This window comes from Aeromonas sp. Marseille-Q5825, assembly GCF_946892685.1.
GTDB lineage: Bacteria > Pseudomonadota > Gammaproteobacteria > Enterobacterales > Aeromonadaceae > Aeromonas > Aeromonas rivipollensis.
Window position 1 is genome coordinate 796,413 of the sequence record NZ_CAMPOU010000001.1, and the last position, 113,843, is coordinate 910,255.

The 113,843-nt window shown below is 62.4% G+C and carries 101 protein-coding genes, 2 tRNA genes, 1 pseudogene and 1 riboswitch (2 of these 105 cut by a window edge); of the genes and pseudogenes, 38 read left to right on the top strand and 66 right to left on the bottom strand.

Annotation, left to right across the window (positions count from 1 at the left end; all coding sequences use genetic code 11):
• The 11 genes from OC537_RS03765 to OC537_RS03815 all read right to left on the bottom strand — a co-directional run.
• Nucleotides 1-579, bottom strand: the 5' portion of a protein-coding gene (locus OC537_RS03765; RefSeq protein ID WP_262109521.1) for an N-acetylneuraminate synthase family protein. 480 nt of this gene lie to the left of the window's left edge; 579 of the gene's 1,059 nt are visible here — the first part of the coding sequence; the start codon lies at nt 577-579; the stop codon falls past the left edge of the window.
• Nucleotides 576-1,613 carry a UDP-2,4-diacetamido-2,4,6-trideoxy-beta-L-altropyranose hydrolase gene (gene pseG, locus OC537_RS03770; RefSeq protein WP_262109523.1) on the bottom strand — a complete coding sequence of 346 codons (1,038 nt, stop codon included), beginning with the start codon at nt 1,611-1,613 and terminating at the stop codon, nt 576-578. The genes OC537_RS03765 and pseG overlap by 4 nt, the downstream gene beginning before the upstream one ends.
• Entirely contained in the window at nt 1,613-2,317 is a 705-nt protein-coding gene (locus OC537_RS03775) for a PIG-L deacetylase family protein (RefSeq protein WP_262109525.1), read from the bottom strand. Before OC537_RS03775 ends, pseG begins: the two co-directional genes overlap by 1 nt.
• Entirely contained in the window at nt 2,314-3,024 is a 711-nt protein-coding gene (gene pseF, locus OC537_RS03780; RefSeq protein WP_262109527.1) for a pseudaminic acid cytidylyltransferase, read from the bottom strand. Before pseF ends, OC537_RS03775 begins: the two co-directional genes overlap by 4 nt.
• Before the next feature lie 57 nt (nt 3,025-3,081).
• Nucleotides 3,082-4,227, bottom strand: a complete 1,146-nt coding sequence (pseC, locus tag OC537_RS03785) for a UDP-4-amino-4,6-dideoxy-N-acetyl-beta-L-altrosamine transaminase (protein ID WP_262109529.1) — start codon at nt 4,225-4,227, stop codon at nt 3,082-3,084.
• Nucleotides 4,224-5,228 carry a UDP-N-acetylglucosamine 4,6-dehydratase (inverting) gene (gene pseB / locus OC537_RS03790; RefSeq protein ID WP_262109531.1) on the bottom strand — a complete coding sequence of 335 codons (1,005 nt, stop codon included), beginning with the start codon at nt 5,226-5,228 and terminating at the stop codon, nt 4,224-4,226. The genes pseC and pseB overlap by 4 nt, the downstream gene beginning before the upstream one ends.
• Before the next feature lie 106 nt (nt 5,229-5,334).
• Nucleotides 5,335-6,174 (bottom strand): cobalamin-binding protein, encoded by an 840-nt coding sequence (locus OC537_RS03795; RefSeq protein WP_262109533.1) that lies wholly within the window; start codon nt 6,172-6,174, stop codon nt 5,335-5,337.
• Entirely contained in the window at nt 6,167-7,099 is a 933-nt protein-coding gene (locus OC537_RS03800; protein WP_262110550.1) for a cobalamin biosynthesis protein, read from the bottom strand. Before OC537_RS03800 ends, OC537_RS03795 begins: the two co-directional genes overlap by 8 nt.
• A gap of 26 nt (nt 7,100-7,125) precedes the next feature.
• Nucleotides 7,126-7,818, bottom strand: a complete 693-nt coding sequence (gene mtnN / locus OC537_RS03805) for a 5'-methylthioadenosine/S-adenosylhomocysteine nucleosidase (RefSeq protein ID WP_111912465.1) — start codon at nt 7,816-7,818, stop codon at nt 7,126-7,128.
• Between the two features lie 109 nt (nt 7,819-7,927).
• Nucleotides 7,928-8,686, bottom strand: coding sequence for a substrate-binding periplasmic protein (locus tag OC537_RS03810; RefSeq protein WP_262110551.1), 759 nt, complete (start codon nt 8,684-8,686; stop codon nt 7,928-7,930).
• Between the two features lie 243 nt (nt 8,687-8,929).
• A complete protein-coding gene (locus OC537_RS03815; RefSeq protein ID WP_111912419.1) occupies nt 8,930-9,859 on the bottom strand; it encodes a ZIP family metal transporter in 930 nt (309 codons plus the stop codon).
• Between the two features lie 336 nt (nt 9,860-10,195).
• Between OC537_RS03815 and OC537_RS03820 the strand changes: the two genes are divergently transcribed.
• The gene (locus OC537_RS03820) at nt 10,196-11,827 is read left to right on the top strand and encodes a methyl-accepting chemotaxis protein (protein WP_139744530.1); all 1,632 of its coding nucleotides are present in this window, start codon (nt 10,196-10,198) and stop codon (nt 11,825-11,827) included.
• A gap of 82 nt (nt 11,828-11,909) precedes the next feature.
• Here OC537_RS03820 and gloA read toward each other — a convergent pair whose 3' ends face one another.
• The 8 genes from gloA to rsxA all read right to left on the bottom strand — a co-directional run bounded on the left by gloA (nt 11,910) and on the right by rsxA (nt 19,297).
• Nucleotides 11,910-12,317: a lactoylglutathione lyase gene (gloA, locus tag OC537_RS03825; RefSeq protein ID WP_025326535.1), complete on the bottom strand. Its 408-nt coding sequence runs from the start codon at nt 12,315-12,317 to the stop codon at nt 11,910-11,912.
• A gap of 80 nt (nt 12,318-12,397) precedes the next feature.
• A complete protein-coding gene (gene nth, locus OC537_RS03830; protein WP_043129311.1) occupies nt 12,398-13,039 on the bottom strand; it encodes an endonuclease III in 642 nt (213 codons plus the stop codon).
• Between the two features lie 30 nt (nt 13,040-13,069).
• On the bottom strand, nt 13,070-13,828 hold the full coding sequence (locus tag OC537_RS03835; RefSeq protein ID WP_025326537.1) for an electron transport complex subunit E: 759 nt from the start codon (nt 13,826-13,828) through the stop codon (nt 13,070-13,072).
• Nucleotides 13,829-13,866: 38 nt separating this feature from the next.
• Entirely contained in the window at nt 13,867-14,499 is a 633-nt protein-coding gene (gene rsxG / locus OC537_RS03840; protein ID WP_262109541.1) for an electron transport complex subunit RsxG, read from the bottom strand.
• 43 nt (nt 14,500-14,542) lie between these two features.
• Nucleotides 14,543-15,595, bottom strand: a complete 1,053-nt coding sequence (gene rsxD, locus OC537_RS03845; protein ID WP_139744532.1) for an electron transport complex subunit RsxD — start codon at nt 15,593-15,595, stop codon at nt 14,543-14,545.
• Between the two features lie 3 nt (nt 15,596-15,598).
• Nucleotides 15,599-18,130 (bottom strand): electron transport complex subunit RsxC, encoded by a 2,532-nt coding sequence (rsxC, locus tag OC537_RS03850; RefSeq protein WP_262109544.1) that lies wholly within the window; start codon nt 18,128-18,130, stop codon nt 15,599-15,601.
• A 14-nt stretch (nt 18,131-18,144) separates the two neighbouring features.
• Entirely contained in the window at nt 18,145-18,711 is a 567-nt protein-coding gene (gene rsxB / locus OC537_RS03855) for an electron transport complex subunit RsxB (protein WP_171275849.1), read from the bottom strand.
• A 4-nt stretch (nt 18,712-18,715) separates the two neighbouring features.
• A complete protein-coding gene (gene rsxA / locus OC537_RS03860; protein WP_106887207.1) occupies nt 18,716-19,297 on the bottom strand; it encodes an electron transport complex subunit RsxA in 582 nt (193 codons plus the stop codon).
• A 111-nt stretch (nt 19,298-19,408) separates the two neighbouring features.
• Here rsxA and OC537_RS03865 point away from each other — a divergent pair, with 111 nt between their 5' ends.
• Both OC537_RS03865 and OC537_RS03870 read left to right on the top strand, forming a co-directional pair.
• Nucleotides 19,409-20,305, top strand: a complete 897-nt coding sequence (locus tag OC537_RS03865) for a DMT family transporter (protein WP_262109555.1) — start codon at nt 19,409-19,411, stop codon at nt 20,303-20,305.
• 61 nt (nt 20,306-20,366) lie between these two features.
• On the top strand, nt 20,367-20,564 hold the full coding sequence (locus OC537_RS03870; RefSeq protein ID WP_111912429.1) for a hypothetical protein: 198 nt from the start codon (nt 20,367-20,369) through the stop codon (nt 20,562-20,564).
• Nucleotides 20,565-20,643: 79 nt separating this feature from the next.
• Here the strand turns inward: OC537_RS03870 and OC537_RS03875 are convergent, their stop codons facing one another.
• From OC537_RS03875 to OC537_RS03885, 3 genes and pseudogenes are all read right to left on the bottom strand, one after another.
• On the bottom strand, nt 20,644-21,177 hold the full coding sequence (locus tag OC537_RS03875; RefSeq protein ID WP_262110552.1) for a methyl-accepting chemotaxis protein: 534 nt from the start codon (nt 21,175-21,177) through the stop codon (nt 20,644-20,646).
• A 6-nt stretch (nt 21,178-21,183) separates the two neighbouring features.
• A pseudogene (locus OC537_RS03880) lies at nt 21,184-21,957 on the bottom strand (PAS domain-containing protein); the annotation flags it as partial.
• A gap of 307 nt (nt 21,958-22,264) precedes the next feature.
• On the bottom strand, nt 22,265-22,720 hold the full coding sequence (locus OC537_RS03885) for a DUF4124 domain-containing protein (protein ID WP_171275853.1): 456 nt from the start codon (nt 22,718-22,720) through the stop codon (nt 22,265-22,267).
• 298 nt (nt 22,721-23,018) lie between these two features.
• Here OC537_RS03885 and fabV point away from each other — a divergent pair, with 298 nt between their 5' ends.
• Nucleotides 23,019-24,212: an enoyl-ACP reductase FabV gene (fabV, locus tag OC537_RS03890; RefSeq protein ID WP_106887202.1), complete on the top strand. Its 1,194-nt coding sequence runs from the start codon at nt 23,019-23,021 to the stop codon at nt 24,210-24,212.
• A 161-nt stretch (nt 24,213-24,373) separates the two neighbouring features.
• Nucleotides 24,374-25,849, top strand: coding sequence for a YfcC family protein (locus OC537_RS03895; RefSeq protein WP_262109562.1), 1,476 nt, complete (start codon nt 24,374-24,376; stop codon nt 25,847-25,849).
• 53 nt (nt 25,850-25,902) lie between these two features.
• On the opposite strand, the gene OC537_RS03900 is transcribed toward OC537_RS03895, so the two are convergent.
• A complete protein-coding gene (locus OC537_RS03900; protein WP_106887201.1) occupies nt 25,903-27,117 on the bottom strand; it encodes a pyridoxal phosphate-dependent aminotransferase in 1,215 nt (404 codons plus the stop codon).
• A gap of 359 nt (nt 27,118-27,476) precedes the next feature.
• Between OC537_RS03900 and OC537_RS03905 the strand changes: the two genes are divergently transcribed.
• A complete protein-coding gene (locus OC537_RS03905; RefSeq protein ID WP_226169575.1) occupies nt 27,477-27,686 on the top strand; it encodes a DUF1653 domain-containing protein in 210 nt (69 codons plus the stop codon).
• Nucleotides 27,687-27,748: 62 nt separating this feature from the next.
• Here the strand turns inward: OC537_RS03905 and OC537_RS03910 are convergent, their stop codons facing one another.
• The 5 genes from OC537_RS03910 to OC537_RS03930 all read right to left on the bottom strand — a co-directional run bounded on the left by OC537_RS03910 (nt 27,749) and on the right by OC537_RS03930 (nt 33,241).
• Nucleotides 27,749-28,006 carry a GrxA family glutaredoxin gene (locus OC537_RS03910; protein ID WP_010674029.1) on the bottom strand — a complete coding sequence of 86 codons (258 nt, stop codon included), beginning with the start codon at nt 28,004-28,006 and terminating at the stop codon, nt 27,749-27,751.
• Nucleotides 28,007-28,460: 454 nt separating this feature from the next.
• Nucleotides 28,461-29,894: a D-alanyl-D-alanine carboxypeptidase/D-alanyl-D-alanine-endopeptidase gene (gene dacB, locus OC537_RS03915; RefSeq protein ID WP_262109566.1), complete on the bottom strand. Its 1,434-nt coding sequence runs from the start codon at nt 29,892-29,894 to the stop codon at nt 28,461-28,463.
• Nucleotides 29,895-29,986: 92 nt separating this feature from the next.
• Nucleotides 29,987-31,747, bottom strand: a complete 1,761-nt coding sequence (locus OC537_RS03920; RefSeq protein ID WP_262109568.1) for a DEAD/DEAH box helicase — start codon at nt 31,745-31,747, stop codon at nt 29,987-29,989.
• A 113-nt stretch (nt 31,748-31,860) separates the two neighbouring features.
• Nucleotides 31,861-32,898, bottom strand: coding sequence for an HlyD family secretion protein (locus OC537_RS03925; RefSeq protein ID WP_262109570.1), 1,038 nt, complete (start codon nt 32,896-32,898; stop codon nt 31,861-31,863).
• Between the two features lie 10 nt (nt 32,899-32,908).
• A complete protein-coding gene (locus OC537_RS03930) occupies nt 32,909-33,241 on the bottom strand; it encodes a DUF3302 domain-containing protein (RefSeq protein WP_106887198.1) in 333 nt (110 codons plus the stop codon).
• A gap of 243 nt (nt 33,242-33,484) precedes the next feature.
• Here OC537_RS03930 and OC537_RS03935 point away from each other — a divergent pair, with 243 nt between their 5' ends.
• Nucleotides 33,485-35,095, top strand: coding sequence for a mechanosensitive ion channel family protein (locus OC537_RS03935; RefSeq protein WP_262109574.1), 1,611 nt, complete (start codon nt 33,485-33,487; stop codon nt 35,093-35,095).
• Between the two features lie 71 nt (nt 35,096-35,166).
• On the opposite strand, the gene OC537_RS03940 is transcribed toward OC537_RS03935, so the two are convergent.
• The 5 genes from OC537_RS03940 to adhE all read right to left on the bottom strand — a co-directional run bounded on the left by OC537_RS03940 (nt 35,167) and on the right by adhE (nt 43,497).
• Nucleotides 35,167-36,588: a carbon starvation protein A gene (locus tag OC537_RS03940; RefSeq protein WP_106887196.1), complete on the bottom strand. Its 1,422-nt coding sequence runs from the start codon at nt 36,586-36,588 to the stop codon at nt 35,167-35,169.
• A 142-nt stretch (nt 36,589-36,730) separates the two neighbouring features.
• Complete coding sequence (btsR, locus tag OC537_RS03945; protein WP_111912446.1) at nt 36,731-37,435, bottom strand: two-component system response regulator BtsR; 705 nt, start codon at nt 37,433-37,435, stop codon at nt 36,731-36,733.
• Nucleotides 37,432-39,123, bottom strand: a complete 1,692-nt coding sequence (locus OC537_RS03950) for a sensor histidine kinase (RefSeq protein ID WP_262109579.1) — start codon at nt 39,121-39,123, stop codon at nt 37,432-37,434. The genes btsR and OC537_RS03950 overlap by 4 nt, the downstream gene beginning before the upstream one ends.
• Before the next feature lie 352 nt (nt 39,124-39,475).
• Nucleotides 39,476-40,711 carry an HD-GYP domain-containing protein gene (locus OC537_RS03955; protein WP_262109581.1) on the bottom strand — a complete coding sequence of 412 codons (1,236 nt, stop codon included), beginning with the start codon at nt 40,709-40,711 and terminating at the stop codon, nt 39,476-39,478.
• Nucleotides 40,712-40,821: 110 nt separating this feature from the next.
• Complete coding sequence (adhE, locus tag OC537_RS03960) at nt 40,822-43,497, bottom strand: bifunctional acetaldehyde-CoA/alcohol dehydrogenase (RefSeq protein WP_106887192.1); 2,676 nt, start codon at nt 43,495-43,497, stop codon at nt 40,822-40,824.
• A gap of 896 nt (nt 43,498-44,393) precedes the next feature.
• Between adhE and OC537_RS03965 the strand changes: the two genes are divergently transcribed.
• The 8 genes from OC537_RS03965 (at nt 44,394) to OC537_RS04000 (ending at nt 52,347) form a co-directional block, all read left to right on the top strand.
• Nucleotides 44,394-45,029, top strand: coding sequence for a YchE family NAAT transporter (locus tag OC537_RS03965; protein ID WP_162520114.1), 636 nt, complete (start codon nt 44,394-44,396; stop codon nt 45,027-45,029).
• A gap of 280 nt (nt 45,030-45,309) precedes the next feature.
• Nucleotides 45,310-46,929, top strand: coding sequence for an ABC transporter substrate-binding protein (locus tag OC537_RS03970; protein WP_262109589.1), 1,620 nt, complete (start codon nt 45,310-45,312; stop codon nt 46,927-46,929).
• Nucleotides 46,930-47,027: 98 nt separating this feature from the next.
• Nucleotides 47,028-47,948: an oligopeptide ABC transporter permease OppB gene (gene oppB / locus OC537_RS03975; protein ID WP_111912456.1), complete on the top strand. Its 921-nt coding sequence runs from the start codon at nt 47,028-47,030 to the stop codon at nt 47,946-47,948.
• Nucleotides 47,949-47,962: 14 nt separating this feature from the next.
• Nucleotides 47,963-48,874 (top strand): oligopeptide ABC transporter permease OppC, encoded by a 912-nt coding sequence (oppC, locus tag OC537_RS03980; protein ID WP_111912458.1) that lies wholly within the window; start codon nt 47,963-47,965, stop codon nt 48,872-48,874.
• Nucleotides 48,875-48,987: 113 nt separating this feature from the next.
• Entirely contained in the window at nt 48,988-49,971 is a 984-nt protein-coding gene (locus OC537_RS03985; RefSeq protein ID WP_106887188.1) for an ABC transporter ATP-binding protein, read from the top strand.
• Complete coding sequence (locus OC537_RS03990; protein WP_111912460.1) at nt 49,971-50,090, top strand: oligopeptide transporter ATP-binding component; 120 nt, start codon at nt 49,971-49,973, stop codon at nt 50,088-50,090. Before OC537_RS03985 ends, OC537_RS03990 begins: the two co-directional genes overlap by 1 nt.
• Complete coding sequence (gene oppF / locus OC537_RS03995; RefSeq protein WP_163149255.1) at nt 50,090-51,085, top strand: murein tripeptide/oligopeptide ABC transporter ATP binding protein OppF; 996 nt, start codon at nt 50,090-50,092, stop codon at nt 51,083-51,085. Before OC537_RS03990 ends, oppF begins: the two co-directional genes overlap by 1 nt.
• Before the next feature lie 302 nt (nt 51,086-51,387).
• Nucleotides 51,388-52,347 (top strand): TerC family protein, encoded by a 960-nt coding sequence (locus OC537_RS04000; RefSeq protein WP_234568645.1) that lies wholly within the window; start codon nt 51,388-51,390, stop codon nt 52,345-52,347.
• Nucleotides 52,348-52,400: 53 nt separating this feature from the next.
• Here the strand turns inward: OC537_RS04000 and alr are convergent, their stop codons facing one another.
• The gene (gene alr / locus OC537_RS04005) at nt 52,401-53,627 is read right to left on the bottom strand and encodes an alanine racemase (RefSeq protein WP_262109612.1); all 1,227 of its coding nucleotides are present in this window, start codon (nt 53,625-53,627) and stop codon (nt 52,401-52,403) included.
• 176 nt (nt 53,628-53,803) lie between these two features.
• Between alr and OC537_RS04010 the strand changes: the two genes are divergently transcribed.
• Nucleotides 53,804-54,250, top strand: a complete 447-nt coding sequence (locus OC537_RS04010) for a methyltransferase family protein (RefSeq protein WP_262109615.1) — start codon at nt 53,804-53,806, stop codon at nt 54,248-54,250.
• Nucleotides 54,251-54,304: 54 nt separating this feature from the next.
• Here OC537_RS04010 and OC537_RS04015 read toward each other — a convergent pair whose 3' ends face one another.
• The 4 genes from OC537_RS04015 to OC537_RS04030 form a co-directional block, all read right to left on the bottom strand.
• A complete protein-coding gene (locus OC537_RS04015) occupies nt 54,305-55,558 on the bottom strand; it encodes a dicarboxylate/amino acid:cation symporter (RefSeq protein WP_162520068.1) in 1,254 nt (417 codons plus the stop codon).
• A gap of 202 nt (nt 55,559-55,760) precedes the next feature.
• Nucleotides 55,761-56,231: a CC0125/CC1285 family lipoprotein gene (locus tag OC537_RS04020; protein WP_205641507.1), complete on the bottom strand. Its 471-nt coding sequence runs from the start codon at nt 56,229-56,231 to the stop codon at nt 55,761-55,763.
• 146 nt (nt 56,232-56,377) lie between these two features.
• A tRNA-Pro gene (locus tag OC537_RS04025) sits at nt 56,378-56,454 on the bottom strand.
• A gap of 215 nt (nt 56,455-56,669) precedes the next feature.
• The gene (locus tag OC537_RS04030; protein WP_262109622.1) at nt 56,670-58,013 is read right to left on the bottom strand and encodes a dihydroorotase; all 1,344 of its coding nucleotides are present in this window, start codon (nt 58,011-58,013) and stop codon (nt 56,670-56,672) included.
• A 79-nt stretch (nt 58,014-58,092) separates the two neighbouring features.
• Between OC537_RS04030 and OC537_RS04035 the strand changes: the two genes are divergently transcribed.
• Nucleotides 58,093-58,968 carry a 6-carboxytetrahydropterin synthase gene (locus OC537_RS04035; RefSeq protein ID WP_262109624.1) on the top strand — a complete coding sequence of 292 codons (876 nt, stop codon included), beginning with the start codon at nt 58,093-58,095 and terminating at the stop codon, nt 58,966-58,968.
• Between the two features lie 84 nt (nt 58,969-59,052).
• On the opposite strand, the gene OC537_RS04040 is transcribed toward OC537_RS04035, so the two are convergent.
• Nucleotides 59,053-61,065 (bottom strand): methyl-accepting chemotaxis protein, encoded by a 2,013-nt coding sequence (locus OC537_RS04040; RefSeq protein WP_262109626.1) that lies wholly within the window; start codon nt 61,063-61,065, stop codon nt 59,053-59,055.
• Nucleotides 61,066-61,323: 258 nt separating this feature from the next.
• On the opposite strand from OC537_RS04040, the gene hinT reads away from it, so the two are divergent.
• From hinT to secF, 9 genes are all read left to right on the top strand, one after another.
• A complete protein-coding gene (hinT, locus tag OC537_RS04045) occupies nt 61,324-61,674 on the top strand; it encodes a purine nucleoside phosphoramidase (protein WP_025326574.1) in 351 nt (116 codons plus the stop codon).
• Entirely contained in the window at nt 61,674-63,095 is a 1,422-nt protein-coding gene (locus tag OC537_RS04050) for a COG3014 family protein (RefSeq protein WP_262109631.1), read from the top strand. The genes hinT and OC537_RS04050 overlap by 1 nt, the downstream gene beginning before the upstream one ends.
• A 67-nt stretch (nt 63,096-63,162) precedes the next feature.
• Nucleotides 63,163-63,561 (top strand): YcfL family protein, encoded by a 399-nt coding sequence (locus OC537_RS04055; RefSeq protein WP_139744339.1) that lies wholly within the window; start codon nt 63,163-63,165, stop codon nt 63,559-63,561.
• Nucleotides 63,561-64,157 (top strand): penicillin-binding protein activator LpoB, encoded by a 597-nt coding sequence (gene lpoB / locus OC537_RS04060; protein WP_111912313.1) that lies wholly within the window; start codon nt 63,561-63,563, stop codon nt 64,155-64,157. Before OC537_RS04055 ends, lpoB begins: the two co-directional genes overlap by 1 nt.
• Nucleotides 64,147-65,010, top strand: a complete 864-nt coding sequence (locus OC537_RS04065) for a choline kinase family protein (protein WP_262109635.1) — start codon at nt 64,147-64,149, stop codon at nt 65,008-65,010. Before lpoB ends, OC537_RS04065 begins: the two co-directional genes overlap by 11 nt.
• 51 nt (nt 65,011-65,061) lie before the next feature.
• Nucleotides 65,062-65,922 carry a DUF6279 family lipoprotein gene (locus OC537_RS04070; RefSeq protein WP_262109637.1) on the top strand — a complete coding sequence of 287 codons (861 nt, stop codon included), beginning with the start codon at nt 65,062-65,064 and terminating at the stop codon, nt 65,920-65,922.
• 68 nt (nt 65,923-65,990) lie between these two features.
• The gene (locus tag OC537_RS04075; protein ID WP_168234814.1) at nt 65,991-66,488 is read left to right on the top strand and encodes a hypothetical protein; all 498 of its coding nucleotides are present in this window, start codon (nt 65,991-65,993) and stop codon (nt 66,486-66,488) included.
• A gap of 146 nt (nt 66,489-66,634) precedes the next feature.
• Nucleotides 66,635-68,437: a protein translocase subunit SecD gene (gene secD, locus OC537_RS04080; protein ID WP_171275868.1), complete on the top strand. Its 1,803-nt coding sequence runs from the start codon at nt 66,635-66,637 to the stop codon at nt 68,435-68,437.
• A 109-nt stretch (nt 68,438-68,546) separates the two neighbouring features.
• The gene (gene secF / locus OC537_RS04085) at nt 68,547-69,461 is read left to right on the top strand and encodes a protein translocase subunit SecF (RefSeq protein WP_262109642.1); all 915 of its coding nucleotides are present in this window, start codon (nt 68,547-68,549) and stop codon (nt 69,459-69,461) included.
• Nucleotides 69,462-69,528: 67 nt separating this feature from the next.
• On the opposite strand, the gene OC537_RS04090 is transcribed toward secF, so the two are convergent.
• Entirely contained in the window at nt 69,529-70,131 is a 603-nt protein-coding gene (locus OC537_RS04090) for a DUF924 family protein (RefSeq protein ID WP_262109645.1), read from the bottom strand.
• A gap of 126 nt (nt 70,132-70,257) precedes the next feature.
• Here OC537_RS04090 and OC537_RS04095 point away from each other — a divergent pair, with 126 nt between their 5' ends.
• From OC537_RS04095 to OC537_RS04115, 5 genes are all read left to right on the top strand, one after another.
• On the top strand, nt 70,258-71,172 hold the full coding sequence (locus OC537_RS04095) for a DUF808 domain-containing protein (protein ID WP_262109648.1): 915 nt from the start codon (nt 70,258-70,260) through the stop codon (nt 71,170-71,172).
• A 170-nt stretch (nt 71,173-71,342) separates the two neighbouring features.
• Complete coding sequence (locus OC537_RS04100; protein ID WP_262109650.1) at nt 71,343-73,121, top strand: M3 family oligoendopeptidase; 1,779 nt, start codon at nt 71,343-71,345, stop codon at nt 73,119-73,121.
• A gap of 114 nt (nt 73,122-73,235) precedes the next feature.
• Entirely contained in the window at nt 73,236-75,056 is a 1,821-nt protein-coding gene (locus OC537_RS04105) for a M3 family oligoendopeptidase (protein ID WP_262109652.1), read from the top strand.
• Between the two features lie 209 nt (nt 75,057-75,265).
• Complete coding sequence (ycfP, locus tag OC537_RS04110) at nt 75,266-75,805, top strand: alpha/beta hydrolase YcfP (RefSeq protein WP_163137317.1); 540 nt, start codon at nt 75,266-75,268, stop codon at nt 75,803-75,805.
• A 74-nt stretch (nt 75,806-75,879) separates the two neighbouring features.
• On the top strand, nt 75,880-77,172 hold the full coding sequence (locus tag OC537_RS04115) for an NAD(P)/FAD-dependent oxidoreductase (protein WP_168234819.1): 1,293 nt from the start codon (nt 75,880-75,882) through the stop codon (nt 77,170-77,172).
• A gap of 84 nt (nt 77,173-77,256) precedes the next feature.
• Here OC537_RS04115 and OC537_RS04120 read toward each other — a convergent pair whose 3' ends face one another.
• Nucleotides 77,257-78,447, bottom strand: a complete 1,191-nt coding sequence (locus OC537_RS04120) for an OmpP1/FadL family transporter (protein ID WP_262110553.1) — start codon at nt 78,445-78,447, stop codon at nt 77,257-77,259.
• A 253-nt stretch (nt 78,448-78,700) separates the two neighbouring features.
• Here OC537_RS04120 and OC537_RS04125 point away from each other — a divergent pair, with 253 nt between their 5' ends.
• Nucleotides 78,701-79,018 carry a heavy metal-binding domain-containing protein gene (locus tag OC537_RS04125; protein ID WP_025326589.1) on the top strand — a complete coding sequence of 106 codons (318 nt, stop codon included), beginning with the start codon at nt 78,701-78,703 and terminating at the stop codon, nt 79,016-79,018.
• Nucleotides 79,019-79,435: 417 nt separating this feature from the next.
• Here OC537_RS04125 and OC537_RS04130 read toward each other — a convergent pair whose 3' ends face one another.
• Complete coding sequence (locus OC537_RS04130; protein ID WP_262109659.1) at nt 79,436-81,697, bottom strand: LTA synthase family protein; 2,262 nt, start codon at nt 81,695-81,697, stop codon at nt 79,436-79,438.
• 249 nt (nt 81,698-81,946) lie between these two features.
• Here OC537_RS04130 and OC537_RS04135 point away from each other — a divergent pair, with 249 nt between their 5' ends.
• Nucleotides 81,947-83,041, top strand: a complete 1,095-nt coding sequence (locus OC537_RS04135; RefSeq protein WP_262109661.1) for a hypothetical protein — start codon at nt 81,947-81,949, stop codon at nt 83,039-83,041.
• Nucleotides 83,042-83,177: 136 nt separating this feature from the next.
• Here OC537_RS04135 and lysC read toward each other — a convergent pair whose 3' ends face one another.
• Complete coding sequence (lysC, locus tag OC537_RS04140) at nt 83,178-84,530, bottom strand: lysine-sensitive aspartokinase 3 (RefSeq protein ID WP_025326592.1); 1,353 nt, start codon at nt 84,528-84,530, stop codon at nt 83,178-83,180.
• An 86-nt stretch (nt 84,531-84,616) separates the two neighbouring features.
• A riboswitch (Lysine riboswitch) is annotated at nt 84,617-84,838 on the bottom strand.
• 108 nt (nt 84,839-84,946) lie between these two features.
• Nucleotides 84,947-86,275, bottom strand: coding sequence for an amino-acid N-acetyltransferase (gene argA / locus OC537_RS04145; RefSeq protein WP_025326593.1), 1,329 nt, complete (start codon nt 86,273-86,275; stop codon nt 84,947-84,949).
• Between the two features lie 252 nt (nt 86,276-86,527).
• On the opposite strand from argA, the gene msrA reads away from it, so the two are divergent.
• On the top strand, nt 86,528-87,160 hold the full coding sequence (msrA, locus tag OC537_RS04150) for a peptide-methionine (S)-S-oxide reductase MsrA (RefSeq protein WP_106887105.1): 633 nt from the start codon (nt 86,528-86,530) through the stop codon (nt 87,158-87,160).
• Between the two features lie 279 nt (nt 87,161-87,439).
• On the opposite strand, the gene OC537_RS04155 is transcribed toward msrA, so the two are convergent.
• The 3 genes from OC537_RS04155 to OC537_RS04165 are packed head-to-tail and all read right to left on the bottom strand — an operon-like array spanning nt 87,440 to nt 88,700.
• Nucleotides 87,440-87,775: a DUF3802 family protein gene (locus tag OC537_RS04155; protein WP_163137332.1), complete on the bottom strand. Its 336-nt coding sequence runs from the start codon at nt 87,773-87,775 to the stop codon at nt 87,440-87,442.
• Between the two features lie 11 nt (nt 87,776-87,786).
• The gene (locus OC537_RS04160) at nt 87,787-88,323 is read right to left on the bottom strand and encodes a GNAT family N-acetyltransferase (protein WP_262109665.1); all 537 of its coding nucleotides are present in this window, start codon (nt 88,321-88,323) and stop codon (nt 87,787-87,789) included.
• A gap of 5 nt (nt 88,324-88,328) precedes the next feature.
• A complete protein-coding gene (locus OC537_RS04165; RefSeq protein WP_106887103.1) occupies nt 88,329-88,700 on the bottom strand; it encodes an MmcQ/YjbR family DNA-binding protein in 372 nt (123 codons plus the stop codon).
• A 108-nt stretch (nt 88,701-88,808) separates the two neighbouring features.
• On the opposite strand from OC537_RS04165, the gene OC537_RS04170 reads away from it, so the two are divergent.
• Complete coding sequence (locus tag OC537_RS04170) at nt 88,809-89,597, top strand: alpha/beta fold hydrolase (protein ID WP_262109668.1); 789 nt, start codon at nt 88,809-88,811, stop codon at nt 89,595-89,597.
• A 142-nt stretch (nt 89,598-89,739) separates the two neighbouring features.
• Here OC537_RS04170 and OC537_RS04175 read toward each other — a convergent pair whose 3' ends face one another.
• From OC537_RS04175 to OC537_RS04195, 5 genes are all read right to left on the bottom strand, one after another.
• Complete coding sequence (locus OC537_RS04175; protein WP_262109670.1) at nt 89,740-89,997, bottom strand: hypothetical protein; 258 nt, start codon at nt 89,995-89,997, stop codon at nt 89,740-89,742.
• Between the two features lie 8 nt (nt 89,998-90,005).
• On the bottom strand, nt 90,006-90,476 hold the full coding sequence (locus tag OC537_RS04180; protein WP_262109672.1) for a hypothetical protein: 471 nt from the start codon (nt 90,474-90,476) through the stop codon (nt 90,006-90,008).
• A gap of 298 nt (nt 90,477-90,774) precedes the next feature.
• The gene (locus OC537_RS04185) at nt 90,775-91,842 is read right to left on the bottom strand and encodes a lipocalin-like domain-containing protein (RefSeq protein ID WP_410050455.1); all 1,068 of its coding nucleotides are present in this window, start codon (nt 91,840-91,842) and stop codon (nt 90,775-90,777) included.
• On the bottom strand, nt 91,839-94,271 hold the full coding sequence (locus tag OC537_RS04190) for an ABC transporter permease (protein WP_262109674.1): 2,433 nt from the start codon (nt 94,269-94,271) through the stop codon (nt 91,839-91,841). The genes OC537_RS04185 and OC537_RS04190 overlap by 4 nt, the downstream gene beginning before the upstream one ends.
• Nucleotides 94,272-94,292: 21 nt before the next feature.
• On the bottom strand, nt 94,293-94,967 hold the full coding sequence (locus tag OC537_RS04195; RefSeq protein ID WP_262109676.1) for an ABC transporter ATP-binding protein: 675 nt from the start codon (nt 94,965-94,967) through the stop codon (nt 94,293-94,295).
• 152 nt (nt 94,968-95,119) lie between these two features.
• On the opposite strand from OC537_RS04195, the gene OC537_RS04200 reads away from it, so the two are divergent.
• From OC537_RS04200 to OC537_RS04215, 3 genes are all read left to right on the top strand, one after another.
• Complete coding sequence (locus OC537_RS04200) at nt 95,120-95,593, top strand: DUF4357 domain-containing protein (RefSeq protein WP_025326602.1); 474 nt, start codon at nt 95,120-95,122, stop codon at nt 95,591-95,593.
• Between the two features lie 265 nt (nt 95,594-95,858).
• A complete protein-coding gene (nhaD, locus tag OC537_RS04210) occupies nt 95,859-97,286 on the top strand; it encodes a sodium:proton antiporter NhaD (RefSeq protein ID WP_262109681.1) in 1,428 nt (475 codons plus the stop codon).
• A gap of 29 nt (nt 97,287-97,315) precedes the next feature.
• Entirely contained in the window at nt 97,316-97,879 is a 564-nt protein-coding gene (locus OC537_RS04215; RefSeq protein WP_262109683.1) for a pyridoxamine 5'-phosphate oxidase family protein, read from the top strand.
• 81 nt (nt 97,880-97,960) lie between these two features.
• Here the strand turns inward: OC537_RS04215 and OC537_RS04220 are convergent, their stop codons facing one another.
• From OC537_RS04220 to OC537_RS04285, 14 genes are all read right to left on the bottom strand, one after another.
• Nucleotides 97,961-99,163, bottom strand: a complete 1,203-nt coding sequence (locus OC537_RS04220) for a Bcr/CflA family multidrug efflux MFS transporter (protein ID WP_163137305.1) — start codon at nt 99,161-99,163, stop codon at nt 97,961-97,963.
• Between the two features lie 116 nt (nt 99,164-99,279).
• Nucleotides 99,280-100,926: a hypothetical protein gene (locus OC537_RS04225; RefSeq protein ID WP_262109687.1), complete on the bottom strand. Its 1,647-nt coding sequence runs from the start codon at nt 100,924-100,926 to the stop codon at nt 99,280-99,282.
• An 87-nt stretch (nt 100,927-101,013) separates the two neighbouring features.
• On the bottom strand, nt 101,014-102,276 hold the full coding sequence (locus tag OC537_RS04230) for a hypothetical protein (protein WP_262109690.1): 1,263 nt from the start codon (nt 102,274-102,276) through the stop codon (nt 101,014-101,016).
• Nucleotides 102,277-102,382: 106 nt separating this feature from the next.
• Nucleotides 102,383-102,955, bottom strand: a complete 573-nt coding sequence (locus OC537_RS04235) for a hypothetical protein (RefSeq protein WP_262110555.1) — start codon at nt 102,953-102,955, stop codon at nt 102,383-102,385.
• Nucleotides 102,956-103,124: 169 nt separating this feature from the next.
• Nucleotides 103,125-104,546, bottom strand: a complete 1,422-nt coding sequence (locus OC537_RS04240) for an NAD(P)/FAD-dependent oxidoreductase (protein WP_262109692.1) — start codon at nt 104,544-104,546, stop codon at nt 103,125-103,127.
• Between the two features lie 79 nt (nt 104,547-104,625).
• A complete protein-coding gene (locus OC537_RS04245) occupies nt 104,626-105,450 on the bottom strand; it encodes an FTR1 family protein (protein WP_234677441.1) in 825 nt (274 codons plus the stop codon).
• The gene (locus OC537_RS04250) at nt 105,450-108,443 is read right to left on the bottom strand and encodes a YncE family protein (protein ID WP_262109695.1); all 2,994 of its coding nucleotides are present in this window, start codon (nt 108,441-108,443) and stop codon (nt 105,450-105,452) included. The genes OC537_RS04245 and OC537_RS04250 overlap by 1 nt, the downstream gene beginning before the upstream one ends.
• Nucleotides 108,444-108,447: 4 nt before the next feature.
• The gene (locus OC537_RS04255; protein ID WP_262109697.1) at nt 108,448-108,897 is read right to left on the bottom strand and encodes a hypothetical protein; all 450 of its coding nucleotides are present in this window, start codon (nt 108,895-108,897) and stop codon (nt 108,448-108,450) included.
• A gap of 122 nt (nt 108,898-109,019) precedes the next feature.
• A complete protein-coding gene (locus tag OC537_RS04260; RefSeq protein ID WP_106887087.1) occupies nt 109,020-109,505 on the bottom strand; it encodes a YqhA family protein in 486 nt (161 codons plus the stop codon).
• Nucleotides 109,506-109,592: 87 nt separating this feature from the next.
• Nucleotides 109,593-110,294 carry a peptidase gene (locus tag OC537_RS04265; protein WP_262109700.1) on the bottom strand — a complete coding sequence of 234 codons (702 nt, stop codon included), beginning with the start codon at nt 110,292-110,294 and terminating at the stop codon, nt 109,593-109,595.
• Nucleotides 110,295-110,325: 31 nt separating this feature from the next.
• Nucleotides 110,326-111,126 carry a transglutaminase family protein gene (locus OC537_RS04270; RefSeq protein ID WP_262109702.1) on the bottom strand — a complete coding sequence of 267 codons (801 nt, stop codon included), beginning with the start codon at nt 111,124-111,126 and terminating at the stop codon, nt 110,326-110,328.
• Nucleotides 111,123-112,049, bottom strand: a complete 927-nt coding sequence (locus tag OC537_RS04275) for an alpha-E domain-containing protein (RefSeq protein ID WP_106887085.1) — start codon at nt 112,047-112,049, stop codon at nt 111,123-111,125. Before OC537_RS04275 ends, OC537_RS04270 begins: the two co-directional genes overlap by 4 nt.
• The gene (locus OC537_RS04280) at nt 112,043-113,479 is read right to left on the bottom strand and encodes a circularly permuted type 2 ATP-grasp protein (protein ID WP_262109704.1); all 1,437 of its coding nucleotides are present in this window, start codon (nt 113,477-113,479) and stop codon (nt 112,043-112,045) included. Before OC537_RS04280 ends, OC537_RS04275 begins: the two co-directional genes overlap by 7 nt.
• A 310-nt stretch (nt 113,480-113,789) precedes the next feature.
• Nucleotides 113,790-113,843: transfer RNA gene (locus OC537_RS04285), tRNA-Asn, on the bottom strand (it continues 22 nt past the right edge of the window).

Consider the following 113,843-nt stretch of genomic DNA (forward strand, 5'->3'; position numbering starts at 1 on the left):
TGGTGTCGGGTATTGAGATGTACATAGCATCAATACGACAGGTTTACCTTCCATTGCACCTGTAACATCAAGAGCCTGATAAACTTCCCCAAGATTAGCCATTCCACAAGAGATGAGAAGTGGCAATCCAGTGGCACTATACTGCTTAAGCAAGGGAATATTGGTAAAGTCATCAGAGCCTACTTTTAGCGCAGAAACACCTAGTTGAAGTAGCAACTCCATATCAGTAACATTTTGCGGTGTAGATAAAAAAGTTATCTTTTTCTCGTCGCAGAAATTTTTTATGCTATGCCACTCTGCTACTGAAAACTCATAGCGACGGAACATATCCCGCATCGACTCAGTCACTTTTTTACCTTGTGAGCTGTAGGTAAAGAGTAACTCCGGATCGCCGACAAATTCATCAGCTTTGAAGGTTTGAAATTTAATAGCATTGGCACCCGCCGATTTAGCGACAGATATCATTTTTTTTGCGATATTTATATCACCATTATGATTAATCCCTGCCTCAAGTATGATATACGGCTCCCTATTCTCTAGCGGTTTGTTAGAAAATAGAGTGTTGATATCAACTGTCATTTCATCTTCTCCAGAGTAGATATAATAGATGACGCAACATAGCTTGCTCCGTTACCATCGGTAATCGACATAGCCGCTATGGACATATTATTTATTCGGTTGGGATCAAGGCGCTCAACTGCAGTACGATAATCTGTGGCAGTAAGGTTATCTACCATACCTAAATTAATTACTGCACCCAATTCATGTAGTGTTGCTGCAATAGGGACTTGGTTATCCGCCTGAGTGCTGATTAATGCAGGTAGCCCCATACAGCAGCGCTCCCAGGACGCACTCCCTCCAGCACCTATAGCAAGGTCTGCATCGAGCATCAGCCTAGCCATATGTGGAGTCTGTATATGCAGAGTAGAGTGTGTTGAGCTACATAACTTTAATAACCGGCTTCGATGTGGATTTTTGTCACCAATAACGACATCTATTTTAAAGTTTTTATTTGCAGCCAATACCCCTAGCAAAGCTTTTTCCGTTTCATTATCTGGATCTGTGCCACCAAAGAAAATAATTATTTTTTCCAGCTTGCTTCTTGTTTTTACACGATCTCTGAGGTGTTGGAAGGATTCAGATAATAGGGCATAGCGAGGTCCTAAGAAGCAGACACACTCTTTAGAGATATTATCCACATAGAAATTTTCACTTTTAATGACATTTTGGTCTAGGAGAAACTGACTGCAATGGGAACGGAAAATATCATCTATTGCCAGTAACGAAATGTCGGATGCAGTAATTACCTCTTCCCAATCCATGCCCAGCTGGTAATGATCGACAACCACAAGTTTCGTGGAGGTCGATAGGTTAGATAACGTAGCATAAGCATCAGCTTGCTCGCTTTCACCAAGAGAATGTAGAGGTGAGGAGGTCAATATTCTATATTCATGCCCCTTTCTAACCACCTCCTCATAGAGTGCATCTCCATTAGGGGAAAAAATAAAGACAGATTTTTCACCTAATTTCTTAAATGCGTCAGCAAGTGCAAGGCAGCGCATAACATGCCCATATCCTAAACTTATTGATGCATCGGTACGGAATACAATCATTAGGCACCTAATATGTGACGGCCAAGCATGAAGGCCTCAGCATAATGATATCCTACAGAGGCCCCTCGCCATTTTGCTAAGTATTCTACAGCTTCAAGTGATCGAGGGTGCGGGTAGGAGCGCATTTCTGAAGCATATGCTTCGAGAGCCAGTTTTTTTTTCTGCCAGTGTGACGTAATGTCGACGAACCAATTTGGTGAGAAGGGATAAGCAGATGCCGCAGGGCGCCATTCTGTACTTGATGCAATCTCAAAAAAGAGAACTGTTTGGAGTTTTCTTCCGGGCAAGGGGCGGGTTGCTGCTATAACGGCATCATGTATTACTCTATGATCTATATTCACATCACCAACATGATGGGTATAAACAATATCTGGTTGCCATTCATTTATCTCGGTTTCGACAACTTTAATGACATCAAGCAGGTCGACACTATCCATCCTGTTATCTGGGAAGTCTAGTAAGTTGAGTCTCTTTACACCTAGAATGCTATTTGCCATCTGTGCAGCGCTATTCAGCTCAGTTAACTCCGTCATTACCACCGAGCGTTCCCGTTTGGAGAGTCTAGAAGTTGCACCTTCAGCCATAATAAGAACCGATACTTGGTCGCCTCGCTCGCTATGGTTAGCAATTGTTGCTCCGCATCCCAATACTTCATCATCAGGGTGTGCGGCAACGACTAGCACTTTTCGAGAGGATGTTGTCATACGATAAGACCTTGCTGTTTTTGAAGTTGCCACATAAGTTCAGCTTGATGCCAATCCTCTAGTGTATCGATATCTATAACCAGATGACGTGGTAATATTAGTGGTGTAGCCATACGGCTGAACAAAATATTACTCTCGAGCCAAGCATATTGGGTACCCCAATAAAATTGTCCAGCGTCATGTAAAACCAAAGGGAGGTCCTGAGAGCGGGTGGGAAAGTGTTCGGGGAAAAGCATTTCGACACCATCACCAGATCGTACAAATCCTCTGTAAGGAGAGTAATCAAACGTACTGGCACTAAAAACAAAATGCTGATGGCTCTCCTCAAGCATCTTTAGGCCAGTGCGTAGATCATCTGCACGCACGAAAGGTGCTGTTGCATAAAGACAGCACACAGAACCGAGTTGCCATCCTTGTGAGATGGCCCAGTTGATGGCGTGTGCGACCACTTCTTGGGTTCCGGCATGGTCATCTGCCAATTCCGGAGGACGGATAAATGGCACACTGGCCCCATGTTTGTGGGCCACGTCTGCGATCTGCTCATCATCGGTTGAGACGATGATTTGATCAAAACAGCCCGCGTCCTGTGCAGCCCTAATTGAATGCACCATCATAGGGACACCAGCAAAAGGACGGATATTCTTACCCGGAATGCGTTTGCTACCTCCCCGCGCAGGGATGATGGCCAGGATCTGTGATGTGGTCATAGGAGTTTCCATGTCAGCGAGGTCGGGCTGTCGTGACTGATACATATTATTTTCTGACTAGCGGGCCAAGCGTTGTATAGCTTGGATCACGTGGCGCTGCTCTTCGTCACTCAGAGTGAAATAGAGAGGCAAAGAGAGACAATGCTGATAATAACGCTCTGCTACCGGACATGATCCTGTTTTGTCTCCATATTGCTCACGATACCAAGGATGATGATAAACAGGAATATAGTGAACCTGAGTGCAAATGCCGTCAGCCATCAATGAATCCATGACCTGGCTACGACTCTTACCAATAGCTGCATAATCTATCTCTACCACATAGAGATGGAAACAAGAGGAAAACCCCTCCATTTCCTGGGGGGGCTTCAGCCAGGGAAGTTCTGCCAGTGCCTGGTTATATTGCGCTACCAAGGTACGACGGCGCGCCTTGAACAGGTTTAGGCGTTGCAACTGGCTTAAGCCCAAAGCCGCCTGCATGTCAGTCATGCGGTAATGCCAGCCAAGCGTCTGCATCTCGTGATACCAGGGCCCGGGCTGTTGGCTGAGGAGAGCAGGATCCTTGGTAATGCCATGGCTGCGTAGCAGCAACATGCGCTGATACAACACAGGATCATTGGTCATCACGGCCCCTCCCTCACCACTGGTGATCGTTTTGACGGGATGGAATGAGAACACTGTTGCATCCGAAAACAGGCAATTGCCCACCGGACTGCCGTCGGAATAGCGGGAACCAATTGCATGGGCCGCATCTTCGATGATCTTTAGACCATGCTTTTTTGCGATGAGGGAAAGAGCCGGCATGTCCGCAGGTTGGCCTGCAAAATGGACGGGGCTGAGTAATCGAGTAGCTGGAGTAATACGGGCCGATACTGAGCTTGGGGATAGGTTATAGCTGATGGGGTCTATATCGGCAAATACAGGCTTGATACCACAGTAAGCCATACTGTTGGCCGTGGCAGCAAAGGTATTGGGTGTAGTGATCCCTTCGCTACCTTCGGGTAATTCCATCGCTGCTACTGCCAGATGCAAGGCGGCTGTGCCGCTTGCGACCACCAGACAGTACCTGGCCCCTGTGTAGGCACAAAGTGCCTGCTCGAATTCGGCAACTTTCGGGCCTTGAGTCAAGAAGGCGGAGCTTAGCACTGCATTGACTGCGGCTATATCTGCCGCTGAAATGTCCTGTTTACCATAGGGGATCATTCCGCCAATACCTCCTTGTTGAGCTGTTGCAACTCAACCTGAGACATGAAGACGGGATTATTGAGAGAGTTGTATTCAAATCCTATAGGCACGCTGCAACCTTGCTCTCCTATGGCATTGACAGAGAAGTCATCGCTACGGTGATTGAAGGTGATGCTGGGGGCGATGACGTAATAGTCATTGAACTCATAGGTATGGTAGGAGTCATCGGCCGGGCACATCACCTCGTGCAGCTTCTCGCCCGGGCGGATGCCGATGATCTCCTGGGGCAGCTCGGGGGCCATGGCGCTGGCCAGATCCGTGATGCGCACGGACGGGATCTTGGGAACGAACACTTCCCCCCCCTTCATGCGGGCGAAGTTGGTCAGCACGAACTCCACCCCCTGTTGCAGGGTGAGCCAGAAGCGAGTCATCTCCCCATGGGTGATGGGCAGGCGGCTGGCCCCCTCCTTGATCAGGCGGTCGAAGAAAGGCACCACAGAGCCGCGGGATCCCACCACGTTGCCGTAACGCACCACTGAGAAGATGGTCGGATGCTTGCCCGCCATATTATTGGCGGCCACGAACAGCTTGTCTGAGCAGAGCTTGGTGGCGCCATAGAGGTTGACCGGGTTGGCGGCCTTGTCGGTGGAGAGGGCTATCACCTTCTCGACCCCGTTGTTGAGCGCCGCCTTGATGACGTTTTCGGCGCCCCCGACGTTGGTCTTGATGCACTCCATGGGGTTGTACTCGGCGGCCGGCACCTGCTTGAGGGCGGCGGCATGGACCACGAAGTCCACGCCGTGCATGGCCATGTTGAGCCGCTCGGCATCGCGTACATCGCCGATGAAGTAGCGCATGCAGGGATGGTTGAAGCGCTGCTGCATCTCGAATTGCTTGAGTTCATCACGGGAATAGACGATCAAACGGCTCGGCGTGTACAGGGAGAGGACAGCCTCGATGAACTTCTTGCCAAAGGAGCCGGTACCCCCGGTGATCAGGATCGTTTTTCCGTTGAACATGTCATAGTCCCGTTATGGAGTGAGTATCTGTCAGGATAGAAAGCATATTTTATGCCATATCTTGTGGCGAGCCATCGGAGGGCTCGCCCGATGTGAAGCCTGGGCCTCAGTCCGATGGCGGCTTGCTGCGGGCGATGGCCTCACACAGCTGCTCCACCGCATTGAGGGCCCGCGGGGTGAAGCGGTGCAGCTCATCGGGGTTGATGAGGACGAGCCGCTGCTGCTTGACGGCATCCAGCATGGACCACTGACGCCAGTGGGCCAGCACGGCAGGATCCCGGCTGCCGGCCAGAATGAGCCCGGGATTGGCCTTGATCACCTGCTCCAGCCCGACCTGGGGGTAGGGGGAGCTGGCATCCGCCATGATATTGCGGCCGCCACAGAGCCTGATGGCGTGGCCCGGCCAGGTCGAATCATTGACGCTGGTCAGCGGTGGATACCAGAGCTGATAGAAGACCGAGACCGGCTTTGGCTTGCCGTAACGCTGTTTCAGCGCATAGAGCCTGGCCAGATAGGCGTCGGCCTGCTGGTCGGCTTTCTGCCGGGTGCCGAGCAGGCGCCCCAGGCTGCGCATCTCTGTGGCCAGGGAGGCAAAGTCGGTGGGCTCCGAGTAGAAGACGGGAATGCCGAGCTTCTCGACGGGGGCCAGCATGCGGGACTGGGCCGAGCGCCAGGCCACCACCAGATCCGGCTTCTGGGCCAGCAGGGCCTCCAGGTTGATGCTGCGGTAGTTGGCGACCCGGGGCAGGGGCGCCACCTCGGGGGGGAAATCGGAGGCATCGTCGGTCGCGACTATGCGATCCCCGGCCCCTATGTCGTACAGCAGCTCGGTCAGATGGGGGGTGAGGCTGATGATGCGCTGCGGGGTGGCCGCCGCACCGGACAGGGGGCAGCCGAGCAGGCACAGCAAGAGGCACAGGGCGCGAAGGGGGATAAGGTTAACCATGGCGAAGCGTCATCAGGGTCAGGAGCAGCGAGAGCCCGAGCCAGCCCCAGCCGATCAGCAGCAGGCGATGGATCAGGCGCCGGGGCAGGGTGGCGTCGGGTTCGACGCCTTCGTCAAACACCGGGAGGCGCACCAGCTGGCCCTGATAGTAGCGGGGGCCCCCTAGGCGGCAGCCCGTGCTCTGCGCCAGCAGGCTGAGCAGGCCGCCCATGGCCGGATAGGGCCAGCGCAGGGCAAGGCGCAGCTTGCTCCCAAGCTGGCGCAACCGGGTCAGTGCGAGGGGGAGCGCCAGCAGCAGTATGGCGGGGGCGCAGAGCCCCTGATAGAGCGCACTGGCGGCGCGGCCGAAGTGGACGAACTCCGCCTGTTTCGGGCTCCAGGCCTGATTCATCAGCTGGGCGAGACGCCAGAGCAGGGCCCCTTGCACCCCGGCGAGGGCAAAGCCCAGCAGGGGGCCGGCCCACTGACCCACGAGGCGCAGCACGCAGGTCTCGCTCACCGCCTTGTTCAATCCCATCACCGACAGGGCGCCCGTCTCTCGTCTGAGCCAGCTTGCTGCCTGCAACCTCGCCACCACCAGCGTCTCCTGGGTGGCCAGGGCGCGGCTCCCCTGGGCGAGCTCCCGCAGGGGGCGTGATTCCAGCATCAGCAGCAGGAACAGCAGGTCGAACAGGGGCTCGGAGAGGGAGAGATTGCGCACCGCCCAGAGGCCGGCGGCGCAGGGCACCCAGACCACCAGCAGGGCCAGCAGCCCCGCCTGGCGTTGCTGACTGGGGGAACCGTCCGGGCGATACACCTTGTGGCCTAGGCGGGTCAGCAGCGGCACTGTGGCGCCGGGCCTGAAACGGGCGGGCCAGGGCAGCAGGGCCTCCAGCAGGGCGGCACCTACCATGATGGCCGCCGTCGTCGAGGCGAGGGCGGCCATCAGGGCGTCCCAGGGGATGGTGTCGATCACAGCTTGCCGAGCAGCGCCATGATCACCTCGGCGGAGTGTTGACCCGCCACCTCGATGAAGGCATCGAAGGATTCCACCTGCTCCTTGCCGGCAATGTCGGACATGGCACGCACCACCAGATAGGGCACCTTGAACATGTGGCATACCTGGCCGATGGCGGCCCCTTCCATCTCGACTGCCAGCATCTGCGGGAAGTCGGCGCGGGCCTTCGCAATCGCCTCGGGCTTGCACATAAACTGATCACCGGTGCAGATGAGGCCGACCTTGGTCTGATGCTTGCCTTGCTCGGCGATGCAGGACTGGGCCAGGGCGATGAGCTTGTCATCGCAGGGGAAGGCGGCGGGCTGCTGGGCCATCTGACCCATCTCGTAACCGAAGGCGGTCACGTCCACGTCGTGGAAACGCATCTCGCTGGCGATGACCACGTCCCCGATGTGCAGATCCTGGGCGAAGCCGCCGGCGGAGCCGGTGTTGATGACGCAATCGGGGGCAAATTTCTCCAGCAGCAGGCTGGTGGCGACGCTGGCGGCAACCTTGCCGATGCCGGAGCGGGTCAGGATCACCTCTTTACCGGCCAGACGGCCCTGATAGAACTCGCAGCCGCCCAGTTGCAGGGTGGTGGGTTCACTCAGCTGGCTGCGCAGCAGGGCAACTTCCTGCTCCATGGCGCCGATAATACCTACTTTCATCATCTACCTCGTCTCTGTGGCCGCTGGGCCGGAAAAGTTGGCGGGGATGATAACAAAACTTGGCGATGGCGCCGAGCATTCCTGTGGGGCTGCCGGGGCATATCCTGCGTCAGTGGTAGTGCTCGACCAGGGCGGCAAGCTCGCCGCTCAAGGCCAGCTGCTGCAAGGTGTTGGCAAAGAGCGCCAGCCGCTCTGGGGTAGTGCGGCGGTGGAACAGTATGTAGAAGGGGGTCTCTTCCATCACTGTGGGGAGAATGCGGATCCGCTCCCCCAGCCCGTGCTCGCGCAGATCGGATTCAAATCCCGGGGAGCGGTAGTAGACAAAGCGCCCCCGCTTCATCAGCAGCTTGTCGTAGTTGGCCTTGCTGCCGATCCCGCCGCTGTCGATGATGAGGCCGCCGATGGCCTGGAGCCGTGCGATGGCGCCGCTGCCGTGATTGATGAGGATGATCCCCTGCTGACCGAGTGCCTTGACGTCCTCCCAGCGGTGGATCTCGACAGGATCGTCGCTGCGTACCGCCAGGTGATAGCGCACCGTGAAGATGGCGGGTTGCAGATAGACGAACTGGCTGCGCCGCTCCGGGCTGTCCCCCACGCCGCAGATGAAATCCAGCTGGCCGTGCCGCACCTTCTTCTCCAGGCGCTTGAGGGGCAGGGTGCTCTGATCCCCCGCGATGCGCAGGGCCGGCTCCCGCGCCTCCATCCGCCGGAACAGATCGACGCAGATCCCCCCTGTCTTCCCTCCCGCCAGGGTCAGGTACTTGGGGGCCGAATCGGCTTGCGCCGCCGTGTGGTAAACCTCGGTGGCAGCGACGGCCCCACTGGCTGGGGCAAGCAGGCAAAGCAGCAGAGCCATCCGGACGATCATCTCATGCAGGGTCTCGATAGGGGCGACGCGCACCCATCATCAGCCGGATCAGGAACGCAAGGAACTAGACATTAGGCTATTTATCAGCGTGTTATCAACCCAGGGCCGTATCTTGCGTCATCATCGGAGCGAACCGACCATCAGGCCCGGGAGGAGATGGGTCTGATGGCCGTAGCGATTGGTCCGGGGATCTCTGGGTGGGAAAAGACGGCTTGCATCCTGCCCCGGCCTCTCAAGCCCATATCAACCCAAGGCCGTATCCAGCGTCATCATCAGGGCAAAACCGGCCATCAGGCCCAGGGTGGCATGGGTCTGGTGACCGTTGCGGTGGGTCTCGGGGATCACCTCGTGGGAGACCACGAACAACATGGCACCGGCCGCGAGCCCCAGACCTATGGGGTAGGCAATGGCCATGCCGCTGGCGAGCCCGACCCCGAGCAGGGCGCCGAGCGGTTCCAGCAGGCCGCTGCCGATGGCCACCAGCACGGCGACCGAGGGACGAAAGCCGGCGGCGGACATGGCGAGCGCCACCGCCAGTCCCTCGGGGATGTCCTGCAGGGCGATGGCGGTGGTGAGCGGCAGCCCCACTGCCATGTCCCCCTGGGAGAAGCTGACCCCGATGGCCATGCCCTCCGGCAGGTTGTGCAGGGCGATGGCAAACACGAACAGCCAGACCCGGGAGCAGCTCTCGTGGCCGGGGCCGCAGGGGCCCGTCTTGTCGTGCTCGTGGGGGGTGAACTGATCCAGCCCCAGCATCAACAAGACCCCCAGGGTCATGCCGGCCACCACCACGGCGGCGGCGAGAAAGCCGTCCCCGGTGATCCCCTCGGCCGCCTCCAGCCCCGGCAGCAGCAGGGAGAAGGCGCTGGCCGCCAGCATCATGCCGGCGGCAAAGCCCAGCATGGCGTCTTCCACCCGCTGGGGGACAGATCGCAGGAACAGGGCGGGCAGGGCGCCGAGCGCCGTGGCGGCAAACCCCGCGACGCCGCCGATGAGGCCATAACGCACCCCGGGACTGATGTCACCGGCCGCCAGCATGATGAGGCTCTGCAACAGGAGCAGCAGGACGGCGGCCAGGGCGAGCAGCAGTCCCAGGGCGATGAGGGGGCGTTCCTGTATCTGCTCGCGCAGTTGGACTGACCAGGAGGGGCTGAGGGTCGATGCGTTATCCATGGGGCCTCGGGGGACTGTGGTTGGGAGAGACGAGAGGGCCATTACATAACCTGCCCTCCCGTTTGTCCATGATGGCGGGGCGATTGGGGCAATCGGCTCAAGTTTGTGGTCATCCGGTCGCTCTTGTATCCCGGGCCCATGCCAAACGACATGGCCCTGTGCAACACGAGAGGGATGAGCGAGGGCGGCAGCTGTGATAGGGTGCGCGCCTGCGAACGCGCTTCCCCGCTCGTTCGCATTGTTTCATTTTCCCGTCAGGAGTCTCGGGTCACCGCTTACACGGATGTGATCGCCACTGTGCACCTGCTTATCAGCAGTCGAGGATCACCAGCCAACATGTCTTACAAGAACCTCTCCATCGGCAAGAAGATTGCCGTGGTCTTTGCGGTTATCGCCGCCATCAACGTGATATTCGGTCTTTTTCTCGCCAGCGAGCTGCGCGGAGTTCGGGATCGGGTGCTCAATTTCACCGACTCCACCCTGCCGAGCGTGATCTCGGTGGAAACCCTGCTCTACGACGTCTCCTATGTGCGCCGCGCCCAGTTTGCCCTGCTGATGGTCGAGGACGCCGCCGATGTGCAGGCCCGTCGCGGCCGCATCCAGGAGAGCGTGGCCAAGGTGGAGCGCGCCCTGAGCGCCTATGAGGCCACCGTCGGGGCCGATCACGAGCGCCAGGTGTTCAACCGGGCCAAGCAGCAGTGGCTGCACTACCTGAGCGCGGTCAACCGGGTCGACAGCCTGCTGGTGCAGGGGCTCAAGGAGCAGGCCAGGGACGCGCTGTTCCAATCCAACGGGAGCTACACCGAGCTGGAGCAGGGGGTCAACGCCCTGGTGGAGGTGAACCTCGGCTTCGTGCAGGAGAACCGCGGCAGCCTGCTTGGCAGCGTCAACATGGTGACTACCTTCGCCACTGTGAGCATCGGCGCCCTGCTGCTGTTCATGGGGGTGATGACCTGGTTCCTCACGCGCCAGATCTGCCTGCCGCTGCAGGCCGTGGTAGCCCAGGCCAACGCCATAGCGCAGGGGAACTTGACCCACAGGCTGGATCGCCAGCACATAGGGCAGGATGAACTGGGCATGCTGGCCAGTGCCTCCCTCAAGATGCAGGACAACCTGCGCGCGCTCATCGAGGAGGTGGTCGCCGCCGTGACCCAGTTGGGGGCCGCCATCGAGGAGGTGAGCGCCGTCTCCGAGCAGTCGGCCCAGGGGATCCAGAGCCAGCAGCAGGAGATCTCCCTGGTGGCAACCGCCATGGCCCAGATGAAGGCGACGGTGGCCGATGTGGCGGGTAACACCGAGGTCGCCTCGGAATCCGCCAGCTCGGCCAATGCCCTGGCCCGTCGCGGCAATCAGGATGTGCAGGGCGCCCTGGTGGCCATCACCCGGGTTGCCGAGGAGATGGAGCAGGCGGGCACCCTGGTGGCGGAGCTGGAGCGGGAATCGGCCCAGATCAACCTGGTGGTGGACGTCATTCGCGGCATCGCCGATCAGACCAACCTGCTGGCGCTCAATGCCGCCATAGAGGCGGCCCGCGCCGGCGAACAGGGTCGCGGCTTTGCTGTGGTGGCCGATGAGGTGCGCACCCTTGCGGGCCGCACCCAGGCCTCGACCGGCGAGATTGTCGCCATCATCGAAACCCTGCAGGCCCGCGCCAACCAGGCGAAGGCGGTGACAAGCCAGAGCTGCGAGATGATCCGCCAGTGCGTGAGCCAGAGCGAGCAGACCAGCTCGGGGATCCAGCAGATCGAGGAGGCGGTCGGCCAGATTGCCGACATGGCGATCCAGATCGCCAGCGCCTGCGGTGAGCAGGATGCGGTCTCCGACGAGCTCGGCCGCAACGTGGAGCGGATCAACGAGTCCTCCAACGAGGTGGCGACCGGCGCCGATCACACCGCCCGCGCCTGTCTGGAGCTGAGTCAGCTGGCGGCGAGCCTGCGCCAGACCATAGGCCGCTTCCGCCTCGCCTGATGCAGGACGGCTGGCTGAGTACCAACAAAAACGGGGCCCCAGGGCCCCGTTTGCTATGTCACCACCAGGGTGTCGGTCTGGCTCAGACGCCGAGGCCGGTTCCTGTGTCTTTCTTGGCGATCAGCTCAATCTTGTAACCGTCCGGGTCTTCCACGAAGGCGATGACAGTGGTGCCCCCCTTGACCGGTCCCGGCTCGCGGGTGATCTTGGCGCCGGCGGCGCGCAGGGCGTCGCAGGTGCCATAGATGTCGTCCGCTTCCAGAGCGATGTGACCGTAGGCAGAGCCCAGCTCGTACTCGCTCACGCCCCAGTTGTAGGTGAGCTCGATGACGGCCTCGTCCTTCTCGTCACCGTAGCCGACGAAGGCCAGGGTGTACTTGTATTCGCTGTTCTCGCTCTTGCGCAGCAGTGTCATGCCCAGCACGCGGGTGTAGAAGTCGATGGAGCGTTGCAGGTCGCCGACGCGCAGCATGGTATGCAGAATTCTCATTGCTCAATTCTCCGGGTTGGTGATTGGTACTGCTTTCAATCTAGGTCTTGAGGTCAGGCAGTGAACGGACAGGAAGTCGATCAGCTCTCCGGGTAGACCTTTTCTTTGTACTCGCACAGGTCTTCGATGATACAGGAGCCACAGCGTGGCTTGCGCGCCAGGCAGGTGTAGCGCCCGTGCAGGATGAGCCAGTGGTGCACATCCAGCTTGAACTCGGCGGGCACCACTTTCAGCAGTTTCTCCTCCACCTGATCCACATTCTTGCCCACCGCGAAACCGGTGCGATTCGACACCCGGAAGATATGGGTATCGACCGCTATGGTGGGCCAGCCAAACGCCGTGTTGAGCACCACGTTGGCGGTCTTGCGACCGACCCCGGGCAGGGCTTCCAGTGCCTCGCGGTTCTCCGGCACCTCGCCGCCGTGGCGCTCCAGCAAGATGGCGCAGGTCTTGATGACGTTCTCGGCCTTGGTGTTGAACAGGCCTATGGTCTTGATGTACTCCTTCACGCCGTCCACCCCGAGAGCCAGCATGGCGGCTGGGGTATTGGCCACCGGATAGAGCTTGTCGGTGGCCTTGTTGACGCTGACATCGGTCGCCTGGGCCGACAGCAGCACGGCGATCAGCAGCTCGAACGGCGTGGTGAAGTTGAGTTCAGTGGTGGGATGCGGGTTGTTCTCCCGCAACCGCTCCAGTATCTCTCTGCGTTTTTGGTTATTCATCGAGTCTCATGTCTGTCTTGGTGCCAGCCCTCAGAGCTGGGTGGCGCGGGCACCGGCTGCGGGCAGGCTGCAGTGTGCCTTGTCGGCACGCTGTTTGCGGCCCATCCAGTCGTTGATGGCATTCTTGCCGGCGATGAGCAGGCCCAGGCCGATGAAGCCCCCCGGCGGCAAAATGGCCAGCAGCAGGCTGGCATCGGCATGGAACAGCTCGATGCGCAGGGACTTGGCCCAGTCCCCCAGCAGCAGATCGGCGCCGTCGAACAGGGTGCCCATACCGATGATCTCCCTAAGCCCCCCCAGCACCAGCAGCACCAGGGTGAAGCCCAGCCCCATCATAAAGCCGTCGATGGCCGCCAGCAGGGGCGGGTTCTTGGAGGCATAGGCCTCGGCCCGGCCTATGATGACGCAGTTGGTGACGATCAGCGCGATGAAGATGCCGAGCGCCTGATAGAGGCCATAGGTGTAGGCGTTCATCAATAGCTGCACGCTGGTCACCAGGGCCGCGATGATCATCACGTAGACCGGGATGCGAATGTCCTTGGGCACCCAGTTGCGCACCAGGGAGATGGCCAGGTTAGAGCTTATCAGCACCACCATGGTCGCAAGACCCAGCCCCAGGGCATTGGTGAAGGTGGAGGAGACCGCCAGGGTCGGGCAGAGCCCCAGCACCTGCACCAGGGAGGGGTTGTTCTTCCACAGCCCCTGCAGCATCAGCTCCTTGAGCTCTTCGCGGCGGCTGTTGCCTTCCTCGGCCGGGCTCTGGCCGTCAATCACGTCAACTTGTTCCATTGCGTGTTCCGTTGTATGTGCCATAGGGGGCTCCGGTGTTAGGGGGTGGCGTCACAGGAGGGGGCCTCTTGCAGCAGATCGGGGTGCTCCTGTTGCAGCAGCAGCAGGTTTTTCACCGCCTTGACCACGGCGCGGGGGGTGATGGTGGCGCCGGTGAAGGCGTCGAATTCGCCGCCATCCTTCTTCACCGCCCAGCTGGCCGCGTTCTCCCTGGTGAGGAACTTGCCGACGAAGCTCTCTATCCAGCTCGATTTTTTCAGCTCTATCTTGTCCCCAAGACCCGGGGTTTCCTTGTGGGCCAGCACCCGCACCGCGCTGACGGCCCCCTTGGCATCTGTGCCGACCACCATGCGAATGGCACCACTGTAGCCGTCGGGGGCCACGGTTTCCAGCGCATAGCCGGTGTGCACCCCCTTGAGGGTCGCGGTATAGAGCGGCATGGGCTGATCGCTGCCCAGGTACTCGCGGCTGGTGACAAGCCGGCAGCTGGCCACCAGATCGTTGTCATAGCTCCCCGCCGGCAGCAAGGCTTCCAGGGTGCGCAGCTTCTCCAGCTGTTGCTGGTGGGCGATGCGATCCCGGGTCAGCTCGTTGGTCAGCACCACCATGGCGGTGCAGGCCAGGGCGAACAGGGCCAGGGTGACGCCGTTTTTGCGCATGCTCTTTAACATGTAGTGGCTCCGGTTCCGCGGGTATGAGAAGTCAAAGATGAAGTCATTTGCGGCGATCCCCATAGACCTTGGGGCGAGTCAGGCTGTCTATCAGCGGCACGCAGAGGTTGGCCAGCAACACGGCAAAGGCGAAGGCGTCCGGGTAGCCGCCAAAGCGGCGGATGAGGTAGACCAGCACGCCGATCAGCACGCCGTAGATGAGGCGCCCCCTGGCCGTGGTGCTCGCGCTCACCGGATCGGTGGCGATGAAGAAGGCCCCCAGCATGGTGGCGCCGCTGAACAGGTGCAGCATGGGGGTGGCGGTGGCGTCCGGCGTGGCCAGATAGCCCAGGGTAGCCGAGAGCAGCAGAGCCCCCAGCACGGCGGTGGGAATGCGCCAGTTGATCACCTTCTGCTGCAACAGGAAGAGGCCACCCAGCAGGTAGCACAGGTTGACCCAGCTCCAGCCAATCCCGCCCCAGCCCTCGAACACGGCGTGAGTCATCACCTCGCTGGCGGTGAGCCCCTGGGTCAGGCCCGTCTTCAGGGTGTCGAGGGGGGTGGCCATGGTCAAGCCATCCACCCCCTGCTTGAGCTGCGCCAGGCTGTAACCGTCCAGGCTGAAGCCGGTGAAGATCACCGAGACGGCGTCCCCAAAGTCGACCCCGTAGGCGGCGATGCTGGAGGGGGGCAGCCAGCTGGTCATCTGGACCGGGAAAGAGACCAGCAGCAGCACATAGGCCACCATGGCCGGGTTGAACAGATTCTGACCGAGCCCGCCATAGAGGTGCTTGGCGATGATGATGGCAAAGGCGGTGCCGAGTACCAGCATCCACCAGGGCAGCAAGGGGGGCAGGGAGAGGCCGATCAGCACGGCGGTGAGGGCCGCGCTGCCGTCCAGCAGGGCCGGTTTGACGGGGCGGCCACGCAGGCGCAGGACCAGGGCCTCGCAGCCCAGCGCCGTCACCAGGGCCAGCAGGGTCTGGATCAGGGTTCCCCAGCCGAAGAACCAGGTCTGGGCCAGGAAGCCGGGCAGACAGGCCAGGATCACCAGCAGCATCAGGGTCTGGGTCTGTTTGCGGTTATGGGCGAAGGGCGCACTCGCGAGATTGAACATGGATCAGTGGCTCTTGTCGGTCGAAGGGGAAGAGGTGTTCGCCGCGGCGTCGGCCGCCAGCTTCTTGGCCTTGGCGCGTGCTATGGCGGCGGCGATGGCCGCCTTCTTGGGATCGACCTCGGGGGCGGGCTCAGCCACTGGCTCGCTCGGGGCGTCACTTGAGGAGACTGAGGCGTCGGATACGACCTCGTCACCGGCAGTCTGGGCAGCTTTCTTGGCCTTGGCGCGTGCTATGGCGGCGGCGATGGCGGCCTTCTTGGGATCGCTCTCGGCAGCGGGCTCAGCCACCGGCTCGCTCGCGGCCTCGCTTGAGGAGACTGGTGCGTCGGGCGCGACCTCGTCACCGGCAGTCTGGGCCGCTTTCTTGGCCTTGGCACGTGCGATGGCGGCGGCGATGGCTGCCTTCTTGGGATCGGCCTCGGCAGCGGGCTCAGCCACCGGCTCGCTCGGGGCGGCCAGCTTGTCGCTCACAGCGTCACTTGAGGAGACTGGTGCGTCGGGCGCGACCTCGTCACCGGCGGTCTGGGCAGCTTTCTTGGCCTTGGCGCGGGCTATGGCGGCGGCGATGGCTGCCTTCTTGGGGTCGACCTCGGCAGCGGGTTCAGCCAGCGGCTCGCTTGGGGCAGCGGGTGAGTCGCTTGTGATCTCGTCACCGGCAGCCTGGGCGGCTTTCTTGGCCTTGGCGCGAGCCAGGGCGGCGGCGATGGCTGCCTTCTTGGGATCGATCTCGGCAGCGGGCTCAGCCACCGGCTCGCCCGGAGCGGCTGCTGTGTTGCTGGCCTCGTCACCGGCAGCCTGGGCGGCTTTCTTGGCCTTGGCACGAGCCAGGGCGGCGGCAATGGCCGCCTTCTTGGGATCGGCTTCGGCAACCACAGCTGTGCCGGCATCATCCGGCTGTGCGGTCTCGACCGCCTTGGCGGCGCGGCGCGCCAGCGCCTCCTGCTTGCGCGCCTCGCGGGCGGCCATCATGGCGGCGCTGTCCGGCTGTGTTTCTGCGCTGGCGGCCTCCTGCTTGGCCTTGAGGCGGGCCAGGGCGGCGGCGACGGGATCATCCCCCCCTGCCGCGGCCATGGCCTGGCGACGCTGGGCCGCCGCCTCGGCGTGGCGAGCCTCCCGCGCGGCTTTGTCCCGCTCGAAGCGGGCCTGCTTGGCCTCGAAGCGCTGCTTGGCGCGCTCCGCCTTCTCGGCCTCGGTACGGACCTCGCGGATGTCATCCTTGGCAATCTTGTAGTACTGCACCAGGGGGATCTCGCTCGGGCAGACCCAGGCGCAGGCCCCGCACTCGATGCAGTCAAAGAGGTTGAGCTTCTCGGCCTTGTCATACTCCTTGACCCGGCTGTACCAGTAGAGCTCCTGGGGCAGCAGGTTGGCGGGGCAGGCGTCGGCACAGGCACTGCAACGGATGCAGGCCTGTTCGGGGCCGGGGGGCGGCAGCTCGGCCCGGGTGGGGGAGAGCAGGCAGTTGGTGGCCTTGACCACGGGCACCATGGCATGGGGCAGGGTGAAGCCCATCATGGGGCCCCCCATGATGACCCGCTGATCCGCCTCCGGCTGAAGCTCGAAGCGTTGCAGCAGCCAGCGTACCGGCGTGCCGAGCCGCACCCAGGCATTGCCCGGCTGCTTGAAGGCATCCCCTGTGAGGGTGACGATGCGCGAGATGAGCGGCTCGCCGTCTATGATGGCGCGCTTGATGGCAAAGACGGTGGCGACGTTGAGCACCATGATGCCCATGTCGACCGCCCGGCCCCCCTTGGGTACCTGGCGTCCGGTGAGCAACTCTATGGTCTGCTTGGCACCGCCGGAGGGGTACTTGGTCGGCACCGACTTGACCAGCACATCCGGGTCTGTGGCATGGCGGGTCAGGGCATCGATGGCCGCCGGCTTGTTGTCTTCCACCCCGATCAGGGTCAGCTTGGGCTTGAGCAGGTGCTTGAGCACCCGTATGCCGTCCATGATCTCGTCGGCATACTCCTGCATCAGGCGATCATCTGTGGTGATGTAGGGTTCGCACTCCAGGCCGTTGACGATCAGGATCTCGGTGAGCTGGCCGCGGCCATCGAGCTTGCTGTGGGTCGGGAAGACGGCGCCGCCGAGCCCCGCGACCCCCGCCTGCTGGATGCGCTCGAGCAGTTCGCCCCGCTCCAGATTCCAGTAGTCGGGTTGGGGGTTGCGCTCGCACCAGGCATCTTCCCCGTCCGGGGTCAGGATGACGCAGAGATCGTCAAGGCCCGAGGGGTGCGCCACCGTGTGTTGTTCGATGGCGGTGACAGTGCCCGAGGTGGAGGCGTGCACCGGCACTATGCGCCCCTTGTCGTGACGGGTCAGGGGTTGACCCTTCTTGACCCTGTCGCCCACCCGCACCAGCAGTTCGCCGGCCGGACCCGCGTGCTGGCGCACCGGTATGATGAGCTGGGGGGGCAGACCCGCGTCCACGACGGGGGTCAGGCTGGACTGGTGCTTGTTCTCGGGAGGATGAATGCCACCGTGAAAATCCCAGAGGGTGCCGGCTTTGATGCGTTCTAGCAGATGCTGCATGGTTACTCCGCTGTTTATTCCACTATCTTGACCGGAATGGCGACCTTGGCCAGATCCCATTTCCAGTTGTCGACCGTGGTCGGCACCGGGATCATCTCGATACAGTCGGTCGGGCAGGGGTCGACGCAGAGATCGCACCCCGTGCACTCGGACGCGATGACGGTGTGCATCGCCTTGGTGGCGCCCAGGATGGCATCGACCGGGCAGGCCTGGATGCACTTGGTGCAACCTATGCACATGTCCTCGTGAATGAAGGCGACCTTCTTGACGGGGGCGGCCGCTTCGTCGCCACCGTCCAGCGGCTGGGGCTCGACCCCCATCAGATCCGCTATCTTGCGCATGGTGGCATCGCCACCGGGCACGCACTTGTTGATCTGATCGCCGTTGGCCAGCGCCTCGGCGTAGGGCTTGCAGCCCGGGTAGCCGCACTGGCCGCACTGGGTCTGGGGCAGCAGGGCATCGAGCTGGTCGACTATGGGGTCGGCCTGCACATGAAACTTGACGGCGGCATAGCCCAGAATGATGCCGAAGGAGAGGGCCAGCAGGGCCAGCACCAGAATGGCAAAGAGTATGTGAGTCATAGCGCTATATCTTGATGAGGCCGGTAAAGCCCATGAAGGCCAGCGACATCAGGCCGGCGGTGACCATGGCGATGGAGACGCCGCGAAAGGGGGTGGGCACGTCGGCGGCCACCAGACGCTCACGCATGGCGGCAAACAGGATCAGCACCAGCGAGAAACCGCAGGCAGCCCCGAAGCCGTAGATGATGCTCTGGATGAAGTTGTGGCGCTCGTTGATGCTCAGCAGCGCGACGCCCAGCACGGCACAGTTGGTGGTGATGAGGGGCAGGAAGATGCCGAGCAGGCGATAGAGGGTCGGGCTGCTCTTGCGGATCACCATCTCGGTGAACTGCACCACCACGGCGATCACCAGGATGAAGCCCAGGGTGCGCAGGTAGGCGATGTCCAGCGGAATCAGGATATAGTGCTCCATCAGATAGGAGCAGGCGCTGGCGAGCGTCATCACGAAGGTGGTGGCCAGTCCCATGCCGATGGCGGTTTCCAGCTTGCCAGAGACGCCCATGAAGGGGCAGAGGCCGAGAAACTTCACCAGCACGAAGTTGTTGATCAGCACGGTACTGACCAGTAAAAGCAGGTACTCAGTCATTGACGATGGGTTTTCCGGTGTGAAGGCGGCGGTATTATCTGATGTTAGGTGCCTTTAGACAACCGCAAGGCCGTATGGTTATTATTCGGGGGCCCAATTCATGGAGGCATTGTGCGCCCGCTACCCATACTGACCCTCACCCTGGCCATGCTGCTCTGGTCCAGCTCCTTCATCGCCCTCAAACATGTGCTGGAGGTCTGGTCCTTCGGCCAGGTGCTCTTCATGCGGATGTTGGTGGCCTCCTGCTGCTGGCTGCTTTGCTACCGCCAGCTTGGCCGGTTCAGCTACCAGAAGGGGGATTGGCGCTGGCTGGCCCTGATGGGCGCCCTGGAGCCCTGCCTCTATTTCCTGCTGGAGGTCAACGCCCTGCGCTACACCAGTGCCGGACAGGCGGGCATGGTCTGTGCGCTGCTGCCCCTGATGGTGGCCCTGGTGGCTTTCGTGTTGCTGAGGGAGCGGGTGAGCCGCCGCCAGCTGCTGGGTTTTGCCATCGCCATCTGCGGCATCGCCCTGCTGGGGCTGGCCGAGGGGGCGGATGAGTTCGCCCTCAACGCTCTGCTCGGCAACAGCCTGGAGATGGGGGCCATGCTCTGCGCCGCCACCTATTCGGTGGTATTCAAGAAGCTCTCCAGCCGCTACGGCGTCATGACCCTGACCGCCCTGCAGGCTTTCGTCGGCACTCTGTTCTTCGCCCCCTTTGCCTTCAGTGCCCCCTGGCCCGCGGACTGGGACTGGCAGGACATAGGGGTCATCCTCTTCCTCGGCGCCTTCGTGACGCTCGGCGCTTACCTGCTCTACAACTGGTCGGTGACTCAGGTAAAGGTGACCCTGGCGGCCGCCTACGTGAACCTCATCCCTGTCTTTACCCTGCTGCTCGCCTATCTGCTGCTGGGGGAGACGCTGGGTGCCTTGCAATGGGTTGCCTGCGCCGCCGTGCTGGCCGGCATCGGGGTCGGTCAGTTGCCCGTGGGCAAACACTGGGTGCGCAGCGCCGCCGCCCAGAGTTGACTTCCCCCCGATCGGCTACAGTCTGGACAGGGACCTATGCTGGCCATGAAGGAGCCACACCATGAGCGACATGAACTTGTTGGCCGAGGCCAAGACCTTGCTGAGCCACCACCCTTTTACCCTGGCCGATGCCAGGGCCCTGGAGGCCCTGGAGGAAGCGGCGGTGGGGGAGGAGGGGCTGTGCATCGCCGAGTTGTGGGAGCTGGCCCTGGGTCAGGCCGACGAGGAGGCGAGGCGCTATCTGCAGGGGGAGGATTGACGCCTCTTCAAGCCTCCTGGATGACAAAAAACAACGCGGGGCCTGGCCCCGCGTTGTTATTGGATGGCTCACCTTGGCCTCAGATGGAGAGACTCTTGACGGTGTCCGAGACGGAGTTGGCGTCTTCGATGATCTCCTTGATGACGTCGGCGATGATGTTGGCCTGATCCTGCCCCGCCACCGCCTTGCCTGAGACGACGGAGACGGTCTGGGTGATCTTGGAGGTGATGTCGGAGTTGTGCTTGATGACGGAGACGATCTCGTTGGTGGAGGTCGAGGTTCTGGCGGCAAGCTGCCTCACCTCGTCGGCGACCACCGCAAACCCCCGGCCCTGCTCGCCGGCCCTGGCCGCCTCTATGGCGGCATTGAGTGCCAGCAGGTTGGTCTGATCCGCGATGCCGCTGATGGTGGAGATGATGGACTCTATGCTCTTGGATTGCTGATTGAGCAGATCTATCTGTTTGCTCACCTCGTTGACCGAGGTGTTGATGTGGGAGGAGGTCTCCAGCACCTTGTCGATCACCTCGCGCCCCTTGGCGGCACTGGCGACGGTTTCGCTGGCGATGGCGCAGGCCTTCTGGGCCGCCTCCCGGGTGGAGATGGATTTTTCCACCCGCTCAGTGATGTCGCTCGCCAGCTTGATGATTTTGACCACCTTGCCCTCGTGGTTGAAGATGGGGTTGTAGGTCGCCTCCAGCCAGATCTTCTCCCCGCGGTTGCCAAGGCGCATGAAGAGCCCGGACTTGATGTCCCCCGAGCCGAGATCGCGCCAGAAGTTGGGGTTTTTCTGGTAGAACTCCGGATCGCAGAACTGGCGGTGGTGTTTGCCGACCACCTCCTCCAGCCGGTAGCCGAAGCAGTGGAGGAAGTTCTGGTTGGCGGTGATGACGGTGCCGTCCGGCTGGAAATCGATCACCGCCAGCGACTTGTCGAGCGCCGCCAGCAGGGCCTGGGTGCGCTCCAGGGAGGACTGCTGCTGGGTCACGTCCGAGGCAACCTTGGCGACGCGCGCCACCTTGCCATCGATCATGATGGGGAAATAGGTAGCCTCCAGCCAGATAGCCTTGCCCGACTTTGACTGGCGGATGAAGCGGCCGTTGCGGGAGATACCGCCGCGCAGATCCTGCCACAGGCTCTCGTAATCACGGGTCTTGACGTCCTCGGGGAAGCAGAGCGCACTGTGGTGCTTGCCAATTACCTCCTCACGTTGAAAGCCCACGATCTTCAGGAAGAGGTCGTTGACGAAGGTGACCATGCCCGCCGGGGTAAACAGGATGAAAGGCACCTGGGACTGGATGGCCTGCTCGAAAGCACCCAGCTCCGCCATCTTCGCCACCTGTTCACTCGCTTCCTTGCTTGCTTTGTGATTCCAGAACATACGGAGCTCCTCCATGAGACCCTTGAATGACAGACCGACAGTAATCTGAGTGAATTAACAATAGCATTGCTGCCTGATGAAGCTTCATCGACTCCGAATCAACTTTTTGAATATTTAATTTCAATCCTGATGAATTTTTCTCCCTCAATCAGGTTTCTAACGAAGATTGCTCCTGGCCGGATACTGGCGAACAGCCAGACCTGATAGTGGCATGGGGGTGACCCTGTTGGCACTGACGATTGTGTTACTTTTTGGTGTCACAGTGCGGGCAGTGAGCCCATCCGGTGAAAGACGGGCCTGTGCACAGGGCAGGGGGAGGGGATTATTTTGACTGCTGGAGGGTGTTTATCTTCTTGTTCAGCGCCTCCATCTCGTTCTGGTATTGGCGCGCCACGGCCTGCCTCCTGGGAGAGCGTACGCTGCCCTCGAGATCGCTCGTCTCTGTCGTCGTCGCCCTCTGTTCGTTGTTGTCACCGGCTATTTCACGGCTCATCTGCTGTTTCTTTGTCTCCATCTCGGCGCGAAGCGCGTCTATCTGGCGCTGCTTCTGGCCGCTGGCCAGGTTCTCTTCGATCTCCCGGGTCTGTCTGGTGGCCCTCTCGACCTCCTCGGGGGAGGGGGTGTAGATATTGAGTGGCAGCGGCTTGGCGTCACTGCTGCAGGGAATGTCGCTGAAGGTGACCTGGCCGTTGCGGGTACATTGATAGACATCGGCACGGACGACCGGGGCTGTGACGGCAACCAGACAGCCAAGCGAGATGATCAGCACGGGTGACATAGACTCCTCCTTGAATCCTCTCTTTGCACAGTAGTACAGAGGCCCTGACCAGACAATCAGCCACTATCGACGCCGCCAGTATGGATCCGGCCCTTTCCCCTGTCGTGTCGCCACTCGTCCGGGCTCCCTCGTGCCCCCGCCGGGATCGGGCGATCGGCATATGGGGTGTGGACTGTGGCGACAAACGGCGGGATTTTGGCCGGTTTTCCCCGCAGTTCAACACATCAGAGCACCATAGCGGGCCACAATGAGGTATCTTATGCCCCGATTTCATCCATTTAACGGATCCGAGACCCCTATGATTATCAAACCCAAGGTTCGCGGCTTTATCTGCACCACCACTCACCCGGTCGGTTGTGAAGCCAATGTTCGTCGCCAGATTGCTTACACCCAGGCCAAGGGCACCATCGAGAATGGTCCCAAGAAGGTACTGGTGATCGGCGCCTCCACCGGTTATGGTCTGGCCTCCCGGATTGCCACTGCCTTCGGTAGCGGCGCCGCCACCATTGGCGTCTTCTTCGAAAAGCCGAGCTCCGAGACCAAGACGGGCTCCGCCGGCTGGTACAACTCCGCCGCCTTCGACAAGGCCGCCAAAGAGGCCGGTCTCTACGCCAAGAGCGTCAACGGCGATGCCTTCTCCCACGAGTGCCGCGCCAAGGTGATCGAGCTCATCAAGCAGGATCTGGGTCAAATCGATCTGGTGGTCTACTCCCTGGCCTCTCCGGTGCGCAAGATGCCGGATACCGGCGAAGTGGTGCGCTCTGCCCTCAAACCCATCGGCGAGGTCTACACCTCCACCGCCATCGACACCAACAAGGATCAGATCATTACCGCCACAGTCGAGCCGGCGAACGAGGAAGAGATCCAGAGCACCATCACCGTGATGGGCGGTCAGGACTGGGAGCTGTGGATGGGAGCCTTGCGTGATGCGGGCGTGCTGGCCGACGGCGCGAAGTCCGTGGCTTACTCCTACATAGGCACCGACCTGACCTGGCCTATCTACTGGCATGGCACCCTGGGTCGCGCCAAGGAAGATCTGGACCGCGCCGCCACCGCCATCCGTGGCGATCTGGCTGCCAAGGGCGGCACCGCCCACGTGGCCGTGCTGAAATCCGTGGTGACCCAGGCTTCCTCTGCCATTCCGGTGATGCCGCTCTATATCTCCATGGCCTTCAAGATCATGAAGGAGAAGGGCATCCACGAAGGCTGCATGGAGCAGGTGGATCGCATGCTGCGCACCCGTCTCTACGCTTCCGACATGGCGCTGGACGAGCAGGCCCGCATCCGCATGGATGACTGGGAGCTGCGTGAAGACGTGCAGCAGACCTGCCGCGATCTCTGGCCCTCCATCACCACCGAGAACCTCTCTGAGCTCACCGACTACGCCGGCTACAAGCAGGAGTTCCTGCGCCTGTTCGGTTTCGGTCTGGACGAGGTGGATTACGATGCGGATGTGAATCCGGACGTGACCTTCGACGTGGTCGAGCTCTGAGCCTGACAGCGTGACAACAGGGCCCTGCGGGGCCCTGTTTTTTTGCAGCTCATTCAAGCTGTTGCCGCAGGTTTATTATCCGCGATCACCTTTTATCACTATCAAACCCGCTAGGCTTGCGCTGATCGGAACATTGACGGCATTGCCGAGGAAGGGAAGCCATGACCACTCCAAACGAGGCGCCCAAGAAGCGCCAACTCCCCACTGTCTATACCCTGCTTTTCATCATCATCGCCCTGATGGCGGCCCTCACCTGGGTGCTGCCGGCGGGCAAGTACAACTATGTCACCGCCAAGACCCAGCAGCCGGTTGCGGCGGCGGCCGTGGCCGACTACAGCGGCGACGAGCGGCTGCTGCCGGTGCCCGGCAGCTACACAGAGCTGCCCTCCCAGCCCCAGGGGGTATTCGAGGTACTCAAGGCACCGATCCAGGGCTTTCACAAGGCGGCCGACGTGGCGCTCTTCGTGCTCATCATCGGCGGCTTTCTGGCGGTGACCATGCAGAGCGGGGCGCTCGATGCCGGGGTGGGAGCCATAGTGCGCGCCTTCGCCGGGCGCGAGCGACTGCTGATCCCGGTGCTGATCGCCCTGTTTGCCCTCGGCGGATCCACCTTCGGCATGGCGGAGGAGACGGTGGCCTTCTGGGCGCTCATAGTGCCTGTCATGATGGCGGCGGGCTTCGATCGCATGGTGGCGGCGGGGATCATCCTGCTCGGCTCCGGGGTCGGGGTACTCGCCTCCACCGTCAACCCCTTTGCCACCGGCATCGCCTCCGGTTTTGCCGGCATTCCCATCGGGGAGGGGATTGGCCTGCGGGTCATCCAGTGGCTGCTGCTGGTGATCTTCGCCTCCTGGTTCGTGATGCGCTATGCCAAGCAGGTGCAGCAGGACAAATCCCGCTCCGTGCTGGCCGACATCGTCTATGACGACGAATTCTCCCAGATGAAGAGCAGCAATCTTGCCTTCAGCGGCAAGCAGAAGCTCACCATGCTGGTCTTCTTCGGCACCTTCCTGCTGATGATCTATGCGGTGGTGCCCTGGTCGGATCTGGGCATAGATCTGCTGCCCACCTTTGGCTGGTGGTTCGACGAGCTCTCCACCCTCTTCTTCAGCGCCTCCATCCTGATTGCGATCATCAACCGGATGCCCGAATCCAACTACGTGGCGACCTTCCTCAACGGGGCGCGGGATCTCATCGGGGTGGCCCTGGTGGTGGCGGTGGCGCGCGGCATCTATGTGGTGATGGAGCAGGGCGTCATCATAGACACCATATTGCACTGGGCCGAGGGACTGGTGACCGGACTCTCCTCGTCGGTCTTCATCCTGATGGCCTATCTGGTGCACATCATTCTTAGCTTTTTTATTCCCTCCACCTCGGGGCTGGCGACCGTCTCCATGCCGCTGATGGGGCCGCTGGCGGACTTCTCCGGCATCTCCCGGGATCTGGTGATCACCGCCTATCAGTCCGCCTCCGGCTGGATCAACCTGTTCGCTCCCACCGCCGCTCATCTGGTGGCGGGGCTGGCGCTCGCCAGGATCCCCTACGATCGCTTCGTGCGCTGGGTGCTGCCCTTTATCATCGGCGTGGCCCTCATCACCATGGGGGTGCTGGTGGCCGGTACCCTGCTCCCCGGCTGAAAAACGACAGACAGCAAAAAGGCTCCCGAGGGAGCCTTTTTCATGAGCCTTGCTTACTGCTTGTAGCCCTTGAGGAAGCGGGCGAGGCGGCCTATGGCCTCTTCCAGCTCCTCTTCCCGGGGCAGGAACACCAGCCGGAAGTGATCCGGTGCCGGCCAGTTGAAGCCGGTGCCCTGCACCAGCAAGAGCTTCTCTTGCTGCAGCAGATCGAACACCATCTTCTGGTCGTCGCGAATGTCGTACACCTTGGGGTCGAGGCGCGGGAACATGTAAAGCGCCCCCTTTGGCTTGACGCAGGAGACGCCGGGGATCTCGTTCAATAGCTCCCACGCCTTGTCCCGCTGGCGGCGCAGGCGGCCACCCGGCAGGATCAGCTCGTTGATGCTCTGATAGCCACCCAGCGCAGTCTGGATGGCGTGCTGCATGGGCACGTTGGCACAGAGCCGCATGGAGGCCAGCATCTCCAGCCCTTCGATGTAGCCCCTGGCACGGCCCTTGGGCCCGGTGATGACCATCCAGCCCTGACGGAAGCCGCAGGCGCGGTAGGCCTTGGAGAGGCCGTTGAAGGTCACCACCATCACATCGTCACACTGGGTGCAGACGCTGGTGTGGGAGATGTCGTCGTAGAGGATCTTGTCGTAGATCTCGTCGGCGAAGATGATGAGGTTGTGCTGGCGGGCGATCTCGATCAGCTCCAGCTGGAATTCGCTGCCGTAGACGGCGCCGGTCGGGTTGTTCGGGTTGATCAGCACCAGGCCGCGGGTGCGCGGGGTGATGCGGGCGCGGATGTCGTCCAGATCCGGATGCCAGTCGGCCCCTTCATCGCAGCGGTAGTGCACCGCATGACCACCGGAGAGGGTGACGGCGGCGGTCCAGAGCGGGTAGTCGGGGGAGGGCACCAGCATCTCGTCGCCGTTGTTGAGCAGCGCCTGCATGGCCATCACGATGAGCTCGCTGGCGCCATTGCCGATGTAGATGTCGTCGATGTCGACCTTGCGCATCCCCTTTTGCTGGTAGTACTGCATCACCGCCTTGCGGGCCGAGAAGAGCCCCTTGGAGTCGCAGTAGCCCTGGCTCTGGGGCATGTTGAGGATCACATCCTTGATGATCTCTTCAGGCGCATCGAAACCGAACGGGGCCGGGTTGCCGATGTTGAGCTTGATGATGCGGTGGCCTTCGTCCTCGAGACGGCGGGCCTCTTTATGCACCGGGCCGCGAATGTCATAGCAGACATCGTCGAGCTTGTGCGACTTGTCGATAGTGAACATGGTGAGCGTGATTCCTTCCCCTGGGGGCGCGTTGGCAGAAAAGCTTTTTTTAGTATCAAATTTCTCTACCCCTATTCTTCACAGAATTGAATGCTAGAACAATCTAATTTATGGAATAAATCCCTGATATTTACCCCTGAAACAGGGTTGCCAGTCTGTTAAATTCAGCAGGATCGTTTGCCTGTCTCGCGAGAGACTAGTGAAAGATGAGGGGGAGGTTCATAAAGCAGCAAGAGTGTATTGAATTATCCATCCCATCTGGCACGATTGGCTGGGGTAAAAATCTGCTCCCACCCCTGCTGCCGGCCAAGGGCACGCGCAGCTCAGGGCGTCCTTTCATCCTGTCATCGAGGATCTTCATGCACGCACCCGCCACCGGTCGCTACCGCCACTTCAAGGGGGGTTACTATCAAGTGCTCGCCCTGGCCCTGCACACCGAAACCCAGGAACAGCTGGTTGTCTACCAATCCGAGCAGGATGGCCAGGTCTATGCCCGCCCGGTCACCATGTTCATGGAGTGGATTGAGCATCAGGGGCAGGTGGTGAGCCGCTTCACGCCTGTGGCATGAGGGGGTGATCAAGGTCCATAAGAAAAGGCGCACCAGGCGCCTTTTTCATGTGGGTACCGGGCTTACAGGCCCAGATTGGCTCTGGCATAGGCCTCGAAATCGGTGCAGCCACCGATGTGCTGCTCGTCCAGGAAGATCTGCGGCACTGTGGTGACGGGCTTGCCCGCCTTGGCGGCCAGATCGTCCTTGGTGAGCCCGGCGACGTTGATATCCACATAGCGGAATTCGAAGTCATCGCGCTCCTCGGTCAGCTGCTCGGCAATCTGCTTGGCGCGAACGCAATAGGGGCAACCCGGGCGACCAAAAATTTCTACAAACATCTTTTCTCTCCGTTAGATAAGGCCGTTGAGACGAGGCTGGCGACAGCATAGCCTCGGCTTTGGGCCAGTCAAAGCTGAAAATACCGATACGCGCATTCGCCGTGCTCGATTGCACCCCGGCCAGGTGCCGACACAGAGGTCGGCACCTGGCGCGGGATTCTGGATTGGCGGCGGCGAACTATTCCTGCCCTATTGCTCGGCAATCTCGGCACTCTGGATTCGTGGCTGCCGAGCGATGCGCTCCGCGCCACTCAAGCCTGCCTTACTGCTCGGCACTCAGGATTCGTGGCTGCTGAGCGATGCGCTCCGCGCCACTCAAGCCTGCCTTACTGCTCGGCACTCAGGATTCGTGGCTGCTGAGCGATGCGCTCCGCGCCACTCAAGCCTGCCTTACTGCTCGGCACTCTGGATTCGTGGCTGCCGAGCGATGCGCGCCACGCCACTCAAGCCTGCCTTACTGCTCGGCAATCTGGATGGGTTGCTGCTGATAGATGCTCTCCAGCACCCCCTTCTCGAACACTGTCCAGGGCCAGGCGGCCTTGCTGGCGCGGTAGCGCTCGTGGGTCGCCGGATCCTGGGAGAGGCCGCGCTGGAACATCACGAAGGCCTTGCGCTGGCCACCGGCGGTGTCGATAAAGCCTGCCAGGTTGGAGGTGCCGGTGATGGTGCCCGTCTTGGCGTGCACCTTGTTCTTCATCATGGGGGCGGTGACGCTGCGTCGCCAGGCCAGGGTGCCGTCCACCTGGGAGCTCGGCAGCAGCTTGATGAAATCGAGCTCGGCATCGTTCTTCTGGATGAAGTTCAGTACTGACAGCATCTGGCGTGCGCTGATGAGGTTGTGGGCGGAGAGGCCGGAGCCGTCGGCCAGGGTGGCGTTGCCCAGATCGATACCATGCTTGGTCAGGATGGCACGCACCGCCATGGTGCCGCTGCGATAGCTGCCCGGCTTGTTGTAGTAGTGACGGCCCACGGTTTTGAGGAAGGTGTCGGCGTAGAGGTTGTCGGATTTCTTCAGCATCTTGGAGAGCATCACCGGCAGGGAGACCGAGTAGTGGGTGGCCAGGGTATCGGCGCTCACCGGAGCCTGATGGGTGACCCGCAGCAGACCGTCGTGGCTGATCCCGGCGCGGTTCATGGCCCAGCGGATGTTGTCCCAGCCCCAGGCTTCCACGTCGTGGATGGCAAAGCGCAGGCCCTGCGGCTCCTTGTTCGGGGTGATGCAGCCCTTGAGTTCGTAGAAGTTGCCCTTGGCCATGTCCACTTCCAGGGCGCAGAACTGACGCGCCATGTCGCCATAGCTCATCACCTCCACGTTGTCGGCACCTATGCCGATGGGGACGCCGGTGGCGACGTTGCCCACCGCAGGCCTGCCAATCTGGGTGGCGGTGACGGTGCCGTAGGCGCAGTTCTTGTCGATGATGACGGCTGAGACGGGGGCTGCGAAGCAGAGGGTCTGATCCCCCCAGGACCAGCCGTTACCGCGCTCATAGCCGTTGTAGGCGCCGGTGTTGACGTAGACATTGCCCTGGATGCGGGTGACCCCGAGCTGCTTGAACAGGGCCACCAGATCCATCCGCGACAGTGTGGGGTCGCCGACGAAGTTGATCCAGATGTCGCCATTGATGGTGTTGCCTTGTCTGGCGCCAGCCTGGGCCTGGATCTCGGTGGCGAAACGGAAGTCGGCGCCGAGCTCGAGGCGGGCGGCCAGGGCGGTCAGCACCTTCATGGTGGAGGCGGGGGCTATCATGTCGTCGGCGTGACGGGCAAATTCCACCCCGCTGTTGCCCTGGACTATGACGGCGTACTGGCCCCCCTTGGGCGGGGTCAGCGGGGTGGCCTGGGCCACCAGGGAAAAGAGAGCACAAAAACCAATCAACAACCGCTGCATAAGATCCTCTAACTGAACGAAGGGCGCCGGCAGTGCGATGCGCCCCTTATAATCAAACCTAGTGACTGTCATTTGCCCGCCAGACGGCGTGGCTAGGCAAAGGCGTTGGCAGTGCGGTACCGCCCTTCATAATCAAAAATTTTCTCCTTCACCTGCCAGAAACGCCCCGACTTGCGTGCGATGACGAAATCCGGGTGACGGAACTGGCTTTGCGCAGCCAGCACGCTCGCCAGAGTGGTGAATTCGGGCTCCAGGCCCGGGGCGGGCCAATGATGACGCACAAAGCGTTGTTGAAACAAGCGCCGCGCACCGCTGGTGTGAAAGGCGAAGTACTCCGTCAGGGTAAGACCGTCCTCATCGTGGTAGGTCACCTCCAGCCGCTCCCCCTGTTTGCCGCGCCCTGCGGTGAGGGTGAGACCGGCGCAGCGAATGACCATGCAGTCCTTGAGATTGAGGGCTTCCTTGAGCTTGTCATCCGGATCCACCAGCAACTGGTCGCAGCTCTGGCAGCGGCGGGCGGCGATGTCGTTTTCGGCGCCGCAGGCGGGACAGATCTTGGCGCGAAAGCGATAGTCGCACTCCTCGCGGTGGCCCTCGTCATCTTCAAACAGCCCCTGGCAGCGGCGGCCGTAGTGCTCGACCACCTTGCCCTCCTCGTCTGTCTTGCCCCAGAAGGTGTTGGCAAAGCCGCAGGCGGGGCAGGGAACCTGTACCGGCTCTGTGCCGGCGTGGGGTCTGGGCTCTCCCACTTCGGGGGCAAACAGGTTGAAGTTGTTGCCCGCGTAGTCGAGCACCAGACAATCTGTCTTGCCCGGCGACAGGCGCAGGCCGCGCCCCACAATCTGCTGATAGAGCGACACCGACTCGGTGGGGCGCAGCATCACGATGAGATCGACATGGGGGGCATCGAAGCCGGTGGTGAGCACAGCCACGTTGACCAGAAACTTGATCTCCCGCTCCTTGAAGGCCTGGATCAGGGCATCGCGCTCCTGACCCGGGGTCTCGCCGGTAACGAGGGCCGCCGTCTGGGATTTGGCGAGCAGCAGCCCCTGAATTTCCCGGGCGTGCTCGACGGTGGCGGCGAAGATCATCACCCCTTGCCGCTCGGCGGCATACTCCAGCACCTGATTGAGGATATGGGGGGTGACCCGCTGCTGGCGCTTGAGCTCGCCGTTGAGATCCGCCTCGCTGAAGAGGCCGTTCTCCCTCGGTACCAGCTTGCTGAAGTCGTAGTGGACTATGGGGGCATCTATCATGCGCGGTGGCGTCAGGTAGCCGTTTTTGACCATGAAGCGCAGGGGCAGCTCGAATACGCAGTCGCCAAAGAGCCGCTCGCCGTGACTCTTCACCATGCCGTGGTAGTGGCGCCGGTAGATCCAGCCCAGCCCCATCCGGTACGGGGTGGCGGTGAGCCCCAGGATCCTGAGGGCCGGATTGGCCCCCTTGAGATGCTCGAGCACCTGATGGTACTGGCTGTCGTCATCGAGCGAGACCCGATGGCACTCATCGATGATGAGCAGGGAAAACGCCCCATCAAATGCGGTCAGGTTGCGGGCCACCGACTGCACCGAGCCGAACACCACCTGGGCGCTCGCCTCCTTGCGGGCCAATCCGGCGGCGAAGATGTCGGCCTTGAGCCCCCAGGCCTCGTACTTGGCGTGGTTCTGCTCCACCAGCTCCTTGACGTGGGCCAGCACCAGCACCCGGCCACGGGCCTTGCGGGCCAGCTCGGCGATCACCAGACTCTTGCCTGCCCCCGTGGGCAGCACTACCACGGCGGGATCCGGGTGTTTGCGAAAGTGACTGATCACGGCGTTGACGGCGTCGGTTTGATAGGGTCTGAGAACAAACATGGGGGCGTGGCGTGTGAGCATGGTGGGGCGCAGGATGGCGCCATTATAGGGATCTTGGGGCCACAAAAACAGCGGGCCGGCATGATGCCGGCCCGCAGGTACCACCAAGGTGCTTAGTGGAAGGGGAACAGGTAGTTGAGCCAGCTGCCCATGCGCAGCAGGATCTTGCGCATGATGGCCACATGGTGCATGTGATCGGTGTAGATGGCGGCCTGACCGCTGGAGCCGGCGATCACCTGATACTTGGCCCAGTCTGGATCCGTGATGCGGATGAGCACCGGCAGGCGACCCGGTTGCTGCGCCGAGCTCTGATCCACCAAGGGGGCGTTGGCTTGCACGTTGCCGGACGCTATGGCCGGGATGATGGCCTCGACCTTGCCCTTGAAGATGCGGCCTGGGGCGCCATCGATGACCACTTCCGCTTCGTCACCCGCCTTGAGGCGTTGCATGCTGTTCTGCCAGAACCAGCCCACATAGAAGTTCTCGTCCTTGTGAACGAAGGTCATCACGGGGCGATACAGGTAGGGAGTGGCCACCATGCCGGGGCGCAGGGCCATTTGCAGCACATAGCCATCCGAGGGGGCATAGACCACAGTCTGCTCCAGGTTGTACTGTGCTTCACCCAGTTGGGCCTGCAGATCTTCGATGGTCGCTTTCTGCTGATCTATCTGCGCCGTGATGTCATCGACGTTGGCCTGCGTCACATCCAGATCGCGCTGTTTGCCGATACCACGGCGCATCAGCTCTTTCGCCCGATCCCGGTCAAGCACCGCAGAGCGGAGTCTGGCGCTGATGGATTTTAGGCTCTCCTTGCTGGCGGTGAGACGGGCGGCCACGCTGTTGACTTTCTGCTCGAAGCGCACCGGATCTATCTTGAACAGCACATCGCCTTGCTTCACTTCCTGGTTGGGCTTGACGGGGACCTCGGTCACTCGTCCCTTCACCAGGGGAACGACGGGGGTGGAGACGTAGTAATCCCGGGCCGTCTGGGCATAGGGGTGGTTGTAGTTCATCAGGGTGATGAGGGCCCCTATGATGAAGACGCCACCAAGCACGGCGGTCGGTACAGTCCACTTGTTGAGCGGGATCTTGAAGATCTTGAAAATCCCTACACAGATGGCCGTATAGGTGAGAATAAGTAGCAAATCCATGGAGGGTTACCTATTTTTCAGTCTGTTCGAGCGTGGTCATACGGGCCTGCAGGGCGGCAAGCTCTTGCTTGAGTGCGGTGATTTCGCCTTCGTCTTTTTCAAGACGCTGACTGAACCCCCAGCCGCGATCAGGGCGATAGAGCGTGGCCCAGATCCAGAGGAAAGGCCAGAGCACGTGCAGGGTGAACAGGCTGACCCAGCCGGCCACATGAATGGCATCCTGGTGCGGGTGATTGCGATGCTTGGCTATTTCATAGGGAATATCGTGTATGACGATGACTCCATAGAACATGATCAAGACAACGAACACCAATATTCCCAGGGCAATGTAGTCAAGTACCATCGGTTTCTCCCATCAAAGTCGCGAGGCCATACCCGGAGCCTGGCATTCACAATAATCGGCTCATGATGACAGCATATTAGCAGAGCGCAAGGGGGCGAGCAGGGAGTTGGGTCATCAGTACAGGCTCGGTTAACCGGTTGGCTATTTATCAGGCATCATTGATTTCTTTCTATAAAATCAAGCATGAAAGAGATTCGTATGTCTCGTAACAAAAAAAGGTGCGCGATGGAAAGGCGATACACAATGAACCTCTGGTTGGGGCTGTTGCTCATGCTAGCCCAGGTCACGGCAGCATGGGCCGCCGAACCCCGGCTGGAGCCGACCGTGCAGGAGAAGGCGCAGACCCTGGTGCTGCTCCATGAACCCATCGTCATGCTCCAGGCCAAGTTTGGCAGTCTGGACGGGGCGGGCAGGGTCCGGCTGGTGCAGGAGCGGCTCAAGCAGATGCAGGCCTCCGATCTTGAACAGCCGGTGACCCTGGTGAGCGCCAGGCGCTTCGGGCAGGACAGCCGGGAGTTCCTGGTCAACGGCAAGCGGATCCTGGTGCTGGTGGAGGGGGATCTAGAAGCCCTCGACGAGCTGAGCCTGGATCAGGCGAGCGAGCGTGTCCGGCAGCGGCTCGACAAGGTACGGCTCAAATACCTCGAGTTGCACTCCACCCCCTATCTGGTCAAGGCTGGCGGCTTGGCGCTCCTGGCCAGCCTGATCTTCTTCGGCCTCATCTGGTCTTTGCAATGGGGTCATAGACGAGTCAGGAAGTGGCTCGCCAATCGCCTCCTGCTGCAGAAGGGATTGATCCCCCATCAGTGGCGCCAGGTAGCGGGCAACGTGGAGATCCGCCTGCTCGGCCTGCTGACCCTGTTGCTGATCTTCATGCTCACCTATGGCTGGCTCACCTATGTGCTTGGTCTCTTCCCCCAGACCCGGGCCTGGAGCGAGCGGCTGGGAGACTCCCTGTTTGCCCTGTGCGGCGACATGCTGGAGGGCATGATTGCGGCCATGCCGGGCCTGGTGACAGTGATGCTGATCGTCATCATCACCCGCTTCTTCATCCGTATGCTGGCCATTCTCTTCGATCGCATCGAGCGGGGGCAGTTTCGCGTGCAGGGGCTGCATGCCGAGACCATAGGCGCGACCCGGCGGCTGCTCTCTGTGGTGATCTGGCTGTTTGCCCTGACCGTGGCCTACCCCTATCTGCCCGGTGCCGACTCCGACGCCTTCAAGGGGATCAGCGTCTTCTTCGGCCTCATGGTGACCCTGGGGTCGGCGGGCATCATGAACCATGCCATGAGCGGCCTGGTGCTCATCTACTCCCGCGCCCTGCGGCCCGGCGATCTGGTGCAGATTGGCGAGGTAGAGGGAATGGTGAGCGAGCTCAATGCCCTCTCCACCAAGCTGGTGACACGCCAGGATCACGAGGTGACCCTGCCCAATGCCGTGGTGGTGGGGGGCAAGGTGGTGAACCTGACACGGCTGGCGGGGGAGAAGGGGGTCGCACTGCTGACCAAGGTGACTATCGGCTACGATGCGCCCTGGCGTCAGGTGCACGCCATGCTGGAGCTGGCGGCCCGGCGCTGCACCATGCTCAATCAGACCGAGCCGCCCCTGGTGCGTCAGCTCAATCTGCAGGACTGGTATGTGGAATACGAGTTGCAGGTACGGATGAAGGCGGACTTGCTCCCCGCCGTGGTCAAGACCGAGCTCCACGGCCACATCCAGGATGTGTTCAACGAGTTCGGGGTGCAGATCATGTCCCCCAACTTCATCGCCCAGCCGGAGCAGGCGGTGCTGGTGGCCAGGGAGCACTGGTACCAGGCACCCGCCGAGGCGCCCGGGGCGCCCAGCAAAGGGTAAGCTATTGGAAAATGAAGAGGCCCGGCAGCAATGCCGGGCCTCTTGTCATGGGGAAAACACAGTCTCTGGACTCAGCTCTCCTTGGCTTCCCTTAGCTGGGAGGGTCTGAACTTCACCAGGAAGGCCAGGGTGATGAGGGCGGTACTCACCAGACCTATGATGGTGGAGACGTTCATTGCCAGCCCGAAGCCGATGGGGGCGTTGGCCAGGTAGGTGATGACCACTGCTGTCATGAAGATGGCGGGTATGGTGCAGATCCAGTGCAGCTTGCCCTCCTTGATGAGGTAGGCGGCGGCGGCCCACAGCATGATGACGGCTGTGGTCTGGTTGGCCCAGCCGAAGTAGCGCCAGATCACCCCAAACTCGGCCTTGGAGATGATGAAACCGAGGATGAACATGGGGATGGCGATGAGCAGACGCTTGACCAGCGGCTTCTGGGTCATCTTCAGGAAGTCCGCCACTATGAGGCGGGCGCTGCGAAACGCGGTGTCACCGGAGGTGATGGGCAGGATCACCACGCCCAGGATGGCCAGGATGCCGCCCACCGTGCCGAGCAGGCTGGTGGAGACCTCGTGTACCACGGCCGCCGGGCCGCCGTTGGCCATGGTGGCGTTGAGCGCTTCTGTGCTGTCGTAGAAGGAGAGACCCAGGGTGCACCAGATGAGGGCGATGATCCCTTCCCCTATCATGGCGCCGTAGAAGATGAAACGGCCGGACTTCTCGTTCTGCATGCAGCGCGCCATCAACGGTGACTGGGTGGCGTGGAAGCCCGATACCGCGCCACAGGCGATGGTGATGAACAAGAGCGGCCAGAGCGGCAGCTCGGTCGGGTGCAGGTTGGAGAAATCCATCCCCGTGTTGTAGAAGCCTTTGCCGGAGACGATGAGGCCTATGATGAGGCCGACCGACATGAACACCAGCAGGGCGCCGAAGATGGGATAGAAGCGGCCGATGATCTTGTCGATGGGGACTATGGTGGCGAGTATGTAGTAGGCAAAGATCGCCACTATCCAGTAGACCAGATCGGTGGAGGTGAGGTTGGCCAGGAGGCCCGCCGGGCTCAGCACGAAGACCACGCCCACCAGCATCAAGAGCACCACGGCGAACAGGTTCATGAAGTGCTTGGCGGCGGTGCCGAGGTGCTCACCAACCACGGTCGGTACCGAAGCGCCCTTGGCGCGCACCGACAGCATGCCGGAGAAGTAGTCGTGAACCGCGCCGGCGAAGATGCAGCCGAACACTATCCAGAGCATGGCGACCGGGCCGTAGAGGGCACCGAGTATGGGGCCGAAGATGGGGCCGACGCCGGCGATGTTGAGCAGTTGAACCAGGTAGACCTTCTTGTCCGACATGGGGACATAGTCCACCCCGTCGGCCATGGTGATGGCGGGGGTGGCCAGCTCGGGTTTGGGGCCGAATATGCGCTCGACGAATTTGCCGTAGATGAAGTAGCCCGCGACCAGCAGGCCGACACAGAGGAAGAACCAGATCATTGTTACGCTCCAGCATTGTTATTTTATGGTGTGCGCGGTCAGTCTAGGTGGGGCCTTCTGTTAACGGCAGGTAAATGATGGTGAGCGGCGACATGGCGACCCGAGCGGTCGCCCGTTGTGATCCGGCGCACAGCGGGCGCCCTCATTCCAGCCCCAGCTCGTCTTTGAGCTCCTTGAGATAGCGTCGGCTGACCGGCACCCGGGCACCGCTCGGGGTGACTATCTGGGCCAGCTGGTTTTCCAGCAACTGGATCTCGAAGATGGCGCCCGGGGCCACCAGGTACTGGCGGTGGCAGCGCAGCAGCGGTGTCTTCTCCTCCAGGGATTTCAGGGTGAGCTGGGTGTGAAACAGCTCACCCTGGCAGGCGACATGCACCCCGCCGAGATCCGAGAAGGCATACTCCACCTGCTCGACGGGTAGCAGACGCACCCGGTTGTGCAGGTAGCCGGGGATGTGGCGAATGGCCGGTGAAAGCGCCGCCACCGGCTGGGGGCTGAGATCCTGCTTGAGGCGCGCCAGCGTCTTGGCCAGCCGGGCGGGCTCCACCGGTTTGAGCAGGTAGTCGAAGGCATTCTCCTCGAAGGCCTGGATGGCGTAGTCATCAAACGCCGTGACAAAGACGATGCGGGGCAGGGGATCCAGCATGGCCACCAGCTCCATGCCGCTGAGCTTGGGCATCTGGATGTCGAGAAACACCACCTCCGGCTTGAGCCGCGCAATGAGTGAGAGCGCCTCTATGGCATTGGCGGCCGAGCCGATGATCTCGATGTCGGGGTCGCTGCCGAGCAACTCAGCCAGCTCCTCGCGGGCATAGGGTTCGTCGTCGACTATCAGGGTGCGGATCATGTCATCTCCTTGGAAGGGGAATCCGGCTGTCTGGGCAGGGTGAAAGAGACCCGGGTCCACTGCTCCGGCTCACACTGCACCTGGATGCCAAAGCGCTCGCCGAAGGCACTCTTGAGCCGCCTGTCCACAATACTCATGCCAAGGCCGTCCCCCTGGGGACCCGGCTGCCAGGCTCCGGCATTGTCCTCCACGCAGAGGGTGACACCCTCTGGCCCCTCCTCGGCGAAGAGCCGGATCCGCCCCTGCTCCAGCAGAGAGCAGATCCCGTGCTTGATGGCATTCTCGATGAGGGGCTGCAGGGTGAAGCTCGGCAGTTGCATGTCGGCCAGGTGCGGCGGTATCTCGTTGATGACGGTCAGACGCTCGCGAAAGCGGGCCTGCTCTATCTCCAGATAGGACTGGCAGTGCTCCTGCTCCTCCCGCAGCGTGGTCAAGCCGCTCTGGCGCTTGAGGTTCTTGCGAAAGAACAGGGAGAGGTGCAGCAGCAGCTGGCGTGCCCGCTCGGGGTCGCGCCGGGTGATGGCACTGATGGTATTGAGGGTGTTGAACAGAAAGTGGGGATTGATCTGCGCCTGCACCAGCTTGAGCTCGGACTGCACCAGCAATCGCTGCTGCTGCTCCAGCCGCCCGCTCAGCAACTGCTGTGACAGCAGGTTGGCTATCCCTTCCCCCAGAGTGTGGTTGATCTTGAGGAAGAGCCGCTTCTTGGGTTCATAGAGCTTGATGGTGCCTATCACCCCCTGATCCCCTTGCAGCGGGATCACCAGCACTGAGCCGAGCTGACACTGGGGGGAGATGCTGCAGCGATAGGGACGGCTGTTGCCATCGGCAAACAGCACCTTGTTCTGGGCTATGGCCTGCAGGGTGATGGCGGAGGTGATGGGGGTGCCCGGTTTGTGGTGATCCTCCCCGGTGCCGATGAAGGCGAGGATCTTGTCGGTGTCAGTGATGGCGACGGCGCCGACCCCGGTCTCCTCCTGCACTATATGGGCTATCTTGCGGCTCGCCTCCGGGGTGAAGCCCTGGGTCATAATGCCGACGGTGCGGTTGGCTATGGTGAGCGCCTTGGCGGAGAAGACCCGGGAGAACTTCTCATACATACGTTGCTGGTCGCGGATCATGCTGATGAAGAGCGCCGCCCCGCAGGAGTTGGCGAGGATCATGGGGGTGGCTATGGTGCGCACCAGCTGCAGGGCCTGCTCGGACGGGGTGGCGACCAGCAGTATGATGACCATCTGCAGGATCTCGGCGTAGAGGGTGGTGAAGAAGGCAATCCGGGGATTGAACAGGGCATCCACCCGGTTCGTTCGCATCAGCCGCCAGTGCACCAGGCCTCCCAGCAGCCCCTCGCAGGTGGTAGAGATGGCGCAGGCGAGATCGGTAAAGCCGCCCAGGGTATAGCGGTGCAGTCCCCCGGTCAGTCCCACCAGAAAGCCCACCAGGGGACCTCCCAGCAGCCCCCCCAGCACGGCGCCGACGGCGCGGGTGTTGGCGATGGCGTCGTCTATGTCCAGCCCCACATAGGTGCCCAGTATGCAGAAGCAGGAGAAGATGACGTATATCAGTATCTTGTGCGGCAGTCTGACCGAGTAGTTGGCCAGGGGGCGCAGCAGTGGGCTCTTGGAGAAGAGGTAGGCAATGACCAGGCTGACACTCATCTGCTGGAGCAGGGAGAGGACTAATTGCATAAAAAACCTTCCTCAAGAATGGTCCCGGGCCCGAACACCACCAGGGCGAACTGTGAGCAAGATCTCGTCTTGATGCAGGACGCGGCCCCATGGCGGGGGCAGTTTGCCAGAATGAAAAAATAAAACCATATAAAATCAGCACGTTAAATTGATATTTGTATAACCGGGCGGCGCTTGATATTGCTGGATGGAGCATGACTGTGCCCACTGGGTGCGCCACACGGAGGTGGCATGCTCCGCCCGGCCTTCGGCTGGGCGTTTTTTATCCAGCTCCAATGGCGGACGATTTTGAGGGGGCTCGAGCAATTATTCAGGTTTGTCCAATGAGTTATCCCCAGCTTCTGGGGATAACTCAGAAGGCGAAATAGTAGCAGACGCGTCGGCCCAGGTTGAAAAATGGCCGTTGTCCCTCATCCAACTCCTCCTGCCTGAGGGTGGCTATGATGCTTCTCCCATCTTCCCGCAGATCCATCATGGCCACGGCTTCCGGGCGCTGCCCCTTGATATAGGGTTGCACCTTGGGTTTGAGAGGCATGCTGGGCTCGGTCGAGAGCACCAGCGCCACCGAGTCATCGTCGAGGCGCACCAGGGATCCGGGCGGATAGACCCCCAGCACCTTTATCAATAATCTGACCAGATCTTGATCGAATTTCTTCTGGGACAACTTGTAGAGCTGGCCGATGGCCTGGCTCGGTCCCGCCGGGTGGAGGCCGCTGCGCGGGTGCAGCAGCTCGTCGTAATAGTCCACCAGGCCGATGAGGCGGGCGAGGGGAGGTATCCTGTCCCCCTGGATGCCAAGTGGAAAACCGCTGCCGTCCAGCCGCTCGTGATGGAGGTGGGCAACCTCGCGGATCCTGGGCTCGAAGGCCTGCAGCTGGTTGAGCATCTCCAGCCCGTACTGGGGATGCATGTTGAGAAAGTTGAGCTCCGCCTTGTTGAGTTCTCCCCGCTTCTGGGTGATCTGGCTCGGGATCCTGAGCTCGCCGATATCGTGCAGCAGGCCAGCCAGCCCCGCCTCCTCGATCTCGATGGGGCTCATGCCCAGCTCCCTTGCCATCAGCATGGCGATGAAGGCCACGCTCAGGCTGTGTTGCAGCAGGATGTCAGTGTGCTGGCTGCGGATGAGGTGCAGGCCCAGGAGGCCCTGATGGTCGGCGAGGCGGGTGGCGACGGTGCGCACCATCTGGGCGGTGTTGGCCAGCCCCTCGTCGGGCTTGAGATTGAGGGCGCCGAGGGCGTCGCGAAGATCAGACAGAGATTGGCCGAATGCCTTGTCGGCGGTGCGAAGGGAGCGGCGAAAGGCCTTTTCGTCGAACGCGGGTTCAGTCGGGAGAGCGGAGGCATCTTGCGTCGCCCCGAGATCGGCTGAAGGTGCCGGCTCGGCCCGCAGCAGGGGCTCGACGGGGAGATCGCTCTTGTCGGGATCCACCATCAGCAGGGTGAGTTCGAGGTGACGGATGATCTCGAGTTGCTGCTGGTCGCGGATCTTGAAGGCGTTGAACATGAAAGGGTGGCTGGTCCATCCCGTGGGGAGATGAATGTAGTGGCCGACTCTCAATTGTTCGATGGAGGCCTGGATCAGCGCCATAGACTCGCTCTTCTGTCGAATTTGCCTATCAACAAGCTAGCAAAATTAAACAGATAGACAAACAAAAAAGCCCGCGCATGTGCGCGGGCTCTTGTCATCCTGGCCGGTTATCAGGCTTTGGATTTTTTCTTGCTGTCTACCTTGGCCTCGACTTTGGCCTCAACCTTGGTCGCTACCTGAGCTTCCTCGGTGAAGGGACGGCCATAGTAGGTGTCCATCAGTATGGCTTTGAGCTCGGTGATCAGCGGGTAGCGCGGGTTGGCGCCGGTGCACTGGTCATCGAAGGCTTCCAGGGCCAGCTGGTCAACCTTGGCCAGGAAGTCGGTCTCGTTCACGCCGGCTTCACGGATGGAGGCCGGGATGCCCAGAGTCGCTTTCAGCTCGTCCAGCCAGGTCAGCAGCTTCTCGATCTTGGCCGCGGTGCGGTCACCGGCGGCAGTCAGACCCAGGTGGTCGGCCACTTCGGCGTAGCGACGACGAGCCTGCGGACGGTCGTACTGGGAGAACGCGGTCTGCTTGGTCGGGTTGTCGTTCGCGTTGTAGCGGATGACGTTGCTGATCAGCAGGGCGTTGGCCAGGCCGTGCGGGATGTGGAACTCGGCACCCAGCTTGTGGGCCATGGAGTGGCACACACCCAGGAAGGCGTTGGCGAACGCGATACCGGCGATGGTGGCGGCGTTGTGCACCTTCTCGCGGGCAACCGGGTCGTTGGCACCGTTCTGGTAGCTGGACGGCAGATACTCTTTGAGCAGTTTCAGGGCTTGCAGCGCCTGACCGTCGGAGTATTCGTTGGCCAGCACGGAGACATAGGCTTCCATGGCGTGGGTTACGGCATCGATACCGCCGAAGGCACACAGGGACTTGGGCATACCCATGACCAGGTTGGCATCGACGATGGCCATGTTCGGGGTCAGCTCGTAGTCGGCCAGCGGGTACTTCATGCCGGTGGCGTCATCGGTCACGACCGCAAACGGAGTCACTTCAGAACCTGTACCGGAAGTGGTGGTGATGCAGACCAGTTCTGCCTTCACGCCCATTTTCGGGAACTTGTAGATACGCTTGCGGATGTCCATGAAGCGCATGGCCAAGTCTTCGAACGCAGTGTCCGGGTGCTCGTACATGACCCACATGATCTTGGCGGCATCCATGGGTGAACCACCGCCCAGGGCGACGATCACGTCCGGCTTGAAGGAGTTCGCCATCTCGGCGCCCTTGCGAACCACGGACAGGGTGGGGTCGGCTTCCACTTCGTAGAAGATTTCCACTTCCATGTTCAGCTTCTTGAGCAGACGAACCACTTCATCGGCATAGCCGTTGTTGAACAGGAAACGGTCGGTGACCACCATGGCGCGCTTCTTGCCTTCCAGGTCGCCCAGGGCGATCGGCAGGGAACCACGACGGAAGTAGATGGATTTCGGAAGTTTGTGCCACAGCATATTTTCTGCCCGTTTTGCGACTGTCTTCTTGTTGATCAGGTGCTTGGGACCGACGTTCTCGGAGATGGAGTTACCACTCCAGGAGCCGCAACCCAGGGTCAGGGACGGGGCGAGAGCGAAGTTGTACAGGTCACCGATACCGCCCTGGGTGGAGGGGGTGTTGATCAGGATACGGGCAGTCTTCATCTTGTCGCCGAAGTACTTGATGCGGTCGGCGTTGCGATCCTGGTCGGTGTAGAGGCCGGAGGTGTGGCCGATACCACCGATGTTGACCATGTCGCAGGCCATTTCGACGGCTTCTTCGAAGTTCTTGGCGCGGAACATACCCAGGGTCGGGGAGAGCTTCTCGTGAGCGAACTCGTCCTCTGCACAGAGCTCCAGACCTTCACCGATCAGGATCTTGGTGGTGGCAGGCACTGTCACACCGGCCATGGCGGCGATCTTGGTGGCGGGCTGGCCCACGATGTCGGCGTTCAGGGCGCCGTTGATCAGCAGCACTTTACGCACCTTGTCGGCTTCGTCCTTGGAGAGGATGTAGCCGGCGTGAGTCGCGAAACGCTCTTTCACCTGGTTGTAGATGGAGTCGACCACGATGACGGCTTGCTCGGACGCACAGACCACGCCATTGTCGAAGGTCTTGGACATCAGGATGGAGGCGACGGCGCGCTTCACATCGGCAGTCTCGTCGATGACGATGGGCACGTTGCCGGCACCCACGCCGATGGCGGGCTTGCCTGAGGAGTAGGCGGCTTTCACCATGCCCGGGCCACCGGTGGCCAGGATCAGGTTGATGTCATCGTGCTTCATCAGTGCGTTGGAGAGTTCGACTGACGGTTGGTCAATCCAGCCGATGATGTTCTTCGGGGCACCGGCGGCGATGGCTGCATCCAGTACCAGCTTGGCAGCGGTATTGGTGGAGTTCTTGGCGCGGGGGTGCGGGGAGAAGATGATGGCGTTGCGGGTCTTCAGGGAGATGAGGGCCTTGAAGATAGCAGTGGAAGTCGGGTTGGTGGTCGGCACTATGCCGCAGATGATGCCTACCGGCTCGGCGATGGTGATGGTGCCCATCTCGTCGTCCTGGCTCAGGATGCCGCAGGTCTTCTCGTCTTTGTAAGCGTTATAGATGTATTCGGAGGCGAAGTGGTTTTTGATGACCTTGTCTTCGATGATGCCCATGCCGGACTCAGCCACTGCCATCTGGGCCAGGGGGATACGGGCGTTGCTGGCGGCCAGTGCGGCGGCGCGGAAGATCTTGTCTACCTGCTCTTGCGAGAAGCTGGCGAATTCACGCTGGGCTTCTTTGACGCGGGCAACCAGTGCATCCAGTTCAGCCAAATTGGTTACTGCCATGTTTATCTCCTGATGATTTGAAAACTGTTTAGTAAGACCTTGGCAATGCCCGGCAATTATAGCCGCCCTGTCAAGGAGAGAATCACCATAACGGGGTATTTACATGCCTTACTAAATTGTTTTCTGGCTCGATTATAGAGCCGGGATGTGTCAGAAAAGATTGATCTGGATCATATGTAACAAAAGAACAAAAGAAATTTTGTTTCACCATCCCAACCTGCCAGATGTTACGCATTTGTAGAGTAGAGCGCCGGGGGGATGAACACGAGGTGAACAGCCATTTTTGCGCCTGGTGTCAAACCCTTGCCTCTTATCCTCCCGCAGTTTCGCCGCTGGCAATGAGGGCGCTGAGGTCCTGCCTGGCGGCGGCCCTTGACAGCCTCTCGCCCCGAAGAGAGGTAGGCGTTTCATTTCTGTTGGAAAAAATGGTGGTTGTTTTCATCCAGCGTCGGGCCTTTGCGCCGGACTGTGGATGGTTGTTCGACAAACCCCATAACGATGCCTTTGTGGGTGCACTGCTCGCGCCATGGTTGTCCCGGGCACATCAGGATGAAGATAGGGGGCCAGCCTGGGGCGAGCCGTGGGGGTGAATAGGGGTTATCCCCTGGGGGCCTCCAGATCAATCCATGAAAATGACGCTTTATTGAAGGGAAATAGGGTGATGGCTGGGCGTTTCGACATAAAACACCACCATACTTTGCTGGCGTGTTAAATGGCCTCCATAACGGTTAACAACTCGATATGTTGATTTTTGTCGATTCATTAGCGGAACTAACTGAAAAGCCCCGGAAAGGGTGAGATTATTTGATTGGAGAAGGGAAATATCATGGTGTAAATTTACGCGCAGTTTGACGGGGATGGCCCTCGGTGGCCCGAATTGGTTCTGGATGGCGCTTATGGCAGCAATTGACTTCTCTTTATACCTGAAATTTTTCGTCGGCCTGTTTGCGATCATCAACCCGCTGGGTCTGTTGCCGGTCTTTGTTAGCCTGACGGGCCACATGCAACCGGATGAGCGCAGGAAGACCAACACCACGGCCCACATTGCCGTGATGATTATCCTCATGGTCTCCATGACCATGGGGCAGCTGATCCTCGACGGCTTCGGCATCTCGCTGGCGTCTTTCCGCATTGCCGGCGGCTCGCTCATCACCCTGATCGCCTGGTCCATGTTGCAGGGCAAGCTGGGGGAGGTGAAGCACAACAAGCAGGAGAAGGGTGAACTGGCCGCTCGCGAATCCATCGCCGTGGTGCCGCTGGCACTGCCCCTGATGGCAGGCCCCGGGGCCATCTCATCCTCCATCGTCTATGCCAGCCAGAAGACCCTGACCGAGCTGATGGGCATGTTCGTGGTGGTGATGGCCTTTGCCTACTGCTCCTGGCTCATCTTCCGTGCCGCTCCCCTGCTGTTCAAGCTGATGGGCAATACCGGCATCAACGTGGTCACCCGTATCATGGGTCTCATCATGATGTCCCTCGGTATCGAGATCATGGTGGCAGGGATCAAGGGAGTCTTTCCCGGATTGATGTGATTCAGGTCTGTTTTGTCGGAGCCGGTCCTCGTGACCGGCTTTTTATTGTTTCTTTTTTGTTAGTCATTTCCTAGAATCGAGCGGCTTTGTATGAAAAACACCCATTACGCGATATTTAAATGCTGAATAAATGGTTTAAAGCTGTTTTTATGACCGCCAAAGCCGTCCCTACCTGATGATATCTATTGCATTATCAGAATTGTCAGGGAATTATGCGGGCAGCGGGATTTTTATCTCGTGAATGGACAAATGCATGGAACGTTCTTGTTGGAGTATGGAAATGACTCATAGAAAAACAATTATTAATACCCTTTTATTGACCGCACTCTTTGGTGGCGCCACCCTGGCCCACGCCGCCGACGTCCCCGCCGGCACCAAGCTTGCCCCCGAGCAGACTCTGGTGAAAGGCAATGGCTCCGAACCCGCCACCCTGGATCCCCAGAAAGTGGAAGGTACCCCCGAATCCAATGTATTGCGTGACCTGTTCGAGGGTCTCGTCAGCTCCGGCCCCAAGGGTGAGACCCTGCCCGGCGTCGCCGAGTCCTGGGAAACCAAGGACAACAAACACTACGTGTTCCACCTGCGCAAAGATGCCAAGTGGTCCAATGGCGAGCCGGTTACCGCCCATGACTTCGTCTTCGCCTTCCAGCGCGCGGTGGATCCCAAGACGGCTTCTCCCTACTCCTGGTACATGGAGATCCCGACCATCATCAATGCCTCCGATATCATCGCGGGCAAGAAGCCGGCCGATACCCTGGGTGTGAAGGCGGTTGACGATCACACCTTCGAGGTGCAGCTGGAGAAGGCGGTGCCTTACTTCGTCAGCATGCTCTCCCACACCACCACCTATCCGGTCCCCAAGGCGGTGATCGAGAAGTTCGGTGACAAGTGGACCCAGCCCGGCAACATGGTTTCCAACGGCGCTTATGTGCTGAAGGATTGGGTGGTCAACGAGCGCGTCGACGTCGAGCGCAACCCCAATTACTGGAACAACGCCAAGACAGTGATCGAGAAGGTCACCTACCTGCCCATCCAGTCCACCAACGCCGAGCTGAACCGCTACCTCGCCGGTGAAGTCGATCTCACCTACAACATGCCCATCGAGCGCTTCAAGCAGATGAAGAAGGAGCACCCGAGCGAGGTGCAGGTCAGCGGCTATGTGGGCACCTACTACTACACCTTCAACACCAAGCGCAAACCCTATGATGATGTGCGGGTGCGTACCGCTCTCACCTATGCCATCGATCGTAACGTGATCGCCGACAAGGTGATGGGCAAGGGCGAGACCCCGGGCTATGCCCTGGTGCCCGACTTCGTGGACGGCTTCAAGCCGGTGGCCCCGGCCTGGTCCAAGCTGACCCAGGCCGAGCGCGACGCCAAGGCGAAAGAGCTGCTGACCGAGGCCGGTTACGGCCCAGGCAACCCGCTCAAGTTCGAGCTGCTCTACAACACAGACGACAACCACAAGAAGGTGGCCGTGGCCGTCGCCTCCATGTGGAAGAAGCTGGGGGTGCAGGTGAGCCTGGTGAACCAGGAGTGGAAAACCTACCTGGAAACCCTCAAACAGGGTCAGTTTGATGTGGCTCGTCGTGGCTGGATTGCGGACTACAACGAAGCCTCCTCCATGCTGGATCTGATGCAGACCACTCACGGCAACAACGACGGCAAGTACTCCAATGCCGCCTTTGACAAGCTGATGAGCGAGTCGCGCAATCAGGTGGATGCGGATGCGCGCAACAAGCTCTATGTCCAGGCCGAAGAGATCCTGGCCAAGGACATGCCGATCGCCCCCATCTATCAGTACGTGACCTCGCGCATGGTCAAGCCCTATGTGGGCGGTTACCCGGCCAACCCGCTGGACAACCTCTACAGCAAAGACATGTACATCATTGCTCACTGAGTAAAGCAACAAGTCGCATAACAAGCAGGCCCGCCAGACGGCGGGCCTTAGTATTAAAACCGCGACCCTTTGGAAGCAGTACAGGACAGGAAATGTCTATGTTGAAATTCATCCTTAAACGTCTACTGGAAGCGATCCCGACTCTGCTGGTCTTGATCACAGTCTCCTTCTTCATGATGCGTTTCGCACCGGGTAACCCCTTTACCAGCGAACGCGCCCTGCCGCCGGAAGTGCTTGCCAATATCGAGGCCAAGTACGGCCTGGACAAGCCCATAGGCGTGCAATACCTCACCTATCTGGGCAACCTGGTCCAGGGAGATCTGGGGCCCTCTTTCAAGTACAAGGACTTCACCGTCAATGATCTGGTGAGCCAGGCGCTGCCTGTTTCCGCCAAGATAGGGAGCGCGGCTTTCGTCCTTGCCGTCTTGCTGGGAGTCACCTTCGGCACCATTGCGGCCTTGAAACAGAACACCTTCATCGACTATCTGCTGATGTCGTCGGCCATGGCCGGGGTGGTGATACCCGGCTTCGTGCTGGCGCCCTTGCTGGTGCTCTTCTTCAGTATCTATCTGGGCTGGTTCCCGGCGGGAGGCTGGCAGGGGGGCGGGGTGCAGTTCATGGTGCTGCCGGTGTTCGGCATGATGATGTACTACATCTCCGCCATCTCCCGCATCATGCGTGGCAGCATGATTGAGACCATGAACTCCAACTTCATCCGTACCGCCCGTGCCAAGGGGCTGCCGCTGCGCCATATCATCCTCAAGCACGCGCTGCGTCCGGCCATGCTGCCTGTGGTCTCCTATCTGGGCCCGGCCTTTGTCGGCATCATCACCGGCTCAGTGGTGATCGAGACCATCTTCGGTCTGCCGGGGATTGGTCAGCTGTTCGTCAACGGTGCCCTCAACCGTGATTACTCCATGGTACTCGGCCTGACCATTTTGGTCGGCGCCCTGACCATCACCTTTAACGCCGTGGTCGATATTCTCTATGCCGTCATCGATCCCAAGATCCGTTACTAAGCCGGGAGTACATCATGGTAGTCACAACTGAAAAGCGCGAAGCCGTCGAGGCGTTCGCCCAGCAAGTGGAAGTGGTGGAAGGACGCTCCCTGTGGAAGGATGCCCGTCGCCGTTTCCTGCGCAACAAGGCGGCCCTGACCAGCCTCATCATCCTGACCATCATAGGTCTGGCGGTGATCGTCGGGCCGCACCTGTCCCAATACACCTTCGACGATCCTGACTGGGGCGCCATGCAGGCCGCCCCTGACATGGAGACGGGTCACTGGTTCGGCACCGATAGCCTGGGGCGCGATCTCTTCGTGCGCACCCTGCTCGGCGGCCGTATCTCGCTCATGGTCGGCATCATGGGGGCCGTGGTGGCCGTCATCATAGGCACCCTGTATGGCGCCGCCTCCGGCTTCATCGGCGGTCGCGTCGACAGCCTGATGATGCGGGTACTGGAGATCCTCAACGCCTTCCCCTTCATGTTTTTCGTCATCATGCTGGTGACCTTCTTCGGTCGCAACCTGGCCCTCATCTTCCTCGCCATAGGCGCGGTGAGCTGGCTCGACATGGCGCGGATAGTGCGAGGCCAGACCCTGAGCCTCAAGAGCAAGGAGTTCATCGAGGCGGCCCACGTCTGTGGCGTCTCCAAGTGGAAGATCATCACCCGTCACATAGTCCCCAACGTGCTGGGCATAGTGGCGGTCTACGCCACCCTGCTGGTGCCGGGCATGATCATGTTCGAATCCTTCCTGAGCTTCCTGGGGCTGGGTGTACAAGAGCCCATGACCAGCTGGGGTGCCCTGCTGGATGAAGGCTCCAAGTCGATGGAAGTGGCCATCTGGCAACTCCTGTTCCCCGCCGGTTTCATGGTGGTGACCCTGTTCTGCTTCAACTTCCTCGGGGATGGTCTGCGTGATGCCCTCGATCCAAAGGATCGGTAAGACGCCAACGGATCGATAAGACGCCAACGGCGCCATAAGACCCATCCGCTGGACGCGCGGCGTCATCCGGATGGGCAGGAAAGCATCACGAGAGATCGATAAGGAGTTTTGATATGAAGTTACTGGATGTGAAAGATCTGCGGGTCGAGTTCAAGACCCCGGATGGCAATGTGGTGGCGGTCAACGACCTCAACTTCTCCCTCTCTGCCGGCGAGACCCTGGGAATCGTCGGTGAGTCAGGCTCAGGCAAGTCTCAGACTGCCTTTGCCATCATGGGGCTGCTCGCCAAGAACGGCATCATTACCGGTTCTGCCAAGTTTCAGGGGGACGAGATCCTGAATCTGCCGGAGCACAAGCTCAACAAGATCCGCTCCGAGAAGATCGCCATGATCTTCCAGGACCCCATGACCTCCCTGAACCCTTATATGAAGGTGAAGGATCAGCTGATGGAAGTGCTGATGCTGCACAAGGGAGTGAGCAAGGCGGCGGCGTTCGAGGAGTCGGTGCGCATGCTGGACGCGGTGAAGATCCCCGAGTCGCGCAAGCGGATGAACATGTACCCCCACGAGTTCTCCGGTGGCATGCGCCAGCGGGTGATGATCGCCATGGCGCTCTTGTGCCGGCCGCAACTGCTCATCGCCGACGAGCCGACCACGGCGCTGGACGTGACTGTGCAGGCCCAGATCATGACCCTGATGAACGAGCTCAAGCGGGAGTTCAACACCGCCATCGTCATGATCACCCACGATCTTGGCGTGGTGGCGGGCATCTGTGACAAGGTGCTGGTGATGTATGCCGGTCGCACCATGGAGTACGGCCGGGTCAACGACATCTTCTATCGCCCGAGCCACCCCTATACCGAAGGCTTGCTGCGCGCCATTCCCCGTCTCGATACCGAAGGGGAAGTGCTGCCCACCATACCCGGCAATCCGCCCAACCTGCTGCGTCTGCCCACCGGCTGCCCCTTCCAGGAGCGTTGCCACCGGGCGCACGAGATTTGCGGCCAGCAATCTCCAGTCCTGACCCCCTTCGGCGACGGGCGGACAAGGGCCTGCCACTGGGTTTCGGATGCCATGATCAACAAGGAGGCGAACTAATGGGTGGTGCAATTTGCGGTCAGCAGCCCTCCATGTTGCTGACGCCCTTCGGCGACAGCCGGACGCGGGTCTGCCATTGGCACTGGGTTTCGGATGCCATGATCAAGGGGGTGAACTGATGGGTACTGACAAGAAACTGCTGCTGGAAGTGTCCGACCTCAAGGTTCACTTCAGCATCAAGAGTGACAAGGCCTGGCCCTGGGCCAAGCCCTCCGCCCTGAAGGCGGTGGATGGCGTCACCCTGCGCCTCTACGAGGGGGAGACCCTGGGCGTAGTGGGGGAGTCCGGCTGTGGCAAGTCCACCTTCGCCCGGGCCCTGATAGGCCTGGTGCCGGCCACCGACGGCAAGGTGGTGTGGCTGGGCCAGGATCTGACCAAGCTCGAGCAGGGGGCGCTTCGGGAGAAGCGCAAGGAGATCCAGATGATCTTCCAGGACCCGCTGGCCTCCCTCAACCCGCGCATGACAATCGGCGACATCATCGCCGAGCCCCTGGTCACCTTCTATCCCAATCTCTCAAGGGAGCAGGTGAAGGAGAAGGTGCGGGCCATGATGACCAAGGTGGGGCTTTTGCCCAACCTGGTGAACCGCTACCCCCATGAGTTCTCCGGCGGTCAGTGCCAGCGCATAGGCATCGCCCGGGCGCTGATCCTGGAGCCCAAGATGATCATCTGTGACGAGCCTGTCTCGGCGCTGGATGTCTCCATCCAGGCCCAGGTGGTCAACCTGCTCAAGTCCCTGCAAAAGGAGATGGGGCTCTCCCTCATCTTCATCGCCCACGACTTGTCCGTGGTCAAACACATCTCGGATCGGGTGCTGGTGATGTATCTGGGCAACGCGGTGGAGCTCGGGACCCGTCAGGAGATCTTCGCCAATCCCCTGCATCCCTACACCAAGGCGCTGATGTCGGCGGTGCCCATTCCGGATCCGGATCTGGAGCGCAGCAAGGTCATCCAGATCCTGGAGGGGGACCTGCCGTCGCCAATGAATCCGCCGTCCGGCTGCGTGTTCCGTACCCGTTGCCCGGTGGCGGGCCCTGAGTGCGCCAAGACCCGCCCCATGCTGGAGGGGAACTTCGATCACGCCGTCTCCTGCCTCAAGGTGGATCCGCTCTGAGGGCGAGGGCGTGAACGAGCATGCGGGGCGCCCAGGTGGCGCCCCGTTTTATTTCCATCCGCGGTGAAGATGCCCCTTGGCGCCACCTTTGGAGGCTGTTACTATCCGCCGCACAAGGGGAGTAACTTCTCGCCGGTTTGTCGTCATTACGGTGCACCCATATCCTGCAGTGCACCCGGCAGCCGGGCAGTCGATGAAAATTGGCTGTAAGTGAGACCTTGCCGAGAGGCAAGGTGTATCTGCTCCAAACGCAAACCCACGCCTCTCGGTCGTGGGTTTTGTCGTTTTGGGAGAAGTGAAAAATGGGTGAATGGTGGATGTGGACCGGTTTCTTCAGCATAGTGCTGGTCCTGTTGTGGATTGACATCCGCTTTGTCGGCGGCGGCAAGGCGCACAAGGTGTCCCTCAAAGAGGCGGGGATCTGGTCCCTGGTCTGGGTCAGCGTGGCCCTGCTGTTCAACCTGGCCATCTGGCTCTGGCTGGATCACAGCGCCGGGCGCGAAATCGCCAACGAGAAGGGACTGGAGTTCCTCACCGGCTACCTCATCGAGAAGGCACTGGCGGTGGACAACGTCTTCGTCTGGCTGATGCTGTTTGGCTATTTCGCCATTCCGGCCGAGCTGCAGCGCCGGGTGCTGCTCTACGGGGTACTGGGTGCCATCGTCATGCGCGCCGGCATGGTGTTCGCGGGCAGCTGGCTCATCGAGCAGTTCCACTGGATCCTCTACCTGTTTGGCGCCTTCCTGCTGCTGACCGGGGTCAAGATGCTGTGGGCCGCCGACAAGGAGCCGGACTTGGCCAACAACCCGTTGCTGGGCTGGATGCGTCGCCGCTTCAAGGTGACCGAGACCCTGGAGGGGGAGAAGTTCTTCGTCTGGCGTGACGGTGTGCGCTATGCCACCCCGCTGCTGCTCATTCTGGTGCTGGTGGAGGTGAGCGATCTCATCTTCGCGGTGGACAGCATCCCGGCCATCTTCGCGGTGACCACGGATCCCTTCATAGTGCTGACCTCCAACATCTTCGCCATCATGGGCCTGCGCGCCATGTACTTCCTGCTGGCCGGTGTCGCCGAGCGCTTCGCCCTGCTGAAATACGGTCTGGCGCTGATCCTGATGTTCATCGGGGTCAAGATGCTGCTGCTCGACATCTTCAAGATACCGACCGGCATTGCGCTTGGTGTAGTTGCGCTGATCCTGCTGGCCTCCATGGGGCTCAGCCTCTGGGTGACCCGCAAGAAGGTGGCCGACCAGAAGACGGTGTAAGCACCCGCAAAAAAGGGCTCCATAGGGAGCCCTTTTTCATTTCAGATCTGTGCTTAGCGCTTGATCTTCTTGGGGTTGGTGTAACCCCAGATGGTGTACATGTCCGCCAGCAGGGCGCCGTTGTACTCCTCCAGATCCGCCTGCTTCACCTCGGCCTCACCCTGACGGCCGAACAGCACCACTTCGTCACCGGGTTTCACCCCTTTGAGGTCGGTCACGTCCACCATGATGGTGTTCATGGAGGTCTTGCCCACCACGGGCACCTTCTGGCCCTGGATCAGCACATAGGCCTTGTTGCTCAGCGCACGGCGGTAGCCGTCGGAGTAACCCAGCGGCAGGTTGGCGAGCAGGGAGTCGCGCTTGAGGGTGAAGGTGCGGTCATAGCCGACTGTGTTGCCCGCCGGGTAGTGATTCACCGAGGCGACCTGGGTCTTGAACGCCATCACCTTCTTGTATTCGGTGTAGGAGGGGATGGTGTCACCGTAGATGATGCCACCCGGGCGTACCATGTCAAAGTAGGCTTCCGGCACTTCCAGGGTGGCGAAGGAGTTGGCGGCGTGTATGGTGAGCTTGCTGCGATCCAGCTTGCCCGCGTCGATGAGCCACTGGTAGTCCAGCTTGAACTGGGCCAGCCCCAGCTTGACGTCCTCTTTCTCCTCCACCGGGAAGTGGGTCATGATGCCGACCGGGGTGATCCCCTTGAGCTTGACCATGGCCAGGGCATCTTCCTTGGCGTTTGCCTGGCGCAGGTCGATGCCGTTGCGGCTCATGCCGGCGGAGTTCAGACCTATGTGCACCGGAATGGTGGTATGGTGGCGCTGGGCGATGTCGGCGATCCCCTTGGCGCTCTCCAGGCTGCCCACCAGCTCTTCCAGCTTGTAGGGCAGGGCCTGTTCCACTTCGGCCGGGGTGGCGGCACGGACCCGCATCAGGCGGCCCTCGAAGCCCTTCTCGCGGGCCACGCGGGCCTCTTCATTGCTGGCGATGCCGATGCAGGGAATGCCCGCCTTGACCACGGAGGGGACCAGCAGATCGATGCCGTGACCGTAGGCGTCGGCCTTCATGATGGCGCAGATCTGCGGGCCCTTGTCGCCGAGACGATCCTTGAGGGTCTGGATGTTGTGCTCGAAGGCGGTCAAGTCCACCTCCAGCCAGGCGTTGGCGGCGGTCTGCTCCTGACCGTTGCGGGTGTCGCTGGCGAGCGGCAGGTAGGGGGCGGCGACGGCCTGGCCGGCGAGCAACCCGAAGACCAGGGTCGCGAGCAGGGTTTTCTTGTGCATGGGATGGTTCCTTTTTTATTGTTTCGTTGAGGATGGGCCCGTGTCAGATGCGGGCCGCGGCATGGCTGGGTCAGCATGTTGCTATGCTAATGATATGTTTCACTTTTTACCCAGATGCCGACGCTGCGAGTGTATCGCAATGGCGTCATTTGTGGCACTTGTTGCAGGAAGAAAATATGCGTCTTGAGCTGCGTATTCCGCCCTTGTTGCTCTTTGTCCTGCTCGCCCTTGCCATGTGGCTGGGACGGGGGGAGGAGAGGGGGAGCGGGGTTTTGCGGGTGCTGGGCGCGGCGTGGCTGCTGGTGGGGGCCCTGCTGGGGGGCGGGGCGCTGCTGCACTTTCGCCGGGAGCGTACCAGCGTCCATCCAGTCCGCTTGCAGCAGAGCCGGGTGCTGGTGACCCGGGGGGTCTATCGCATCAGCCGCAACCCCATGTACCTGGGGCTGCTCTGCTGGTTGCTGGCGTTGGCCTGCTATCTCGGGGGCCCCTGGGTCTGGCTCGGGCCGCTGTTGTTGCTGGGCTGGCTCACCCGCTTTCAGATCTTGCCGGAAGAGCGTGCCCTGCGCGCCCGCTTCGGCATCAGCTATGTGCAGTACTGCCGGCGGGTGAGGCGCTGGTGCTGACCGCCAAACGAAAAAAGGCCCGCAGTTGCGGGCCTTTTGCTGGGTGTCCTTGACTCAAGCCTTGGCGAGTTCGCCCTCGGGCTGGGTCTCTCCCAGGCTGTCTTCCGTCTTTGCCACCACGCTGGCGGCGATGGCGTTGCCCAGCACGTTGGTGGCGGAGCGACCCATGTCGAGGAAGTGGTCTATGCCGAGCAGCAGCAGTATGCCGGCCTCCGGGATCTGGAACTGGTTCAGGGTGGCGGCGATCACCACCAGGGAGGCGCGCGGTACCCCGGCCATCCCCTTGGAGGTGACCATCAGCAGCAGCAGCATGGTGATCTGCTGTGCCATGCTGAGCTCTATGCCATAGGCCTGGGCGATGAACATCACCGCGAAGGTGCAGTACATCATGGAGCCGTCCAGGTTGAAGGAGTAGCCCATGGGCAGCACGAAGCTGGCGATGCGCTTGTCACAGCCGAACTTCTCCAGCCTGTCCAGGGTCTTGGGATAGGCGGCCTCGGAGCTGGCGGTGGAGAAGGCGAGCAGTATGGGCTCGCGGATCATGGCCAGCAGGGTCAGGATGCGGCGGCGGATGAAGAGGCTGCCCATGGCGATGAGCAGCAGCCAGAGGCAGGCCAGGGCCAGGTAGAACTGGGCCATGAAGGTGCCATAGGTGGCGAGGATGCCGAGCCCTTCCTTGGCGACCATGGCGGCGATGGCGCCGAACACCGCGAAAGGCGCGAAGTTCATCACGTAGCCGGTCACCTTCAGCATGATCTCGGCGCTGCTTGCCATCAGCTTGACCACGGGTTTGGCGGCATCCCCCAGGGCGGCGGCGGCCAGCCCGAAGAAGAGGGAGAACACCACTATCTGCAGGATCTCGTTGGTGGCCATGGCCTCGATCACGCTTTTCGGGATGGCGTGGGTCACGAAGTCCTTGAGGGAGATGGCGGTGGCGGCCACCCCTGAGCTGGCACCGTCATCGGGCAGGGAGAGGGAGAGGCCGACCCCGGGCTGCATCAGGTGCACCATCACCAGCCCCAGGGTCAATGACATCAGGGAGGCCAGCATGAACCAGCCCAGGGTCTTGGCGCCGATGCGACCCACGGTGCGGGTGTCGCCCATCTTGGCGATGCCGACCACCAGGGTAGTGAACACCAGGGGGGCGATGATCATCTTGATGAGGCGCAGGAAGATGTCGGTCAAGATGGTGATGTCACTGGCAAAGGTGGCGGCCTGGGCCGGGGCAAACAGGCGATAGCCTTGCCCGGTAAAAATGCCAAGCAACATCGCAATGAGGATGGCAACGGTCAATTTGTTCATTTTCATGGGGGGACAATCTCGATATGTGCAGTGCCTGTGCAGGTGGGTTTGGTGCCACCTAAGTCCGTTTTTGTGATCCGGGCCATGGAATCCTGACAGCCGGTATGCTGGCAGCATGCCTAATCATGGAGGGGAAATCCAGCGACTTATATCAGAACTTTATGTTGCAATTAGTTGTATGTGATGTAGATCTTGTAAATTAATTATATTAATCACTGTTTGTTTTCATCTTTGCCAGATAAATGGCTTTCAGGCTCTGGTCGTCCAATGGGGCTCTCCCGAGGGAGAAGATCAGCAGTGCCGAGGTGCGGTGCTCTACCTGCATCTCGTCCATGAAGGTGTCGGGTTCGTACTCATCGAAGCCGAACTGGGGGCGGCTCGGGGTCACCCTGACCGCATCCCGCGACAGGGTCAGCGACTGCACCTGCACCCAGGCATACCCCTGCGCCAGCGCCATCTCCCCCGCTCGCTTGAGCACGTACTTGCGGGCCGTCTCCCTGTCCACCAGATCGTTGCCCACAAACTCCAGCTGCCAGCGTGTCGCCCCGAGCTGGGTCTGGGAGAAGCCTGTCTGGCCGTTCCAGAAGGACTTTTCGCTGTCATAGGCGGTGGCGCAGCCGCCGAGCAGCAGCGAGCCGCACAGGGCGAGGACGAACAAGAGGGGGGAGCTTGGTGACATGGTGCTGGCCCTTGGCTGAGAGGAGGTCACTACAGCACAACGTCGCTCATGAGACAATCGCCTGCCAGGGCGTTGCCTTGGAGAGACAACTTGGAGAGACAAAAAGAAAAGGCCTTGTCGTTTGACAAGGCCTTTCTCGGGGAATTTGGTCGGTGTGAGAGGATTCGAACCTCCGACCCTCTACACCCCATGCAGATGCGCTACCTGGCTGCGCTACACACCGACGGAGTCAGCTCGGCTGACGGGGAGGGAGTTTATGGAGATGCCCCGACCCTGTCAACAGGGGAAATCCCGCGCCGAGATCGTTTGCCTGCTTTGCGAGCAACTTCGGATCAAAGTGCGACCAGTCGCGCATTTTGTCAGCACCTTGCCGCCGTCTTGCATGAAAAACGGCCGCCCTGGTGGGCGGCCGTTTGGCGTGACGCTTTCAAGCAGAGATCAGCGGTTGAAGGTGAGCCGCTTGCCAAATACCTGATCGGTGACCTGACCGTTCTGCCAGGCGATCTGGCCGTTGACCAGCGTCATCTCTATGGTGCTCTGGAAGCGGTAGCCGTTGAAGGGCGACCAGCCGCACAGATAGAGCAGGTTGCTGTCGTTGACCACATAGGGCTTGCCGAGATCCAGCAGCACCAGGTCGGCGAAATAACCCTCGCGGATGTAGCCGCGATCCTGCACCTGGAAGCGCTCGGCCACCGCGTGGGAGGTCTTCTTGACGATAGTCTCCAGCGAGAAGACACCGTTGTGGTAGAGCTCCAGCAGCGCCTGCAGGGAGTGCTGCACCAGGGGCACGCCGGACGGCGCCTTGAAGTAGCTGTTCTGCTTCTCTTCCCAGGTGTGGGGGGCGTGGTCGGTGGCGATGATGTCGAGCACGTCGTTGCGCACCGCATCCAGCAGGGCGTGCTGGTCGGCGGCGCTCTTCACCGCCGGGTTGCACTTGATCTGGCTGCCCAGGGTGTCGTAGTCCGCCTCGTTGAAGAAGAGGTGATGGACGCACACCTCGGCGGTGATGTTCTTGTCCTTGAGATCCTTCAGATCCGGGGTGGCGGTGAAGAGCGACAGCTCCTTGGCGGTGGTCAGGTGCAGCACGTGCAGCTTGGCGCCGTACTGCTTCGCCAGCCCCACCGCCATGCTGGAGGATTTGTAGCAGGCGTCGGCGCTGCGGATGCGGCCGTGCTCGCGCATCGGCACATCCTCGCCCCACTTGGCGCGGGCCTCGTCTTCCAGCACCTTGATGGAGGGGGTGTCCTCGCAGTGGGTGACTATCATCACCGGGCTCTCGCGGAAGATGGCCGCCAGTGTCTCCTGGTTGTCCACCAGCATGTTGCCGGTGGAGGCTCCCATGAAGATCTTGATGCCACAGGACTGCTTGGGATCCAGCTTCTTGATCTCTTCCAGGTTGTCGTTGGTGGCACCCAGGTAGAAGCTGTAGTTGGCGGCGGCGGAGTTGGCGGCTATCTGGTATTTGGCTTCGAGGGCGTCGATGGTGGTGGTCTGGGGATTGACGTTGGGCATTTCCATGAAACTGGTGGTGCCACCGGCGACGGCGGCCCGGGATTCACTGGCGATGGTCCCCTTGTGGGTCAGGCCAGGTTCCCGGAAATGGACCTGATCATCGATCATCCCGGGGATGAGGTGACGGCCTGCGGCATCGATCACCACGGCATCGGGGGCGCTGATGTCCGGGGCGATGCGGGCGATCCGCTCACCCTCGATCAAGACGTCGGAAGCATAGATGCGGCCTTCGTTGACCAGGGTGGCATTCTTGATAAGCAATTTGTTCATGGGGGGTTCCAGTTCCTTTGCCGATAATCCGGGGTCATAATATCGCAAACTGCACTTTCTCTGTAGCAAGGCCTGAGTGATGAAGTTATTTGTTAGAGATTTGACTGTGATCGATTCCAGCTATCTGTGCGAGCGTCGCGGTATGGTAGGGGAGAGCTGGCTGGTGGACATCGAGATGAGCGGCGAGCTCAACGAGATGAGCATGCTGCTGGATTTTGGCCGGGTGAAGAAGCTTATCAAGTCGATCATCGATGAAGAGGTGGATCACAAGCTGCTGGTACCGACCGAGAGCGCCCTGGTGCACACCCACCCCCTGGATAACGACGAGTGCACAGTGGATCTGCTGCGCCCGGGTCGCTCCATCCACCTGCGCTGCCCGGCCCAGGCGTTCGCCTTCATCCCCGCCCCCCAGGTGGACAAGGAGTCGGTGACCCGCTATCTGCTGGCGGTGCTGGCCAAGCGCCTGCCTGGCAACATCAAGGATCTCTCCCTGACCCTGCGTCAGGAGCAGATCGAGGGCGCCTTCTACCACTACAGCCATGGCCTGAAGAAGCATGACGGCAACTGCCAGCGCATCGCCCACGGCCATCGCTCTCCGGTCGAGATAGAGGTGGACGGGGCGCGCAACGAGGAGCTGGAGCTGAACTGGGCCGAGCGCTGGGCCGACATCTATCTCGGCACCCTGGAGGACAAGGTGGCCCTCTCCGAGCTGGAATTGAGCGAGCTGGCCAAGGCCGAGCTGGGGGAGCATCACCTCGGCTTCAAGTACACAGCGCCCCAGGGGCTGTTCCAGCTCGCCATGCCGGCCGCCGAGGTGGAGATGATCGACACGGACACCACCATAGAACTGCTGGCCCACTATATTGCCCGTGAAGTGAAAAAGCAGGTGGGGGACAAGTTCGTCAAGATTGTCGCCTATGAAGGGGTCGGCAAGGGCGCCATCGCCTACGCCTGATCTCCCTGCAAGTCGCAATAAAAACGAGGCCCCGCATCTGCGGGGCCTCGTCGTGTCAGGGCAATGGAAGAACAGACGGCCTCATCAGGCGCTGAGCCGGAAGCGCTGTACCAGCCCCTCCTGCTGCTCGGCCAGGCTGTCGAGCTGCTGGCTGGTCTCGGCGACCCGCTCTATGCCCTGATAGTTGAGATCCGAGATGTCCGAGATGCGGTTGAGGTTGGTGGCGATGTCGGCGCTGGTGGCCTGCTGCTGCTCGGCGGCGGAGGCTATCTGGCTCGACATGTCGCTGATGAGCACCACTATGCCCTGCACCTCCTCCATGGCGTTGTTGGCCTGGGAGCTCTGATCCACGCAGCTGTCCATCTCGCGGGAGCACTCCTGCATCACGTTGACCGCCCGGGCGACCCCCTGCTGCAGGTTCTCTATCATGGTCTGGATCTCGCTGGTGGACTGGGCGGTGCGACCGGCCAGGTTGCGCACCTCGTCCGCCACCACCGCAAAGCCACGGCCCTGCTCGCCGGCCCGGGCAGCCTCGATGGCGGCGTTGAGGGCCAGCAGGTTGGTCTGCTCGGCGATGCCGCGGATGACGTCGAGTATGTTACCAATCTGGCCGCTCATGGCGCTCACGTCACCGATCACCTTGCCGGTCTGCTGCAGCTTGCCCGCCAGCTGGTGGGTGGTGGTGATGTTGCCTGCCATCACCTTGCGGCCCATCTCGGAGGCCTTCTCCACGTCCTGCACCCGCTCCAGGGTCTGGTTGGCGGCCTGGGCCACCTCCCGCACCGAGGCTTCCATCTGGGTCATGGCTGCGGCGACCGAGGCGGTCTCCTGACGCTGCTTCTCCAGATCCGCACGCACCGATTCGGTGGTGTGGCGGTTGTCGTGGGCGGCGCTGTTGAGCTGGGTCGAGGCCTGGGAGAGTTGCCTGAGCACGTCTCCCATCTGCTGGATCAGCAGGTTGATCTGGCTGCCGAGCTGGCCGAACTCGTTCTGGCTCTTGAAGCCGACCCGCTGGGTCATGTCACCCTGGGTCACCTCGGTCAGTACCCGCAGCAGCTCTTTCAGGGGGCGGCGTATGGCCTTGCCCAGGGTGAAGGCCACCAGTATGGCGACGAAGATGGCGATGGCTATGCTGATCCCCTGGGTCAGGGTGCTCTGGGTCTGCACCCTATCGGAGGCCTTGATGCTGGCGTTCATCAGCTGCTGGCTCTGGGCGGTGATCCCCTCCAGCTTGTTCTGGATGCTGACGATGAGCTGGCTCGCCTGCTTGCTCTGCTCGCGCATGGTCTGCTGCTGCTTCATCAGCGCCAGGTATTGAGCGAGCACCCCTTCATTGGCGGTGGTGTCGCGCACGAAGCCATGGACGTAGTGGCCCATGTTGTTGTCGAACTCCTTGAGCTCCCCCTGCAGATCCTTGATGGTGCTGTTGAAGCCCTCGATCTGCATCTTGTTGCGCTTGAGCGCCGCTTCTATGGGGGCGGGGATGCTCTGGTTGAGGGCATCCATGGTGGAGAGCTCGATGGCGGAGAGCTTGGTGGTCAGGGTCTCGGAGAGCATCTTGATGAAGCTGTCGTCGACGGTGACCATCATGTCGCCGAGGTTCTTCTTGAACTGGGGCAGGCTGACCTGGAACTGGCCCTTGGCCTGGTTGACCTTGTGCAGCCGGGTGAGCAGGGCTTCGTGCTCGGTGGGCAGGGTCTGGGTCAGCTGCAGGTAGTCAGCCACCAGCTTGCCGAGGGCCGTCATCTCCCCCTGCAATTCGGGGTGCGTCGCCACCTGCTGCCTGAGGGTCGTCAGCATCTTGTCGACCTGACCCTTGGCCTGCTGCAGCTCGGCCACTTCCGCCGGCAGTTGCTTGGGATCCTGCTCGGTCAGCACGTCGGTGAGCCACTTGTTGGCGCTGAGCAGGCTTATCTGGGTCTGACTGCTGGCGATCACCAGCGGCATGGACTCTTGTGTTACCTGGTCCAGGGCATCGTTGAGTTCGCTCTGGCCGCGAAAGGTCAGTACCGCGCTGGCGACCATGACGGCGACCAGGATGGCAAAGCCCAGATAGACTCTCTGTAAGATCGAGAGGTCTGACATTGTTTGTTTCATTATTGTCCCGCTGTCTATGCAAAAGTCCCTTGCCTGAGTACCCCGTCCCTTTGGTACCCTGCATGCCCTCACGGGGAATGCCGCTGGGGTACTCGGGACGTCATCCTCACTATCGGTATTCTTCACAATAACTGAAGTGATTGGGACAACGGCTGTGTCAAATGTCGGCTTGTGTCACACTTGGCGGGCTGTGGCGACATTTTTGGGAGTCGCTTGAGTTTTGCATTGAATTTTCTTTTTCATATAAAGGAGTTACCCATGGCGCAAGAAACCATTTTCAGCAAAATCATCCGCAAGGAGATCCCCGCCGACATCCTTTATCAAGACGATCTGGTGACCGCCTTCCGCGACATCCAGCCCAAGGCCAAGACTCACATACTGATAGTGCCCAATGTGCTGATCCCCACGGTCAACGACGTGGAAGCGGATCACGAGCTGGCCCTCGGCCGCATGTTCACCGTGGCCCGCAAGCTGGCGGCAGATGCCGGGATCGCCGAGGACGGCTACCGCCTCATCATGAACTGCAACCGCCATGGCGGGCAGGAGGTCTACCACATCCACCTGCACCTGGTGGGTGGCCAGCCGCTGGGACCCCTGCTCAGCCTGTGATGCGTCCCGCCTCATTGACCGGCCTGCTGTTGGCCGGTCTGCTGCTGGGAGGCTGCGCCTCCCGCTGGCAAGATCTCTTCGTCTCCTATTCCGATCAGATGGTGCCCCTGCGCAACCAGCTGCTGCTGGGTCATGCCGCCGAGGCCCTGCCGAAGGTGCGGGAATCGACCCCGGGAGACGACACCTATGTGCTGGATCAGCTTGAGAAAGGGCGCATCGCCTGGCTGGCGGGTCAGGATGGCGTCAGCAAGCAGGGCTTTGCCGCCGCCGACAGCCGGCTCGCCTGGGAAGAGAGCCAGGCCAAGTACCGCCTGAGTCAGGGGCTGGCCCAGGCGGGCAGCCTGCTCACCAACGATCAGACCATGGCCTACCGGACGCCTGACTACGAGCGCACCATGCTGCACCACTATCTGGCGCTGAACTACCTGCAACGGGGGGATGCCGAAGGGGCCCTGGTGGAAGTGCGCCGCGCCAACCAGGTGCAGGAGCGGGCGCTCAAGGCGCGGGCCGACGAGGTGCGCAAGGCGAAGGAAAAGAGCGAAGAATCAGAAGCAGATGGGGAGATGCGCCAGCTAATGTCGCGCGGGGCACCCGAGCTCGATCGCCTGATAGGTCAGGTGAAAAACGGTTTCCAGAACGCTTACACCTTCTATTTCTCCGGCGTGCTCTATGAGGCCGCCGGGGATCTCAACGACGCCTGGGTGGACTATCAGCGGGGCTACCAGATAGCGCCGGACAACCAGAGCCTGCAGGATGCCCTGCTGCGCCTGGCCCGGTTGCGCGGCTCCGCGGATGAGCTCAAGGAGACCGAGAAGAAGGTGGGCCGCAAGGCGCCGCCGCTGGCCAAGGATCAGGGCCAGCTGGTGGTGCTGTTTGAAGATGGCCTGATCCCGGCGCGGCGGGAGATCTTCCTGCCGCTGCCTATTTCCACCTCTAGCGGCGATTTTCGTACCTTTACCGTGGCGGTACCCTATTACGACAACAGGGCCAGCGACACAGGCCCGCTCACGGTGTCGGTGGGCAAGCAGGCCGGGCGGACCAGCTCGCTGGTGCGACTCGAATCGCTGGCGGCCAAGGATCTGCAGGAGCGGCTGCCGGGCATGCTGACCCGTCAGGCGCTGCGGCTGGTGGCCAAGGAGCAGTTGCGCCGCAGCGCCGCCAAGGAGGGGGGCGATGTGGGCAATATACTGGTGGGCATCTTCAATACCCTCTCGGAGCGGGCCGATACCCGCAGCTGGTTGACCCTGCCTGCCGAGGCATCGAGCTGGCAGGGAATGGTCCCGACCGGGGAGGTGAAACTCCAGCTGGGGGCGGGCAGCGCCATGCGCACACTCCCCCTCACAGTGCACGCCGGGCGCACCACCCTCGTCTGGGTGCAGCGCCTCGGCGCGGGCCTGGGCACCCGGGTGATGCCCCTATGAATGCCCCTTTGGGCAAGGATCACAGACTGACCGGTTCGGCCCCTCGGCCACCGGCAAGGAGAACAAGATGAAAGCACATGGCTTGGCCCTCGGGCTGGTACTGCTGCTGGCGGGGTGCGCCACCAATACCTCCGGTGTGGCGCTCTATGGCGCGGCCGGGGCGGCTGCGGTGGCGGAGCAGCACCAGAACGTCAACGTCACCCTGACCGAACTCAGCCGCCGCCAGCAAAACGGCCTGCTGCAGGTCAACGTGGCCGCCGCCAGCACCCAGCGCGGCGACAACAAGTTGCAATACCTGTTCTATTGGTATGATGAGGCCGGGCAGGAGGTGGCCAGCGATGGCCGCGGCTGGACCCCCATCAAGCTGCACGGCTACCAGACCCGCACCCTGTCCGCCCTGGCGCCGAGTCCGGCCGCCCGGGGCTACCGGATTTACGTACGCGAAGTGATTGAGGAATCGAACTGATGAGAATGAACCATGCCCTGCTGATATTGACCGGCGCCCTGCTGCTCGGCGGCTGCTCCAGCACCACAGTCAGCTATGGCGATCCCACCGAGACAGAGACGGTGACGGTGGATTACGGCTCCTCCGACTTGCAGGCCATCGCCGACAAGATGGCGGACTCCATGCTGGCCTCACCGGTCACAGGCGAGATCACCGCAGGGGGCCGTCCCGTGATGTTCATGGACTCCATCCGCAACAAGACCTCGGAGCACATCGACACCGAGGCCATCACGGACACCATCCGCACCAAGCTGCTGCGATCCGGCAAGTTCCGCTTCGTCGACATGAGCAAGGTGAGCGCGGTCAAGCAGCAGCTCGAGTACCAGCAGAGCAGCGGCATGGTGGATCCCGCCTCCATGGTGCGCCTGGGCAAGCAGACCGGCGCCCGCTACATGGTCTATGGCAACCTGGCCAGCATCGTCAAGGACAATGGCAAGGTGAAGGACGTCTACTACCAGATGACCATGAACCTGATGGATCTGGAGAACGGCGAGCTGCTGTGGGCCGATCAGAAAGAGATCCGCAAGCAGGCGAAGACCTCCACCTTTGGCTGGTGAGGGCATTGGGTTACAGGGGGATCTGGCTGAGCTGAGCCTGTTGGCCAGCCTGCCAGCCCCCTGGCACCAGGGGCGCCTTGAGCCACTGGCGAGCGGCCTGACCAACGGCAACTACCGGCTGCGTCTGCCCTCGGGGCAGAGCGGCTTCCTGCGGCGCGGCCACCCGGATCCGGTCCGGCTCGGCATAGACCGCGCCACCGAGTGGCAGCTCTATCAGGGGGCCGTGGGGCAGGGGCTGGCCTTGCCCTGTCATCACGGCGATCCCGCCAGCGGCCTGATGCTGCTGGACTGGTGCGACGAGCCGAACTGGGCCGTCTCCCCGCCGCCCCTGGCGACCCAAGCCCCCTTGCTGGCCGAGGTGCTGAGACGGCTGCACCGACTGGCGCTGCCCGCCGTGGTGATGGCGGTGCGGGCTCATGCGGCCGGTTATCGCGGCCGCCTGGCCCGGATCCCTGACTGGCTGCCTGCGCTGGAGCGGGCCCTGCTCGCGAGCCACGAGCCGGACGATTGCTGGCTCCCTTGCCATCATGATCTCAATCCGGCTAACTTGTTGGGCCACAGGCCCTGGGTCATCGACTGGGAGTATGGCGCCGCCGGTCATCCTGGCTTCGAGCTGGCCAGCATACAGCGCACCCATGGCTGGAGCGAAGAGCTGCGGTGCCAGTTGGAGAGCTGCTATCTTGAAGGCAGGGGAAGCGCTCATAAGCTGCTCAATGGCAAGGGATTCCAGGCCGATGCCTTCCTGCCCTGGGTCGATTACATCGGCCTGCTGTGGGCGCTGCTGATGGCGGAGCAACAACCCGGGCCCGACTATCAGGCCCTCATCGACATGAACCGCCAGCGCCTGGAATGAGATAGGCCAGAGGCCAGCGCGACGCTTATTTTCTACGACTTGGAGGCATGCATGGTGACCAGATTCTCATGGCGTCAACCCCGCAGCTGGAGCCTGCTGCTGCTCTGCCTGTTGCTGACCGGCTGCGCGACCCGGGTGATCTACTACTGGCTCGACTCGGCCATCGTCTGGCAACTGGATGACTACTTCTCCCTGGATCGCAGCCAGAAGACCCTGCTGGACAAGGAGGTGAAGGGGCTGATGGCCTGGCATCGCCAACACGAGCTGCCCATCTATGCCCGGGATCTCGATGCCCTGGCGAGGGCAGTGGCCAGCCCCATGACCCCGGCCCAGGTCACCCTGCACCTGGACCGCACCCAGGCCAGCCTGACCCGCACCCTGGAGAACGCCATTCCCCGCACCGTGCGCCTCGCCAGCACCCTGACTGATGCCCAGGTGGCGCGCTTCATGACCGATAGAGTGAAACGCCAGCAGGAGCGCAAGCATGATTTCGCCACCGAGCCCAAGGCGCAGATGCTCAAGGAGTTCAGGGAGAAGATGAGCGAGCGGCTGGTGTTCTGGATTGGCAAGGTGAAGCCGGCCCAGGAGCCGCTGATTGCCCAGTGGGCCGAGTGGCAATACGAGATGATGCCCCCCTGGCTGGAGTTCCAGGAGGCCTGGACCAAGGAGCTGGAGCGGCTGATGAAGCAGCGCCAGGACCCGGACTTTGGCAAGGAGCTGACTCGCCTGCTGCAACAGGGGGACGGCCTGATGGATGGCCGCTTCACCGGTTACACCGACCAGTCACGCCAGCGCACCATACAGTGGCTCAGCGCCCTCAGCCAGTCGATGGATCTCTCCCAGCGCGCCCACCTCTACACCCTGCTCAAGGACTATGCCGAGGACTTCGACGCCATGACCCGCAGCCGCTGACGACTGCTATCCGTGCCGCAAGGGCGGCAGGCGTCATGGCCTGCCGCCCTTGTCCTTGTGGGGGGGCTATGGTAGTTTGCCCTTTCTATTATTCGGGAATTAACTTTTTGAGCCTGCTGGACAAAGTGAAACTGGCGGCGATGACCCTGCTCATCGCGCTCACTCTGCTGCTCTCTACCGTTTCGGTGGAGGGGCTCAAGGTACCCGCTTCCCAGCACGCCGCCCAGCTGATGGGGGAGGCCGCGGATCCTGCCGACGGCGCCCAGATGAACCACGGCGCCAGCGACAGCGACGACGGTGTCGTCAAGTTTGTCGGCTCCCACCAGAGTCACCTGCTGCGCCTCGAGCACTCCCTGAGCCGGGATCACCAGCCCGGCAGCGTGGTCTACGAGCTGGTCATGAGCTGGGCCCAGCAGGCCATACTGCTGCTGCTGTGCGGCCTGCTGCTCTACGCCGCCCTCTTCTACCCGAGGACGAGCTTTCGCGATCACTTCGCCAGTATCCACCGGCGCCGCCTGCAGCGCCGGCACCTGCAATACCGCTTCTCCCAGAGCTTCCTCGCCTGATCCCGATGGGGTCAGTCTGCCTGCTGTTGCCTCATCTTCTCTCTGTTGCTGTTCACTTTTAGTGAACGGCTAGGCTGTCTTGTTTCATTTTTTTGCACGGTGCGACCCGGCGTCGTCCTTGCCATCGCCTGACAGAGGCCGATTTCATGAGAAAAAAGAGTCATACCATACTGAACCGCATGAGCCCGTGGCAGTACGCCCTGCTGCTGCTGATGCTGGTCACCTTCACCTTCTATTCCCTGCCCACCTTCTTCGGTGAGCAGCCCTCCCTGGGCCTCCATGGCCAGACCCGCCTGAGCGGGGCGCAGCAGCGCCTGCTGCAGGAGCACCAGATAGCGCCCCAGAAGCAGATCGAGCAGAAGGAGCGGATCGAGCTGGTGTTCGCCACCCAGGCCGAGCAGCAGCGGGCCAAGCAGTTGCTGGAGCAGCAGGGGGTGGACAGTGCGGCCCTCACCCTGGAGTTTCACTCCAATGCCCCGACCTGGATAAGCCAGCTCGGCGCCGATCCCATCAAGCTCGGGCTGGACTTGCGCGGCGGCTCCCAGCTGCTGATCGGGGTCGATGTGGACTTTGTCATCGACAACCAGACCAAGAACCTGGTGGATACCCTGCGCACCCGCTTCCGTGAGGCCAACCTGCGCGGCGCCAGCGTGATGCGCACCGCCCAGGGGGCCCTGGCCGTCACCCTGCCGGACGTCGACGGGCAGGAGGGCTGGCTCACTATCATCAAGGAGAGCGCCGGCACCCGTCAGGATCAGTGGAAGCTCTCCCGCTCCGGCAATGAGCTCAAGCTGGTGCTGAGCGAATCTGAGCGCACCCTGCTGGTGAACAACGCCGTGACCCAGAACCTGTCGATCCTCAAGAAACGGATCAACGAGCTCGGCATCGTCGAGGCCTCGGTCCAGCGTCAGGGTCAGGACGGCATCCGCATCGAGCTGCCCGGGGTGCACAACCCCAAGCAGGCGAAAGAGGTGATAGGCGCCACCGCGTCCCTGGCCTTCTACGAGGCCAAGGCCGACAGCCGCTTCTTCATGGCGGATCGCAACGGCCAGGCGGTCGGTCTGGCCCGCAAGCCGGTGCTGAGCGGCGAGCACATCGTCGATGCCCGCGCCAACATGGGGGAGATGGGTCAGCCCCAGGTCAACATAGTGCTCGACACCCTGGGTGGCAGCAAGATGAACCAGTTCAGCCGCCAGCACGTGGGCAAGCCCATGGCCACCGTCTTCACCGAGTACAAGACCAACGCCGAGGGCAAGCTTCGGGCCAGAAGCGAGGTGATCAACGTCGCCACCATACAGACCGCCCTTGGCAACCAGTTCCGCATCACTGGGATTGGCAGCCTGCCGGAGGCCCAGGAGCTCGCCATGCTGCTGCGAGCCGGCGCCCTCACCGCGCCGCTCAAGATCCTGGAGGAGCGCTCAATCGGCCCGACCCTGGGGCTGCAGAACATAGAGGCGGGCTTCACCGCCCTGGCGTTCGGCATGGCGGGCATGATGCTGTTCATGATGGCCTGGTATCGCAAGTTCGGCTGGGTCGCCATCACGGCGCTCATCGGCAACCTGCTGATGCAGGTGGGGATGCTGGCGGTGCTGCCCGGCGCCGTGCTGACCCTGCCCGGGATCGCCGGTCTGGTGCTGACGGTGGGCATGGCGGTGGATACCCATGTGCTCATCTTCGAGCGGATCAAGGACAGGCTGCGGGAGGGGGGGAGTCTGGCCAACGCCATCGACTTTGGCTATCGCTCGGCGTTTCGCACCATCTTCGATGCCAACATCACGACGCTCATCTGCGCCGTGGTGCTCTATGCCATCGGCTCAGGACCGCTGCAGGGCTTCTCCATCACCCTGATCCTGGGGCTCATCTCCAGCATGGTGACCGGCATCTGGGGCACCCGCGCCATCATCAACCCCCTGTGGGGCAACAGCCGCGCCAAGCTGCTGAGGGTCTGACCATGACTGACACCCATTGCCTGCGTCATAGCACCGCGCGTCCGAGCGAGCTTCGCGCCACTTGCTTCCGGTTGGGAAGCCCAAGCCATCTGCTGTCGAGGGAAGAAGAATGCTGAGAATGATCATTGCCATGGGCCTGACCCGCTGGCGTTATATCGGGATGTGGGCCTCGGTGCTGCTGACGGTGGCGAGCATAGCCGTGCTCGCCATCAACGGGCTCTCCCTTGGGCTCGACTTCACCGGCGGCATACTGCTGGAGTTTCGCATCCAGACCCTGAAGGAGGCCCATGAACTCAACGCCCTGCTGAGCGCCCCCCTGGCCGGGGCGGTGGAGCTGCACGGCGCCGGCGTGCCCGGGGAGTGGCTCATCAAGCTGCCTCCCCACGAGCTGCCCTGGGCAGCGGAAGATCTGGCGATCATGCTGGGGCAGCAACTCGCCCTGCCGGTGGAGCTGCTGCGCACCACCATAGTGGGCCCCCAGGTGGGCGCCGAGCTGTTCCAGCAGGGGATGCTGGCGGTGCTGGTGGCCTCCTTGGCCATCTCCGCCTACCTGGCGGTGCGCTTCGAGTGGCGCCAGGCCATCGGCATCCTGGTCTCTGTGCTGCACGACGGTCTGGTGGCCCTGGGGCTGCTGGCGCTGTTCAATATCGAGTTCGACCTCAACGTCATCGCCGGCCTGATGGCGGTGATCGGCTACTCGCTCAACGACAGCATCGTCATCTCGGACCGGCTGCGGGACCTGCTCGGCTCGCGCACCCAGATGGGGATCCATGAGTGTTCCGATGTGGCCATCAAGGCCACCTTCAGTCGTACCATGATCACCTCGGGCACCACATTGTTCACCGTGGGGGCCCTGCTGCTGTTCGGCGGCGACGCCCTGTTCGGCTTCTCCTTCACCCTGTTCGCCGGCATCCTGGTGGGCACCATCTCCTCCATCACTGTGGCTTCCACCGTGCAGGAGCTGCTGGGGCTCTCCCCCCAGGCCTACCAGAAGAAAGAGGAGGAGCTGGCCGAGGCGGCGTGATGCCTTTGCCATTCCCTGCATGCAGAACGGGCCCCACTGGGCCCGTTTTTTTGTCTCTTTGGCTGGGCTAGAAGCCGGAGCCCGGTTGCTGCAAAAATTCGGCTTCTTCCGGGGTGCTGGTGCGCCCCAGGATGGAGTTGCGGTGGGGGAAGCGGCCAAAGCGCTGGATGATCACCTGATGGCGGCGGGCGAAGTCGGCGAATCCCTCGAAGGTCTCCCGGGCAGGGCCGTCCGCCTGCTCGGCCGCCAGTGCCTCGAACAGGGCCACGCTTCTGGCCTGCTGCTCCCGGGACTCCGCATGCTCCAGCGGCAGGTAGAAGAAGACCCGCGCCAGCGGGGAGAGGGCCTTGTCCGCGCCAAGGGACAGGCCCCTGAGGCAGAGATCCCGGGCCTTGGCATCCTGGGCAAAGGCCGCGGGTGAGGCGCGATGGATGTTGCGCGGCAACTGGTCCAGCAGCAGGATGAGCGCCAGCCTGCCCACCGGCACCTCGGCCCAGTGGGCGAGCTCGCCCTCTGCGGCGGCCTGTGCCAGCTCGCCGAAGCGGTGCGCCAGCAGCGCGTCCGTCTCGCTGCTCTTGCCCCACCAGAGGGGGGCTTGCCGGGCGGCGCGGGGGGCGTCGCCTGAGTCGTCGCCAAACCAGAAATCGAGCAGAGGTTGCCAGGGTTGCATGGGAACTCCTTGGGCCTGAGGCCTTCTGGTGAAACAAGGCCGATTGACCCTGTCATGGGGGGCTGCCGAAAGGGCGGCTTCTCGTTACACTGTGCCATCTTTTGCCTGAAACAAGGAACCCCTCCGATGGCCGGAACCAGTTTGTTGGCCCTGCTCGACGATATTGCCAGCGTGCTCGATGACGTGGCCCTGATGACCAAGATGGCGGCCAAGAAGACCGCCGGTGTGCTGGGGGACGATCTCGCCCTCAATGCGGAGCAGGTCTCCGGGGTGCGGGCCGAGCGGGAGCTGCCTGTGGTGTGGAAGGTGGCCAAGGGCTCGTTTCGCAACAAGCTGATCCTGGTGCCCGCAGCCATCGCCATCAGCGCCCTGATCCCCTGGCTCATCACCCCCTTGCTGATGCTGGGGGGCGCCTACCTCTGTTTCGAGGGGGCCGAGAAGCTGGCCCACAAGTTCCTGCCCCACGAGAGCGGCGAGACGGCCTCGTCAGCGCAGGCGATCCCGGACGATCTGGAGGCCTTCGAGCAGCAGAAGATAAAGGGGGCCATTCGCACCGACTTTATCCTCTCCGCCGAGATCATCGTCATCGCCCTCGGCACAGTGCAGGGCTCGAGCCTCGGCCTGCAGATCGCCGTGGTGGCGGGCATAGCCCTGCTGATGACGGTGGGGGTCTACGGCCTGGTGGGGCTGATCGTCAAGCTCGACGACATAGGCCTGCACCTGTTGCAAAAACCCGATGCCAGCGTCCTGCGCCGGGCCCTGGGACGGGGGCTCCTGGTGACGGCGCCCCGGCTGATGCACCTGCTGGCCCTGGTCGGCACCATCGCCATGTTCATGGTGGGGGGCGGCATCCTGGTCCACGGCTGGCCCTTTGCCCATCACCTCATCGAGGGGGTAGCCGCCAGTCTGGCCCCCCTGGCCGGGGGCGCCGTGCTGGCCGCGGTGACGCCGACCCTGCTGAGCGCCCTGGTGGGGGTGGTGGCCGGTCTGCTGCTGGTGCTGGCCATGACCCTGGTGGGCAAGCTGACCCCCGCGAAATAATAGCGGCCGCTCAGGAATCGTCCCCTGCCGACAGGGGGCGTCGCAGGCCGGATCTGCTGTTTGTTGACCAGAATGGGGGCTAGGCAAGGGCTGGCCCCCTTCGTACTATTTGGCGGCCACTGCCCACAGAGGCGGGGCGCCCACATGGACGCAAACAGACAAGGACAGTTATGACCACCACCCTTTGGCAGGATGATCACATCTATGCCGCCCCCGATTGCCCGGCCATCGACGCCGACTTCCAGCGCGCCGCAGAGGGCCTGACCGAGATCGCCAACCTGCTGGCCAGCCTGCCAGAGACCCGGGACATCAACGCCTTGCGCCACCTGCTTAGGGCCATTCGCCGTCAGGCCAACGCCGTGAGAACACAAGCTTGGAACAGCCAGACCTTCGCCTACAACCGGCTTAGCCGCAACGGCCGCGACGAGGCCGCCAGGGTGCTGCTCTCCCGTGGCCAGCAGTTGCAGGCGAGGCTGGCCCAGCTCGTCAAGCCGGTGGCCCTGTTCTGGCTGAACGCCCCCGAGGATCAGGTGCGGGCCCTGCTGCAGGATCCCGAGCTGTTCGAGCTGGCCTACCTCATTCGCCACGATCGCCGGTTGCAGGATCAGGCCCTCTCCCTCGAGAGCGAGCAGCTGATCGAGGGGCTGGCGGTGGACGGCCTGCAAGCCTGGGGGGATCTCTACGACAGCCTGGTGGCCAGGCTCAGGCCAGTGGTTGCGGGGGAGCCCATGGGGCTGGCCCAGGCGGACAACTTGCTCGCCCACCCGGACAGGGCGCGGCGCGCCAGCGCCTGGCATGGCATTCAGGCCGCCTGGGCCGGGGAGCAGGAGACGGTGGCCGCCATCCTCAATGCCATCAACGGCTGGCGCAACGAGCTGGCGGCCCAGCGCGGCAAGGGGCGGCTGCTCGATGCGCTGGACCTCTCCTGCCACCAGGGGCACCTGGAGCGCGCCACCCTGGAGACCCTGATGACGCAGGCTGAAGCCCACAAGGCGCTGGGCAGGCGGGTCCTGCGAGCCATGGCCTGTGCCCAGGGGATAACGGATTTTGCCCCCTGGGATCTCTATGCCCCGGCGCCTTATGGGGCGCAGGCCAGCGTTGGTTTCGGACAGGCGCTGACGCTGGTGGCCGATGCCTTCGCCGCCTTCGATCCCGAGATGGGGGAGTTCGCCCGCATGATGGCGGATCGGGGCTGGATAGATGCCGCGCCGAGCGACAACAGGCGCAGCGGCGCCTATTGCACCGAGTATGCCGACCCCGCCGAGCCCCGGGTCTTCCTCACCTTCGAGGGCACCATGGACAACGTCATCACCCTGGCCCACGAGCTCGGCCACGCCTGGCACAGCTGGCTGTTGCGGGACGCGCCACTGGCGCAGCGCGACTACCCCAAGACGCTGGCCGAGACCGCCTCGCTGTTTGCCGAGACCCTGGTGCGGGACGCCCTGCTCGCCCGTGCACAGACCCGCGAACAGCGCCTGGCCATCGCCTGGATGGACGGGGAGCGGGTCGCGAGCCTGCTGCTCGACGTTCCCTCCCGCTTCCACTTCGAGCGGGCGCTGGTGGCAGGCCGGGCCGAAGGGTATCTGGGGGCGGGCCAGCTGAGGGCCATGATGAAATCCGCGAAGCAGCAGTGGTATGGTGACAGCCTCAGCCAATATGACGAGCTGTTCTGGGCCAGCAAGGGCCACTTCTCCATCGCCGATCTCGGGTTCTATAACTACCCCTATCTGTTTGGCTACCTGTTCAGCCTGGGGCTCTATGCCCAGAAGGAGCGGGTCGGTGCCGACTTCGTGCCGGCCTATCGGGCGCTGCTCGCCGACACCGGCCGCATGAGCGCCGAGAGCCTGGTGGAGAAGCACCTGGGGGTCGACATTCGCGAGCCCGCCTTCTGGCAAGAGAGCCTGCGCTATGTCGAGGACGCTGTGGTGCGCCTCGAGCGGCTGGTGTAGTCACCCGTGTTTGATCCGGCTGGTGTCGCCGCCAGCCTTGGTATTCCTGTTCGTGGCCCTGGGGCCACCCCTGTTTCACGACGGGCCGGACCCGTCTCTGACAATGAGCGTTCGATGCAACAACGAGTCTACCCACAGCAGTGGCAAAATCAGCACATCTACCCCTCCCTCGACAGCAGCGTACTGGAAGCGGACATGAGCCTGGCCCGCGCCAGCCTCGCCGAGCTGGCGGTCTTTATCGACGGCCTGGGCCAGCTGCGTGATCAGGGCGCCGTCCTGCAGGATGGCTTGCGGGATGGCTTACGGGAGGTGCGGCTGCGGGCCCGCCGCATCCGCGAAATAGGTTGGAACATCGCTGTGCTGGCGGCCTGCACGGGGAGCCAGGATGCCCGGGATCCTCTGGCCAAGCAGCTGGCCTCCCGCGCCCGGGCCCTCAATGCGGACCTGTTCAAGACGCTGGCGCCCATCGAAGATCTGATGCTGGGGCTGCCCGAGGCCGAGTTCGGGCAACTGATGCAGGATCCCCTGCTCGGGGAGGAGGAGTACCGGCTGCGCCACGAGCGTCGCTTGCAGGATCAACGGCTGCCGGTGGAGGCAGAGCAGCTGGTCATCGGCCTTGGCACCGACGGCCTGCACGCCTGGGGCAACCTCTACAACGATCTGGTGGGCAAGATCCGGGTGCAGGTAGCCGGCCAGGAGCGGGGGCTGGCAGAGGCGAGCAACCTGCTCTCCAGTCCGGATCGGGCGCAGCGCAAAGAGGCCTTCGACGCCATCAGCGCCGGTTGGGAGGGGGAGCAGGAGACGGTGGCCGCCATCCTCAACGCCCTTAACGGCTGGCGCCTGGAGCTCTCGCGCCAGCGCGGCAGGGTGCGGACCCTGGATGCCCTGGATCTCTCCTGCCACCAGAGTCACATCGAGCGGGCGACTCTGGATACCCTGATGCGGGAGACCTGGCAGGCGCGCGGGCTGGGCCAGCGGGCTCTGGGGCTGATGGCCCGGCGGCTCGGCATCGATGAGCTGGGGCCTGAGGATCTGTTCGCGCCGCCCCCGGCGAGCAGCCACCGCAGCATACCGTTCGAGGAGGCGATCGAGATCATCGCACTGGCCTTTGCCGGTTTCGATCCCGAGATGGGGGCGTTCGCCCGCATGATGGCCGAACGCGGCTGGATTGACGCCGCCCCCACCCCGAACCGGCGCACCGGGGCCTACTGCACCAAGTTTGCGGATCCGGTGGAGCCGCGGGTCTTCATCACCTATGCCGGCACCATGGACAACGTCATCACCCTCGCTCACGAGCTGGGGCACGCCTGGCACAACTGGCTGATCCGGGACTTGCCCATGAGCCAGCGTAGCTACCCCATGACGCTCGCCGAGACCGCCTCCATCTTCGCCGAGACGCTGGTGCGCAGCGCCCTGTTCGAGCAGGCCCGAAGCGCCGAGGAGCGCCAGGCCATCGCCTGGGCGGAAGCCGACGGCGCCGCCACCTTCCTGGTCAATATCCCGGCCCGCTTTGACTTCGAGCAAGCCCTGGTGGCCGAGCGCGAGCAGGGCTATGTGTCATCGGCCCGGCTCAAGGCGCTCACCGACGAGGCCTGGGGGCGCTGGTATGAAAAGAGCCTTGGCCGCTATCACCCCATGTTCTGGGCTGCCAAGGCGCACTTCTCCATCGCGGGCTTCGGTTTCTACAACTACCCCTACCTCTTTGGCTACCTGTTCAGCCTCGGGGTCTATCAGCAGCTGATGAGCCGCAAGGGGGCAGGGGAGGCGAACGTGGCCGAGGCCTATCGCGCCCTGCTGCGAGACACTGGCCGCATGAGCGCCGAGGATCTGGTCGCAAAACACCTGGGGCAGGACATCCGCGAGGCGGCCTTCTGGCAGGGGAGCCTGGCCCTGGTGGCGGCGGCGGTGGATCGTTTCGAGCAGACCCAGAGCTGAGACCGGGCGTGGGCAGGGGCGCCGTGGATGCCTCGTCAGGGGCCTGGCGCCCCTTTTCCCCTGCCGAATGCGCCCAAAGGGGGTGGAAAAAGGATTTTCCGGCGGCGGGGGGCGTGATCCAAAGCAAGAAAGTGCGATGTTTTGGTGGCGCCTCGGCCGTTCGCTGGGGTAGTTTCGATAGAACCGACACAGTTCTTGAGGTCTTATCCATGATCATCTATCTGCATGGCTTTGATGCCACCAGCCCCGGCAATCATGAGAAAGTGCTGCAGTTGCAGTTTATCGATGATGATGTGCGCTTCGTGCACTACAGCACGGTTCACCCCCGCCACGACATGAGCCACCTGCTCAAGGAGGTGAAGAAGCAGCTCGACATGAGCACAGACCCCAAGCCCCTCATCTGCGGAGTCGGGCTCGGCGGCTACTGGAGCGAGCGGATCGGTTTTCTGTGCGGCATCAAACAGGTGGTCTTCAACCCCAACCTGCACCCGGAAGAGAACATGCAGGGCAAGATCGACAGGCCGGAAGAGTACGATGACATCGGCACCAAGTGTGTAACCGAATTTCGTAATAAAAATTCAGGAAACTGCCTGTGCATCCTTTCCGTTCAGGATGAAATCCGCGATAATCGGGACACTGAACGTGAATTGAAGAACTATTACGACATCGTATGGGATGAGCGCGAGACCCATAAGTTCAAGAACATCTCGCACCATCTGCAACGGATGAAGGCCTTCAAAGAAGCCTGAGCCATCACGTCAACCGATTTCGTTTTAGGGAGCCAATGGCTCCCTTTCGTTTTGAGGAACCAAGGAAAATCATCATGATGAATATTGTCGTTGTAGGCGGTGGCGCCGGCGGTCTCGAGCTCGCGACCAGCCTGGGCCGCAAGCTGGGCAAGAAGAACAAGGCCAGGATCACCCTGGTGGATCGCAACCGCACCCACCTGTGGAAGCCCCTGCTGCACGAAGTGGCCACCGGCTCCATGGACGCGGGCATCGACGCCCTGAGCTACCAGTCCCACGCCAAGAACCACGGCTTCGAATTCCAGCTCGGCAGCCTGACCGACATCAAGCGCGACGAGAAACGCATCGTGCTGGCGCCTATCCACGACGAGAGCGGCGCCCTGGTGGTCAACGAGCGGGAACTGCCTTACGACGTGCTGGTGATGGCCATAGGTTCTGTGTCCAACGACTTCAACACCAAGGGCATCAAGGATCACTGCATCTTCCTGGACAGCCCCTCCCAGGCGCACCGCTTCTACAACAGCATGATGAACCGCTTCCTGCAGTTCGCCACCGAATACAAGCCCGGTGACAAGGTGAAGATCGCCATCGTGGGTGGCGGCGCCACCGGCGTCGAGCTCTCCGCCGAGCTCTACAACGCGGTGGAGCAGCTCTATGCCTACGGCTTCAAGAACCTCACCACCGACAGCCTCAAGGTGACACTGGTGGAGGCGGGCCCCCGCATACTGCCGGCGCTGCCTGAGCGCATCAGCGGCTCCGCCCACCAGGAGCTGGTGAAGCTCGGCGTGGACGTGCGCACCGCCACCATGATCACCGAAGCCACTGCCGATGGGCTGCACACCAAGGATGGGGAGCTGATTGAAGCAGACCTCATGGTGTGGGCCGCCGGCATCAAGGCACCGGACTTCATGAAGGAGATCGCCGGCCTCGAGACCAACCGCATCAACCAGCTGGTGGTCAAAGAGACCCTGCAGACCACCCGTGACGAGAACATCTTCGTCATCGGCGACTGCGCCGCCTGCCCGCAGCCGGACGGCAAGTTCGTGCCGCCCCGCGCCCAGTCCGCCCACCAGATGGCGACCCAGGCGTTCAAGAACATCCTGGCCAAGATGAACGGCGGCGAGATGAAGCCCTACCTCTACCACGACCACGGCTCGCTGGTCTCTTTGAGCCGCTTCTCCACCGTGGGCAGCCTGATGGGCAACCTGATGCGCGGCTCCATGATGGTGGAAGGTTATATCGCCCGCATCGTCTACATCTCCCTGTACCGGATGCACCAGGTCGCCCTGCACGGCTACATCAAGACCGGCCTCATCATGCTGGTGGGCCGCATCAACCGGGTGCTGCGCCCGAGTATGAAGCTGCACTAAGCCTGTGCCTTGAGTGGCAAGCACAAGACAAACGACAAGGAGAGGCCAGGCCTCTCCTTTTTTTATGGTCCAAGAGGGGGCTGCCTAGAAGCGCTTGCCGTAGTTCACGGCGAAGAAGTAGAGCGCCGGGGTGGGGTAGTGGCCTGAGAGGGATCTTTCATCGACGCTGGCGCTCTCCATGTGAATGTACTCAAAACCGGCCCCCAGGGTCTCCTGGGCGTTGAACGCATAGGTAACTCCTGTGCCGAGGCGCAGCGCACTGCCGCTCGGCACCGTCAGGGAGGTGTGGCTCTGGTCCCGATAGGCACTGCTGTCGTAGGCCACGCCGCCATTGAGGGTCCACTGCGGCGTCAGATCGTGCTGGAGCCCGACCGCCAGGTGGTAGCTGTCCTGATAGAGCCCCTTCTCTGAGGAGGTGCGGTCAAAGACGGCGACCTGGTTGTCGTTGTAGCGGCTCCAGTCCTGCCAGCCCAGATTGCCCATGATGGCCCAGTCGTGGGCGAAGGCGTGAAAGGCGCTCACCATCAACTGCTGGGGGCTGTTGACCATGCCGGAGAGGGGGATGGTGGCGCTGATCCCGGGCAGATTGGGGCGCGAGAAGGTGATGTCGCGGCCTATGTCGAAGTGATAGGTCACCTCGCTGGCATAGCCCAGCCCGACGCGGCTTCCCGGGTTCCACTCATAGAGCAGCCCCAGCTTGGCATTGAGGGCCCAGTCACTGTCGTCCTGCTTCTGCTCCCCGCCACTGCCCTCCCGGGTGAGGGCGAACAGGCCGTAGTTGATGCCGACCCCGGCCCCGAGCGACCAGTGCTCGTCGACGCGGTAGGCAATGGATGGCTGCAGGGTGAGGCCGATCAGGGTGGCCTCCTCGATGAGCTGCTTGCCGGCCCAGTCGCCAAAATCCAGCCCCAGCCCGAAGTTGCCATAGAGCGCCAGGCCCGCCGACCAGCGCTCATCGAGCTGCTGGCTGTAGTAGGCGGAGGCCGCGGGGAACCAGCCGATGACGGTATCGACATCCCCCTCGGCGGGATCGTCCAGATCGTAGGGCACATCCCCGTAGAGCAGTTGCCCGCCCAGGGTCAGGTGGCGCCCCTCCAGGTGGCTCAGGCCAGCGGGATTCATCAGCTGCACAGTGGCATCCTGGGCCCTGGCGGCCATGCCGGCGGAGGCGAGCCCGAGATCATTGGTGCCGGTTTCGTACAGATAGAGGCCGGCGCCCTCGGTGGGGGCGCTCAGCAAGGTGGCCAGTGGCAACAGCAGCAGCGTTCGTTTCATCAAGGTCCCTCTCCCATCAATCCGGAGGATCGGCCCCCTCCTGCAAGTGCCAGATGCATCTGTAAAAGGGGGAAAAGATCCGCGACACAGGCATTATAGATGGCACTTTGGATGCCGAATCAATCACTTGTTAGCTCCGGGTGCGCGGCGTCTCCCGCTGTCCCCGGCAAGGCGGGGTTATGCTTTGGTCAGCGCCTTGCTACCATGGCGGCAACGGTGCCCTGCGCACCCTATTGAACCCACAGGAGACCTCATGATCCTCTCAACCACCCCCACCCTGGAAGGCAAGGCCATTCGTGAATACCGCGGCATAGTCGTGGGTGAAGCCATCCTGGGTGCCAACATCTTCAAGGACCTGTTCGCCGGCATCCGCGACATCATAGGTGGCCGCTCCGGCGCCTACGAAAAGGAGCTGGCCCGGGCCCGGGAGATCGCCTTCGAGGAGCTCAAGGAACGCGCCCAGGCCCTGGGCGCCAACGCCGTGGTCGGCATCGACATCGACTACGAGGTGGTGGGCCAGAACGGCAGCATGCTGATGGTCAGCATCAGCGGCACCGCCGTGGTGATCTAGCTCGCCTTTGCCCCCTGGCCGCCTATGACGGCCCGCAGCAAGCCGACCCCAAGGTCGGCTTTTTACTGGGTGCGGCCCCCCTAGGGTATGGGGGGCGATTCCCCCTTCTCCCCTTGCGGGAGAAGAGCTGGGGATGAGGGGGAGGCCCCGGGCCGGGAATATTGTTTACTTTTTCTATCCGACTTGGTTATGTCGTTTGATTTATCTAAACAAAAAACGGCCTGCCCGGGGCCTGCGAGCCCTTGCCGGGATGAAAACACCTGGCGTCAGCAGGTTCAGCCCTTATGTCCCGTTTCATGCAAAGAGGCCGCAGTTGCGGCCTCTTTGTTGTTGCTATCGGGCAGGATCAGGGCAGGGCATCGGCCCTGAAGGTGTTGCAAGGATCTGCGGCCCCCGTCTCTTAAATGTTTATTGATCTCAGGGCAGGGCATCGGCCCGGAAGCTGGCGCGGATCTGCGGCACCAGGGGGGAGGGGTCGAAGCCCTTCTCCTCTCCCAGCACCGGATGGAGCACGGGCTTGTCCTCTATGGGAGTGAGATCCCCTGCCAGCAGCGCTCGGGTGGCCTGTCCCATCTGGTAGAGCTGGCGCACCGGGGCGAACTGGCGCTCGAGCGTGATGGCGCCATCGTTGCGGGTGAAGGCCATCATGGGGATCTGGTAGGGGGCATCCCGGGGCGGCTTGGCGCCATGGATGTTCTTGCCCGCCGACATCAGGAAGGGCTGGTGATCCCCGAAGGCCACCACCAGGTAGCGCTTGCCGGAGCGATCGAGCGTCTTGAGCAACCGCTCCAGGGAGGCCATGGCGTCCACCACCCCTGTGTAGTAGGTGTTGAGCAACTGCCTGTCCGCCGGGCTCTGATCCGGGCAGGCCCTGTCGATCTGCTGGGCCCGATAGCGATCCCCGTCGAAGGGGCCGTGCCCCTGCATGGTGACCGCGTAGGCGAACAGCGGCTTGTCATCCTGCTCGCTGCGTCTGATCAGGTGATCGATGAGGGCATCGTCCGAGATATAGAGCCCTTTATGTTCGAGGGTGGTGAAGCGGGTGTCGAACCAGCGCTCCTCGTAGCCGAGGGCCGGGATCGCCTTGGCACGGCCCCAGAACTTCTCCACATAGGGGTGGGCGAACAGGGTCTGGTAGCCGTTCTGCCTGGCGCTCCTGGCAAGGCCGGGCACCTGATCCGAGAGGTAGTAGTAGGGCACTACCCCCTGCTTGAGCAGGCCCACCGGCAGGCCGGTGTTCATCTCGAACTCCGCCAGCACCGTCATACCCCCTGTGGTGGGGGAGTGAATGGTCTTGTGCCACTGGGCCACGTCGGCAGGCAGGGAGAGGGTGGGAGCGGGGGCGCAGATCCTGCCCTGCCAGTCGAGCCAGAGCGACTCATATTGCAGCACTATCACCAGATCGAAACGGGGCGGCTGGCCCGGGGCCGGCTGGCTGAGTTCCGGGGTGCGCTCGTTGATCTGCAGGGGGTAGCGGAAGATGTTGCCGCTTTGCAGCATCTCGTCCACCAGGTTGAAGAGGTAGAGGCCGGGACCGGCGCGGATGATGTCCCTGTGGTAGTTGACCGCCCTGTCCACGTAGCGGATGTTGGCCCCCAGCAGCTTGTTGCCGGTCTGGGTGGCGAACACGCAGAGCGCGAAGAAGGCGGCGGTAGCTGCGGCCGTGCGCAGGATCCAGCGCGACAGGGCGAAGCGCCAGCACAGGAACAGGAGCCCCAGCACGGCCAGCACCGGCAGCACGGGGTGCTGATCGAGCAGTATGTGCAGCAGGGCCATCAGGTTGCCGAGATCGTCCCCCCCAAGGGGCACCCCGTAGATGGCTATCTTCATGAAGTTCGCGAGCAGGCCTATGCCCGAAAGCGCCGTAAAGACCAGCCCCATATAGAGGTTGAAGCCCGCCAGGGCGCAGAGGCTCCAGCCCAGCACCATGCTGCCCCAGGCGAGGTAGTAGTGATCGGGCCTAAAGCCCGACCAGAGCAGAAACTCCCCCAGCTTGAACACCACGAAGCCGTGCAGCAGCACGAAGGTGAGGTTGCCGAGCAGCAGGCTGCCCAGCACCCGGGAGCGGTAGCTGCGGCGCAGCCGCGGCAGCAGGGCCCTGAGCACGGCGGCGCTCACCAGCAGCACCAGCAGCAGGCTGGTCATCAGATAGGTCAGGTTGAAGCCGCGCTCCGGCAGGGTCTGCAGGATCTGGCTGTATTCGGCGCTCTCGGGTCTGTCCGCCAGCAGCAGGCCGATCCGCAGCTGATAGCGGCTGTCCAGGGCGTCGTCGGGGGCGCGCAGGGCGCTGTTGAGATCCAGGGTGCAGCGGTTCTGGCGACACTTCTGGCGCTTCTCCACCGCCTGGCTCAGCTGATCGATGCGCATGCCCTTGTCGTTGAGCAGCTCCACCCGCACCTTGTCCCCCGCCTGCAGCGGCTTGAGCAGTTGCCACTGGCTGCGCACCACCAGATAGAGGCCGCGACTGTCGCTCTTGTAGAGCAGGCTGTGGCGACTGAGGGTGGCGATGGGCTGATCGGCGGGCCCCAGGATCAGCGGCTGTGCCTTCCCCAGCCAGCCGACGGGATTGAGCAGCGGCAGGGCGAGAGTCAACAACAGCAGGGCGATCAGCAGACCGAACAACCACCCGGTCAGAGACTGGGAGGAAGAGGGGGAGCGATCACAGACGGGGGCATTCATAGGGGCTCATCCTTGGAGCGGGCAGGGCAGCAACGCTGCATCTATTTTGACCCGATGGTGAGGGGCTTGTTCCTTGATGTCAATTTAATGACGACGGGATGAATATTGGGTGACGGCCTGTGCGTGCAAATTGTGATCCCGATCCGGCATGGGCACTCATTCTGTGATGAAAGCGTCATCATGGGCCTTTGCCGCTGGTCTGGGAGAGGGGCGCTGTTTAGTCTCTCAGTAACGGTTGGAGGTACATGTATGAATCCCAAGGTTGCGGCACGTCAGGCAAGACTGCTCCAGATGCTGGAGAACGGGGACGAGATCCGGATCGGGCGTGAGCGAGACTGTCCTCTGCCCCTGGCCCAGTTGACCAGGCTGACCGAGGATCACCCGGACGTCGTCAAGGTCTATGGTCAGGGGCTCACCGCCGAGGTGTTCCACCTCAAGGTGGAGGGGCACCACTGGTGCCTGAAGCGGTGCCGGCCAGACTCCCTGGTGGCCAACGTCGACGGCAAGACAGCCTTTCTCACCGAGCTGGAGCGGCGCCGGGAGATAGAGAGCCTGCGGGAATTGCACCCCACCATACTCTCCAACGTGGTCTGTACCAGTTTCGGCTCCGCCCGCGCCGGGGTGCTGGTCTCCCCCTGGTTGAGGGGAGATCCGGTGCGCAGGCTCAATGAGCGCAATCTGGCGCAGATGCTGGCGGTGGAGGCCGAGCTGGCCCGCTGGGGCTGGTTTGACTGGGATCCGAGCCCGGGCAACCTGCTCGACGACGGCCAGCAGATCTCGGTGTTCGACTTTGGCTACATGTGGCCCTTCGATCCCCTGCACGAGTTCAACTCCAACGGCCTCACCGATCCGGCATTTCATGTGGCTGAGCGGCTGGAGACCCGCACCCTGTCCGGGCTCTGGCTGGAGGAGGCAGATCCCCTGCCGCTGTTTCGCCACTGGCGCGAGCTCTGCCTCGCCTGGGCGAAGGGGGAGTTGCAATATCTGTCACGGGAGGGGGCCAGCGCCCCCGTGCTGGCTCGGATGCAGGGGCTGGTGGGGGAGTGGAGTGCGGCGCTGGCAAGCGAGCAGGCGCTCGCCGCCAACTGGTGGCGCGACATGTATCGCAGCCACCGGCTCGACATTCTGGACGATCTCAGCGGCAAGAGCTGCGGCCCTGTGACCCTGCGCCGCCTCGACTGGCTGGAGCAGGCTGTGCGGGATCAATTCCCGGCGCTGGCCGATAACCTGGGATTTGATGAGGCCGGTCTCAACCAGGCGGCGCTGTTGCAACGGCTGGGGGGGCTGCGCGAGCAGATCCGGGCCAACCTGTTGCCGACCCGGACCAGCCAGCCTGCGCGCTGACATGGGGATGACAGAGTGACAAGAGGGGCGCATGGGCGCCCCTCTTCGTTGGTATAGCTTCTGGTGCCATGGCCTTCCCCCGATACCAGACCCTTCTGCCCCAGGGGGAGAAGGGTCTGGCCAGGTTTCGTCAGGCTCAGTCGAGCAGCTCCTGGTGGAGGCGGTTGACTATGTTGCCCGCCTCGCTCTCTTTCACCAGGAAGCAGAGGTTGTGGGCGCTGGCTCCGTAGCAGATCATCCGGATGTTGTGCTCGCGGATGGCGTCGAACACCCGGCTGCCCACCCCGGCGGCCTCGCTCATGCGGTTGCCGATGAGGGCCACCAGCGCGAAGTCGGTCTCCACCTCCACCTTGCACAGCTGGCCGAGCTCCGCCAGCACCTTGTCGCCCAGGATGGGCTCGCCGTTGCTCTGGCTGCCGGTGTGATCCAGGGTCAGGGAGACGCTCACCTCGGAGGTGGTGATGAGATCCACCGAGATGCGGTGACGGGCCAGGATGCCGAACACCTCGGCCAGGAAGCCGTAGGCGTGGAACATGTTGAGGCTGTGCAGGGTGACCAGCACCTGCTGGCGGCGCAGGGCCACGGCGCGAAACAGCGGGCTGGTCTCGGTGCTGGCGCGGATCCAGGTGCCACCGGCCGCGGGATCCCTGGCGGAGCCTACGAACACCGGAATGTCCTGGCGCAGGGCGGGTTGCAGGGTGGCCGGGTGCAGCACCTTGGCGCCGAAGGTGGCCATCTCGGCCGCCTCCACGAAGCTGATCTCGGGGATGGGACGGGCCCGGGTGACCAAACGCGGATCCGTGGTGTAGATGCCGGGCACGTCGGTCCAGATCTCTATGCTGCCTGCGTCCAGCGCCTCGGCGAGCAGGGCCGCGCTGTAGTCGGAGCCGCCCCGGCCCAGGGTAGTGGTGCGGCCATCGGCGTCGGCGCCGATGAAGCCCTGGGTGATGACGAGGCTGTCACCGAGCAGCGGGCCCAGCGTGGCTTGGCAGAGGGTGCGGGTGGCGGCGAGATCCACGGTGGCCTTGCCAAAGCGGCTGTCGGTGCGCAGCAGCTGGCGCGCGTCCTGCCACTGGGCCTTGATGCCCCGCTGGTGCAGCAGCTCGGTGAAGAGGCGGGTGGACATCAGCTCGCCGCAGGCGATGAGACGGTCAGCCAGCTCGGCATCCGTGTGCTGGCAGGCCTGGCGGGCCATGGTGCGAATGTCGCCGAGCTGGGCATGAATGAGAGCGCTCACTTCGCCCGGGTTGCCGAGCGCCGTCAGTATGGCTTGCTGGATCCCGGTCAGCTTGTCGAGCTGGGCATCCTGCCCGGCTTCATCCAGTTCACCCTGGGCCAGGCTCACCAGCAGGTTGGTGACGCCGGCGCTGGCGCTCAGAACCACCACCCGGGTCGCCGGATTGGCCAGCACCACATCGGCGCAATGGTTCATGGCCGCGGCATCGGCGACACTGGTTCCGCCAAACTTGGCGACGTTGATCGGGTTCATTGCATACTCCTGTCTCAAGGTGAAAATCCGGTTTCATCGGGCAAAAGAGAGGAGGAGGCAGAAAATGGCAGGAAAACGTAAGGATCCCGGCCAGAAGCACTCCATCCGCGGTGCCCATCCCACAAGGATCCTGCTGGATGCCTGTGGGATGCACACGACCGATGACAACCCGGGGGATTCAGCCCCCGCAGCCGACGTTGAGGTATCCAGTTGCCTCACTCGTCTCGGCGCTGCTCCCCCTGACCCAAGTTCACCGGACTCTGGTGTCCTCCCTTGGGCTGCCTGGGCAGCGCTCCTCTTCTGGTGCCACCTCGGAAGGTGGCGTGCATGTAGAAATACCCTGCACTGGATTGCACTGTCAATTGAGTTTGTAAAAAAGTACACAATTGGCAACAACCAGGCACAAGATCAATCAGTTACGAAATCGTCTTGGACAAAACCTTGGAGCGACGCTGCCAGTTGTAGAGGCGCTGGCGCGCCACCGGCAGATCTTCCACTTCCAGGGGATCGAAGCCCCGCTCCCGGAACCAGTGGATGGAGCGGGTAGTGAGCACGAACAGGCGGCGGATGCCGAGCCGCTTGGCCCGCTCGGCCACCTTGGCCACCAGCTGATCCCCCCGGTTGGAGTTGCGGTACTCGGGATGGATGGCGACGCAGGCCATCTCGGCCATGGCTTCTTCCATGAAGCAGTAGAGCGCGGCGCAGCCGATGATGAGGCCGTCGCGCTCTATGATGGTGAACTTGTCTATCTCCATCTCCAGCTGCTCGCGGGAGCGGCGCACCAAGATGCCTTCCTCCTCCAGCGGCCGGATGAGGTCCAGGATGCCGCCGATGTCCTCTATGGTGGCGGCCCGCGCCCGCTCGGCGCTTTCTCGCACTATCTGGGTGCCGAGCCCCTCGCGGCTGAACAGCTCCTGCAGCATGGCGCCGTCATCCTGATAGCTCACCAGGTGGGAGCGCGGCACGCCGCCGCGACAGGAGGCGATGGCCGCGCGCAGGTAGCGGGCGGTGCCGGACATCTCCTCGCCCGCCTGCTCCAGCTCCACCAGCAGCTCTTCGGCCTGCTCGGGGAAGAGCTCCGAGATGGCCACGCCCTGCCTGTTCATCACCCCCTGGGTGCTGCTGAAGCAGATGAGCTTGTCGGCCTTGAGATCCACCGCCACCCGGCGCGCCACCTCTTCCGAGCTCAGGTTGAAGCTCTCGCCGGTGACCGAGCAGCCGATGGGGGAGATGAGCACCAGGCCATGCTGATCCAGCTGGCGGGTGATCCCCTCCACGTCGATGCGCCGCACCCGGCCGCTGTGGCAGTAATCGATGCCATCTTCCACCCCGAGCGGCTGGGCGGTGACGAAGTTGCCGCTCACCACGCTGATGCGCGCCCCCTGCATGGGGGTGTTGGCCAGCCCCATGGAGAGCTGGGCCGTGATGTCGTATTGCAGGCCGCCGCACACCTGCTTGATGATGGCGAAGCTCTGATCGTCGGTGACCCGGATCCGTCTGTGGTACTGGGCCTCGATGCCGGCACGGGCCAGCGCCTCGTCGTTTTGCGGACGCGAGCCGAACACCAGCACCAGGCGAATGCCGAGCGTCTGCAGCAGGGCGATGTCGCTCACTATGTTGGCAAAGTTGGGGTGACAGATGGCTTCCCCGCCCATCATCAGCACGAAGGTGGCACCCCGGTGCACGTTGACATAGGGGGTGGATTGCCGAAAGGCATGGACCAGGCTGGGTTCGCGTTCACGCACGTGTTTCGTTCCATAAAAAAGCAGCAATTTGCCCAATATATGAAAATAAATTCACAAATCAAGACTAAATATTGGTTTTGCTGTTTTGTGCCGCCATTTTGACCAGCCGCAGACGCCCTGCGCCTGGGTGAACCGGGCGGCGGTCAGCCTGCTGAAGGGGCCGCCTTGGTTGATCCGGGCTCATAACCTGTTATCTTCGGGGTTCCTTTTCGTCAGCCGCCTCGCGCGGGATTTTATTCAAGGACAGGGCATATGGAGCAGATTATTTCACCGGCAGAGGCCCTGCCGGGACGACGGGAAGCGCTGGCGATCGGCCAGCAGCATGCCGTCAACGGCCACCCGACCCAGGGCCCCTGGCCCGAGGGGATGGAGCTAGCCTGGTTTGGCATGGGCTGTTTCTGGGGCGTGGAGCGCCTGTTCTGGCAGCAGCCCGGCGTCTATTCTACCGCCGCCGGTTATCAGGGGGGCCTGACGCCGAACCCCACCTACAAGGAGGTGTGCAGCGGCCTGACCGGTCATGCGGAGACGGTGCAGGTGGTGTTTGATCCCAAGGTCATCAGCTATGGCGATCTGCTCAAGCTGTTCTGGGAGCAGCACGATCCGGCCCAGGGCATGCGCCAGGGCGGCGACATCGGCACCCAGTACCGCTCGGTGATCTTCTATGGGGATGAATCCCAGGAGGCCATCGCCCAGCAGAGCCTGGCGGCCTACCAGCAGGCGATGATGGCGAGTGGCGATGCCCGCGCCATCACCACCCGGATCCTGCCGCTGGCACCCTTCTACTACGCCGAGGATTACCATCAGCAATATCTGGAGAAGAACCCGGAAGGCTATTGCGGCCTGGGGGGCATTGGCGTCTGCCTGCCGCCCAGCCTGAACCGCTGAGGCGCAGCCTGGATAAAACAGGGGCCATTAGGCCCCTGTTTCGTTTTTTTGAAAGAAATATTAAAAAAAGCGTCATGGCCGGGAACTTAACCCAACCTCGGCAGACTAATCAGGGTAGCTACCATGGACGGCAGCCAAGACCAGACACATTTCTTGCCTCGATATTCATTCAACTGACAAGCGCGATGAATCGGAAGTGATAGCAAGCAGGGCTGCCCTTTGAGGCGGCCCTTTTCATTTTGCGGATCTTTGCGGGCCGTGCGGCCGCGGGGGAGGGGACTAGCCGATGGTGCTGTCGAACAGGTTCTTGATGAGATCGATGAACTCATCGAGGAAGGCGTGCTGGGCCGGGGTGGGCGCCCGCAGCCAGACGGCGGAGAGCACCTCCTCCAGATCGGCCACCACGGCGTCGGCCTCCTGCATGATCATGAAACGCACCTTGGGGTCGAGCTGGGGGTTCTGCTCGCAGATGGCCATGAGGTTGTCTGCCACCCGGTTGCTCACCAGATCCTCAATGGTCTGAGAGCCCGTGCCCTGCTGCTGGCTCTCGAACAGGCCCAGACTCTCTACCAGATACTCGATCAGCGCAATATAACCGTCGCTCTCTACCACCATGATGGCTGCCTTCATTCATTGCTTTGGGGAAATGGTGGGTATTTTAGTGGCTGGCCCTGGCTTGGCAAGCGGCAGTAGAGGCGATGGCGGACAAAACTGACCCCGCCGCGCTCCACGGTTTCCAATCCGGCCAGCTCGAAGCCGTGGCGCAGAAAGAGCGCGAGGCTGAAGGCGCTGGCCTCTGTGGTCAGGCTGTGCAGACCCTGCTGGCTGGCCGCCTGCAAGGCTCGCTCCAGCAGCAGGCCGCCGAGCCCCTGGCGCTGATGATCCGCGCTCACATAGAGCAGGCTGAGGTGGCCGTCATCGCTTAAGGTGACAAAGCCAAGGGGCATCCCCTCCTGCTCCATGACCCAGCCGTGGTGCTCGCGCAACTGGCTGGCGAGACCCGGATGACGGGCACCCTGGGCCCATTGCTCCACCTGCTCCGGGCTGTAGTGCTCCGGGCCCAGGCGGCGAACCGACTGCTCGAACAGGGTGAGCAGGGTGGGGATGTGCTGCTCCCTCAGGGGACTGATCCGGGCGGGCGCGGTGTTTTGTGTCTGCGGCATGGCTGTTATCCTGCCTTTGCTGATAAGGTCGGCGCCTGTGGCCGCTTGGCTTTGGGCAAGCCCGCCACCACGCGCTGGTAGGAGTGTTCAATCCAGCCCTGCCAGAGCTCGGCGTCCAGATTCTCGCTCAGGGTCACCGTGTTCCAGTGCTGCTTGTTCATATGCCAGCCGGGTTTCACTTCGGGGTGTATCTCTCGCAGCAACAGGGCGAGCTCGGGCTCGCATTTGAGGTTGATGGTCAGCGGCTCTGCCTGCCAGTCCACCAGGGCGAACATCTTGCCGGCGATGCGATAGACCAGGATCTCCGGGCCAAAGGGGGTATCCTCGGTGGCGCCGGGCTGGCTTAGCAGAAATTCACGTAACGATGCAAGGCTCATACAGGACTCCATGCTGGTCCGATGATGGGTGGCAGCATATTCAGCGGGGCGCCCCTTCTGTTAATATGCCCGCCGAGTATATCCCCCAACCCCCCGGGAGCCCATAAGATGTTGTACCACAAGACCTTTGAGCTTGGCCCCGATCGGGATTGGGTGGTGTTCGTGCACGGCGCAGGCGGCAGCTCCTCCATCTGGTTCAAGCAACTGCGGGCCTACCGGGAGCACTTCAACGTGCTGCTGCTGGATCTTCGCGGCCACGGCCAATCCAACCAGCTGCAACAGGTGGTGAAGGGGCACTACAGCTTCAGGGCCGTGACCGAGGACATACTGCGGCTGCTCGATCACCTGCGCATTCCCCGCGCCCATTTTGTCGGCATCTCCCTTGGCACCATCCTCATTCGCCACCTGGCCGAGCTCTGCCCCGAGCGGGTCAAGAGCATGGTGCTCGGCGGCGCCATACTGCGCCTCGACATCCGCTCCCGGGTGCTGGTGCAGCTTGGCCGGGTCGGCCAGCACATACTGCCCTACATGTGGCTCTACCGCTTGTTCGCCTTCATCATCATGCCGCGCCAGCACCATCAGGAGTCCCGCAACCTTTTCGTACGCGAGGCCCGCAAACTCTGCCAGAAGGAGTTCAAACGCTGGTTCCGCCTCGCCACCGAGGTGAACCCCCTGATGCGCTACTTCAAGGAGCGCGCCCTGCCGATCCCGACCCTCTATGTGATGGGGGAGGAGGATCATATGTTCCTCGCCCCGGTGCGCGAGCAGGTGGCCCGCGACCCCTACAGCCAGCTCGAGATCATCGAAAACTGCGGCCATGTCTGCAATGTTGAGCAGCCGGAGCACTTTAATCGACAGTCGTTGGCGTTTATATCCAGCCAGACGGTTGCAGCGTAAGCGATTTAATCGGGAAGGTTAGGCGTAGGTTGGGTTGAGCGAAGCGAAACCCAACACGGGAATATTATTTCCATCCCATTGATCGTCGGTTTGGAACATTTCAAGTAGGTTCGATTAGCGAAGCGTCATAGAACCTACGGTCCTATAACAGTTCAATTAGGTGCTCACAACATAACATATCACTGAGACTTGAATCTAATAAAGGTTGAATTAAAATTTTAACTTTCTTTAGTGATGCCTGTGCTTCAAACCTAAAGGTTTCATCTATTAGCGTCACATTCGAGAAGTCATTAATACGAATTAAATCATCTTTTAGAGCGATCAAGTAAATATAGTATTTTTCTAGTTCTACATCGTTATAAGAATGTTCAGCATTGCAAATCTTTAGCTCAAATTTCATGTTATTCCTCATGAGCGATAACCAAATGTAATACTTCCCCAACGAGCATACCTAACACCGACAGACCAAATTAGAATTTCATTGTCCTTTTCTGTTTTCGATTTATACTTTGCCACATAATCGTCATCAAAAGATACAGGTATATTATCTAGGTCTATCCAGGGAGCTTTCCAGCAAGAGCTATGAGAACTCCATCCATTTAAAATCACATCGCTTTCATATCTAATGGATTCATTGCGTACAAAACTACTACGCCCAGGTCTCTTTGCCTCTATTCTGAATTGATAATATTCAAGTGCAATAGGAAGGCGATTTGTAACCGTAATTAGGAGGGGGTAGTCTTCGTTGCACTCGGAAGTTGCAGCGAACTTGACATTTAATCCTATACCAGCACCTGACTTAAATGCCCACAACCCTATCCATATAACTCCTATAGCAGCAATAGAACTCGCAATTATCCGTACAATCTTCTTGTTCATAAGGGCTCCTAATAATCTGAAATATAACTCTCATGATTCATCACAGCTCGGTAGGTTAGAATTGCGAAGCGTAATCGGAGTTTCGCGAATTTTTCTTGGTCTGGTAAACCAACGAAAAAATCATATGTCGTAAGGCGAAAACGTGTCCATATGGAGACAGTATCAACCATCAACCATCAACCATCAACCATCAACCATCAACCATCAACCATCAACCATCAACCATCTAGTTGGGTGAGAATGTACCCAACGTATGGAATCTGAATGATTTTTTGAAGCCGATCAGATTCCAAGGTATTCAATACCCCGTCATTTCCAGATAGCCCAGCCCTTTGGCATCTCCCTCCACAGTCACAGCCCCCTCCCAGTAGTCGAAACGACCGGTCATGGCCTGATTGGGTTGGCGCGCCTTGATAACGAGATTCAAATCGGCGGCCTTAAGCTGCCACTCGACGGGGTAGGGCTGGCCCTTGGGGCCGCGCCAGGTCTTGCCGGGGGTGAGGACAATGGATTCCGGGGCGAGCACCCGGCTGCTACCATCCCGCTCGATCAGGATGCCGTAGCGGTTTTCAGGCTCGGGGCGACCTTCCTTGGTGCGTAGGCGAAACAGCATCAGCTCGCGGCCATCGGCCAGTTGCAGGGAGAACCAGTCCCAGCCCGATTGCCAGTCCGCCAGCACAGAGCTGCTCCACTCATGATCGAACCAGCCCTGGCCTGTGACGGCGCGGGTCTCCCCATCGAGGGTCAAAGTGCCGCTCAAATTCAGGCGCGGGTAGGAGTAGTAGAAGGAGGCGTTGCCCGGGCTCTTCTCGCTGTAACCCTCTTTGCCTTGCAGAACCACGGGCTTGGCGGCGCTCACCTTGAGGTTCAGCTCACCCGTCTTGCTCTGCACCTTCAAGGTGGCGGGAAAGAGCGACTCCCCTTCAGAGGCCAGCCGCCACTCTCTTAGCCAATATTCGCCGCCGCTGGCGCCGGCGAGCCCGGGCCCCTGGCGGCTGGTGCGCTCATCCTGGCGGTGGGTACCACGGGCGAGATCCGTGATGGCGAACTGGGCCAGCCAGAGCTGGGGGCTGAGCCAGGGGTTGTCAGATGTGTTCTGCTGCTCGATACCTTGCCGAAACAGAGTCCACTGCATGCCGTAGTCGCGCCCCTGCTCGTCTTTCAGGTTGCCGGTGAGATACCACCACTCGGATCTGTAGTCCGGGTGGGCGCCGTGATCGGTGGGCAAGCGGATGGGCTGACCCGGCTCGGCTTTCCTGAACTGATCGCTGCCGCCCCCGAGCAGGGTGCCCAGATCGCTGGCACCGACCGCAGCGCCATGGAGGATGCAGGCGATCATCAGCGGCCACTTCCAGACTTTTTTCATACCACTCTCCTTGCGGCGTACCAGGAGGCGAGCGCCCCGCACAGGGGGGCCAGCAAGAGCGCCGTGACGGCGTGCAGCGGGGCGGCTTCGAAGGCGAGGCGCCAGCCAAAGGCACGGGGGTTGACCACCTCAATCAGCACCCAGGCGAGGCCATAGCCCACCGGCAGGGCCAGCAGCGCCGTGAGCAGCCCCAATCCCGCCCCCTGCCACACCAGCAGGCGGCGGCAGTGGCGGGGGCCAATCCCAAGGCTCTGCAGGGTCTGCAACTCCCCGCGCCTGGCCAGCCCCAGCACCATAAAGGCCGAGCCTATGCCGACGAAGGCGATGCCGAGGATCAGCAATTTCAGCAGCTCGGTCACCACAAAGGTCTGATCGAACACCTTAAGCGCCGCGGCGTGGATGGCGGGGGCGGGCAGCAGGTTCACCCGCTCGCCAAAACGGGCGCGCAGCCGATCGCTTAGGCCCTCGGGGTCCGTGCTGAAGAGGGCGAGGGATTGCACCTTGCCCCCTTCGAAGGCGTGCAGTATCTGCCCCTTGTCGCTGCCGTAATCCTGATAGACGCCGGTGACGGTGAGCCGCCTTGGCCCCCCTTCGCTCGTCACATCCAGGGTCTGACCCACTCTGACTCCGAGGCGCACAGTGAGCGGCTCGCTCGCCAGCACCTCGTCGGGGGTGGCGGGCCAGCGCCCGGCCAGCAAGGGGTAGGCAGCCTTGAGCTCGGGGATAAAGTCCATCTGCGCCCACTCTATGGGCTGCCCCTGCCAGCGGGCGGGATGCACGGCGCGGCGCGAGGCGGCACGCACGTCCGGCTCGGCCAGGATAGCGGTCAGGGTCTGCTCGCTCAGCTGGCCTCTGCTGCCTGCCACCCCCTTGGGGGCGCTGACATAGAGGTCGGCGGCGAGCCGCTGGCCGAGCCAGATCTCCACGCTCGAGCGAAAGCTCGACACCATGACCCCGATGCCGATGGCCGCGGCTATGGCAAGTTGCAGCGCCATCACGGCGATGGCGGTGCGATCCAGATGGTATTGGGTCTCGGCCACCCCGAGCCGGACGCTGAGGGGGCCGTGCCCGCGCAGCCGCCCCAGCAGGGCGCGCAGGGCATCGGGCAGGGCGAGGGCCATGGCGAGCAGCCAGCCTCCGGCCACGAAGAGGGCGCCCCCCAGGCCGGTCTGCGGCAACAAGAGACAGAGGGCGCAGAGCAGCAGTATGGCGATGGCGAGCAGACGCCTGCGCCAGGGATGAACCGGCGGGCGGCTGCTCCCCTCCCGCAGTTCAAGAGGGGATTGGCGCAGCAACTGCCACCAGCCGGGGAGGTTGGCGGCAAGGGTGCCAGCCAGGCCTATCAGCAGCGCCTTGATGAGGCTGGTCGGGGAGAGGCGCAGCAGATCGATGGGGTTGGGGCCATAAAGGTCTGCCAGCGCCTGGGTGAGCTGCCCCATGAGGGCCAGCGCCAAGAGGCTGCCCAGCAGCAGCCCGAGCAGGGTGCCTATGGTGGCGAGGATGAGCAGCTCTAGGGACAGATAGTGGAGTACCCGGCTTGGCGGCATCCCCAGGATGATGAGCTGGGCGAGCTGGGGGCGGCGCACGCTCTGTACGAAGCGCTGGGCGTTGAACACCAGAAACAATCCCACCGCCATGGCGAGCAGGGAGAGGGCACTGAGGTTGAGGGCCAGGGCATCCCCGAGCTGGCTGGCATCGAGGGCCGGGCTGATGGGCTCGAGCCAGAGCGGCTGATGGGGGAACTCGGATCGCAGCGCAGCCTGCAAGGCTCTTTGCAAGGCATTGGCCTCTTCATCGCTTAACTTGAAGACGATGCGATCCAGCCTTCCTGCCTTGCCAAGCAGGGGTTGGGCCAGGCCTATGTCGGTGACCAGCAGCCGCTCCATGGGGACGGCGCCCGGCTCGAAGGTGCCCGCCAGGGTGAGGGTCAACGTGCGGGCGCTGTCCGCCTCGGCGCCCAGCATAAAGCTCCGCGACTGCCCCGGGGACCAGCCGAGGCGTTTCGCCTCGGGGGCCGAAAGCCAGACACTGTCGGTGCGACTCAGGGTGAAGTCGGGTTCGCGCCCCGGCTGCTCGCCAAAGAGTCGGCGCAGGGGGCCTGGGTTGAAGAGATCCATCCCCAGCAGCTGGAAGCTGCGCCCCTGCTCATCCTTGAGCCAGGCGTGCAACTGGGGCATGGCGTCAAGATCCGGCTGGCTTCGCACCAGCCGAACGTAGAGCCCCTCATCCAGGCCACCGCTCGGGGCCAGGCGGTAGTTCGCTTCCCCCGCGAGCTGGCTGCGGGCGGCGACGAAATTGGTGCGGGCGCTGTGGTTCAAAAGCTCGATGGCCACCACCAGGGTGACCCCCAGCATGAGCCCGGCCAGGCTCATCAGCAGCAGCCAGGGGTGGGCGCGATAGAGGCGCAGCAGCGCCTTCAGCGGCAGCATGATGCATCCCGGCGGTGGGCGTTACCCATGGGGTCCGGCCTCGAGCAACTGCCCCCCTTCCAGGCGCAGCACCCTGTCTGCCAGGGCGCCATAGCCGGGGTTGTGGCTCACCAGCAAGAGCCCTGCGCCGGTGTCCCGCACCGCCGCCATCATCAGCCCCATCACCTGCTCGGCGTTGTGTTCATCGAGGCTGCCGGTGGGCTCGTCGGCGAGCAGCCATTGGGGCCGGTGAACCAGGGCCCGGGCCAGGGCCACCCGCTGGCGCTGGCCGCCGGAGAGCTGCTCCGGCCAGGCGTGGCGCTTGTGGCTCATTCCCAGGCGTTCGAGCAGGGCATCGAGGCGCGCCATGTCGCGGGGCAGGTGGTTTATCTCCAGGGGCAGGCAGAGGTTCTCCAGCACAGTGAGGGTCGGCAGCAGGTTGAAATCCTGATAGACGATGCCAAAATGCCGGCCCCGCAAGCGGGCCCGCTCGTCCGGGGACTGGGTGTCGAGCCGGGTCTCTCCCAGCCAGATCTCCCCCTCATCCGGGGGGATGAGACCGGCGATGAGGTTGAGCAGGGTGGACTTGCCACAGCCGCTCTGCCCCAGCAGCAGACAGGTTTCGCCGGGGTTGAGCTTGAGATCCAGCCCGGCAAACAGGGGGAGCGTCTCACCGCCGTTGGCGAAGTGTTTACCGAGGTTGCGCAGATTGAGCATGGGATAACCGGTTGATGGCCAATGGCTTTCACAATGTCAGTCACTATGCCAGTTAGTGATCGCGCCTGCAAAAGGGATGAGGATCCTTGCTGGATCCCGCTTGCCAGAGGTGGTTAGAATAGGGGCTTCCATGGGTCACAGGATGAGCAAGGATGTTACACAAGCAAGTCAGTTTTATCGTCGACAGCAAGGGGGCCAAGCAGGCTGCCGTGGTCCCCATCGATATCTACAACGAGCTGATGACCCTGCAAAAGGCGCTCTCCGACAACAAGCCCGGCGAGCGCGAGCTCTACCACTTCAACGGCAAGGGGGCCGAGGCCCATGGCTATCCGGTGGGCAAGCGGCAGAACCCCGGCTTCATGGTGCAGGCGGGCTCCACCGCCAACGGCGAGGATGCAGCCTCCTTGCGCGAGGCGGTGATCGAGCTGCGCCAGGAGCTGCTGGCCAAGGGGGTGCTTGTGCCCCGAGCCGAGGGGGGCTTCGTGTTCAGCGCCGATCAGCTGTTCAACAGCCCGAGCCTGGCCGCTAGTCTGGTGGCGGGCAACAACAGAAGCGGGTTGGACGCCTGGCAAAACAGTGCCGGCTACACCCTCAAGCAATCCGGTTTCGGCAAAAAATCCCCCTGATGCCCCCTGATGCCCCCTGAGCCACGCCGCCTGCCCGGCCGAGGCGGGCGGCGGGCAACAACAGAAGCGGGCTGGATGCCTGGCAAAACAGCGCCGGCTACACCCTCAAGCAATCCGGTTTTGGCAAAAAATCCCCCTGATGCCCCCTGAGCCACGCCGCCTGCCCGACCGAGGCGGGTGGCTCGATCATCCGGATAGGGATGAGGGTGACTTCCCTGTCCACTGCTAGCCTCAATGCCAGACAGTTCTCAAGAGACGCGCACTCATGTCTGGATCCTCACGCCTTGCCCCCTTGTCCGGGCTCTGCCTGTTTTGCGGTCCCGCCCTGGCCGAGGGCGGTCCCCTAGCCCTGACCCACAGCGGCGTCGGCCTCTTTGCCCTCGTCATCTTCGTGCTCGCCTACCTCCTGGTGATGGCCGAAGAGTACCTGAAGCTGCGAAAATCCAAGCCGGTGCTGATCGCCGCCGGCATCATCTGGATAGCCATTGGCGTCGTCTATGCGGACGCGGGGCTGAGCCCCCTGGCCCACGAGGGGTTTCGCCAGAACCTGCTGGAATACGGGGAGTTGATGCTGTTCCTGCTGGTGGCCATGACCTACATCAACGCCATGGAGGACAGGCTGCTGTTTGCCGCCCTGCGCGCCCGCCTGGTGCGGGCCGGGCTCAGCCTGCGCACCCTGTTCTGGCTCACCGGGTTCCTGGCCTTCTTCATCTCCCCCGTAGTGGACAACCTCACCACTGCGCTTTTGATGTGCACTGTGGTGCTCAATGTGGCCAACGAGGATCGCCGCTTCATCAACCTGGCCTGCATCAACATCGTAGTGGCGGCCAATGCCGGCGGCGCCTTCAGCCCCTTTGGCGACATCACCACCCTGATGGTGTGGCAGGCGGGCAAGGTGCCCTTCGGCCAGTTCTTCGCGCTCTTCATCCCCGGCCTGCTCAACTTCCTGATCCCGGCCCTCCTGATGAGCCTGATGGTGCCGCGCCATGCCCCCAGGGTGCTGGACGAGGAAGTGACGCTCAGGCGCGGGGCCGTTACCATAGTGCTGCTCTTCCTCCTCACCATAGGGACGGCCGTCGCCTGCCATCACTTCCTGCAACTGCCCCCGGTGCTCGGCATGATGACGGGACTGGGCTATCTGCAATTTTTCGGCTTCTACCTGCGCAAGACCCAGCCTGGTGTCCTGGCGCGAGAGCGCGCCCTCTATGAGCGCACCGGTGACGAGGCGCGGCTGCTGCGCCTCGGCTCCATAGTGCCGTTCGATGTGTTCAACAAGATTGCCAAGGCGGAGTGGGACACCCTGCTCTTCTTCTACGGGGTGGTGATGTGCGTCGGCGGGCTCAGCTTCATGGGGTATCTGGCGCTGGCGTCCCAGCTCCTCTATCAGGGGGATCCGACCCAGGCCAATGTGGTCATAGGCCTGCTTTCCTCCGTCATCGACAACATTCCGGTGATGTTCGCCGTGTTGTCGATGGAGCCGCAGATGTCGACCGGGCAGTGGCTGCTGGTGACCCTGACCACGGGGGTGGGGGGCAGCCTGCTCTCCATCGGCTCCGCCGCCGGTGTGGCTCTGATGGGGCAGGCCAGGGGCATGTATACCTTCGTTGGCCATCTCAAGTGGTTGCCTGCTATTTTGCTTGGCTATATGGTCAGCATAGGGGCGCATCTGTGGCTCAACAGCGCCCTGTTCTGAGCACCATGAAGATTGCAAGGGAAGGGACTATGGGACAACTGTTCGAGGCGCTCTCGCCGCGCCATGTGGCCTTTATCGAGGCGCAGAAGATCTATTTTGTCGGCACGGCGGCGGAGGGCACGGTCAACCTCTCCCCCAAGGGCGGGGATTCGTTGCGCATTCTCGATGCCCATACCCTGGCCTGGCTCAACCTGACCGGCAGCGGTAACGAGTCGGCGGCCCATGTGCTGCAGAACCCGCGCATGACGGTGATGTTTTGCGCCTTCGAGGGGGCGCCCATGATACTGCGGGCCTATGGTCAGGCGCGGGTGCTGCATCGCGGTGACCCGGACTGGGAGACGGCCTTGGCGCGCTTCCCGGCCAGCGTGGCGGCCCGTCAGATCTTCCTGCTCGACATTGAACGGGTCCAGACCTCCTGCGGCATGTCGGTGCCCCTGTTTGACTACCAGGGGGACAGGGAGGATCTCGCCAACTGGTCGACCCGCCAGGGCAAGGAGGGCATAGAGGCCTACTGGCGCAAGAAGAATCAGCTGAGCCTGGATGGCGTGGAGAGCGAGATCCTGGCCCGCAGCGGCTTGCCGGCAGACGCCTGAGGGCCCGCGCCCCTGATGCAAAAAGCCCTGTCCGGTGGACAGGGCTTTTTCGTGTCGGCAAGCAGTGAGCCAAAGGGAGCGTCAGGCTGCCCTGGCACGCTTGCCGGTGAGCAGCCAGTAGCTGAGCGCCGAGCCCAGGCCACAGGCGGCGATGGCGATGGCCATGGGCAGCGGCGACTCGGGGGGATTGAGGTTGACCAGAATGCCCACCACGGCGCCTATGCCAAAGCGCAGTGTGCCCGCGAGCGCCGAGGCGGTGCCCGCCGACTGTGGGAAGTGGCCCATCAGGCCCGTCATGGCGTTGGCCCCCACCAGGCTGATGTGCCCGACGAAGAGCACCACGGGGATGACGATGCCCCAGAGGCCCCCGGTCTGGCTCCAGGCGTTATAGATAAGCAGGGCCCCGGCCAGCGGCAGCACAGTCAGGCCGTATTGCAGCATGCGCTCGGCGCCCACCCCCTTCACCAGGCGGCTGTTGACGAAGGTGACCACCATCATCAGCAGGATGTTGAGGCCAAAGAGCCAGCCGTAGTGCTCGGTCGGTACCTTGAAATACTCGATATAGACATAAGGGGAGGCGCTCAGGAAGGCGAACATGCCGGAGCTCGACAGGGCGCCGCACAGCACATAGCCCATGGCGCCGCGGTGGGAGAGCACGCCCCAGTAGTTGCGCAGCACCTGGCCAAGCTTGAGGGGCTGCCTGTGTTCGGGTTTGAGGGTCTCCTGGATCTTCCACTGCATCACCACGCAGATGAGCAGGCTCACCCCCACCAGCAGCCAGAAGATCACCCGCCAATCGCTGTGGGCGCTGATGTAGCCGCCCACCACCGGGGCCACCAGGGGGGCCAGCGTCATCACCAGGATGACGAAAGACATGGCCCGCGAAAACGCATCCTTCTCGAACAGATCTCGCAGCAGGGCATTGACCACCACGGATCCCGCCGCGCCCCCTGCGGCCTGCAGCATACGCCAGGCCAGCAGCTCCGGCAGGGAGTCGGCCATGGCGCAACCCACAGAGGCCACGGCGAACATCGTCAGTCCCGCCAGGATCACCGGCTTGCGGCCGAAGCTGTCGGCGAGCGGCCCGTAGAACAGCTGGCCGATGGCGAAGCCGCCGAGGAAGGCGCTGATGGTGAGCTGGGCCCCGTCTATGCTGGTGGCCAGATCCCGGGCTATGGCCGGAATGGCGGGCAGGTACATATCCACCGCGAGCGGGGTCAGGCCCGCCAGGGCGCCGAGCAGGATGAACAGGAAGCGGGGAGAGAGGGGGGTGGCTTGAGGCATAGGGTATCCGAGTCGTGGCAGGGCCGGGAAAAGGGGCGAGTGTTGAGTCTATCAGCTTTGGCAGGCTTGAGCAGGTCTATCCTGCCCCGGCCCTTGAGGTCAGATCTGCGGCGGGATCAGCGCCCCGGACGCCTCGCCCTGTGGTGGCACAGAAGCAGCAGCCAGCCCAGCCACCCGAGCAAGGAGAGGGCATTGCCTGCCCGCTCGGGCCAGCGCGCCGTCAGCCTGAGGGTGAGGCTGTGGCTGCCCGCCGGCACCCAGAGCTGCATCAGGCCCTGGGGATTGGCACCCACTGTCAGCATCAGACGCTCGTCGAGCCAGGCCTGCCAGCCGGGGTAATCATACTGGTGCAGGACCAGCCGGGTCGGCACCGCCGCCGTCACCGCCAGGGTCAGGGCCCTGGGCTGCCAGCGGTGCACTGTCCAGCTGGCGCCCGGGGGTTCGGCGCTCACCGGGGGCTGGAACTCGTCCTTCCAGGCGAGCAGGGTCGGGGCGAACATGCCCCCCGGCACCATTCTTGGTCTGTATTCCCGGGCGCTGCGCTTGCTGTCGAACTCGAAGGCCATGGCCTCCCGGGTGGGGGCCTGGGTGAGGGGGGCGTGACGGACGTAGGCGAGGGTGGTGATCAGGGTCAGCAGGAGTGTTCCCCACCAGAGCCATTGCCAGGGGCGGTGAGTGGGGGTGCCGAGCGCCACCACGGCGACCGTGGCCAGGGTGAGGATGAGATTGAGCCGCCAGGGAAACTGCACCCGTTGCAGGGGGGGCAGCAGGCTCCAGAGGGGCTGGCTCAGGGGCAGCATCATCAGGAAGGCCCCCACCCCGAGCGCCCCCCAGCACAGGAGCTCTGGGTGGCGCGGCTCGCGGGCGGCGGCCCAGGCGATGAGCAGCAGGGCCAGGGTCAGCAGGCTCTGCCACGCCAGGTGGCCGCGAAAGCGCCAGTCTCCCCAGCCCGAGGGCAGGCGGTCGAGGAAGTTGCGCCGAAAGTCGAACATGCCGCCGCGCATCAGCTCCATGGAGATGGCCCCCTGATCCGCCAGGGCGGGCAGCAGCAGGGCGGCCGCCATGCAAAGCCCCAGCCCCTGAGCCCCCAGGGCTATCCAGCAGGGCGCCAGGGTGCGGGATCGCCAGGCGAACCAGAGGGCGCGCACGCTGACCAGACCCATCATCAGCAGCAGGCTGGGCAGGTGGGAGAAGGCCAGCAGCGCCAGCCCCAGGATCAGCAGGGGCAGGCCCTGGCGCAGGCCGCGATGGGCGAGATCCTGGCCAAGCAGGATAAGCGGCGCCCAGGCGAAGGCCCAGAACTCCGCCAGGGCGAAGCGGGCATAGAGATCCATGGCCAGGTGATAGGGCAGGATCAGGTAGAGCAGGCTGACCGCCAGGGCCCGGCCCGGGGGTGTGGTGGCGCGCAGCCACAGATAGGCGAACGCGCCCGAGAGCAGCAGCGCCAGGGTGGCGCTGCCGAGCAGGGGATAGATGGCCTGCTGGGCGGGGGCGGCGGGGCCGGCAAAGAGGGCGCTGACGTAGTAGGGGAGCGGGGGATAGAAGAAGAAGGTGGGGCTGCCAAAGCCGCCATTCATGGCCATCAGCCAGCGGGGGTAGAGCTCCCCCTGCCACAGCTGGCGGGCAAAATAGTGGCCTGAGAGCAGGTGGTGGAACAGATCGTGCCCCTGAGTGCCCCCCTGCAGCCAGATTGGCAACACCAGGAGCGCGCTGGCCAGCGCCAGGACAAGGGGCACCAGTGCCCACTCCTTGCCTCCCTTCATGCATCCTCTCCCTGCCACGCCCATGCGCAGTGAGTGTAGACGAGTCAGCTGGCGCAGCGACGCGTTTGGGCCAGAGCCCTGCGCCTGTCAGCGTGGTATGGCGAGCCAGAGGCCGGGTTCGGCGCCAAAGCGGGGGGCAAACCAGTGCGCCTGGTGGGGGAGCGGCATCTCGCTCTGCGCTATGGGGCGGCGGCTGAGGCGGCAGGCCCCCTGGGTGAGAGCAAGGGCCGCATCCCCCTGGTACCAGCCATCGGTCACCGGCAGGGCCGTGGTTTCCCTAAGCAGCCGTACCCCCCACTGGGTCACCAGGGCCGGGCAGGTCCGTTCGGCCAGTCGGGCGGCCTGCACCATGGCGGGCGCGGCAGGCGGGGTGAGAGTGCTCATCAGCAGCAACAGGGCCCCCAGCATGGCAGGTCGCTCGCCCCATAGCGGCAACCTGCCCGCCAGCAGCACTATGCCGAGCAGGGTGAGGGGGGCCAGATGGCGGGGATTGTCCGGGTTCTGGCCAAACAGGGTCCAGAGCAGCAGGGCGAGCCAGTAGAGGGTCCAGAGCGGGGAGAGGGCGGTGGCTTGGTCTTTTGATCTTTGCCAGAGCGGCAGCACCAGCAGGGCTCCCATCGGCAGGGGCCAGATCGGGGCCAGCTGCTCATTGAAAGTACGCGCCCAGCTTAGCAGCCGATCGCCGTGGGCCGCCGCCGTGTTGCCCCACAGAGTGAAGTGGCCGTCGGTAAAGCGCCGCCCCTCGCCAAAATAGGCCCAGCCATCGGCCTGCCAGACAAAGAGCAGACTTATCAGCCCTACCAGGGCGATGGGAAACAGAAACTTGCGCCGCTCACCCTTGTGCTCTATCCCCAGCCAGAGCGGCAGCAGGGCCAGCACAAAATAGGAGGGGCGCAGCGCCAGCAAGAGCCCCAGCAGCAGACCGGCCAGCGCCGGTTTGCGATGCTGCAAGGCCAGCAGCGCCCCGAGCCAGGCGGCGAGCGCCGGCCCGTCCGAGAGGCCGGAGAGGGCCAGTGTCGGGGTGAGCGGCAGGGCCAGCACCAGCAGCCAGACGGGGGCGAGCAGGCTTGGACGCTGCCACAATCTCACCGCCAGCCAGGCGGTGAGCGGCGCTATCAGCGCTGTGCCCAGGAGGCTCGCCCACTGCACCGCAGCGGCGGGGTTGTCCACCGTCAGATTGATCAGCCGCGCCAGCCAGATAAAGGCGGGGTAGCCCGGAAAGTGGGGGGAGAACTCCAGCACGCTAAAGCGCATCACCCCGTGGGCGAAGTTCAGGGCATCGTCGGAATCGAGGGCCACAGGGAAGGTAAATAGCCAGCCCGTCCAGACCAGTTGCAGAAGGATCAGCAAGTAGGGTCGACGCGCGAAGCGTAATCGGCCGTGGTGACTCCCCCCTTCTCCCCTTGCGGGAGAAGGGCCGGGGATGAGGGGGGCCGTCATCATCGATGAGATGTCATCAGAGCGGCGCCAGCACGGCCATCAGCGCTTTCTCGGCTTCTGCGAAGGCGGCAGCATCGGCGGGTTTGGCACCCACCCCGAACACCCCAGGGTTGCCGATGGCATCCAGCACCCTGGCCAACGCCTGTTCGGCGGCCTTGCGATCCCCTTCACCGAGGGAGGGGAGGATCAGATCCAGGAAGCGCTTGCTCTTGACCACCAGCACCTTGGCGGTCTGGTAATCGCCGAGATTCTGGCTAGCCCCCTCGAGGCGACGCTCTATCTCCGCCTTGTAGGCACGGTTGAGCAAAGCGGCTGTGGCGGCGGCATCTTTCCCCTTGATGGCGGCGGCCAGGGGCGCTTGCAGTGTCACCTTGTGGTGCTCTTCCAGATAGGTCAGCTCGTCCGCAATCTCGCTCAAGGTGGCGCTGGCATCCTTGCCGTCAGTGGCGGCGCCGAGCAGCGCCTCGCGCGCATCGATCAGCGGCTCCTTGCCGGCGGCGGCGTAGGAGTATGCCTGCACCTGTCCGCTGAGGGTCAGCAGCGGGCCCGTCAGTAGGGCGAGGGCGATCAAGCCGTGGCGTATGGTCATCCTGTTCTCCTTGTTGATTTGTCCTGACGGCATGGCGCCAGTCCTGATGAGTTGGACCCCACCCCGACCCTCCCCTTGTCAGGGGAGGGAGCAAATCGCGTTGCTGACAACGTCGGTAAAGCACCTCTCCCTTTCGAAGAGGGAGGCCGGGAGGGGGTTGTTCCTGTTGCTACGCCACGCTCTGGGTTTCGATCACGGTATTTTCGTTGCGATGATTGAAGATGGCATGGCGTCTGTCCACCCCGTCGATCACCATGTCAGCGGCCATCATCCCCATCTCCATGGCGGTGTCGGTGAAGATGTAGCGAAACGTCCCCTGACGACCTGTCATGATGAGGTTGCCAATCGGCATCAGCGCTTGAATGGCCGCGTTGCGGCGCGCCTGATAGCCGAGATCCATCAGGGGATAGGCGTACTCGCTGCGGGCCTCGAAGGTCTCGTCGCCAAGTTTGGCGGTATCTACACCAAGCGTTGCCAGATCCTCTGTCACCCGGCCCCGCAGCTCGGCCAGTGGAGCCTGCCAGGTGGCATCCCCCGGATTGCAGGGGATCTCCAGCATCACCGAGGTCTGGCCCTGTGGCGCCATAAAGGGGCTGCGGCGGCGCGGCTCCTGCAGGCGGGTCGCCAGAATATGGGGGTCGGAGAGGTACTGCCAGGTGTTGTCCGACAGGTTCTCCTGTTTAAGCGGCATGTTGACGAAGCGCAAGGATCGGTAGTGGAGATCGCACGGCAAGCCCAGATGCTGGCAGGTGAGCGGCAGCGGCAGGGTGGAGATCACCTGATCAAAGTGCTCGCTCTGCTCAATACCCTCTTGTTGCCAATAGACCCGCTCAATGCGGCCATCGACCTGCTCGAGGCGGCTGATGGTGGCGCCTGTCTTGACCGTCACGCCTTCTGCTACCAGCCGCTCCCCCAGGGTGGTGAAGATCTGGCCGAAACCATACTTTGGATAACGGTATTTGCGGGCATAGGTGCGCACCGAGAGGTTGCCCTTGCGTCTTGGTAGCAGGCGGCGCGCCACGTCTTTCAAATCGATGAGACTGATGCGCTGACCGGCCCAGTCGGCGGAGAGTTTGTCCGGGTTGATGCCCCACAGCTTGCCGGTGTAACCCTCGAAGAACTGGCGGTAGAGGGTGCGGCCGAAGTGGCTCTGGATCCACTCGGCAAAGCTTGCCTTGGCGAAATCGTCAGGCTTCTTGGCAAAGGGCAACAGCAGCAGATCCTTCACCGCCCCCGCCATCAGGGTTAGGGGGGCAGTCCTCAGCAGGTTGGTGAGGTTCAAGGGGTAGTCATAGGTGCGCCCGCCAAAGCGGATCACGCTCTTTCGCTCTGCGTGGAGCAGATCCTCCCCCATCAGCTCGTCGATAAAGGCGAGCAGCTCGGGGTTCTTGGTGATGAAGCGGTGGCCGCCGTAGTCAAAGCGATAGTCGCCGTCGCGCCCCTTGAAGGTCTGGGTGGCGCACATGCCCCCCACCACGCTCTCCTGCTCGAACAGGGTGACCGCAAAACCGGCCTGGCACAGGCGCCAGGCGGCCATCAGACCGGCGGGACCGGCACCCAGTACCGCAATCTTCTTGTTGTTGTCGCTCATGAGTGTTCCGAAACGGCTTGATATCTAAGGGGACCGCGCCAGGGCGCGGCCCCCGAATGGGGTTGCAACTGGGGCGGGTTTATCCCTGCACCCGAGGACGATAGCTGCGATGCCAGAGGGTGACAAAGATAGCCAGATAGGTGGCCCAGGTCAGCAACTGCAAGCCGGCCGGTGAGGCATTGTAGCCAAACAGGGCGCGCAGGAAGGTGCCGAAGACCCCCTGATCGTCGAGGATGTGGCTGATGTTGAACACGGGCGTGGTCCAGAAGGTGATAACGTCCGCCGCCTGCAACATGTTGACGGCGGACGACAGCAGCCCCGCGGCTATGATGATGATCAGCAGCCCGGTCCAGCGGAAGAAGGGGGCCAGCGCCACCTTGCGGGTGGAGCGCAGCAGCCCCCACACCAGCACCACAGAGACCAGCAGCCCCGCCAGCGCCCCCATCAGTCCCTCGTGCAGATCCACCCCTTGCCCGGAATAGACCAGGGCCGAGAAGAAGAGCACGGTTTCAAAGCCTTCCCGCATCACGGCGAGGAAGGCGAGCAGCACCAGACCGAACAGGTTGCCGCCGTCGACAGCGGCATCGATGCGCGCCGTCATGGCCCCGACCTGGGATTTGGCCTGTTTTTGCATCCAGACCGCCATATAGGTGAGCACCAGGGTGGCGAAGATCAGTATCCCCGCCATCAAGAGGTGGTTGTAACGTTCGCTCTCGAACTGGCTCACCACCACCTGGAACAGGAAGGCGACCACGAGGGAGGCGATCAAACCCAGCCCCACCCCCAGATAGATGAACTTGTTGTAGCGGCTTGCCCCCAGCTTGGCGAGGTAGGAGAGGCAGATGCCCACCAGCAGGAAGGCTTCCAGCCCCTCGCGCAGGGTAATGAGAAAACTTGCAAACATCAGGATTGAGGCTCCGTGTCGGGCGTGATGGGGAGGGGATGCAAGGTCAGTTGCAACCGATTGAGTTGTAGACGCGTGAGCAGCACTATGGGTGGCGCCGGCAGGCTTGGCTCGGCGGCGCGCACCGCATCACTGACCCACTTGGGGTAGGTGCGGAAATTGAGTCTGATATCGGCCTGGAAGGGCCCCTTGGCATCCGCTGGCAGCGGCCAGGCTTCATCGCGCCAGCCATCGGCCGGAATGCGGGTGTCTTCCAGGAGCTTGGCGTAGCGCCAGAACTTGAGCCCCACCGGTTTGCCGTCGGCATCGCCGAATACCTTGCGGAACAAGCGCGCATCCTCGGGCACTGCGCCCTCCACCGGCTGGCCGCTTCTGAGCACCAGCTTGCCGCTGGCGTCTGTGACGGTCAGCTCCAGCCAGAGTTCGCGAAAATCGGCGACTCCGGTGGGCAGGGCGTGGCCCGCGCCTGTATTGGCGACCCGCACCACCAGTTGCTGCCCATCGGCAGCCTGTTCGATGCGGGCAGAGAGGGTCGCGCTTGAGCGCAAGAGCGCCAGGCTCTCCTGCTCAAGGTCTGGATTTCGCAGCCCCACCAGCTGGTGCTGGGCGCCGGTAAAGTTGTGGCGATAGAGGCGCGCCTTCATGGTGCCGTTTTCGGTGGACTGGCCTGCCACAGGGGCGCCGCCGTTGCCCGGCTCGGGGTTCATATGGCAGTCGATGCAGCTGCGCCGCTTGGCGGGATCCTCCGCCTTGGCGAAGCTGGAGTTCTCCCACTCGTCCCAGGTATTGACGATATTGGCGCCGCTGCCCGGGGCAAACTCGTTGTGGCAGGACTTGCACAGGGCCGCATCCTGGTAGAAATCCTTCTGGTAGGAGGCCTTGTGCATGGCGGGACGGGCGTTGATCTGCCGCTCTGCCAGCCAGTGGCGGGCACTGCCCTCCGGGGCATCCTCGAACACATAGCTCTCGCGGTCTTTGAGGTTCACCGTGAAGGCGCTGTTGCCGCCGGCGTCTTCGAGCCTTGTGATGCGATGGCAGAGCACGCAGCCTGTCCCTTCCTCCACCACGGGCTCGCCTGCCTTGTGGGCGGCAATCAGGGAGGCGCCCCCCTGCTCGAACATGTGGGAGCCCTTGGGCAGATCGAGTTGGCCGGTCATGACTTGCTGGGGCATATGGCAGCCCTGGCACCACTGACCGAAGGCCTCGCCTTCTGTTTCGCGGGCCAGCGCCTGCACCACCTTATAGTAGGGGTGTGAGTTGCCCATCAGCCTGTGGTTGCTCTCGCTCCAATCCTTGAACGCTTGGCTGTGGCAGTTCTGGCAGGAGGCGGAGTTGAGCCACTCCTTTGGGTGGGTCGTCGGCGCCTTGGTGGGATCCCTGCGCGGGGCATCGAGTCGCAGCCAGTTGGCGAGATAGGGGAGGTTGCCATCGGCGGTCACGAAAGCATGCAGATCCTCCATCATGGCCTTCACCTCGGGCTGGGGCTTGACGGGATCCACAGTCTCGGCCCCATCGCGACCGTCGTGGCCCATGCCGCCCTGGGTCTGCTGGGTCATGCGCAGGTATTCGCCGACGAAGTCCCCCGCCACCATGTTGGCGAGGTTGGCGTGGCCGTTGATGGCGTTGTCGCCGCTCTTCTGGCGATGGGCCGCCATCAGATGGCGGTTGGTGAAGTTGAACCCGTCCAGATGGCAGGAGTTGCAGCTCATCCAGTTGTCCCCGGCCATGGGGAAGCGGGCATTGGCGGCGGTGTTGCCCAGGTTGAATAGCCGCTCGCCACGCTTGAGGGGCTCGGGGCGGGGATCCGTCTCTACCAGCCTGGCGAAGTGGGGCACATCGACGGTGACCCGGGCGAAGGGGCCGCTGCCGCCGGTATGGAGGCGGGTGAGATCCTGCCCCATGACGTTGTGCACCAGGATGTGGTCGCCGTCGATCAGCAAGTCCCGCGGGTTCTGGCCCGGCAGGTGGCGCAAGAGCTGGGTCGCCTTGGCGCCCCCCTGGAACTTCTTGCGTCTGTGACGGTTGCTGTTGGATTTGCCGCTGCGGGACAAGTCGAACACCAGCAAGTCCTCGGAACCTGCCAGGGTCAGGTAGACCCGCTTGCCATCGGCGGCGAAGCGCGCGGCGAAGGGGTTGGAGACAATCTGGCTGCGGTTGCCGACGCTTGGCAGATTGATCTGCAAGAAGAGCTGCTTTCTTTCATCTACCCGCTCTTTCTCTTCATCGAGATCTATGATGGAGACGGCCGGAAAGACGGTGCTCTGGAACTGGAAGGGGTGGTCGAAGCTCCAGAGCACATGAGGCAGCCAGGCTTCGCTGCCATCGGGGGAGAGGGCGATGCCGTCCAGCAGGCGTGGCAATCCCTGAGAGTCGCTCGGCGTATCGCTATGGGTCTCGGCCAAGGTAATGAGTTTGGGCTTGGGTAAGGCGGCGCCCTTGGCGCCGTTGCCAAGCTTGGCGAGATCATAGATGGCGAGCTGGCCCGTCATGGCGTGGGTGAGCAGCAGGCGATCATCGTCGGTCAGCGCCAGCCCGCGCGGGGTCTCGGCAGTGGCCACATCCAGCTGCAGCTTGCCCGCGCTGTCATAGGCCTGCAGGCGGCCCACCTCAAACAGCGTGACCCAGAACCAGCGTCGCTTGGGATCGAAGATGACCCCATAGGGTCTATGGCCGGTGGGGATCGCCCTCTCCAGGTCGAGATCTTCGTCCAGCAGCAGCAGGCGATCGCCACTGTAATCGGTGACCAGCAGGGTGCCGTCATCGGCGCGGGCAAGCTGGCGCAGATCGCCCCCCAGCTGCGCCTCTTTGAGCCGCTTGCCGCTCTCGCGCTCAAGCAGGGTGACCGAGCCCGCGCTCTGGTTGGCCACCAGCAGGCGAGGGGCGTCGCCCTCGTCATAGGCTATCATGGCCGTGCCCATCTCCTGGGCGCTGGCAAGGGTGCTGCCCAGCAGCATGGAGAGGGCGAGTAGGCAGGAGAAGAGCAGCTTCAACATAGGATCAGGCACGCCATCTCAAGATGGTCCAGCGCCAGGCGTGGCGCAGCACCAAGGGCGTCAACGCGAGAGCGCTCAGCCAGTGGGCCCAGCTGGCGAGGTTGCCCAGGCTGTCCCCCGGGGTGCCGTGCAGCACCAGCAGCAGGCCGCTGGCCAGACAGACCAGCAGCAAGGCTTCGATGATGCGGCCCGTGGTGCGCAGAAAGGGTTTGCTGCTCTTGTTCAGCAGGCTGCGATGGGAGAGCCAGAAGGCGCCAAACAACAGGGGAAACAGGGAGAGGGAGAGCATCACATGGAGAAACAGGTTCCAGCGTGCCAGGGACCAGACAGGGGTCAGTGGCTCCCACAGCAGCAGGCCGGAGAAGAACATCAGGTAGAGGGAGCCCTCGGCGGCCTGATGGTGATAGGCCAGCCATTGCCAGAGGTGTCGCGGTGAGAGGGAAAGGCTTGTCATAGGTGCTCCAGCACCCGGGCGGTTCGGCCCGGGGCGAGCAAGTTTACAATGGGGTAAGGGTAATGAAAAGAGTTATCAATTCGGCCACTGATGAATAGATCCTGAATGAAATCAGGGCCGGGTCACTTGTGATCAGCCAGCCGCTCCGTGATGGCGTAGATGAGGGCGGCGGTGGAGAAGGCGAGGAAGACGATGACAGACCACTTCATCTCTATCTCGTTGCCGGTGCCGTCTTCCAGGAAGGCCTTGAGCACTTCGATGCCGGCTATGGTCACCAGGGAGTTGATGACGATGAGTTTGAGGGAGGCGAAGTTGATCTTGCTGAGCCAGTTGTCCCCCAGGGCCGCCCGCTGCTCCGGGGTCTTGATGAACTGCACATAGCCGCAGATGGCCACCAGGATCAGCATCTGGGCCACCAGCACGAAGTCCACCAGGGTGAGCACCCCAGTGATGAGATCCAGATAGTCGATCTCGATGATGTCGCGGCACAGCACATAGAGCTGCATGGCGAACTTCACCATCAAGAGGGCGACGCAGACCAGGATGCAGACATAGAAGGGGAACATCATCAGCCGGCTGCCGTTGAGCATGAAGTTGAAGCGGCGCATGGGGACTCCATCGAGAGGGAAGCGAATGGCAGCCAGAATATCTGGAAAGAGGGGGGCGGGAAAGCGCCACGGCGCTCCCTCGCCCGTTCAGAGGGGGAAGGGGGGAAGCTCTCGGAACAGCCGTTGCAACCCCTCGCCCCAGGCCTTGCGCAGGGCCTGGAAGTGGGGGTTCTGCTCTGTGATGCGGTGCAGCTGTGCCGCCGAGAAGCTCCCTTCGGAATAGACGAGCGCATCCAGGGGCAGGCCCACCGAGAGGTTGCTGCGCAGGGTCGAGTCGATGGAGATGAGGGTGCACTGCATGGCGGTCTGGAGCGGCGTCTCGTACTGGATGATGCGATCTATGATGGGCTTGCCGTACTTGCTCTCACCAATCTGGAAGTAGGGGGTGTCCGGGCCCGCCTCGATGAAGTTGCCCTCCGGGTAGATGTGGAACAGGCGGTGGCGCTCCCCCCGGATCTGCCCCCCCAGCAGTATGTTGCAGCCGAAGTTGACATGCCCCTGCTGCTGGCCCCCATCCCGGCTGATGACGGTGCGTATGGTCTGGCCTATGAGGGCCGCGACCTCGTACAGGCTGGGGAGGGCAAGAAGCTCCTGCCCCTCCGTCAGCAGGCTGATGACACTCTGGGTGGTGGCCAGATTGCCGGCGCTTTGCAGCACGAGCACCCTGTCCTCCCGGGTGAAGAGGTGCAGCTTGCGGAAGGTGGCGATGTGGTCCACCCCCGCATTGGTGCGCGAGTCTGAGGCGAAGACGATGCCATCTTGCAGGCACATGGCGACGCAATAGGTCATGGCGGCCCTCCCGCCAGCACTCCCTGGGCCCTCATTGCTGCTGCCCATCCAGGCGGGTGACCCGCGCCTGGCTCTGCAACTGCTCGCAGCCGCCGCCGTAGCGCACCCCGCGCACCGGGCAGGCATCCAGGTAGTCCATGCCGATCGCGAGCTTGAGGTGCTCGTTGGCGGAGCAGGTGAGGTTGGTGACATCGAAGGTGTGCCAGCGCGCCTCAATCCACACCTCGGCCCAGGCGTGCATCGCCACGTGGCTGCTGTCCTGGCTGTAGAGGTAACCGCTCACGTACCTGGCCGGCAGACCGGCGTGGCGGCAGCAGGCCAGGAAGACATGGGTGTGGTCCTGACAGACGCCGCTGCCCGAGGCGAGGGCCTCGTCGGCGCTGAAGGTGGCGTCTGTGCTGCCCGGCTGATAGGGCATGCGGGCCAGGATGCGCGCCATCAGGCCCTGCAGGTCGGCCTGGGTCGGCTCGGAGGGCAGGCACTCCTGCGCCAGGGCGCGCAGGGCCTCGCTTGGGCAGGTAAGGGTGGTGGGCCTCAGGTAGCTCAGGGGAGAGATGAGGGAGTGCTCTTCGTCCTCCTGTGCATCGTCGCGGATCTCCACCTCGCCACGGGCGCGGATGAGGATCCCCTCGTGGGGGGACTCCAGGCTCAGCACGTGCAGTATGTTGCCGTAACCGTCCGTGGTGCAGGTGGCTTCACCCGGCAGCTCCAGCTGCCAGGAGAGGATCTGCTGGCGGGCCGAGCTGTGGGGGGTCAGGCGCAGGTACTGGGTGCTGCGGCGTACCACGTCGGCATAGTGGTAGCGGGTCTGGTGATCGATGATGAGTCTCATAATACCTCCAGGTAGGCGGCGTGGATGCTCTGGCCGATGGCGCCGATGTCGCTGAGAAAGTCCCTCAGGTACGCCTGCATGCCGAGGGCGAACACATCCTCGATGGCGCCATAGGTCAGATGGGCGTTGAGTATGGTGGTGAGGCGGCGCGGCGCCTGGCCGGCGTTGCCTTCGATCTGGGCCAGGATGTGCTCCATCTCGTCGAGGCAGGCGCGCAGGGAGCGCGGCACCTCGTTGCGCAGGATCAGCAGCTCGGCGATGGAGGCGTGGGAGAGGGTCTTGTAGAGGGTCTGGTGCGCCTCGTATGCACCCACCGAGCGGAGCAGGGCGTTCCAGCGGTAGAATTCGCGCACGCTGTCCTCGTCCTCCCGGATCACCTGATACTTGACGGTGAGGATGCGCGCCGTGTTGTCGGCCCGCTCGATGAAGGTGCCAAGGCGCAGGAACCAGAGCACGTCCCCCCGCATCATGGTGCCGTAGGTGGCGCCACGGAACTGGTGGGATCGCTCCTTGATCCAGTCGAAGAACTCCTGGGCCTGGCCGCTGGAAAGCCCCGCCTTGCGGCGCCTGCGTATCTCTATCCAGGCGGCGTTGATGCTCTCCCACACCTCTCCCGGGATCTTGCCGCGCACCCCGTGGGCATTGTCCCTGGCCATGCGCAGGCAGCTGAAGATGCTGCTCGGGTTCTCCTCGTCGAAGCAGAAAAATTGCAGCAGGTTCTCCATGTTCACCTGGCCGTAGCGCGCCAGGAAAGGCTCGTGGGTGCCGCTGATGGTGAGGGGGGCCAGCAGCTCGCTGTGATCGGCGTCGATGGAGGGCATCAGCGACATGGTCTGGGTGACGTCCAGCATGCGCGCCGTGTTCTCCGCCCGCTCCAGGTGGCGGGACATCCAGTAGAGTTCGCTTGCGGTGCGGCTCAGCATGGGTTGCCCTCCATGACCCAGGTGTCCTTGGTGCCGCCGCCCTGGGAGGAGTTCACCACCAGGGAGCCTTCGGTCAGGGCGACCCGGGTCAGGCCGCCCGGCACCAGGCGCAGCTCCTGGCCGGTGAGGACGAAGGGACGCAGGTCGATGTGGCGGGGGGCTATGCCCGCCTCGACGAAGGTGGGGCAAGTAGACAGGGAGAGGGTGGGCTGGGCTATGTAGTTGTCGGGCCTAGCCTTGAGCAGCTCGCGAAAACGGGCCAGATCCTCGCGGCTGGCGCAGGGGCCGATCAGCATGCCGTAGCCGCCGGCGCCATGGACCTCCTTGACCACCAGCTCCTCCAGGTGCGCCAGCACATAGGCCAGAGCATCGGGTTCCCGGCACTGCCAGGTGGGGACGTTGTTGAGGATGGGCTCCTCTCCCAAGTAGAAGCGGATCATCTCCGGCACATAGGGGTAGATGGACTTGTCATCGGCGACCCCGGTGCCGATGGCATTGGCCAGCACCACGCCGCCGGCGCGGTAGACAGAGAGCAGGCCCGGCACGCCTATGAGGGAGTCCGGGTTGAAGGCGAGGGGATCCAGGTAGTCGTCGTCGATGCGGCGATAGATGACATCCACCCGTTTCAGCCCAGTGGTGGTGCGCATCAGCACCTGACCATCCTTGACCACCAGATCCGCGCTCTCCACCAGCTCCACCCCCATCTGCTGGGCGAGGAAGCTGTGCTCGAAGTAGGCGCTGTTGAAGCGGCCAGGGGTCATCACCACCACGCAGGGGTTGTCCACCGGGCTGCTCTCGCGCAGGGTCTGCAGCAAGAGAGCCGGGTAGCGCTCCACCGGCGCTATGGGCTGGTTGTGAAACAGCTCCGGGAAGAGGCGCATCATCATCTTGCGGTTCTCCAGCATGTAGGAGACCCCGGAGGGGGTACGCAGGTTGTCCTCCAGCACGTAGTAGTCACCGTCGCTGTTGCGGATGATGTCGACCCCTGTGATGTGGACATAGGTGTTGCGGTGCAGGTCGACCCCCTGCATGCAGGGCTGGTACTGGGCATTGGTGAGGATCTGGGCGGCCGGGATCACCCCCGCCTTCAGGATGCGCTGATCGTGATAGATGTCGTGCAGGAAGGCGTTGAGGGCGGTGACGCGCTGGCGGATCCCCTTGTCCAGATGCTGCCACTCCTGGGCGGGAATGATGCGGGGAATGCTGTCGAACGGGATGAGGCGCTCGGCGCCGTCCCCATCCCCATAGACGTTGAAGGTGATGCCGACCCGGTGAAACAGCAGATCGGCCTCCTCACGCTTGCGTTCTATGCTCTTCTCGTCGGTCTGGTGCAGCCACGCCAGATAGGCGTGGTAGTGATCGCGAAACTGGTTGTTGGCGAGCAACATCTCGTCGTAGCAACCGGGTCCGGGCGGCTTGATGGGTAGCATAGGCAACTCCTTGTGACGTCCCTGAGGTCAGGAATTGCAAGGGCTGTGCCAGTCAATCGAGTCGCTATGAAGGCCGGTATCAGTAATTTTATACTGATAAATCAGAAGGATGAGTGCGTTGTCATCAAGGGGGAAAGGACGCTGCACCAGACTGGTACCCCAGAGAGGGTAGTCCTGCGTCATCTTGTGGCAGCGCCCCAGGTACGATGAGCAGAGGCGGACAGGGAGGGGAGGCCGCGCAGCTTCGCCTTGCCCCGCGCTGGGGCAGGGGAAACGAAAAAGCCCAGTCCTGAGACTGGGCTTTAGAAGATGGCTCCCTCGACAGGACTTGAACCTGTGACATACGGATTAACAGTCCGCCGTT

Bases quoted from the DNA above. Each gene is read 5' to 3' on its own strand.
- pseG (WP_262109523.1), bottom strand. From the start codon at position 1,613: ATGATTGTATTCCGTACCGATGCATCAATAAGTTTAGGATATGGGCAT.
- OC537_RS03775 (WP_262109525.1), bottom strand. From the start codon at position 2,317: ATGACAACATCCTCTCGAAAAGTGCTAGTCGTTGCCGCACACCCTGAT.
- pseF (WP_262109527.1), bottom strand. From the start codon at position 3,024: ATGACCACATCACAGATCCTGGCCATCATCCCTGCGCGGGGAGGTAGC.
- pseC (WP_262109529.1), bottom strand. From the start codon at position 4,227: ATGATCCCCTATGGTAAACAGGACATTTCAGCGGCAGATATAGCCGCA.
- pseB (WP_262109531.1), bottom strand. From the start codon at position 5,228: ATGTTCAACGGAAAAACGATCCTGATCACCGGGGGTACCGGCTCCTTT.
- OC537_RS03795 (WP_262109533.1), bottom strand. From the start codon at position 6,174: ATGGTTAACCTTATCCCCCTTCGCGCCCTGTGCCTCTTGCTGTGCCTG.
- OC537_RS03800 (WP_262110550.1), bottom strand. From the start codon at position 7,099: ATGGCCGCCCTCGCCTCGACGACGGCGGCCATCATGGTAGGTGCCGCC.
- mtnN (WP_111912465.1), bottom strand. From the start codon at position 7,818: ATGAAAGTAGGTATTATCGGCGCCATGGAGCAGGAAGTTGCCCTGCTG.
- OC537_RS03810 (WP_262110551.1), bottom strand. From the start codon at position 8,686: ATGATCGTCCGGATGGCTCTGCTGCTTTGCCTGCTTGCCCCAGCCAGT.
- OC537_RS03815 (WP_111912419.1), bottom strand. From the start codon at position 9,859: ATGGATAACGCATCGACCCTCAGCCCCTCCTGGTCAGTCCAACTGCGC.
- OC537_RS03820 (WP_139744530.1), top strand. From the start codon at position 10,196: ATGTCTTACAAGAACCTCTCCATCGGCAAGAAGATTGCCGTGGTCTTT.
- gloA (WP_025326535.1), bottom strand. From the start codon at position 12,317: ATGAGAATTCTGCATACCATGCTGCGCGTCGGCGACCTGCAACGCTCC.
- nth (WP_043129311.1), bottom strand. From the start codon at position 13,039: ATGAATAACCAAAAACGCAGAGAGATACTGGAGCGGTTGCGGGAGAAC.
- OC537_RS03835 (WP_025326537.1), bottom strand. From the start codon at position 13,828: ATGGAACAAGTTGACGTGATTGACGGCCAGAGCCCGGCCGAGGAAGGC.
- rsxG (WP_262109541.1), bottom strand. From the start codon at position 14,499: ATGTTAAAGAGCATGCGCAAAAACGGCGTCACCCTGGCCCTGTTCGCC.
- rsxD (WP_139744532.1), bottom strand. From the start codon at position 15,595: ATGTTCAATCTCGCGAGTGCGCCCTTCGCCCATAACCGCAAACAGACC.
- rsxC (WP_262109544.1), bottom strand. From the start codon at position 18,130: ATGCAGCATCTGCTAGAACGCATCAAAGCCGGCACCCTCTGGGATTTT.
- rsxB (WP_171275849.1), bottom strand. From the start codon at position 18,711: ATGACTCACATACTCTTTGCCATTCTGGTGCTGGCCCTGCTGGCCCTC.
- rsxA (WP_106887207.1), bottom strand. From the start codon at position 19,297: ATGACTGAGTACCTGCTTTTACTGGTCAGTACCGTGCTGATCAACAAC.
- OC537_RS03870 (WP_111912429.1), top strand. From the start codon at position 20,367: ATGAGCGACATGAACTTGTTGGCCGAGGCCAAGACCTTGCTGAGCCAC.
- OC537_RS03885 (WP_171275853.1), bottom strand. From the start codon at position 22,720: ATGTCACCCGTGCTGATCATCTCGCTTGGCTGTCTGGTTGCCGTCACA.
- fabV (WP_106887202.1), top strand. From the start codon at position 23,019: ATGATTATCAAACCCAAGGTTCGCGGCTTTATCTGCACCACCACTCAC.
- OC537_RS03895 (WP_262109562.1), top strand. From the start codon at position 24,374: ATGACCACTCCAAACGAGGCGCCCAAGAAGCGCCAACTCCCCACTGTC.
- OC537_RS03900 (WP_106887201.1), bottom strand. From the start codon at position 27,117: ATGTTCACTATCGACAAGTCGCACAAGCTCGACGATGTCTGCTATGAC.
- OC537_RS03905 (WP_226169575.1), top strand. From the start codon at position 27,477: ATGCACGCACCCGCCACCGGTCGCTACCGCCACTTCAAGGGGGGTTAC.
- OC537_RS03910 (WP_010674029.1), bottom strand. From the start codon at position 28,006: ATGTTTGTAGAAATTTTTGGTCGCCCGGGTTGCCCCTATTGCGTTCGC.
- dacB (WP_262109566.1), bottom strand. From the start codon at position 29,894: ATGCAGCGGTTGTTGATTGGTTTTTGTGCTCTCTTTTCCCTGGTGGCC.
- OC537_RS03920 (WP_262109568.1), bottom strand. From the start codon at position 31,747: ATGTTTGTTCTCAGACCCTATCAAACCGACGCCGTCAACGCCGTGATC.
- OC537_RS03925 (WP_262109570.1), bottom strand. From the start codon at position 32,898: ATGGATTTGCTACTTATTCTCACCTATACGGCCATCTGTGTAGGGATT.
- OC537_RS03930 (WP_106887198.1), bottom strand. From the start codon at position 33,241: ATGGTACTTGACTACATTGCCCTGGGAATATTGGTGTTCGTTGTCTTG.
- OC537_RS03935 (WP_262109574.1), top strand. From the start codon at position 33,485: ATGAACCTCTGGTTGGGGCTGTTGCTCATGCTAGCCCAGGTCACGGCA.
- OC537_RS03940 (WP_106887196.1), bottom strand. From the start codon at position 36,588: ATGATCTGGTTCTTCCTCTGTGTCGGCCTGCTGGTCGCGGGCTACTTC.
- btsR (WP_111912446.1), bottom strand. From the start codon at position 37,435: ATGATCCGCACCCTGATAGTCGACGACGAACCCTATGCCCGCGAGGAG.
- OC537_RS03950 (WP_262109579.1), bottom strand. From the start codon at position 39,123: ATGCAATTAGTCCTCTCCCTGCTCCAGCAGATGAGTGTCAGCCTGGTC.
- OC537_RS03955 (WP_262109581.1), bottom strand. From the start codon at position 40,711: ATGGCGCTGATCCAGGCCTCCATCGAACAATTGAGAGTCGGCCACTAC.
- adhE (WP_106887192.1), bottom strand. From the start codon at position 43,497: ATGGCAGTAACCAATTTGGCTGAACTGGATGCACTGGTTGCCCGCGTC.
- OC537_RS03965 (WP_162520114.1), top strand. From the start codon at position 44,394: ATGGCAGCAATTGACTTCTCTTTATACCTGAAATTTTTCGTCGGCCTG.
- OC537_RS03970 (WP_262109589.1), top strand. From the start codon at position 45,310: ATGACTCATAGAAAAACAATTATTAATACCCTTTTATTGACCGCACTC.
- oppB (WP_111912456.1), top strand. From the start codon at position 47,028: ATGTTGAAATTCATCCTTAAACGTCTACTGGAAGCGATCCCGACTCTG.
- oppC (WP_111912458.1), top strand. From the start codon at position 47,963: ATGGTAGTCACAACTGAAAAGCGCGAAGCCGTCGAGGCGTTCGCCCAG.
- OC537_RS03985 (WP_106887188.1), top strand. From the start codon at position 48,988: ATGAAGTTACTGGATGTGAAAGATCTGCGGGTCGAGTTCAAGACCCCG.
- OC537_RS03990 (WP_111912460.1), top strand. From the start codon at position 49,971: ATGGGTGGTGCAATTTGCGGTCAGCAGCCCTCCATGTTGCTGACGCCC.
- oppF (WP_163149255.1), top strand. From the start codon at position 50,090: ATGGGTACTGACAAGAAACTGCTGCTGGAAGTGTCCGACCTCAAGGTT.
- OC537_RS04000 (WP_234568645.1), top strand. From the start codon at position 51,388: ATGGGTGAATGGTGGATGTGGACCGGTTTCTTCAGCATAGTGCTGGTC.
- alr (WP_262109612.1), bottom strand. From the start codon at position 53,627: ATGCACAAGAAAACCCTGCTCGCGACCCTGGTCTTCGGGTTGCTCGCC.
- OC537_RS04010 (WP_262109615.1), top strand. From the start codon at position 53,804: ATGCGTCTTGAGCTGCGTATTCCGCCCTTGTTGCTCTTTGTCCTGCTC.
- OC537_RS04015 (WP_162520068.1), bottom strand. From the start codon at position 55,558: ATGAAAATGAACAAATTGACCGTTGCCATCCTCATTGCGATGTTGCTT.
- OC537_RS04020 (WP_205641507.1), bottom strand. From the start codon at position 56,231: ATGTCACCAAGCTCCCCCCTCTTGTTCGTCCTCGCCCTGTGCGGCTCG.
- OC537_RS04030 (WP_262109622.1), bottom strand. From the start codon at position 58,013: ATGAACAAATTGCTTATCAAGAATGCCACCCTGGTCAACGAAGGCCGC.
- OC537_RS04035 (WP_262109624.1), top strand. From the start codon at position 58,093: ATGAAGTTATTTGTTAGAGATTTGACTGTGATCGATTCCAGCTATCTG.
- OC537_RS04040 (WP_262109626.1), bottom strand. From the start codon at position 61,065: ATGAAACAAACAATGTCAGACCTCTCGATCTTACAGAGAGTCTATCTG.
- hinT (WP_025326574.1), top strand. From the start codon at position 61,324: ATGGCGCAAGAAACCATTTTCAGCAAAATCATCCGCAAGGAGATCCCC.
- OC537_RS04050 (WP_262109631.1), top strand. From the start codon at position 61,674: ATGCGTCCCGCCTCATTGACCGGCCTGCTGTTGGCCGGTCTGCTGCTG.
- OC537_RS04055 (WP_139744339.1), top strand. From the start codon at position 63,163: ATGAAAGCACATGGCTTGGCCCTCGGGCTGGTACTGCTGCTGGCGGGG.
- lpoB (WP_111912313.1), top strand. From the start codon at position 63,561: ATGAGAATGAACCATGCCCTGCTGATATTGACCGGCGCCCTGCTGCTC.
- OC537_RS04070 (WP_262109637.1), top strand. From the start codon at position 65,062: ATGGTGACCAGATTCTCATGGCGTCAACCCCGCAGCTGGAGCCTGCTG.
- OC537_RS04075 (WP_168234814.1), top strand. From the start codon at position 65,991: ATGGTAGTTTGCCCTTTCTATTATTCGGGAATTAACTTTTTGAGCCTG.
- secD (WP_171275868.1), top strand. From the start codon at position 66,635: ATGAGAAAAAAGAGTCATACCATACTGAACCGCATGAGCCCGTGGCAG.
- secF (WP_262109642.1), top strand. From the start codon at position 68,547: ATGCTGAGAATGATCATTGCCATGGGCCTGACCCGCTGGCGTTATATC.
- OC537_RS04090 (WP_262109645.1), bottom strand. From the start codon at position 70,131: ATGCAACCCTGGCAACCTCTGCTCGATTTCTGGTTTGGCGACGACTCA.
- OC537_RS04095 (WP_262109648.1), top strand. From the start codon at position 70,258: ATGGCCGGAACCAGTTTGTTGGCCCTGCTCGACGATATTGCCAGCGTG.
- OC537_RS04100 (WP_262109650.1), top strand. From the start codon at position 71,343: ATGACCACCACCCTTTGGCAGGATGATCACATCTATGCCGCCCCCGAT.
- OC537_RS04105 (WP_262109652.1), top strand. From the start codon at position 73,236: ATGCAACAACGAGTCTACCCACAGCAGTGGCAAAATCAGCACATCTAC.
- ycfP (WP_163137317.1), top strand. From the start codon at position 75,266: ATGATCATCTATCTGCATGGCTTTGATGCCACCAGCCCCGGCAATCAT.
- OC537_RS04115 (WP_168234819.1), top strand. From the start codon at position 75,880: ATGATGAATATTGTCGTTGTAGGCGGTGGCGCCGGCGGTCTCGAGCTC.
- OC537_RS04120 (WP_262110553.1), bottom strand. From the start codon at position 78,447: ATGAAACGAACGCTGCTGCTGTTGCCACTGGCCACCTTGCTGAGCGCC.
- OC537_RS04125 (WP_025326589.1), top strand. From the start codon at position 78,701: ATGATCCTCTCAACCACCCCCACCCTGGAAGGCAAGGCCATTCGTGAA.
- OC537_RS04130 (WP_262109659.1), bottom strand. From the start codon at position 81,697: ATGAATGCCCCCGTCTGTGATCGCTCCCCCTCTTCCTCCCAGTCTCTG.
- OC537_RS04135 (WP_262109661.1), top strand. From the start codon at position 81,947: ATGAATCCCAAGGTTGCGGCACGTCAGGCAAGACTGCTCCAGATGCTG.
- lysC (WP_025326592.1), bottom strand. From the start codon at position 84,530: ATGAACCCGATCAACGTCGCCAAGTTTGGCGGAACCAGTGTCGCCGAT.
- msrA (WP_106887105.1), top strand. From the start codon at position 86,528: ATGGAGCAGATTATTTCACCGGCAGAGGCCCTGCCGGGACGACGGGAA.
- OC537_RS04155 (WP_163137332.1), bottom strand. From the start codon at position 87,775: ATGGTGGTAGAGAGCGACGGTTATATTGCGCTGATCGAGTATCTGGTA.
- OC537_RS04160 (WP_262109665.1), bottom strand. From the start codon at position 88,323: ATGCCGCAGACACAAAACACCGCGCCCGCCCGGATCAGTCCCCTGAGG.
- OC537_RS04165 (WP_106887103.1), bottom strand. From the start codon at position 88,700: ATGAGCCTTGCATCGTTACGTGAATTTCTGCTAAGCCAGCCCGGCGCC.
- OC537_RS04170 (WP_262109668.1), top strand. From the start codon at position 88,809: ATGTTGTACCACAAGACCTTTGAGCTTGGCCCCGATCGGGATTGGGTG.
- OC537_RS04175 (WP_262109670.1), bottom strand. From the start codon at position 89,997: ATGAAATTTGAGCTAAAGATTTGCAATGCTGAACATTCTTATAACGAT.
- OC537_RS04180 (WP_262109672.1), bottom strand. From the start codon at position 90,476: ATGAACAAGAAGATTGTACGGATAATTGCGAGTTCTATTGCTGCTATA.
- OC537_RS04185 (WP_410050455.1), bottom strand. From the start codon at position 91,842: ATGAAAAAAGTCTGGAAGTGGCCGCTGATGATCGCCTGCATCCTCCAT.
- OC537_RS04190 (WP_262109674.1), bottom strand. From the start codon at position 94,271: ATGCTGCCGCTGAAGGCGCTGCTGCGCCTCTATCGCGCCCACCCCTGG.
- OC537_RS04195 (WP_262109676.1), bottom strand. From the start codon at position 94,967: ATGCTCAATCTGCGCAACCTCGGTAAACACTTCGCCAACGGCGGTGAG.
- OC537_RS04200 (WP_025326602.1), top strand. From the start codon at position 95,120: ATGTTACACAAGCAAGTCAGTTTTATCGTCGACAGCAAGGGGGCCAAG.
- nhaD (WP_262109681.1), top strand. From the start codon at position 95,859: ATGTCTGGATCCTCACGCCTTGCCCCCTTGTCCGGGCTCTGCCTGTTT.
- OC537_RS04215 (WP_262109683.1), top strand. From the start codon at position 97,316: ATGGGACAACTGTTCGAGGCGCTCTCGCCGCGCCATGTGGCCTTTATC.
- OC537_RS04220 (WP_163137305.1), bottom strand. From the start codon at position 99,163: ATGCCTCAAGCCACCCCCCTCTCTCCCCGCTTCCTGTTCATCCTGCTC.
- OC537_RS04225 (WP_262109687.1), bottom strand. From the start codon at position 100,926: ATGAAGGGAGGCAAGGAGTGGGCACTGGTGCCCCTTGTCCTGGCGCTG.
- OC537_RS04235 (WP_262110555.1), bottom strand. From the start codon at position 102,955: ATGACCATACGCCACGGCTTGATCGCCCTCGCCCTACTGACGGGCCCG.
- OC537_RS04240 (WP_262109692.1), bottom strand. From the start codon at position 104,546: ATGAGCGACAACAACAAGAAGATTGCGGTACTGGGTGCCGGTCCCGCC.
- OC537_RS04245 (WP_234677441.1), bottom strand. From the start codon at position 105,450: ATGTTTGCAAGTTTTCTCATTACCCTGCGCGAGGGGCTGGAAGCCTTC.
- OC537_RS04250 (WP_262109695.1), bottom strand. From the start codon at position 108,443: ATGTTGAAGCTGCTCTTCTCCTGCCTACTCGCCCTCTCCATGCTGCTG.
- OC537_RS04255 (WP_262109697.1), bottom strand. From the start codon at position 108,897: ATGACAAGCCTTTCCCTCTCACCGCGACACCTCTGGCAATGGCTGGCC.
- OC537_RS04260 (WP_106887087.1), bottom strand. From the start codon at position 109,505: ATGCGCCGCTTCAACTTCATGCTCAACGGCAGCCGGCTGATGATGTTC.
- OC537_RS04265 (WP_262109700.1), bottom strand. From the start codon at position 110,294: ATGACCTATTGCGTCGCCATGTGCCTGCAAGATGGCATCGTCTTCGCC.
- OC537_RS04270 (WP_262109702.1), bottom strand. From the start codon at position 111,126: ATGAGACTCATCATCGATCACCAGACCCGCTACCACTATGCCGACGTG.
- OC537_RS04275 (WP_106887085.1), bottom strand. From the start codon at position 112,049: ATGCTGAGCCGCACCGCAAGCGAACTCTACTGGATGTCCCGCCACCTG.
- OC537_RS04280 (WP_262109704.1), bottom strand. From the start codon at position 113,479: ATGCTACCCATCAAGCCGCCCGGACCCGGTTGCTACGACGAGATGTTG.